The sequence below is a fragment of the Caulobacter sp. GW821-FHT12D05 genome, from assembly GCF_058807295.1.
The window spans coordinates 55084-168866 of record NZ_JBXAQO010000005.1; the positions used below are offsets into that span (position 1 = coordinate 55084).

The 113783-nt window shown below is 67.9% G+C and carries 91 protein-coding genes, 1 tRNA gene and 4 pseudogenes (2 of these 96 only partly in view); 54 read left to right on the forward strand and 42 right to left on the reverse strand.

Going from position 1 to position 113783, the window contains the following annotated elements; all coding sequences use genetic code 11:
- A protein-coding gene (locus AC1RRR_RS23620) for a TonB-dependent receptor (protein WP_492816714.1) crosses the window boundary here: on the reverse strand, positions 1-529 show its start. It extends 1616 nt beyond the left edge of the window; the window shows 529 of its 2145 coding nt (coding positions 1-529); its start codon is at positions 527-529; the stop codon falls past the left edge of the window.
- Positions 530-696: 167 nt separating this feature from the next.
- Between AC1RRR_RS23620 and AC1RRR_RS23625 the strand changes: the two genes are divergently transcribed.
- The 5 genes from AC1RRR_RS23625 to AC1RRR_RS23645 all read left to right on the forward strand — a co-directional run bounded on the left by AC1RRR_RS23625 (position 697) and on the right by AC1RRR_RS23645 (position 6681).
- Complete coding sequence (locus AC1RRR_RS23625) at positions 697-1638, forward strand: amidohydrolase family protein (RefSeq protein WP_492816716.1); 942 nt, start codon at positions 697-699, stop codon at positions 1636-1638.
- Between the two features lie 271 nt (positions 1639-1909).
- Positions 1910-3142, forward strand: coding sequence for an SGNH/GDSL hydrolase family protein (locus AC1RRR_RS23630; RefSeq protein WP_492816718.1), 1233 nt, complete (start codon positions 1910-1912; stop codon positions 3140-3142).
- A 3-nt stretch (positions 3143-3145) separates the two neighbouring features.
- The gene (locus AC1RRR_RS23635; protein ID WP_492816720.1) at positions 3146-4048 is read left to right on the forward strand and encodes a polysaccharide deacetylase family protein; all 903 of its coding nucleotides are present in this window, start codon (positions 3146-3148) and stop codon (positions 4046-4048) included.
- Between the two features lie 68 nt (positions 4049-4116).
- Positions 4117-6333: a S9 family peptidase gene (locus tag AC1RRR_RS23640; protein WP_492816722.1), complete on the forward strand. Its 2217-nt coding sequence runs from the start codon at positions 4117-4119 to the stop codon at positions 6331-6333.
- Positions 6334-6471: 138 nt separating this feature from the next.
- A complete protein-coding gene (locus AC1RRR_RS23645) occupies positions 6472-6681 on the forward strand; it encodes a hypothetical protein (RefSeq protein WP_492816724.1) in 210 nt (69 codons plus the stop codon).
- Here the strand turns inward: AC1RRR_RS23645 and AC1RRR_RS23650 are convergent.
- Positions 6662-7189, reverse strand: a complete 528-nt coding sequence (locus AC1RRR_RS23650; protein WP_492816726.1) for a GNAT family N-acetyltransferase — start codon at positions 7187-7189, stop codon at positions 6662-6664. The two genes, AC1RRR_RS23645 and AC1RRR_RS23650, sit on opposite strands and share 20 nt — an antisense overlap.
- 62 nt (positions 7190-7251) lie before the next feature.
- Between AC1RRR_RS23650 and AC1RRR_RS23655 the strand changes: the two genes are divergently transcribed.
- The 3 genes from AC1RRR_RS23655 (at position 7252) to AC1RRR_RS23665 (ending at position 11576) form a co-directional block, all read left to right on the forward strand.
- The gene (locus AC1RRR_RS23655; RefSeq protein WP_492816728.1) at positions 7252-8043 is read left to right on the forward strand and encodes a thioesterase family protein; all 792 of its coding nucleotides are present in this window, start codon (positions 7252-7254) and stop codon (positions 8041-8043) included.
- A 133-nt stretch (positions 8044-8176) separates the two neighbouring features.
- Positions 8177-9670, forward strand: coding sequence for an amidase (locus tag AC1RRR_RS23660; protein ID WP_492816730.1), 1494 nt, complete (start codon positions 8177-8179; stop codon positions 9668-9670).
- A gap of 100 nt (positions 9671-9770) precedes the next feature.
- Positions 9771-11576 carry a vWA domain-containing protein gene (locus AC1RRR_RS23665; protein ID WP_492816732.1) on the forward strand — a complete coding sequence of 602 codons (1806 nt, stop codon included), beginning with the start codon at positions 9771-9773 and terminating at the stop codon, positions 11574-11576.
- A 255-nt stretch (positions 11577-11831) separates the two neighbouring features.
- Here AC1RRR_RS23665 and AC1RRR_RS23670 read toward each other — a convergent pair whose 3' ends face one another.
- From AC1RRR_RS23670 to AC1RRR_RS23695, 6 genes and pseudogenes are all read right to left on the reverse strand, one after another.
- Positions 11832-12008 carry a hypothetical protein gene (locus AC1RRR_RS23670; RefSeq protein ID WP_492816734.1) on the reverse strand — a complete coding sequence of 59 codons (177 nt, stop codon included), beginning with the start codon at positions 12006-12008 and terminating at the stop codon, positions 11832-11834.
- The gene (locus tag AC1RRR_RS23675) at positions 12002-12505 is read right to left on the reverse strand and encodes a hypothetical protein (RefSeq protein ID WP_492816736.1); all 504 of its coding nucleotides are present in this window, start codon (positions 12503-12505) and stop codon (positions 12002-12004) included. Before AC1RRR_RS23675 ends, AC1RRR_RS23670 begins: the two co-directional genes overlap by 7 nt.
- Complete coding sequence (locus tag AC1RRR_RS23680) at positions 12502-13965, reverse strand: right-handed parallel beta-helix repeat-containing protein (protein WP_492816738.1); 1464 nt, start codon at positions 13963-13965, stop codon at positions 12502-12504. The genes AC1RRR_RS23675 and AC1RRR_RS23680 overlap by 4 nt, the downstream gene beginning before the upstream one ends.
- Positions 13904-15467, reverse strand: a pseudogene (locus tag AC1RRR_RS23685) (tetratricopeptide repeat protein); the annotation flags it as partial. The gene AC1RRR_RS23680 and the pseudogene AC1RRR_RS23685, both read right to left, overlap by 62 nt.
- Before the next feature lie 275 nt (positions 15468-15742).
- Entirely contained in the window at positions 15743-16966 is a 1224-nt protein-coding gene (locus tag AC1RRR_RS23690) for an acyl-CoA dehydrogenase family protein (RefSeq protein WP_492816740.1), read from the reverse strand.
- Positions 16967-16981: 15 nt separating this feature from the next.
- Positions 16982-18097, reverse strand: a complete 1116-nt coding sequence (locus tag AC1RRR_RS23695; protein ID WP_492816742.1) for an acyl-CoA dehydrogenase family protein — start codon at positions 18095-18097, stop codon at positions 16982-16984.
- 147 nt (positions 18098-18244) lie between these two features.
- Between AC1RRR_RS23695 and AC1RRR_RS23700 the strand changes: the two genes are divergently transcribed.
- The 3 genes and pseudogenes from AC1RRR_RS23700 to AC1RRR_RS23710 all read left to right on the forward strand — a co-directional run.
- Positions 18245-18796 (forward strand): hypothetical protein, encoded by a 552-nt coding sequence (locus AC1RRR_RS23700; protein WP_492816744.1) that lies wholly within the window; start codon positions 18245-18247, stop codon positions 18794-18796.
- 65 nt (positions 18797-18861) lie between these two features.
- Positions 18862-19275 carry a GFA family protein gene (locus AC1RRR_RS23705; RefSeq protein WP_492816746.1) on the forward strand — a complete coding sequence of 138 codons (414 nt, stop codon included), beginning with the start codon at positions 18862-18864 and terminating at the stop codon, positions 19273-19275.
- Positions 19227-19384 (forward strand): annotated as a pseudogene (locus AC1RRR_RS23710) (hypothetical protein); the annotation flags it as partial. The gene AC1RRR_RS23705 and the pseudogene AC1RRR_RS23710, both read left to right, overlap by 49 nt.
- Before the next feature lie 2 nt (positions 19385-19386).
- Here the strand turns inward: AC1RRR_RS23710 and AC1RRR_RS23715 are convergent.
- Both AC1RRR_RS23715 and AC1RRR_RS23720 read right to left on the reverse strand, forming a co-directional pair.
- The gene (locus AC1RRR_RS23715; protein WP_492816748.1) at positions 19387-20034 is read right to left on the reverse strand and encodes an OmpW/AlkL family protein; all 648 of its coding nucleotides are present in this window, start codon (positions 20032-20034) and stop codon (positions 19387-19389) included.
- A 96-nt stretch (positions 20035-20130) separates the two neighbouring features.
- Positions 20131-21024: a CPBP family intramembrane glutamic endopeptidase gene (locus AC1RRR_RS23720; RefSeq protein WP_492816750.1), complete on the reverse strand. Its 894-nt coding sequence runs from the start codon at positions 21022-21024 to the stop codon at positions 20131-20133.
- A gap of 103 nt (positions 21025-21127) precedes the next feature.
- Between AC1RRR_RS23720 and pepN the strand changes: the two genes are divergently transcribed.
- The 4 genes from pepN (at position 21128) to AC1RRR_RS23740 (ending at position 28211) form a co-directional block, all read left to right on the forward strand.
- Positions 21128-23719 (forward strand): aminopeptidase N, encoded by a 2592-nt coding sequence (gene pepN / locus AC1RRR_RS23725; protein WP_492816752.1) that lies wholly within the window; start codon positions 21128-21130, stop codon positions 23717-23719.
- 167 nt (positions 23720-23886) lie between these two features.
- Complete coding sequence (pleC, locus tag AC1RRR_RS23730; RefSeq protein ID WP_492816754.1) at positions 23887-26415, forward strand: cell cycle histidine kinase PleC; 2529 nt, start codon at positions 23887-23889, stop codon at positions 26413-26415.
- 53 nt (positions 26416-26468) lie between these two features.
- A complete protein-coding gene (locus AC1RRR_RS23735; RefSeq protein WP_492816756.1) occupies positions 26469-27683 on the forward strand; it encodes an NAD(P)/FAD-dependent oxidoreductase in 1215 nt (404 codons plus the stop codon).
- Between the two features lie 180 nt (positions 27684-27863).
- Positions 27864-28211 carry a UrcA family protein gene (locus tag AC1RRR_RS23740; RefSeq protein ID WP_492816758.1) on the forward strand — a complete coding sequence of 116 codons (348 nt, stop codon included), beginning with the start codon at positions 27864-27866 and terminating at the stop codon, positions 28209-28211.
- A gap of 1 nt (position 28212) precedes the next feature.
- On the opposite strand, the gene AC1RRR_RS23745 is transcribed toward AC1RRR_RS23740, so the two are convergent.
- From AC1RRR_RS23745 to AC1RRR_RS23755, 3 genes are read right to left on the reverse strand one after another with little or no spacing between them, the layout of a single operon-like run.
- Positions 28213-28659, reverse strand: a complete 447-nt coding sequence (locus AC1RRR_RS23745; protein WP_492816760.1) for an NUDIX domain-containing protein — start codon at positions 28657-28659, stop codon at positions 28213-28215.
- Between the two features lie 7 nt (positions 28660-28666).
- Positions 28667-29695, reverse strand: coding sequence for a phospholipase C/P1 nuclease family protein (locus tag AC1RRR_RS23750; RefSeq protein WP_492816762.1), 1029 nt, complete (start codon positions 29693-29695; stop codon positions 28667-28669).
- 18 nt (positions 29696-29713) lie between these two features.
- The gene (locus tag AC1RRR_RS23755; RefSeq protein ID WP_492816764.1) at positions 29714-30301 is read right to left on the reverse strand and encodes a glutathione S-transferase family protein; all 588 of its coding nucleotides are present in this window, start codon (positions 30299-30301) and stop codon (positions 29714-29716) included.
- Positions 30302-30500: 199 nt separating this feature from the next.
- On the opposite strand from AC1RRR_RS23755, the gene AC1RRR_RS23760 reads away from it, so the two are divergent.
- The 3 genes from AC1RRR_RS23760 (at position 30501) to AC1RRR_RS23770 (ending at position 33943) form a co-directional block, all read left to right on the forward strand.
- Positions 30501-31013 (forward strand): 3D domain-containing protein, encoded by a 513-nt coding sequence (locus AC1RRR_RS23760; protein WP_492816766.1) that lies wholly within the window; start codon positions 30501-30503, stop codon positions 31011-31013.
- A 147-nt stretch (positions 31014-31160) separates the two neighbouring features.
- Positions 31161-33305 (forward strand): acylase, encoded by a 2145-nt coding sequence (locus tag AC1RRR_RS23765; RefSeq protein ID WP_492817143.1) that lies wholly within the window; start codon positions 31161-31163, stop codon positions 33303-33305.
- 2 nt (positions 33306-33307) lie between these two features.
- Positions 33308-33943: a glutathione S-transferase family protein gene (locus AC1RRR_RS23770; protein ID WP_492816768.1), complete on the forward strand. Its 636-nt coding sequence runs from the start codon at positions 33308-33310 to the stop codon at positions 33941-33943.
- A 53-nt stretch (positions 33944-33996) separates the two neighbouring features.
- On the opposite strand, the gene AC1RRR_RS23775 is transcribed toward AC1RRR_RS23770, so the two are convergent.
- Positions 33997-34632 (reverse strand): porin family protein, encoded by a 636-nt coding sequence (locus AC1RRR_RS23775; RefSeq protein ID WP_492816770.1) that lies wholly within the window; start codon positions 34630-34632, stop codon positions 33997-33999.
- Between the two features lie 249 nt (positions 34633-34881).
- On the opposite strand from AC1RRR_RS23775, the gene AC1RRR_RS23780 reads away from it, so the two are divergent.
- Positions 34882-35577, forward strand: a complete 696-nt coding sequence (locus AC1RRR_RS23780) for a response regulator (protein ID WP_492816772.1) — start codon at positions 34882-34884, stop codon at positions 35575-35577.
- Positions 35574-36761, forward strand: coding sequence for an ATP-binding protein (locus AC1RRR_RS23785; RefSeq protein ID WP_492816774.1), 1188 nt, complete (start codon positions 35574-35576; stop codon positions 36759-36761). Before AC1RRR_RS23780 ends, AC1RRR_RS23785 begins: the two co-directional genes overlap by 4 nt.
- On the opposite strand, the gene AC1RRR_RS23790 is transcribed toward AC1RRR_RS23785, so the two are convergent.
- From AC1RRR_RS23790 to cobA, 5 genes are read right to left on the reverse strand one after another with little or no spacing between them, the layout of a single operon-like run.
- The gene (locus AC1RRR_RS23790; protein ID WP_492816776.1) at positions 36758-37492 is read right to left on the reverse strand and encodes a phosphoadenylyl-sulfate reductase; all 735 of its coding nucleotides are present in this window, start codon (positions 37490-37492) and stop codon (positions 36758-36760) included. The two genes, AC1RRR_RS23785 and AC1RRR_RS23790, sit on opposite strands and share 4 nt — an antisense overlap.
- The gene (locus AC1RRR_RS23795; protein ID WP_492816778.1) at positions 37492-37998 is read right to left on the reverse strand and encodes a DUF934 domain-containing protein; all 507 of its coding nucleotides are present in this window, start codon (positions 37996-37998) and stop codon (positions 37492-37494) included. Before AC1RRR_RS23795 ends, AC1RRR_RS23790 begins: the two co-directional genes overlap by 1 nt.
- Positions 37982-39640 carry a nitrite/sulfite reductase gene (locus AC1RRR_RS23800; RefSeq protein ID WP_492816780.1) on the reverse strand — a complete coding sequence of 553 codons (1659 nt, stop codon included), beginning with the start codon at positions 39638-39640 and terminating at the stop codon, positions 37982-37984. Before AC1RRR_RS23800 ends, AC1RRR_RS23795 begins: the two co-directional genes overlap by 17 nt.
- Before the next feature lie 4 nt (positions 39641-39644).
- Complete coding sequence (locus AC1RRR_RS23805; RefSeq protein WP_492816782.1) at positions 39645-40010, reverse strand: DUF2849 domain-containing protein; 366 nt, start codon at positions 40008-40010, stop codon at positions 39645-39647.
- Positions 40007-40849 carry a uroporphyrinogen-III C-methyltransferase gene (gene cobA, locus AC1RRR_RS23810; RefSeq protein WP_492816784.1) on the reverse strand — a complete coding sequence of 281 codons (843 nt, stop codon included), beginning with the start codon at positions 40847-40849 and terminating at the stop codon, positions 40007-40009. Before cobA ends, AC1RRR_RS23805 begins: the two co-directional genes overlap by 4 nt.
- 189 nt (positions 40850-41038) lie before the next feature.
- On the opposite strand from cobA, the gene gcvA reads away from it, so the two are divergent.
- Positions 41039-41995 carry a transcriptional regulator GcvA gene (gene gcvA / locus AC1RRR_RS23815; RefSeq protein ID WP_454714894.1) on the forward strand — a complete coding sequence of 319 codons (957 nt, stop codon included), beginning with the start codon at positions 41039-41041 and terminating at the stop codon, positions 41993-41995.
- A gap of 48 nt (positions 41996-42043) precedes the next feature.
- Positions 42044-42373 (forward strand): chorismate mutase, encoded by a 330-nt coding sequence (locus AC1RRR_RS23820; RefSeq protein WP_492816786.1) that lies wholly within the window; start codon positions 42044-42046, stop codon positions 42371-42373.
- 33 nt (positions 42374-42406) lie between these two features.
- Here AC1RRR_RS23820 and AC1RRR_RS23825 read toward each other — a convergent pair whose 3' ends face one another.
- The gene (locus AC1RRR_RS23825) at positions 42407-43234 is read right to left on the reverse strand and encodes a TIGR00266 family protein (RefSeq protein WP_492816788.1); all 828 of its coding nucleotides are present in this window, start codon (positions 43232-43234) and stop codon (positions 42407-42409) included.
- A gap of 390 nt (positions 43235-43624) precedes the next feature.
- On the opposite strand from AC1RRR_RS23825, the gene AC1RRR_RS23830 reads away from it, so the two are divergent.
- Entirely contained in the window at positions 43625-46795 is a 3171-nt protein-coding gene (locus AC1RRR_RS23830; RefSeq protein WP_492816790.1) for a TonB-dependent receptor, read from the forward strand.
- A 67-nt stretch (positions 46796-46862) separates the two neighbouring features.
- On the opposite strand, the gene AC1RRR_RS23835 is transcribed toward AC1RRR_RS23830, so the two are convergent.
- Complete coding sequence (locus AC1RRR_RS23835) at positions 46863-47201, reverse strand: Hpt domain-containing protein (RefSeq protein WP_492816792.1); 339 nt, start codon at positions 47199-47201, stop codon at positions 46863-46865.
- An 84-nt stretch (positions 47202-47285) separates the two neighbouring features.
- Here AC1RRR_RS23835 and AC1RRR_RS23840 point away from each other — a divergent pair.
- The 8 genes from AC1RRR_RS23840 to AC1RRR_RS23875 all read left to right on the forward strand — a co-directional run bounded on the left by AC1RRR_RS23840 (position 47286) and on the right by AC1RRR_RS23875 (position 59822).
- Positions 47286-47361: transfer RNA gene (locus AC1RRR_RS23840), tRNA-Lys, on the forward strand.
- Between the two features lie 274 nt (positions 47362-47635).
- Complete coding sequence (locus tag AC1RRR_RS23845; protein ID WP_492816794.1) at positions 47636-48922, forward strand: efflux RND transporter periplasmic adaptor subunit; 1287 nt, start codon at positions 47636-47638, stop codon at positions 48920-48922.
- Between the two features lie 8 nt (positions 48923-48930).
- Positions 48931-52062, forward strand: a complete 3132-nt coding sequence (locus tag AC1RRR_RS23850; RefSeq protein ID WP_492816796.1) for a multidrug efflux RND transporter permease subunit — start codon at positions 48931-48933, stop codon at positions 52060-52062.
- Positions 52059-55244 carry an efflux RND transporter permease subunit gene (locus AC1RRR_RS23855; RefSeq protein ID WP_492816798.1) on the forward strand — a complete coding sequence of 1062 codons (3186 nt, stop codon included), beginning with the start codon at positions 52059-52061 and terminating at the stop codon, positions 55242-55244. Before AC1RRR_RS23850 ends, AC1RRR_RS23855 begins: the two co-directional genes overlap by 4 nt.
- Positions 55241-56665: an efflux transporter outer membrane subunit gene (locus AC1RRR_RS23860; protein ID WP_492816800.1), complete on the forward strand. Its 1425-nt coding sequence runs from the start codon at positions 55241-55243 to the stop codon at positions 56663-56665. The genes AC1RRR_RS23855 and AC1RRR_RS23860 overlap by 4 nt, the downstream gene beginning before the upstream one ends.
- 66 nt (positions 56666-56731) lie before the next feature.
- Positions 56732-57931 (forward strand): 3-oxoadipyl-CoA thiolase, encoded by a 1200-nt coding sequence (pcaF, locus tag AC1RRR_RS23865; protein ID WP_492816802.1) that lies wholly within the window; start codon positions 56732-56734, stop codon positions 57929-57931.
- Positions 57883-59085 (forward strand): acyl-CoA dehydrogenase family protein, encoded by a 1203-nt coding sequence (locus AC1RRR_RS23870; protein ID WP_492816804.1) that lies wholly within the window; start codon positions 57883-57885, stop codon positions 59083-59085. Before pcaF ends, AC1RRR_RS23870 begins: the two co-directional genes overlap by 49 nt.
- A complete protein-coding gene (locus tag AC1RRR_RS23875) occupies positions 59085-59822 on the forward strand; it encodes an HTD2 family dehydratase (protein ID WP_492816806.1) in 738 nt (245 codons plus the stop codon). The genes AC1RRR_RS23870 and AC1RRR_RS23875 overlap by 1 nt, the downstream gene beginning before the upstream one ends.
- Before the next feature lie 6 nt (positions 59823-59828).
- On the opposite strand, the pseudogene AC1RRR_RS23880 reads toward AC1RRR_RS23875, so the two are convergent.
- From AC1RRR_RS23880 to AC1RRR_RS23900, 5 genes and pseudogenes are all read right to left on the reverse strand, one after another.
- Positions 59829-61631, reverse strand: a pseudogene (locus tag AC1RRR_RS23880) (FkbM family methyltransferase); the annotation flags it as partial.
- 47 nt (positions 61632-61678) lie between these two features.
- A complete protein-coding gene (locus AC1RRR_RS23885; protein WP_492816808.1) occupies positions 61679-63697 on the reverse strand; it encodes an O-linked N-acetylglucosamine transferase, SPINDLY family protein in 2019 nt (672 codons plus the stop codon).
- Between the two features lie 154 nt (positions 63698-63851).
- Positions 63852-71261, reverse strand: coding sequence for a beta strand repeat-containing protein (locus AC1RRR_RS23890; protein WP_492816810.1), 7410 nt, complete (start codon positions 71259-71261; stop codon positions 63852-63854).
- A gap of 389 nt (positions 71262-71650) precedes the next feature.
- Positions 71651-73948, reverse strand: a complete 2298-nt coding sequence (locus tag AC1RRR_RS23895) for a glycoside hydrolase family 3 N-terminal domain-containing protein (protein ID WP_492816812.1) — start codon at positions 73946-73948, stop codon at positions 71651-71653.
- 71 nt (positions 73949-74019) lie between these two features.
- The gene (locus tag AC1RRR_RS23900; RefSeq protein WP_492816814.1) at positions 74020-75357 is read right to left on the reverse strand and encodes a dicarboxylate/amino acid:cation symporter; all 1338 of its coding nucleotides are present in this window, start codon (positions 75355-75357) and stop codon (positions 74020-74022) included.
- 201 nt (positions 75358-75558) lie between these two features.
- On the opposite strand from AC1RRR_RS23900, the gene AC1RRR_RS23905 reads away from it, so the two are divergent.
- A complete protein-coding gene (locus tag AC1RRR_RS23905) occupies positions 75559-76686 on the forward strand; it encodes an acyltransferase family protein (RefSeq protein ID WP_492816816.1) in 1128 nt (375 codons plus the stop codon).
- Here the strand turns inward: AC1RRR_RS23905 and AC1RRR_RS23910 are convergent.
- Positions 76683-77822 (reverse strand): HlyD family secretion protein, encoded by a 1140-nt coding sequence (locus AC1RRR_RS23910; RefSeq protein WP_492816818.1) that lies wholly within the window; start codon positions 77820-77822, stop codon positions 76683-76685. The two genes, AC1RRR_RS23905 and AC1RRR_RS23910, sit on opposite strands and share 4 nt — an antisense overlap.
- The gene (locus AC1RRR_RS23915) at positions 77819-78412 is read right to left on the reverse strand and encodes a TetR/AcrR family transcriptional regulator (RefSeq protein WP_492816820.1); all 594 of its coding nucleotides are present in this window, start codon (positions 78410-78412) and stop codon (positions 77819-77821) included. The genes AC1RRR_RS23910 and AC1RRR_RS23915 overlap by 4 nt, the downstream gene beginning before the upstream one ends.
- A 63-nt stretch (positions 78413-78475) precedes the next feature.
- Between AC1RRR_RS23915 and AC1RRR_RS23920 the strand changes: the two genes are divergently transcribed.
- Positions 78476-80056 carry a DHA2 family efflux MFS transporter permease subunit gene (locus tag AC1RRR_RS23920; protein WP_492816822.1) on the forward strand — a complete coding sequence of 527 codons (1581 nt, stop codon included), beginning with the start codon at positions 78476-78478 and terminating at the stop codon, positions 80054-80056.
- Positions 80057-80127: 71 nt separating this feature from the next.
- Here the strand turns inward: AC1RRR_RS23920 and AC1RRR_RS23925 are convergent, their stop codons facing one another.
- Positions 80128-81483 (reverse strand): sugar MFS transporter, encoded by a 1356-nt coding sequence (locus AC1RRR_RS23925; protein ID WP_492816824.1) that lies wholly within the window; start codon positions 81481-81483, stop codon positions 80128-80130.
- Positions 81484-81694: 211 nt separating this feature from the next.
- Here AC1RRR_RS23925 and AC1RRR_RS23930 point away from each other — a divergent pair, with 211 nt between their 5' ends.
- Complete coding sequence (locus AC1RRR_RS23930) at positions 81695-81862, forward strand: hypothetical protein (protein ID WP_492816826.1); 168 nt, start codon at positions 81695-81697, stop codon at positions 81860-81862.
- Here the strand turns inward: AC1RRR_RS23930 and AC1RRR_RS23935 are convergent.
- The 4 genes from AC1RRR_RS23935 to AC1RRR_RS23950 form a co-directional block, all read right to left on the reverse strand.
- A complete protein-coding gene (locus AC1RRR_RS23935; protein WP_492816829.1) occupies positions 81832-83733 on the reverse strand; it encodes a hypothetical protein in 1902 nt (633 codons plus the stop codon). The two genes, AC1RRR_RS23930 and AC1RRR_RS23935, sit on opposite strands and share 31 nt — an antisense overlap.
- The gene (locus AC1RRR_RS23940) at positions 83730-84158 is read right to left on the reverse strand and encodes a GtrA family protein (protein ID WP_492816831.1); all 429 of its coding nucleotides are present in this window, start codon (positions 84156-84158) and stop codon (positions 83730-83732) included. Before AC1RRR_RS23940 ends, AC1RRR_RS23935 begins: the two co-directional genes overlap by 4 nt.
- Positions 84159-84160: 2 nt before the next feature.
- A complete protein-coding gene (locus AC1RRR_RS23945) occupies positions 84161-85663 on the reverse strand; it encodes an NAD(P)/FAD-dependent oxidoreductase (protein ID WP_492816833.1) in 1503 nt (500 codons plus the stop codon).
- 109 nt (positions 85664-85772) lie between these two features.
- Positions 85773-86516: a hypothetical protein gene (locus AC1RRR_RS23950; protein WP_492816835.1), complete on the reverse strand. Its 744-nt coding sequence runs from the start codon at positions 86514-86516 to the stop codon at positions 85773-85775.
- 149 nt (positions 86517-86665) lie between these two features.
- Between AC1RRR_RS23950 and AC1RRR_RS23955 the strand changes: the two genes are divergently transcribed.
- From AC1RRR_RS23955 to AC1RRR_RS23970, 4 genes are all read left to right on the forward strand, one after another.
- Complete coding sequence (locus AC1RRR_RS23955; protein WP_492816837.1) at positions 86666-88192, forward strand: winged helix-turn-helix domain-containing protein; 1527 nt, start codon at positions 86666-86668, stop codon at positions 88190-88192.
- Between the two features lie 72 nt (positions 88193-88264).
- Positions 88265-88756 (forward strand): hypothetical protein, encoded by a 492-nt coding sequence (locus tag AC1RRR_RS23960; RefSeq protein WP_492816839.1) that lies wholly within the window; start codon positions 88265-88267, stop codon positions 88754-88756.
- A 26-nt stretch (positions 88757-88782) separates the two neighbouring features.
- Positions 88783-89241, forward strand: a complete 459-nt coding sequence (locus AC1RRR_RS23965; protein WP_492816841.1) for a hypothetical protein — start codon at positions 88783-88785, stop codon at positions 89239-89241.
- Positions 89242-89354: 113 nt separating this feature from the next.
- Entirely contained in the window at positions 89355-89993 is a 639-nt protein-coding gene (locus AC1RRR_RS23970) for a glyoxalase superfamily protein (RefSeq protein ID WP_492816843.1), read from the forward strand.
- Between the two features lie 10 nt (positions 89994-90003).
- On the opposite strand, the gene AC1RRR_RS23975 is transcribed toward AC1RRR_RS23970, so the two are convergent.
- Entirely contained in the window at positions 90004-90630 is a 627-nt protein-coding gene (locus AC1RRR_RS23975; protein ID WP_492816845.1) for a glutathione S-transferase family protein, read from the reverse strand.
- Positions 90631-90730: 100 nt separating this feature from the next.
- Between AC1RRR_RS23975 and AC1RRR_RS23980 the strand changes: the two genes are divergently transcribed.
- From AC1RRR_RS23980 to AC1RRR_RS23995, 4 genes are all read left to right on the forward strand, one after another.
- Positions 90731-92065 (forward strand): spinster family MFS transporter, encoded by a 1335-nt coding sequence (locus AC1RRR_RS23980; protein WP_492816847.1) that lies wholly within the window; start codon positions 90731-90733, stop codon positions 92063-92065.
- Between the two features lie 108 nt (positions 92066-92173).
- On the forward strand, positions 92174-93676 hold the full coding sequence (locus AC1RRR_RS23985; RefSeq protein WP_492816849.1) for a spinster family MFS transporter: 1503 nt from the start codon (positions 92174-92176) through the stop codon (positions 93674-93676).
- A gap of 54 nt (positions 93677-93730) precedes the next feature.
- Positions 93731-95041, forward strand: a complete 1311-nt coding sequence (gene purB, locus AC1RRR_RS23990) for an adenylosuccinate lyase (protein ID WP_492816851.1) — start codon at positions 93731-93733, stop codon at positions 95039-95041.
- A 4-nt stretch (positions 95042-95045) separates the two neighbouring features.
- Positions 95046-95546 (forward strand): DNA-deoxyinosine glycosylase, encoded by a 501-nt coding sequence (locus AC1RRR_RS23995; RefSeq protein ID WP_492816853.1) that lies wholly within the window; start codon positions 95046-95048, stop codon positions 95544-95546.
- On the opposite strand, the gene AC1RRR_RS24000 is transcribed toward AC1RRR_RS23995, so the two are convergent.
- The 3 genes from AC1RRR_RS24000 to AC1RRR_RS24010 are packed head-to-tail and all read right to left on the reverse strand — an operon-like array spanning position 95524 to position 98475.
- Positions 95524-95964 (reverse strand): cupin domain-containing protein, encoded by a 441-nt coding sequence (locus tag AC1RRR_RS24000; RefSeq protein WP_492816855.1) that lies wholly within the window; start codon positions 95962-95964, stop codon positions 95524-95526. The two genes, AC1RRR_RS23995 and AC1RRR_RS24000, sit on opposite strands and share 23 nt — an antisense overlap.
- A gap of 10 nt (positions 95965-95974) precedes the next feature.
- The gene (locus AC1RRR_RS24005; protein ID WP_492816857.1) at positions 95975-97327 is read right to left on the reverse strand and encodes a Gfo/Idh/MocA family protein; all 1353 of its coding nucleotides are present in this window, start codon (positions 97325-97327) and stop codon (positions 95975-95977) included.
- Positions 97328-97338: 11 nt separating this feature from the next.
- Positions 97339-98475: a Gfo/Idh/MocA family protein gene (locus AC1RRR_RS24010; RefSeq protein WP_492816859.1), complete on the reverse strand. Its 1137-nt coding sequence runs from the start codon at positions 98473-98475 to the stop codon at positions 97339-97341.
- Positions 98476-98671: 196 nt separating this feature from the next.
- On the opposite strand from AC1RRR_RS24010, the gene AC1RRR_RS24015 reads away from it, so the two are divergent.
- Positions 98672-100666, forward strand: a complete 1995-nt coding sequence (locus AC1RRR_RS24015) for a M13 family metallopeptidase (RefSeq protein ID WP_492816861.1) — start codon at positions 98672-98674, stop codon at positions 100664-100666.
- Positions 100667-100727: 61 nt separating this feature from the next.
- Here AC1RRR_RS24015 and AC1RRR_RS24020 read toward each other — a convergent pair whose 3' ends face one another.
- On the reverse strand, positions 100728-101045 hold the full coding sequence (locus AC1RRR_RS24020; protein WP_492816863.1) for a DUF1476 domain-containing protein: 318 nt from the start codon (positions 101043-101045) through the stop codon (positions 100728-100730).
- Positions 101046-101310: 265 nt separating this feature from the next.
- On the opposite strand from AC1RRR_RS24020, the gene purC reads away from it, so the two are divergent.
- The 5 genes from purC (at position 101311) to AC1RRR_RS24045 (ending at position 105716) form a co-directional block, all read left to right on the forward strand.
- Complete coding sequence (gene purC / locus AC1RRR_RS24025; RefSeq protein WP_454714846.1) at positions 101311-102069, forward strand: phosphoribosylaminoimidazolesuccinocarboxamide synthase; 759 nt, start codon at positions 101311-101313, stop codon at positions 102067-102069.
- 55 nt (positions 102070-102124) lie between these two features.
- Entirely contained in the window at positions 102125-102364 is a 240-nt protein-coding gene (gene purS / locus AC1RRR_RS24030) for a phosphoribosylformylglycinamidine synthase subunit PurS (protein ID WP_492816865.1), read from the forward strand.
- Between the two features lie 97 nt (positions 102365-102461).
- On the forward strand, positions 102462-102947 hold the full coding sequence (locus tag AC1RRR_RS24035) for a DUF3291 domain-containing protein (protein ID WP_492816867.1): 486 nt from the start codon (positions 102462-102464) through the stop codon (positions 102945-102947).
- 55 nt (positions 102948-103002) lie between these two features.
- The gene (gene purQ / locus AC1RRR_RS24040) at positions 103003-103665 is read left to right on the forward strand and encodes a phosphoribosylformylglycinamidine synthase subunit PurQ (protein ID WP_492816869.1); all 663 of its coding nucleotides are present in this window, start codon (positions 103003-103005) and stop codon (positions 103663-103665) included.
- 107 nt (positions 103666-103772) lie between these two features.
- The gene (locus AC1RRR_RS24045; protein ID WP_492816871.1) at positions 103773-105716 is read left to right on the forward strand and encodes a CocE/NonD family hydrolase; all 1944 of its coding nucleotides are present in this window, start codon (positions 103773-103775) and stop codon (positions 105714-105716) included.
- A gap of 207 nt (positions 105717-105923) precedes the next feature.
- On the opposite strand, the gene AC1RRR_RS24050 is transcribed toward AC1RRR_RS24045, so the two are convergent.
- Together AC1RRR_RS24050 and AC1RRR_RS24055 are read right to left on the reverse strand one after the other, a co-directional pair.
- Positions 105924-106097 carry a hypothetical protein gene (locus AC1RRR_RS24050; RefSeq protein WP_492816873.1) on the reverse strand — a complete coding sequence of 58 codons (174 nt, stop codon included), beginning with the start codon at positions 106095-106097 and terminating at the stop codon, positions 105924-105926.
- An 88-nt stretch (positions 106098-106185) separates the two neighbouring features.
- Positions 106186-106785, reverse strand: coding sequence for a peptidylprolyl isomerase (locus tag AC1RRR_RS24055; RefSeq protein WP_492816875.1), 600 nt, complete (start codon positions 106783-106785; stop codon positions 106186-106188).
- A gap of 200 nt (positions 106786-106985) precedes the next feature.
- Here AC1RRR_RS24055 and AC1RRR_RS24060 point away from each other — a divergent pair.
- The 4 genes and pseudogenes from AC1RRR_RS24060 to AC1RRR_RS24075 all read left to right on the forward strand — a co-directional run.
- Positions 106986-107189: pseudogene (locus tag AC1RRR_RS24060) on the forward strand (hypothetical protein); the annotation flags it as partial.
- A 93-nt stretch (positions 107190-107282) separates the two neighbouring features.
- On the forward strand, positions 107283-109490 hold the full coding sequence (purL, locus tag AC1RRR_RS24065; protein WP_492816877.1) for a phosphoribosylformylglycinamidine synthase subunit PurL: 2208 nt from the start codon (positions 107283-107285) through the stop codon (positions 109488-109490).
- Positions 109491-109506: 16 nt separating this feature from the next.
- Positions 109507-109854 (forward strand): hypothetical protein, encoded by a 348-nt coding sequence (locus AC1RRR_RS24070; protein WP_492816879.1) that lies wholly within the window; start codon positions 109507-109509, stop codon positions 109852-109854.
- A 62-nt stretch (positions 109855-109916) separates the two neighbouring features.
- Positions 109917-110267, forward strand: a complete 351-nt coding sequence (locus tag AC1RRR_RS24075) for an ethanolamine utilization protein (protein WP_492816881.1) — start codon at positions 109917-109919, stop codon at positions 110265-110267.
- Here AC1RRR_RS24075 and AC1RRR_RS24080 read toward each other — a convergent pair.
- Positions 110264-112060, reverse strand: coding sequence for an ATP-binding protein (locus AC1RRR_RS24080; protein ID WP_492817145.1), 1797 nt, complete (start codon positions 112058-112060; stop codon positions 110264-110266). The two genes, AC1RRR_RS24075 and AC1RRR_RS24080, sit on opposite strands and share 4 nt — an antisense overlap.
- 121 nt (positions 112061-112181) lie before the next feature.
- Positions 112182-113108: a M20/M25/M40 family metallo-hydrolase gene (locus AC1RRR_RS24085; RefSeq protein ID WP_492816883.1), complete on the reverse strand. Its 927-nt coding sequence runs from the start codon at positions 113106-113108 to the stop codon at positions 112182-112184.
- A 140-nt stretch (positions 113109-113248) separates the two neighbouring features.
- Between AC1RRR_RS24085 and AC1RRR_RS24090 the strand changes: the two genes are divergently transcribed.
- Positions 113249-113485 carry a BolA/IbaG family iron-sulfur metabolism protein gene (locus AC1RRR_RS24090; RefSeq protein ID WP_291877303.1) on the forward strand — a complete coding sequence of 79 codons (237 nt, stop codon included), beginning with the start codon at positions 113249-113251 and terminating at the stop codon, positions 113483-113485.
- A gap of 9 nt (positions 113486-113494) precedes the next feature.
- A protein-coding gene (locus tag AC1RRR_RS24095; RefSeq protein WP_492816885.1) for an aldo-keto reductase family protein crosses the window boundary here: on the forward strand, positions 113495-113783 show its 5' portion. Its footprint extends 605 nt past the window's final position; 289 of the gene's 894 nt are visible here — the first part of the coding sequence; the start codon lies at positions 113495-113497; its stop codon lies off the right edge, out of view.

The following is a 113783-nucleotide window of genomic DNA, read 5'->3' on the forward strand; positions in this document are numbered from 1 at the left end:
GGGCCAGGGTGGTCTGGGCCAGGACCTTGCCCGAGACGCCGTCCCGCAGCGGCGGGCCGACCGTCACCTGGTTCACCACGCCGCCGGTGGCGCCGATGCCCTGCAGGGCGTTGGAGCCGTAGATCAGCTCGACGCGGTCGATGAAGAACGGGTCGATCGTATAGCCGTCGCGCGAGCCATCGCGGATCGGGGTCGACTGCGGAATGCCGTTGATGGCGTACAGCGGCGAGCGGCCGCGCAGGCTCTCGCCCGAGCCCGACAGCTTCTGGCGCGTGGGCGAGAACGACGGCGACAGGGTCGAGATGGCGTCGACGATCGAGCCGCCGATGGCGACCTGCTGGCCCAGGGTCTCGTTGTTGATCACGTCCACCGTCAGCGGCAGGGCGCTGGCCGGCAGGCTGGTGCGTGCGGCGGTGATCACCACCTGGTCGACGTCAGTCGTGCTCGCGCCCGACTGGGCGTGGGCGGCGGTGGCGCAGGCCAAGGCCAGCAAGGAGACGGCGGCGAGACGGGCGGCTTGAGACGACATGGGCGGATCCGGGCAACGAAGGTCCGGCGGCGGGTATAACTTTTGCGATTGATTTGCAATATCGGACGTCGAAATGGCGACGCTTCGGCGTCATGACCTCCGGGGTCATTTCGCGTTCGCGCCGCCCGCGCTACCCCAGTTCACAGATGTAACTCGGGGAGAGATCCATGACCTTCGGACGCAGAACCTTCCTGGCGGGCGCGGGCGCCCTGGCCGCCTCCACCGCCTTCGCCGCCCCGGCCAAGCCGCGCCGGATCATCGACGTGCACATGCACGCCTATCCGGCGACGACGGTCTTCGACGACCCGATCGTCAATCCGATCACCGGCAAAAAGAGCCCGATCCGCACCGGCGTCGACCACATGGAAGCCTGCATCGCCGAGATGAAGCGCCGCAACGTGGTCATGGGCGTGGTCAGCGGTGGCGACGGCGACCGGCTGAAGGCGGCGACCGACTGGCACGATCGCGACCCGGCCCGCTTCATCGCCGGCGCCGGCGTGCGCGGCTCGGACGACACCCCGCTGCCGCCGCTGGACGTGCTGCGCAAGGCCTTCGCCGACGGCAGCATCAAGGTGCTGGGCGAGGTCACCGCGCAATATGCCGGCCTACCTTTGGGCGATCCCAAGTACGAGCCCTACCTGGCCCTGGCCGAGGAGTTCGACATCCCCGTGGCCCTGCACACCGGCTCCATGCCGGGCGGCACGACCTTCGACGCCTGCTGCCGCACGGCGCGGGCCCGGCTGGGCAACCCGGAATATGTCGAGGAAGCGCTGAACCGGCATCCCAAGCTGCGCCTGAACCTGATGCACGGCGGCTGGCCCTATCTGGGCGAGACCATCGCCATCCTGATGCTGTATCCGAACGTCAATCTGGACACCGGCGCCCTGGCCTGGCTGCTGCCGCGTCCGGCCTTCCACGGCATCCTGCGCCAGCTGGTCGAGGCAGGTCACAGCAAGCGGATCATGTTCGGCTCGGACCACATGTTCTGGCCCGACGCCATCGGCCTGTCGATCGACGCGGTCGAGGCCGCGACCTTCCTCACCGAGGATCAGAAGCAGGACATCTTCTTCAACAACGCGGCCAAGTTCTACAAACTGCCGGTAACCTGATTTCACCCCGTGCCAGCGGTGACACGCAAAAGAAAAGCCCGGCCAAAACGACCGGGCTGAAAGTTTATAGGGAGGAAACGCCCAGGAAGGGCAGAGGCGCTCGGCGCCTCACGGGATGCTGATAGCGCTACCATCAGTGTAGATGCAAGCGATTCCTGACCGGCGCGGCGACCTGCCGCACTTTGATCGCTCGCGACGCTTTACGGCGCGGCCTGGAGGTCATACCAATGTTACCGCTACCGACAGCAAGTCGGGGCGGGAGAAAACGCTGATGAAGATGTTCGCGCGGCCTGCGTTGATCGCCGCTGGTCTGGCCTTTGCGCTTGCCCTGCCCGCCCATGCCGAGACCCCCAAGAGCCTTAAGTGGGTCGGCAGCTGGGCCAGCGCCCAGATGGCGCCGGACGCCAAGAACAGCCTGGCGCCTGAGGACTATCCCGACGCCACCCTGCGCCAGGTCGTGCGGCTGTCGATCGGCGGCGACAAGATCCGCGTGCGGCTGTCGAACGCCTTCGGGACCCAGCCCCTGACCATCAAGGCCGCCCGCGTGGCGGTCTCGGCGGCCCTGAACAGCGCCCGCATCGAACCGTCCACCGACCGCGCCCTGACCTTCTCGGGCCGCGCCGAGGTGACCATCCCGGCCGGCGCCGACTACTGGTCCGATCCGATGACGCTGAAGGTCACGCCGCTGACCAGCCTGGCCATCAGCCTGCACTATCCCGCCGCGCCCAGCGTCCAGACGGGCCACCCCGGCTCGCGGGCGACGTCCTACGTCCTGGCCGGCGACCACACCGCCGACGCCGATCTGCCGGGGGCCAAGACCGCCGACCGCTGGTTCCAGATCTCCAGCGTCGACGTGGTCTCGCAGAAGGCTGGCGCGATCGTGGCGTTCGGCGACAGCATCACCGACGGCTATGGTGTCCAGCCCAACACCAACCTGCGCTGGACCGACGGCCTGCTGGAGCGCCTCAAGGGCAAGAACCTGGGCATTCTCAATCTCGGCATCGGCGGCAACCGCGTGCTGCTCGATGGCCTGGGCCCCAACGCCCTGGCGCGGTTCGAGCGCGACGTCCTCAGCCAGGCCGGCGTCACCCACGTGATCCTGCTGGAGGGTGTCAACGACCTGGGCGTCCTGACCCGCGACGCGCCCGCGACGCCGGAAGCCCACAAGGCGCTCGTGGAGCAGGTCACCGGCGCCTACCGCCAGATGATCACCCGCGCCCGCGCCAGGGGGATCAAGGTCATCGGCGCGACCATCCTGCCCTATTCCGGCTCGGCCTATTACCACCCCGGCCCGGAGAGCGAGGCCGACCGCCAGGCGATCAACGCCTTCATCCGCGCGCCCGGAAACTTCGACGGCGTCATCGACTGGGACAAGGCCCTGCGCGACCCGGCCCGCCCGACCTATCTGCTGAAGACCTATGACAATGACGGCCTTCACCCCAATCTGGCCGGCTACAAGGCCATGGCGGACGCGATTCCGCTGAGCCTGTTCGAGAGCAAATAAGCCATGCGCATCGTCCTCGCCGCCGCCCTCGCCCTGGTCGCCACGACGGCTCACGCCGCTGACAAGCCCGTCATCGCCTTCACCTGGGACGACCTTCCCGCCCACGCGGCTATGCCGTCCGGCGTGACCCGCACCCAGATCGCGACCGATCTGCTGAAGGCCTCGGCCGAGGCCAAGGCGCCGGCATTCGGCTTCATCAACGGCGTCCAGACCGAGCGCGAACCCGGCTCCGACGCGGCCCTGAAGCTGTGGCGCGAAGCTGGCCAGCCGCTGGGCAACCACGGCTGGTCGCACCAGAACCTGGCCAGCCTGACGCCCGAGCAGTTCGCGGACGAGGCCGCCAAGAACGAGCCGATGTTGAAAGACCTGATGGCCGGTCAGGACTGGCGCTGGCTGCGCTTTCCGTTCCTGTCGGAAGGCGACACGCCCGAGAAGCGCCTGGCCGTCCGCGCCTGGCTGGCGGCCAACCAGTACAAGATCGCCAGCGTCACCATGAGCTTCGGCGACTGGGCCTTCAGCGATCCTTACGCCCGCTGCGTGGCCAAGAACGACCAGGCCGCCATCGCCCAGCTGGAGACGATCTATCTGGACGGCGCGGCGGCCGTCGCCGACCGCTCGCGCGCCATGGCCAAGACCCTGTACGGCAAGGACATCCCCTATGTCCTCTTGATGCACGGCGGCGCCTTCGAGGCCCGCATGGCCACGCGCCTGTTCAAGCTCTACCAGGACAAGGGCTACGGCTTCACCACGCTGGAGAAGGCCGAGGGCCACCCGTTCTACAAGACAGACGTGGACCCCAGCCTGCCGCCCGAGCCCACCACCCTGGAGGACGCCTTGAAGGCCAAAGGCCTGCCGGTCCCGGCCCAACCCATCGACTTGGCGGCGGTGCAAGGGATGTGTCGCTAAAGGCCGTTGCAGCGCTGAAACACATTCCCTGCTGACAACGGCGACGCTCGCGCATAGCGTCCCGCGCCATGATCAAGCCCTCGCTCACGGCGCTCGCGGCCGTCCTCGCCCTGTCCACGCCGGCTTTGGCGGAAAAACTCACCCCGGAACGGGTTTTCGCCGATCCCAGCCTGTCGGGTCCCACCGCCAAGGGCGTGGCCCTGTCGCCGGACGGCAAGCGGGTCACCTACCTGAAGGGCAAGCCGGAAGCGGCCAACGTCCAGGACCTGTGGGCCGCCGACGTCAAGGGCGGCGAGCCCTATCGCCTGATTGACAGCGCCGCCCTGTCCTCAGGCGCCAAGGAGCTGTCGGAAGCCGAGAAGGCCCGCCGCGAACGCGCCCGCGTCTCGGCCCGCGGCATCGTCGAGTACAGCTGGGACAAGCAGGGCCGCTTCATCCTGGTCCCGCTGGACGGCGACCTCTATCTGGACAGCGTCGCCGACGGCAAGGTCACCCGCCTGACCGAAACGCCGGGCGATGAGGTCGACGCCAAGGTCTCACCCAAGGGCGGCTTCGTCAGCTACGTCCGCGACCAGAACCTCTACATCAAGCCGCTGGCAGGCGGGGCCGAAACGGCCCTGACCACCGAGGGCAAGGACACCCTGTCGTTCGGCGTCGCAGAGTTCGTGGTGCAGGAAGAGCTGGACCGCTTCACCGGCTACTGGTGGAGCCCGGACGAGAGCCGCATCGTCTATACCCGCGTCGACGAGAGCACCGTCGACGTCGTGCCGCGCGCCGACATCGGTCCCGGCGGCGCCACTGTGGTCGAGCAGCGCTATCCGCGCGCCGGCCGCCCCAACGCCGTCGTCGAGCTGTTCGTTCGCGACCTGGCCTCGGGCCAGGTCCGCAAGCTGGATTTGGGCGCCAACAAGGACATCTACCTGGCCCGCGTCGACTGGTCGGCCGACGGCAAGACCGTCTACGCCCAGCGTCTGTCGCGCGACCAGAAAACCATCGACCTGATCGCCTTCGACGCCACCACCGGCGCGGCCAAGACGCTCGTCACCGACACCGACGCCCACTGGGTCGAGGCGCGCGACGACTTCTATCCGCTGAAGGACGGCAGCTTCCTGTGGTCGTCGGAGAAGGACGGCAACACCCACCTCTATCGCTACGCCGCAGACGGCAAGCAGATCGCCCAGATCACCAAAGGCGATTGGCCGATGGCCGGGCTGGAAGGCGTCGACGAGGACCGCAAGGTGGCGATCTTCATCGCCTCGATCGACACGCCGATCGAGCGCCGCCTGTACGAGGTGTCCTACGCCAAGCCGGGCAAGCCCAAGGCCCTGACCTCGGCCGGCGGCTGGTGGTCGGCCAAGGTCGCCGCCAGCGGCGGCGCCTTCGCCGGCACCTATGAAGACCCCAAGACCCCGCCGCAGACCGCGCTGTACGACAACACCGGCAAGCGCGTGCGCTGGATCGAGGAAAACAAGCTGGCCGAGGGTCACCCCTACTGGCCCTACGCCTCGACCCTGCCGGTTCCGGAATACGGCTCGCTGAAGGCCGCCGACGGCGAGACCCTGTACTACGAGATCCTCAAGCCGCAGAACTTCGACGCCAGCAAGAAGTACCCGGCTCTGCTGGCGGTCTATGGCGGCCCGCACGCCCAGCAGGTCAAGCGCACCTGGCAGAGCGTGTCCGAGCGCACCTATCTGGAAGCCGGCTATGTCGTCTTCCGGATCGACAACCGCGGCAGCGGCAGCCGCTCGGCCAAGTTCATGCGCGCCCTGGATCGCAACCTGGGCACGGTCGAGGTCGAGGACCAGCTGCTGGGCGCCAAGTTCCTGGCCGGCCTTCCTTACGTCGACCCCGACAAGCTGGGCGTGATGGGCTGGTCGTACGGCGGCTTCATGACCCTGATGCTGCTGACCGCCGACAACACCCCGTTCAAGGCTGGCGCGGCCGGCGCCCCGCCGACCGAGTGGGGCCTGTACGACACGGCCTATACCGAGCGCTACATGGGCAAGCCGGACGAGAACAAGGCCGGCTACGCCTATTCGGATCTCAACACCCGGATCGGCAAGCTGGCGCCCGGCAGCCTGCTGCTGCTGCACGGCATGGCCGACGACAACGTCATCTTCGAGAACAGCACCCGGCTAATGTCGGCCCTGCAGGCCAAGGCCATCCCGTTCGAGATGGCGCTCTACCCCGGCGAGCGTCACAGCGCGCCGCGCAGCAAGACGAAGGGCCTCAGTGTGCTGACGAAGCACCTGGAGTTCTTCGACCGCAAGCTCAAGGGCCAATAGGCCCTGCGCGCCGTCCGCGTCCTTTAAGGGCGCGGGCGGCCTGCGACACCCTGCCCGCCCCCATTGACCTTATGTCGCAGGGTGCTCGGGCCGGGTACAGCTTATGGTTATCGGCGCTGGTTCAGGAAAAACGCGCCAATGACCAAGACCACCGAAGCCGCCGTCGAATGGCTGATCGAGACCGTCAAGGTCGCGCTCGAGGAAGGGCGCGCCACCGAGACCGAGCTCGAAGAGTGGCTGCTGGCCGCCATCCTGCTGGAAGAAATGGCCATCGAGGAGCAGCAGGACGATCAGGAAGCCCGCACGTTCGGGGCCTGGTTCGCCCAGGCTAGCGGGACGCTGCACTAGCCTTCCACGTCTCGGCGTCCAGGCTCAGATAGACGCTGTCGCACCATTCTTCCCCGACCAGCCAGGTCTTTTCCTTCCGTCCCGTCTCGACAAACCCCAGGCGCGTCAGCAGCTTAAGGCTGGCGTCGTTGCGCGGGTCCACGTCCGCGATCGCCTGTGGTCGTGACGCGAGGCCGCGATCCAGCACCGTGCTCAGCGCCTCGCGCGCGAAGCCCCGGCCCCAGTGGTCGGGATGGAAGATAAAACCAACCTCCGGATATCGATAGAAGCCGGCCTTGCCGATCACGGCGCCGTCGTGCTCGACGACGAAGTCCTCGCCCTCGGCGGGGTCGATGGCGATCATGCCGGCCAGCCACTCCCGTGACTGCTCCAGCGTCGCATGCGGCGGCGTCGACCAGTACCGCGTGGCGCGCGGATCGCTCAGGATCGCATGGATCGCATGGATCGCCAGGAGGTCCTCCTCGCGAGCGGGGCGCAGCAACAGCCGTTCGGTGCGAAGCGTGGTCATGCGGTTCAGCTAGCACGACAGCCGCTTGACTTCCGTAGCGAAAGAAAACGAACCTTCGTTTCATGACCAACTACACCGACCTCGTCGCCGCCATCACCGCCACCGACACGGGCTTTTCCGCCCACGTCTCCGACGACTGGAAGCAGGGCCGCACCACCTATGGCGGCCTCAGCGCGGCGCTGTGCGTCGAGGCGGCCCAGCGAGCGTTCCCGGAGGCGCCGCCGCTGCGCTCGGCCCAGTTCGCCTTCGTCGGCCCGGCGGCCGGTGAGCTGTCGATGCAGGTCAGGACCTTGCGCCAAGGCAAGTCGACCCTGTTCGCCAGCGTCGACCTGGTCGGTGAGCAGGGCGTGGCCACCCACGGGACCCTGACCTTCGGCGCGGGCCGCGAGTCACACATTCCGGCCTATGCCGACGCCCCCTGCCCCGCCGTCGCACCGCCCGATCAGTGCGAGCCGTTCCACAAGGGCGACACCAGCCAGGCGCCCAGCTTCATCCGCCAGTTCGACTTCCGCGTCGCCGGCGGCGGGCGGCCGGGCACGGGCGAGCCGCCGGAATATCTGCTGTGGATCCGCCACCGCGATGCGGCCGCGACCTCGCTCTCGGCCCTGATCGCCCTAGGCGACGCCCCGCCGCCGCCGGCCATGACTCTGTTCCAGAAGTTCGGCCCGATCTCGACCATGACCTGGGCGCTGGATGTGGTCGGCCTGCCCGGTGAGGACGACGACGGCTGGCGCCTGCTGCGCAGCAAGTCCAAGACCATCGCCGAGGGTTATTCGACGCAAGAGATGCACCTGTGGGACAGCCGTGGCCGCCCGCTGATCCTGGCGCGGCAGAACGTGGCGATCTTCGTCTGAAGAGCCGCCCTCGCCCTTCGACAAGCTCAGGGTGAGGGCTACTTTTGAGGCTCTTCAGTAGAAACCTCACCCTGAGCTTGTCGAAGGGCGAGGTTTCGGGCCAGGGTCCCGATCCTAGTTCGGGGAAACGCTCATGACCAAGATCGCCTGCCTGGCTGGCGCGGCCGCTCTCGCGCTGCTCGCCGGGGCCGCTCACGCCCAGACCGCCGAAGAGGCGACCAAGAGCTATCTGGCGGTCATCAAGGACAAGAACCCCGTCCTGAATGCGGTCATCGCGGTGAACCCCAACGCCCTGACCGACGCCAAGGCCCTGGACGCCGAGCGCAAGGCCGGCAAGGTCCGCTCGCCCCTGCACGGCGTCCCGATCCTGCTGAAGGACAATGTCGAGAGCGCCGATCCCCTGGCCACCACCGCTGGCTCGCTGGCGCTGAAGGACAATGTCACCGGCCGCGACGCGCCCATCGCCAAGCGCCTGCGTGACGCGGGCCTGGTCATGCTGGGCAAGGCCAACCTGTCGGAATGGGCCAATATCCGCTCGTCCAAGTCGATCAGCGGCTGGAGCGCGGTGGGCGGCACGGTGCGCAATCCCTACGTCCTGGACCGCAGCGCCTGCGGCTCGTCCAGCGGCTCGGGTTCGGCGGTGGCGGCGGGCCTGGCGCCCCTGGCCATCGGCACCGAGACCGACGGCTCGATCACCTGCCCCGCAGCGATCAACGGCCTGGTGGGTCTGAAGCCGACCGTGGGCCTGGTCTCGCGCACCCACATCGTGCCGATCAGCCACAGCCAGGACACCGCCGGCCCGATGACCACCACGGTCGAAGACGCCGCCAAGGTGCTGACCGTCATCGCCGGCAGCGACCCCGCCGACCCGGCCACCAAGGAGGCCGACGCCCGCAAGACCGACTATGCCGCCGGCCTGTCCAAGGACGCGCTGAAGGGCGTCAAGCTGGCGGTCGCCCGGTTCTACACCGGCTACTCGCCCAAGCTGGATGTGGTGTTCGAGCAGGCCCTGAAGGAACTGCAGGCCCAGGGCGCGATCCTGGTTGACGTGAAGGAGTTCGACGAAGGCCCGATCGGCAAGGCCGAGGGGACGGTGCTCTATACCGAGCTGAAGGCCGACATGGCCGCCTACCTGGCCTCGACCGACCCGAAGAAGGTGCCCAGCCGCACGCTGGCCGACCTGATCGCCTTCAACAAGGCCACCCCCAAGGAGTTCGAATGGTTCGGCCAGGAGAGCTTCGAGCGGGCCGAAAAGACAAAGGGCCTGACCGATCCTGAGTACCTGAAGGCCCTGGCGGACTCCAAGCGCCTGGCCGGCCCGGAAGGGATCGACAAGATCCTGAAGGACACCGGCGCGGTCGCCATCATCGCCCCGACCACCGGCCCGGCCTGGACCATCGATCCGCTGAACGGCGACAACTATGGCGGCTCGTCGACCACCCTGCCCGCCGTGGCCGGCTATCCGCACCTGACCGTGCCGATGGGCGCCGTCACCGGCCTGCCGGTGGGCCTGTCGTTCATCGGCCCGGCCTGGAGCGAGAAGCTGCTGCTGAACCTGGGCTACGCCTATGAGCAGGCGACGCACCACCGCAAGCCGCCGCAGTTCTTGAAGACGATCGCGCCGTAGACCGGAGCCGACATCACCCCTAGGTTGATCTTCCTAACGCCCAGCTTTCGTCATATTACGATTGTAAATGACAAGGCATAACAGGTCAGGGAGATCGGCCATGGTTCGTCGCAGTCTTCGTTTCGCGGGCGTCAGTATCCTGTCCCTGGCCGTGGTCGGCGCGTCGCCGGCCTCGGCCCTGCCCGTCCCCGGCGACGGCGTGGTGACGCCGCAGGCCTGCGCGGCCCTGGGCTTCGCGGCGCCCTCGAGCCGTGACGATGTCGTCGTGTCGGGAGTCCGCAAGCGCGTGTCCGGCGTCACCGGCCGAGCTCCTGTCGCGGAGTATTCAGCCCGGGTCGGCGCGCCGCCGCCCCCTCCGCCACCGCCACCTCCGCCGCCGCCGTCAGCGGCGAACATGACGCCTCCGCCGCCGCTGCCGATCCCCCCAGTCCAATCGCGCTTCACCGCCCCGGCGATCATCAGCGGATCGCCGCACGTGCCCACGGCGATGGACACCGAGCGCTACCCCAACGCGGCCGCCAACCCGGTCAAGCGCGTGGCCGAGGAGCCGGTCTCGACCTTCTCGATCGACGTCGACACGGCCGCCTACGCCAACACCCGCCGCTTCCTCAACGACGGCAGCGCCCCGCCGCGCGACGCCATCCGGGTCGAGGAGCTGGTGAACTATTTCGACTATGGCTACGCCCGCCCAGCCAGCGCCGAGACGCCGTTCCGCGCCACGGTGGCGGTCGCCCCCTCGCCGTGGTCAAAGGAGCGCCAGATCCTGCATATCGGCCTGCAAGGCTATGCGACGCCGCGCACCGACGCGCCGCCGCTGAACCTCGTTTTCCTGGTCGACACCTCGGGCTCGATGATGGGGGCCGACCGCCTGCCGCTGGCCCAGAAGGCGCTGAACGTGCTGATCGACCAGCTGCGGCCGCAGGACCGGGTCTCGATGGTCGCCTATGCCGGCTCGGCCGGCGCGGTGCTGTCGCCCACCGACGGCCGTTCGAAGCTGAAGATGCGCTGCGCCCTGGGCGCGCTGCAGGCGGGCGGCTCCACGGCCGGCGGCCAGGGGCTGGAACTGGCCTACGCCCTGGCCAAACAGAACTTCACCAAGGGGTCGGTCAACCGGGTGATCCTGGTCACCGACGGCGACTTCAATGTCGGCATCTCCGACCCGACGCGGCTGAAGGACTTCGTCGCCGACCAGCGCAAGAGCGGCGTCTATCTGTCGGTCTACGGCTTCGGACGCGGCAACTACAACGACACGATGATGCAGGCCCTGGCCCAGAACGGCAACGGCGTGGCCGCCTATGTCGACACCCTGAACGAGGCCCGCAAGCTGCTGCGCGACGACTTCCAGGCCAGCCTGTTCCCGATCGCCGACGACGTGAAGATCCAGGTCGAGTTCAATCCCGCGCGGGTCGCGGAGTACCGCCTGATCGGCTACGAGACGCGCCTGCTGAACCGCGAGGACTTCAACAACGACCAGGTCGACGCCGGCGAGGTCGGCTCGGGCGCGTCGGTGACGGCGCTGTACGAGATCACCCCGGTCGGCGCGCGACCCTCGTCGGATCCGCTGCGCTATGGCGAGCAGAAGACCGCGCCCGTCGCGAGCGGCGAGCTGGCCTTCCTCAAGGTGCGCTACAAGCCGCCGGGCGGCACGACCTCGAAGCTGATCGAGCGTCCGATCGGCAAGGCGGACACCTTCGCCAGCCTGTCGGCGGCGCCGGAATCCACACGGTTCGCGGTAGCGGTCGCCGCCTACGGCCAGAAGCTGCGCGGCGATCCGTGGGTGGACGAGGGCTTCGACTGGCCGGCCGTCACGGCGCTGGCCCAAGGCGCGCGCGGCGAAGACCCCGACGGCCTGCGGGCGGAGTTCGTGCAGCTGACCAAGGCCGCGCGAGACGTGAAGGCGCGGTAGCCCCTCATCCGCTTATCCCCGCGAAAGCGGGGACCCAAGCCGAGCCAACCTATTTCGCCTTCCTAGGCCTTGTGCCTAGGACCCATGGGTCGGCTTGGTTTGGGCGTTCCGGGTGAACTCCGCCAGCGCGGGCGATCACCTGATCGGCTCATCGGCCACGGAGCGATGGGTCCTAGGCACAAGGCCTAGGAAAGCAGGATGGGGTGGACAGGCCGCTTGGGTCCCCGCTTTCGCGGGGATGCACGGTGATTGAGCCTACGGAACCTTCGGCCGGATCGTGTCGATCGGCGGCGGGGGCGGCGTCACCTTGTGCGGGTTCGGCGCCGAGGGTGGCGGCGGGCCGATCGGTCCGGGGTGATACGGCGGATAGGGCTGGACGCAGGCCGCCAGGGCGAAGGCGGCCAGGCTCAGGACCAGAAGCGGCCTCAGCATCGCGGATCGCGACCCGAAGGACCGCCCAGGCCCAGGCCCGACCGGAAGCAGCGGTTCTCGTAGCGCGGATCCCACACTTCGGTGCGGCCGTCGCTGCGGGTGAACTGCCAGCGCTCACCGCGATCGTCGCGGCCCGAGATGCTGACCTGGCCCGGACGGTCCGAAGTCACGCCATAAGACTCGCGCGTGATGCCATCCACCGCGCAGGACGAGACCAGGCCCGGATGGCTGAGATCGCCGGTCAGGCCCGCGGCCGAACCGGTCTGGGCGTTGTAGGCCGCCACGTCGGTGCCGCCGCCACGCCCGCCGCCGACGAACACCTGGGTGCCCGTGGTGCTGTCATAGGTCATGATGTCCGGCGCCTGGCCGATGATCGGCGCGCCGCAGATGTCGCGGCGCTTGGGACCGCCCTGCCCCGGCTGGGCCGAAGCCTGAGCCGCGACCAGGGTCGAGGCGAGGATGACGGCGGCGGTCAGACCGCGAACCAGCTTGCTCATTTGGGGGCTCCCCCTTGCTGAAGCGTCCGGTATGGGCGCGGGCCGCCGGCCAGGCCGGACGCAGCGGCGTCGTCAGCCAGTTCCGGCGGCGGGTTGGACGCGGCCATCGGCGGCGCGGCCCCGATCGAGTCGGCGGGCCAATAGGTGTCGTAGTCCAGGCGGGCGCGGTCGCGCTGGGTGCGATAGAGCTCCGGCGCCTCGAACCACGGACGGCAGGTCAGCTCGCCGTCGAAGAAGCCGCTGACCAGGGCCTTGCAGCCTTCCGGGCGGGCATAGATGCGGTTGTCGACGGCGCGGATCTGGCCGCCGGCGTCGGCATAGATGCCCGAGCGCATGACGCCGACGATCTTGTTGTGGCTGGCATAGGCGATGCCCGAGGCGACGTAGAGGCCGACATCGACCGCTTCCAGCTCGCCGTCGTTGAGGCGCAGATTGGCGTTCTCGACCGTCACGGCCCAGTCGCTGTCGCGGACCACGGGGCGCAGCAGGGTCGTCTCGTCGCCGCCGCCGATATAGACGCCGCGCGAGAAGCCATCGACGTACAGGCCGTCGATGGTCACCAGCTGCTGGCGGTTCATGCCGCTGATCACGAAGCCGGCCGAGTTGCGGGTGCGCGACGAGCCGGTCCAGTCGCCCAGGCGGACGATGCGGATGTCGCGCAGGCGGCTGTCGCCCGCTGTCTCGAAGGCGCCGCCGATGGCGGTGGCGGCGATCTCGACGTTCGAGGCCATGATCGTGCCGGTCGCCTTGACCACCGCCGAGCGGGTGCGGCCGATGAAGACGGCGTTGGAGAGTTCGATGCGGCTGTCGCCGATGTCGAAGGCCGAGGCGTCGCCGTCATAGCGGACGTTGACGTCCTTCAGGGCGATCTCGGTGGCGCGGCCGACGATGCACGAGGCCGAACCGCCGCGACGCGACTCGATGCCCAGGCCTTCCAGCACCACGAACTGCACGCCCGGCGCGATCTTGATGCAGGGCTGGTCGGCCGGGGCCACCAGGATCGGACGGCCCGGCCCCGGCGTGTAGTTGCGGACCACGATCGTCACCGACTGGGTGATGTTCAGCGACTCGACACAGGCCCCGCCCTCGCTGGAGGTCAGGGTGATGGTGTCGCCGTCATAGAGGCGCGCCAGGGTGTCGGACACTTGGCCCGGATAGGCGTAGTCGCAGTTGATCTCGCGCGAGACGTACCCGCCGCCGCCGGGACCATAGCCGCCGCCGTTGCTGATCGCGCACCGGCCGCTGCGCGTGCGGTAGTAGCCGCGCGGACAAGGCCTGGGCTTGGCGTAGCGAACCTTGCAGCCGTGCGAGAGGTTGGGCTGGATCAGCAGGCCGAAACACGGGCGGATCTGCTGGTCGATCTTGGCGTCGGGCGAGGCGAAGGCGACCTCGGGGGCGGCGGCCGCCACGCCCAGGATCAGGGCGGCCCAAAGCGCCATCAGGCGGCTGAGGCGCAGCATCAGTAGTCCCTTTCGCTATACGGACGACCGCGATCGGCCGCGGGCCGGGGCGGACGCGAAACCTGGGCCAGCAGCTGTTGCAGGCGGTAGGCCGACGGCTTGAAGCCCGAGAGGGCCCCGTCCAGCTGGTAGACCACCGCCTTGGCGCGGTCCTGGTCGGCCACGCCCTGCAGGCCCAGGGAGAAGAAGGTCGACATGGCGTACTTGGCCTCGGCCGAACCCTGGCGCTCGGCTTCCGAGTACCAGTGATAAGCGCGGGCGTAGTCGCGCGGCACGCCCACGCCTTCGGAGTACATCACCGCCAGCACCAGCTGGGCCTTGGACGAGCCGTTGACCGCCGCGTACTGGATGGCCCGCACCTTCTCGATCGCGGCCAGGCGCCCAGTGGCGGGACGGCCCAGCATGCTCTGCAGCGTCTGGGCGTCGTTCACGGTCAGCAGCTTCTCGTCCAGCATCGGCGCCGGGATGACCCGCAGATAGGTCAGGGCCTCGGCCACGTGGACGAAGGGCAGTTCGTTGATCCGGCTGAGCGCGGCCTCGCGGGCCTCGCCCGACAGGTCCGACTCGTCGGAATGCGGCACGCCCGAGTCGGGCGATTCCGGCGGATAGAACTCGTAGGTCGGGATCCAGCGCTTGGCCTTGGTCTCGACGAACGAGCCGTAGGACGCGCGCTGCGGCGAGGACCGCTCGAAATCCTTCAGCATCACATAGGCCGACACGTCGCCCGTCTGCACCGCCAGGTAGTTGTAGAGATAGGCGTCGACGTCGTTGCGGCGGAACAGGTCCAGGGCCGCCGGGGCGCCGGGCGTGCTGGGTTTGCCGTAGGCTTCGATGGCCTGGAGGTTGTCCGAAGGCTCGCCATACGGGCCGAAATAGCCGTCGTGGATGCGCGCCAGGGTGCGGAAGCCATCCGCGCCCTGCGCCGACAGCACGTAGATCACGCGGTTGCGGACCTTCTCGCGCTCTTCGGTCGACATGCGCGACAGCAGGCGGTCGAGGGCCCCATAGGCGCTGCGGCGCTCGAAGGCGCGGCAGTCGTCGAAGCGCGAGACGGCGCGTGATTCCTTACCGCGACGCTCATAGGCCGCGATCGGGGCATAGCCGCCCGAATTGGACAGGGCCATGGCGTACCAGACGGCCGCCTCGACCGGGTCTTCCAGGTTCTTGTCGACCGCGCGTTGGCCTTCGTACCGGCGGGCCAGCTCCAGCTGGGCGAAGAAATCGCCGCGGAAGCCGCCCTGGCGCAGGGCGCGAATTTCTTGCTGCTGCTGATTGAACTGGCCCGAAACGCCCTGCGCCGCCTGCGGGCGCGGGCAAGCGCTGGCGCGCTTGTGGAACCAGAAGCTTGGGCCTGTGTCGCAACCAACGAGGGGAATCACCACCGCCGCCACGATCGCGCCCACCGGGGCGCGACGCAGCCAGACGGAACGACCGGCGAAAGCACGCCCGGCCGCTTCGCGGAGCATCGCAAGGCGCGCAAAAGCGTCGCCGGCCTGCCGCATGAATCCCCCTTCAGCCCAGCCCGTTAACCATAAAACAACGATCTCTCATGTGCCCGGCAGCGAGCACTGTCAAGGTCAGCTCAACCCAACCGGGGATGAAGTCTTTGTCACCACAGTCGAGGTTCGCTCGTGAGGCGAATTTCCGGGATTTCCCGGCATTTCGCTGACGTCGGAACATCTGAGAGAAGCGTCGAGAAGCCGACGGCAGTCTTAAACCGCCGCCGACTCTCTCATAGCGGAGCTAGACGAAGATTCGACGAAATCAGCGACCGCCCCTAACGACCAGTGGGCATGTCCTTGAAGGCCACGTCCTTGTCGACGCGCACATCGCCGGGCAATCCGAGCACCCGTTCGGCGATGATGTTCTTGAGGATTTCGTCCGTGCCGCCGGCGATGCGCAGGCCCGGCGCCCACATCAGGCTCTGCTGGAATGCCGCCTCGGCCGGGGCCTGGTCGGGATCGGAGAGGATGCCGTACTGGTCCTCCATCTCGACGGCGGTGTTGGCCAGCTCCTGCAGCTGGTTGGCCGAGATGATCTTGCCGATCGAGCTTTCCGGCCCCGGCGTCTGGCCGCGCGACAGGGCGGTCATGGTGCGGAAGCGGGTGAACTTCAGCCCCTCGGACTGGACGTACCAGTCGGCCAGCTTCTCGCGGAACGCCTGGTCCTTCAGCGCCGGACCGGCAGCGCCCGCCAGGTCGCGCGCCAGCTTCATGATCTCGCGGTAGTTCGGGCCGGCCGAGCCGCCCACGGCCAGCCGCTCGTTCATCAGGGTGACCAGGGCCACCTTCCAGCCCTCGCCGACCTCGCCCAGGCGCTGGCTGTCCTTGACCCGCAGGTCGGTGAAATAGACCTCGTTGAACTCGCGGCCGCCCGACATCTGGTGGATCGGCCGGCACTCGACGGCGGCGTCGCGCATGTCGATCCAGAACATGGTCAGGCCCTTGTGCTTGGGCACATCGGGATCGGTCCGGGTCAGCAGAATGCCGTAGTCGCAATAGTGGGCGCCGGTGGTCCAGACCTTCTGGCCGTTGATCACCCACTCGTCGCCGTCCTTGATGGCGCGTGTCCGCAAAGCGGCCACGTCCGAGCCGCCGGCCGGTTCGGAGAACAGCTGGCACCAGATCTCCTCGCCCTTCACTGCCGGCGAGACGAAGCGTTTCTTGGTCTCGCCGTCGGCGAAGGCCATGACCGTGGGCACGCACATGCCCAGGCCGATCGTGAAGTAGCCGTAGCCCAGGCCGGCCTTGCCCTCTTCCTGGCCGAAGATCACCGACTGGATCGGCGTGCCGCCGCCCCCGCCGATGGCCGCGGGCCAGGTGATGCAGGCATAGCCGGCCCCGGCCTTGGTCGCCTGCCAGTCCTTGGCGGCGGCCATGTGCTCGGGCGTGTTGGGCTTCAGCTCGCCGAACTTGGCGCGGTGCGCGGCGGCGTTCTCGGCGAGCCAGGCGCGAGCCTTTTCGCGGTAGGCGGCTTCTTCGGGGGAGTCGTTGAAATCCATGGTCCTCGCGCTCCCTTAAGCCGCGTTCTTCTGTTCGAGCTGGCTGACCAGCCGCTCCTTCCAGACCTTGGGCGCGCCGGCGACCAGGCTGAGCTGCCGCGAACGGCGGTAGTAGAGGTGGCAGTCGACGTCCCAGGTGAAGCCCATGCCGCCGTGGACCTGGATGCTTTCCTTGCTGGCGAACCAGAAGGCTTCCGAGGCCGCGATCCGCGCCGCCGAGGCCGCGATCGGCAGCTCCGGCGCATCGTCGTTCAGGGCCCAGGCGCCGTAATAGGCGTTGGAGCGGGCGACCTCGTTCTTGACGTACATGTCGGCCAGCTTGTGCTTGATCGCCTGGTAGCCGGCGATGACGCGGCCAAAGGCGTAGCGGCCGAGCGCGTACTCCTTGGCCATCTCCAGGCAGCGGTCGGCGCCGCCCAGCTGTTCGAAGGCCAGCAGCACGGCGGCGCGGTCCAGGATCGCCTGGACGATGTCGAAGCCGGCGCCGGCCTCGCCCACCCGCTCGGCGACCGCGCCGTCGAAGGTGAGCTTGGCCACGCCGCGCGTGGGATCCAGGCTCTTGAGCGTCTCGCGCTTCACGCCGGCCTGATTCAGGTCGACCAGGAACAGGCCCGGACGGCCGCCTTCGCTGGCCAGCACCAAGGCGACATCGGCGACGTCGCCGTCGGTCACGGGGATCTTGGTCCCGGTCAGCTTGCCGCCCTCGACCCGGCTCTGCAGCGTGTTGGGGCCGACCACACCGGGACCTTCCGAGGTCGCCAGGGCGCCGATCAGCTCACCGGCGGCGATGCGCGGCAGGATGGCCGCCTTCTGGCCATCGGTCCCGAAGGCCATGATGCCCTCAGCCAGGCAATAGACGGTGGAGGCGAACGGGATCGGCGCGACGACGCGGCCCAGTTCCTCGGCGATGGCGCACAGCTCGACGCGGCCCAGGCCCAGGCCACCGTGTTCCTCGGGGATCGACGCGCCCAGCCAGCCCTGCTCGGCCACGCCCTTCCAAAGCTTCTCGTCGAACGAGCGGTCGGCGTTGTCCAAGACACCCCGCACGACGGCGACGTCGCAATGGGCGGCGAGGAACTTGCGCGCCTCGTCCTTCAGGAACTTCTGGTCGTCCGAATAATCGAAATCCACGAGCGCTTCTCCCTGGACCGGACTCTGACGGCCGATCTCGGGAACCACACTGAACGACGTTCACGCGAAGGGAAAGATTGACCCGGCGTCAAGAATTTCAGGTTCTTATGGCCGCCTTTCATATGCGTTCGGACGTTACCTCACGGCATGGCCAAGACCGTCTTCCAGAAGAACCAGAGGGTGTGGGTCGAGAGCGTCGGCTGCTGGGCGACGGTCGACAAGATCGTGCCCATCTGGGCCAAGGGCTTCGACGAGCCCGTGCGCGTCACCTACGACGTCGGCCTGAACCGCGAGTTCCTGGCCCACGAGCTGAAGGCCGAGGACAAGGTCGATCCGCAGGAAGGCGGCCTGACCTCCAACTGGCGCGTGCTGCGGGCTCGCAACAAGTGGCAGCAGGAGAACGACTGCGCCCATCACCCCTACCCCGGAACCTATCCGGTGGTGGTCACCGACGCCCAGGACTGGGGCGGCTGGCGCACGCCGGGGGCCGAGTACGACCGCGACCCGCACAAGATGGAATACCAGGCCCGCCTGATCGCCAGCGCCCCGCGCCTGCACGCCATCGCCCGCGAGCTCTTCACCCTGGTCGCCGACAACCCCGAGGACGCCCCGCCGGCCCTGGCCGAGCTGGCCCAGAAGATCGCGGCGATCGAGCGTTACCTGCAGGAAGCGCCGGCGGCGGGACCGGTCTCGGAGTAGCGCCGGATTTTCGTTACTCTGCTCGCGCCCGGCGGTCCCGCCGGACGAGCAAAGGGACGATCACGATGGTGAAAAAGCATACGGCGCGTTGCGCTTGCGACGCCGTCCAGTTCGAGTTCGACGCCGATCCCGACTTCATCGCCATGTGCCACTGCCTGGACTGCAAAAAGGCGTCCGGCGGCGAGGCGGCGGTGTTCTTCGGCATTCCCGCCGACGACTTCACCGTGACCAAAGGCGAGGTCCGGGCCTTCCACTACATCGCCGACTCCGGTGGCCACCTGGACCGCAATGTCTGCAAGGCCTGCGGCGCGCGGCTGTTCACCAGCAATCTCGACACCTTCCCCGGCGCGGTGTTCGTCCAGTTGGGCGCGCTGGACGACCCGGCGGGCTTTGGCCCCAAGCTGGAGATGTTCACCAAGCGCCGCCTGCCCTGGGTGAAGGCGCTGGACCTTCCCCAGTTCGAGGCGATGCCGGGGTAGGTCGCGGGACCGAAAACCTCGTCCTTCGACAGGTTCAGGATGAGGTTTTCTACTGAACCGCCCTAACAGTAGTCCTCATCCTGAGCTTGTCGAAGGACGAGGACGGCTCCGCTAGAACCGTCGGCCAAAGCCCACCGACGCCACCAGCGGGTCCAGCTTGACCTTGGACGTCAGCGCGCCGCCGTTGATGCTGGCGTCGGTGTCGAACCACACCTTCTTGACGTCGATGTTGAGGCTGTAGGCGGCGTTGATCGGGATGTCGGCGCCGGCTTGCAGGGCGTAGCCGAAGCCGTTGTCCAGATCGACGGTGAAGCCGTTCTGGTCCTTGCCGCTGTAGAACAGCATGTAGTTCAGCCCCGCCCCGACATAGGGACTGAAGCGCGCGCCCGGCAGCGGGTGGTATTGCAGCGAGACGACCGGCGGCAGGACCCAGGTCTTGTGGACCGCGACGTCGGTCCCCGCTCCGACCGCCTTCACGGTGTGTTGGGTCGTGCCGGCGATCACCTCGAGCGCCAGCTTGTCGGTGAGGAAGTAGCTGAGGCCGATGGTCGGCTTGATGTCGTCCTTGACGTCGGCCTTCAGGCCCGTGGCCGCGCCAGCGGCGGTGACGATCGGATCGCCGGCCTTCGGCGCGACGTCGGTGAGGCGGACGTTCAGGACGATGTCGCCCTTGGCTTTGGGCGAGATCTGTTGCGCCAGGACGGGCGTCGCGCCCAGGCCGGCCGCCACCGTCAGGGCCAGGAAAAGCTTGGTGGTCATCGGTATCCCCTTTCGACCTTTGCTGTCGAAAGGGGTTTGCGCCCGCGTTCAGGTAGGCTCGTTGACCCGCCTCAAAAGACCATAATAATTTTGCGGCTATTCCGCCGCCACGTCCGGCTTGGCCTTGAAGTTCCCCTTCTTCCAGGCCTGCCACAGCACCACCGCCGCCGTCAGGGTCCCCACTACCATGGCCGGCAGAGAGGCCTCGGGACCGAAGGCGCCGCCGCTCAGGAACTCTGGCGCGCCGGGCTTGGGCTTGCTGACCAGCCAGCTCTCGACCACCGGGATGCCCGAGACCGAAGCGCCCCAGACCCAGCCTTGGGTGAAGTTCCAGGCCGCGTGGACGCCGATCGACATCCACAGGCGTCCGGTCAGCAGATAGAAGCCGGCCAGCATCAGGCCCGCCTCGATGGCGATGGCGGCGGCGGCGACCGGGCTGGCGTTGGGATTGGCCAGGTGCAGCGCCCCGAACAGCGCCGCCTGCAGCACCAGGGCCGGCCAGATCCCGAAGGCGCGCATGAGCAGGCGCAGGACGATGGCCCGCATCATCAGCTCCTCCATGACCCCCGACTCGACGGCCATGGCGATCGTGCCCCAGGCCGAGGCCGGGCGCGGACCGCTGATCTCGTAGACGCCCAGCGCGTAGAGCCCGGCCACCGCCGCACTCAGCATGGCCGCCCCGACTGCGAGGCCGATGGCCAGCTCGGCCGGCGCCTCGCGCAGGTTCAGCTCCTGCGGCCAGCGCCCCTCGGCCAGCCAGACGATGACGCCGTAGAGACCAAGGCCCGCCACGCAGATCGCCGTGACTTCCAGCACCTCCAGCAGGTGGCCGCCGTTCGTGAACAGCGGATTGCCGACGGCTTGTGCGCCCGCATAGACGAGGCTGAAGACGATGAAGAGCAGCACCATCCAGCCGGTCGCCCGTAGCCAGCGCAGCGGTCCCGGATGCAGGAACCGCCTGCGCCCGACTTCCAGTCCGCTCTCCGCCATATCGCTGCTCCCCCCGGTCGATCCGAGCCGCAACCAGCCAATAATTCGACCTTGGCTGCAAGGTCCTCTCGCGGTGGCCCGTTCGGGGGATTAAGTAGGATGGATGCGCACAGACACGCCCCAGCCGATCCGCCTGGCCGACTATCGTCCGTTCCCGTTCGCCATCGAGACCACCCGCCTGATCTTCGACCTGCACCCGTCGCAGACGCGCGTGAAGGCCGAGCTGGCGGTGCGCCGCACTGGCGACAAGCACGAGCCCCTGGTGCTGGACGGCGAGCGGCTGAAGCTGCTGTCGATCGCCATCGACGGTCAGGCCCTGAGCGCCAACCAGTACACGATCGATCCCGAGCGCCTGACCCTGCCGGAGGTCCCCGACCAGTTCGTCCTGACCACCGAGGTCGAGATCGATCCGTCGGCCAACAAAGCCCTGATGGGCCTCTACATGTCGGGCGGCCGCTTCTGCACCCAGTGCGAGGCCGAGGGCTTCCGCACCATCACCTTCTTCCCCGACCGGCCGGACGTGCTGAGCCGCTACAGCGTGCGCATCGAGGCCGACCGCCGGTTCACGCACCTGCTGAGCAACGGCAACCTGGTCGGCAACGGCGTCGTGAGCGGCAACCGCTTCTTCGCCGAGTGGGAGGACCCCTTCCCCAAGCCCTGCTACCTGTTCGCCCTGGTGGCCGGCGACCTGGACGTGCTGCCCGACAAGTTCATCACCATGAGCGGCCGCGAAGTGTCCCTGCGGATCTTCGTCGACCCCGGCCAGGCCTCGCGCGCGGCCTACGCCCTGGACAGCCTGAAGCGGGCCATGAAGTGGGACGAGGAGGTGTTTGGCCGCGAATACGACCTCGACCTGTTCATGATCGTGGCGGTGCGCGACTTCAATTTCGGGGCCATGGAGAACAAGGGGCTGAACATCTTCAACAGCTCCCTGCTGCTGGCCGACCCGCAGACCGCCACCGACCTGGACTATGAGCGCATCGAGGCGGTCGTGGCCCACGAATACTTCCACAACTGGACCGGCAACCGCATCACCTGCCGCGACTGGTTCCAGCTGTGCCTGAAGGAAGGTTTCACGGTCTTCCGCGACCAGACCTTCAGCGCCGACATGCGCGGCGAAGCGGTCCAGCGGATCAAGGAAGTGCGGGCCCTGCGCGCGCGCCAGTTCGCTGAGGACGCCGGCCCCCTGGCCCACCCGGTGCGCCCCTCCAGCTATCTGAAGATCGACAACTTCTACACCGCGACGATCTACGAGAAGGGCTCGGAGATCATCCGCATGCTCAAGACGATCGTCGGCCCAGCAGCCTTCCGGGCCGGCAGCGATCTCTATTTCCAGCGTCACGACGGCCAGGCGACCACGGTCGAGGCCTTCATTGCCTGTTTCGCCGAAGCCTCGGGCCGCGACCTCACCAATTTCTTCGCCTGGTACGAACAGGCCGGCACCCCGTCGGTCACGGTCGACACCGTCTATGACGAGGCCGCCCGGGCCGTCACCCTGACCTTGACCCAGTCCACCGCCCCCACCCCGGGCCAGCCGACCAAGAAGGCGCTGCCGATCCCGGTCGCCATTGGCCTGCTGTCCGCCGACGGCGCGGTGCTGCGCGACACCGAGGTGGTGCTGCTGGATAAGGACACTCTGACGGTCCGCTGGGACGGCGTGGAAAGCACGCCGGTGTTGTCGGCCCTGCGCGGCTTCTCGGCCCCGGTGAAGCTGACCACCAACGCCCGCCCGTCGGATCGCTATGTGCTGTTCGGCTCGGATCCGGATCTCTTCAACCGCTGGGAAGCCGGCCAGACCCTGGCCCTGGACCTGATCCTGGCGCGCGCGGCCGGCCAGCCTGACGAGGTCGGCGAAGAGCGCTACGCCGAAGCGCTGGGCAAGGCCCTGGTCGACGACGCGGCCGAGCCGACCTTCAAGGCCTTGCTGCTGGCCCTGCCGTCGGAGCCGGGTCTGGCGCTAGCTCTGGACGCGGCCGATCCCGCCGCCATCCACGAGGCGCGCGGCCAACTGCGGGCCCGCATCGCCGTGCATCTGGGCGATCTGCTGCGGGGCCTGCATGGCCAGATGCAGAGCGCCGGGGAGTTCTCGGAAAGCGCCGAGGCCGCCGGTCGCCGCGCCTTGCGCAACGCCTGCGCCGAGATGCTGTCCGCCGACCCGCATGCCGAGAATCTCGAGCGGCTGGTGGGCCACTACATCTCGTCGGGCAACATGACCGACAACGTCGGCAGCCTGTACGCCCTGATGCTCAGCGGCGACCCGCAGCGCGACATCGCCCTGGCCAACTTCCATGGCGCGTGGCGCAAGGAGCCGCTGGTCCTGGACAAGTGGTTCTCGGTGCAGGCCTACGATCCATCCGAGGCGGCTCTGGACCGGGTGATCGCCCTGACCAAGCATCCCGATTTCGAGCCCACCAATCCCAACCGCCTGCGGGCCCTGGTCTCGACCTTCGCCAACTCCAACCCGGCGCGATTCCATGACCCCAGCGGCGCGGGTTACCGCTTCCTGGCCGACCAGATTCTGGCGGTGGACAGCTTCAACCCGATGACCGCCGCGCGGCTGATCGAGCCCCTGGGCAGCTGGCGGCGCTACCGTCCGGAGTTGGGTCAGCTGATGCGCGAGCAGCTGGAGCGCGTCGCGGCCCATCCAGACCTGTCCAAGAACGTTTTGGAGCTGGCGACCAAGGCCTTGGCCTGAAAGAGGATTTCATGAGTCGCCGCCCCTTGGGGTTGCGACCAATGGGCTCACAAGCACGGAATCCGCCTTTCCGGCGGTGACGCGGTCGCAGCGCGTACGGTAGATTCACCATCTTGGCGAAGTGACTCGCCGCGTGAATCCGGGAGCCGGGCGTTTTGGACAGGGGCATGGCGAGACACGGGGGGCCGGCGGCTGCCGGACCGGCCGCGCCCGTTGCCGTGCGCGCCAAGTCCGTCCAGGCGCCGTCCCAAGCCTTCGTTCGCATCGCGATCCTGGCGGCCCTGCTGCTGCTGGCCGTCTACACCGCCTTCGGCGTCAAGCGCCTGCAGGACGAGGCTACGGCCCAGCCAGGCGGTGCGCCACTTTCAGCCAAGGCAGGACTCATCGCCGGCCGCGTCGAGACCGGCCTGGCCGCCCAGCGCGCCGGCCTCTCGGCCGCCGCCGACCTGCTCAAGCGTGATCCCGGCGCGACCATGGACGCGGCCGAGACCGCCCTGCGCGCCGCCGGTGGCGAGGCCGCGGCCGTCGCCGTGGTGAGCCCCAGCGGCGTGGTCGCCGTCTCGGGCCGCGACGACGGCGCTGACTGGAAATCCGCCGCCCAGGCCGCCGCCGCCTCGGGTCGCACCACCTGGACCGGCTCGGTCGGCGACAGCGGTCGGCTGTACGTCGCCACCGCCGCCACCTTGGACAAGACCCGCGCCTTCGTGATCGCCAGCGGCGACGCCACACGCCTGATCGAGGATCCAGAGAAGGGCGACAGCGGCGCCCTGGCCCTGCCCGGCGGCAAGCTGATCGCCGCCCGCGGCCGTGGCGCCCAGGGCGCTACGACCCTGCGCGAGGCCTTCGCCCTGGCGGTCGAGGACCTGGGCGACGGCCCCGTCGCCGTGCGCGGCCAAGCCGTCGACGGCGCCGCCCTGGATCTGGCCGTCCGCCCCGTGGCCGAGGGCGCCCTGCTGGTCCTGGCCGCCTCGCCCACCCGCTCGGTCGCCAACCTGGACCGCCAGGTGATGGAAGGCGCCTTCACCCTGCTGGCCCCGCTGGCTGTCGGCATCGCCCTGGCGCTGCTGCTAATGGTCCAGAGCCGCAAGGCCGAGCGCGCCCACCGTGAATTCATCGACAGCGAGCAGCGCTTCCGCCTGGCCGTCGAGGCCGCCCGCTGCGGCATCTGGGAATGGGACCTGAACGCCGACCAGGTGTTCCTGTCCGACGTCACCGGCGCGATGTTCGGCTGGGGCGGCGGCGGCGTCGTCTCGGGCCAGGATCTCCTGGAACGCATCTCGATCGATCACCGCGAGCGCGTGCGCCAGGCGCTGGCCAATGCCGCCATGTACGGCGCCTTCGACGTCTCGTTCCGCGTTCCGGCCGCCGAACAGGGCGGCCGCTCGTTGTGGATCGACGCCCGTGGCCAGGGCTTCGGCAAGCCCGGCGCCGACGGCTATGTCCGCATCATCGGCGTGGCCCTGGACGTCACTGAGGAGCGCATCGCCCAGGCCCGCGCCCAGGCCGCCGAGAACCGCCTGCGTGACGCCATCGAAAGCGTGTCGGAAGCCTTCGTCCTGTGGGATCGCCAGGGCCGGCTGCTGATGTGCAACCGCAACTACCGCAGCGTCTTCTCGCTGGAGCCCAAGCTGCTCAAGCCCGGCGCCGCCCGCGCCGAGGTCAACCGCTTCGCCGCCCTGGCCATCAAGCAGGACCACCCTGCTCCCGACGGCGCCAAGGGCGTGCGCGAGGCCGAGCTGATGGACGGCCGCTGGATCCAGATCAGCGAGCGCCGCACGGCTGAAGGCGGCCTGGTCATGACCGCCGCCGACATCACGGCCATCAAGACGCAAGAAGAGGCTCGCCGCCTCAACGAGGAGCAGTTGCAGGGCGCCATCAACGGCCTGGAGCGCTCCCAGGAGCAGCTGGCCGAACTGGCCCGCAAGTACGAGACCGAGAAGGTCAAGGCCGAGAGCGCCAACAAGGCCAAGAGCGAGTTCCTGGCCAACATGTCCCACGAGCTGCGCACGCCGCTGAACGCCATCAACGGCTTCTCCGAGATCATGATGAACGAGATGTTCGGCGAGCTGGGCGACAAGCGCTACAAGGGCTACAGCCAGGACATCCACTCGTCGGGCCAGCACCTGCTGGCGCTGATCAACGACATCCTCGACATGTCGAAGATCGAAGCCGGCAAGATGAACCTCAAGTTCGAGCCGATGCACCTGGAGGACGTGGCCGAGGACGCCGTCCGCCTGATCCGCAACCGCGCCGAGGCCGCCGGCCTGAAACTCAACATCGAGTTCCCGCACCTGCCCGAGATCGAGGCCGACTACCGTGCGGTCAAGCAGGTGCTGCTGAACCTGCTGTCGAACGCCATCAAGTTCACCCCGCGCGCCGGCAGCGTCACCGTCCGCGCCGAGGTCCGCCGCGACCCGTTCGGCGACATGGTCAAGGTGTCGGTCACCGACACCGGCATCGGCATCGCCAAGGAAGACCTGGCGCGCCTGGCCAAGCCCTTCGAGCAGGTCGAGAGCCAGTTCTCCAAGACCACCCAAGGCACGGGCCTCGGCCTGGCCCTGACCAAGTCGCTGATCACCATGCACGACGGCGCGCTGGAAATGCACAGCCAGCCTGGCGAGGGCACCACGGTCAGCTTTACGCTCCCGGTGCGCCAGAGCGACCACAAGGCGACGCGGGACTTCGTGGCGGCCTAAGGGGAACTGCCAACGCCCTCAGGAGCTAAGCCTCCGCTTTGAGGGAAGTCTTGATGACCGGCGCCACGATCAAACGCGACCTGCGGACCGGTCGGTCGCTTTGGGCCGACAGCCCTGGACTGGGCGTGCCGGTGCGTGCGCTGACCAGCGCGATCAGCGTCGACGTCGCCATTGTCGGCGCGGGGATCAGCGGCGCCTTCATGGCCCATGAGCTGTCGAAGGACCACTCGGTCGCTGTGCTGGACCGTCGCGCGCCCCTGATGGGGTCGACCGTAGCGTCGACCGCCCTGCTGCAGTGGGAGATCGACCTTCCCCTCACCGCGCTCGCCAAGAAGATCGGCGCGGCCAAGGCCAGGCGAGCCTATCTCAGGTCCCGTCAGGCGGTGGACGCCCTGAAACGGATCGTGGCCGAAGAGCGCATTGTCTGCGGCCTGAAGGACAAGTCATCGCTCTACCTGGCCGGCGACGCCTACGGCCATCGCGCGCTGGAGGCCGAGGCGCTGGCCCGGGCCGAGATCGGCCTCGACAGCCAGTATCTGAGCGCCGCCACGTTGCGCGAGCGGTTCGGGGTAGAGCGAACCGGCGCCATCCTCTCAAGCGGTTCGGCCAGCGGCGACCCGGCCCGGCTGGCGGCCGCGCTGCTGAGGCGGGCCCACGCGCGTGGCGCTCGCATCTGGTCGCCCGTCGAGGTGCTGCAGGCGGTCAGCGATCCCGATGGCGTGACCCTGTTGACCGATACCGGTCACGCGGTCCGGGCGAAGTCGGTGGTGTTCTGTTGCGGATACGAGTTCCCCAAGGGTGTTCCAACGCCAGGGGCCGAGATCATCTCGACCTGGGCGATCGCCTCCAAGCCGCGTCAGCGCTGCCCCGCCTGGCTGAGGGATATGCTGGTCTGGGAGGCGTCCGATCCCTACCTCTATTTGCGCATGGGCGGCGACGGCCGGCTGATCGTCGGCGGCGAGGACGAAGCCTCGATGACGGCGCATCAGGACAAGGCCAAGCTGAAGCGCAAGGGCCAGGTCATCGCCGCCAAGCTGCAGAGGCTGTTGCCCTACGCAGCGTTCGAGCCCGACTACGGCTGGGCCGGCGCCTTTGGCGAAAGCACGACGGGCCTGCCCAGCATCGGCCCCGTGGAAAGCATGGACCACACCTGGGCCGTCATGGGCTTCGGCGGCAACGGCATCACCTATTCGGTCATCGCATCCCAGATCGTCGCGGCCGAGGTGCGGGGCGAACGCGATCTGGACGCGGATCTCTACAGGGCCTGACCTGAGCGATAACGTCGCCCCACCAATTCTAACTTTTCTGAAATATTACTTGCGTTTCATAGACTTAATTCGAAGTCATGAAGCACTCGTAACGGGTATTCGGCGCTGCCTGAGACTACACCCTCATTCAACGGATCGCCGCCGCAGGCGACCACAACAAAGACTAGAGGGACATTAGTCATGAACAAGATCGTCAGCCGCATCGCCGCCGTCGCCGCCCTGGCCCTGGCCGCCACTCCGATCATCGGCCTGACCGCCGCTCACGCCGCGGAGCCGGCCCAGCCGGTGGCCCGCATCCTGGTCGGCGACCTGACCCTGTCGAGCCCGGCCGACGCCCGCGAATTCGAGCGCCGCGCCACCCTGGCTGGGGCCCGCGTCTGCGCCGGCAAGGGCCTGCGTGGTCTGACGGCTCGGGGCTGCCGCATGGACTTCGCCATCGACGTCAAGGACGCCATGACCGAGCAGCAGATCGCCGACCTGAAGGTCGCCCAGCGCGCCGGCGCCCACACCGCCTTCGCCTTGAACTAAGCTAGCCCCGACGCATCCATGCCGCGACCGCCCAGGCATGGGCGTCGTGGCGGAGGGCCACCACCGCGTCACGCGGGTCCAGCCACACCAGCTGGTGGTCGTCCTCGATCTTCAGGCCCGGCTTCTCGCCGGTGACCTTCACGACATAGATACCGCCGAAGTTCCGGACAGGCTCACCGTCGGACTTCAGAAAGTGCTGCGACACCGTCTCGATCAGGGACCCGGCCTGGACCACCAGGCCGGTCTCCTCGCCGAACTCGCGGGCGACAGCTTCCTCTTCGGTCTCATCGCCATCCACCGCCCCGCCGGGCAGGTCGAAGTACGGCGCCTTGCCGGGCTTGGTGACCTGGGCCAGGGCGATCTTGCCCTGCCCGTTCTCGGCCACCCCGAAGGCGGCGCGGCGATCGCGATAGGTCAGCCCTTCTCCGGGCGTCCCGAAAGCCAGCATTCGCGCCTCAGTCCTTGCCGTAGAGGTCGAACCACGGATCGGCCTTGCCGGCCGCGACGTCGGCGACGCTGATCTCGGGGCGGTAGCCGATCTTGCCGTTGGCGCTTTCACGCCAGGCGTCGGTCACCAGGTCGCGCAGGGCCGTGGCGCCGGCCGCGATGCGGGTGCGGACAAAGCTCTTGGCGCGGTCGTCGGTGGCGACCATGCCGCCGGCCTTTTCCAGCTGGTACAGCGGCTCGGTCTGCTTCCAGGTGTCGGTCAGATAGCCGACGACGCGGGTCTCGATCGAGCAGTCGCAGGCCTTGTAAGCCGGCACCAGCGCCTTGACCGACGCTTCGTCGCCCACGGCCGCGGCCAGCGGGCCTTCGAACGAACCGTGCGTCTGGCGCGAGTTGGTGTAGCCGTTCGGGTTCGGATAATCGCCCCAGCCGTTGTAGTGCACCGACAGGTGCAGCGGCTGGCTGGCGTCGCCGACATAGTGGGCCCAGACGCCCAGGTCGCGCAGCAGCAGTTGCTCGCGACGCTTCAGGTCGGCCTTGTAATAGAGCAGCCGGGTCTTGTTCTTCTCGATCTTCACGGCGGCCGTCAGGATGCGCCAGTAGGTGAAGTCCTTCACCAGCTGTTGGTAGCCGTCGATGATCGAATACGGCAGGTAGCCGGCCTTCCAGCTATCCTGTCCGGCGGCGCGCAGCGCAGTCTCGTAGTCGGCGCGCGTGGGCGGCAGGGTCGCCACCGTGAACATCGGCCCCCCGTACATCCGGCCCTGATCGTCGAGGTCCAGGAAGTGGGCGCTGTCGCGGTCGGTGTCATGGATCTTGCCCGAGCCCTTCCAGCGGTCCGGCTCGCGGGCGTATTCGCCGATCGCGGCAATGCCTTCCGGCGTGCGCAGGAAGGCCGGCACGTCCGCCGGCAGGCTCTTGGCGCCGACGACGCCCACCACGCGGTGGCCCGAGGCGCCCCAGGCGAAGGCCGAAGCGGCCGGCGCCGATAGGGCGGCGGCAAGGACGAGGACTTTCAGGCTGGTCGACAGACGCAAGGGGGAGGCTCCCAGAGATCAGATAATGCCGAGCGCGGTCTCCATCCGCCCCACCCAGGCCTGCACGGCCGGATACTGCGAAAGGTCGAACCCGCCCTCGTGCGCCACGCGGGTGTAAGCCACCAGGGCGATGTCCGCCAGGGTGAGACGCTCGCCGACCAGAAAGGGCGTTTGTTTCAGCTGTGTTTCCAGGCGCGCCAGGGCCGCGTCGCCGCGCTCGATCAGCCGGGGTTCCAGGCTGTCGCGGCTCTTGCCCAGATAGGCCATCTGGAAGCGGGCCACCGCCACATAGGGCTCGTGGCTGTACTGCTCCCAGAACAGCCACTCGAACATCTTGGCGCGGTCATAGGCGTCGGCCGGGATCAGCACCGAGCCCTCGGCCAGGTGCAGCATGATGGCGTTGGACTGCGACAGCGGCCGACCGTCCTCCAGGATCACCATCGGGACCTGGCCGGCGGGGTTCAGGGCCAGGAACTCCGGCGTGCGGCTCTGGGCCTTCAGGATGTCGGTCTCGATCCAGTCGAACGGCAGATGCAGCCGCTCGGCCGTCCACTTCACCTTTAGGCAATTGCCGGAAATCGAGTCGCCGTAGATGCGCAGAGTCATGCGGGTTCCTCCAGTGAAGCTCTTCAAACCGAAAAAAGTGAGTCTTTACAGCGCAGTTTCAAGCCTCTGAATCCTTGCCGCTTTTTCGCGCACTGAGCGAGCTTGGCCGCGGGTGCGACGCCTGCCGGGGTTGTCACGCCTCCGTGATCGGGCTACCCAGACGCCGCCCGACAGACACGCCGATAAGAGGACCCCCTCGATGCGACGCAAGCTCGCCGGAATTTTGGCCACCGCGGTCATCTCCGCACTCGCCATTCCCGCTCTCGCCCATGCCGCCGATGAAGCGCCCGCCACGGCCGCGCGTCCGGACCCGCTGGGCGACCTGATCAGCACGGCCCTGGGCGGCGGCCTGCCGGGCTCGGTCGAGTTCAAGATGCGGGCGACGATGTATCACGCGGGCGCCAAGGGCATCCGCGCGCTCGACTCGCTGGGCTGCAAGGTCGCGGCCATGCGCACCGTCGCGGTCGATCCCAAGGTGATCCCGCGCCGCACCGTGATCTTCATCAAGGAAACCGTCGGCCTGCCGATGCCCGACGGCGGCACCCACGACGGCTACTGGTACGCCTCCGACATCGGCGGCGCGATCAAGGGCCTGAAGCTGGACCTCTTCAGCGGCGTCGGCGCGGCTTCGATGAAGGCGCTGGGCGGCCTGGACCTGTCCAGCCTGTCGGTCAGCACGGTCGGCCAGTTCAAGGGCTGCCCGCCGCAGTAAAAGCCCCTTATCCGCCCATCCCCGCGAAAGCGGGGACCCAAGCTGACGTTGGGCTTGTGGCGCGGACTGGAAATCCCCTTCAAACTCGGCTTGGATCCCCGCTTTCGCGGGGATGTTCGGTTTGGGGGGCGTATGCGCAAATTATCGATGGCCTTGGTGTCGGCCGCTGTCCTGGCTACCGCCGCCCCCGCCCATGCCAACGACCTCCCCCGCCTGAAGGCCCGCGCGACCGCCGTCTCGATCACCCGCGACGACTGGGGCATCGCCCACATCCACGGCAAGACCGACGCCGACGCGGTGTTCGGCATGGCCTACGCCCAGGCCGAGGACGACTTCAACCGGGTCGAGACCAACTTCATGACCTCGCTGGGCCGCACGGCCGAGGCGGAGGGCGAGAAGGCGATCTGGGCCGACCTGCGCCAGAAGCTGTTCATCGATCCGGCGGTGCTGAAGGCCGACTACGCCAAGAGCCCGGCCTGGCTGAAGGCGCTGATGAACGGCTGGGCCGACGGGCTGAACTTCTACCTGGCCACCCATCCGAACGTGAAGCCGCGCGTCATCACCCGGTTCGAGCCCTGGATGGCGCTCAGCTTCTCGGAAGGCAGCATCGGCGGCGACATCGAGCGCGTGGCCCTGACCCAGCTGGAGGCCTTCTACGGCCAGCAGAAGTTGGCCATGACCGCCGACGAGAAGGGTCTGCTGTTCAAGGAGCCCAAGGGCTCGAACGGCATGGCCATCGCGCCCAAGCTGACGCTGGAGGGCCACGCCCTGCTGCTGATCAACCCGCACACCAGCTTCTTCTTCCGGTCCGAGATGCAGGTCAGCAGCGACCAGGGCCTGAACGCTTATGGCGCCACGACCTGGGGCCAGTTCTTCATCTACCAGGGCTTCAATGCTCACGCGGGATGGATGCACACCTCCAGCGGTGTCGATGTGGTCGACGAGTTCGCCGAGACGATCGTCGAGAAGGACGGCCAGCGGTTCTACAACTACGGCAAGGAATTGCGCCCGCTGAAGAGCGAGGTCATCGCCGTCCCCTACCGCGCCGCCAACGGATCGATGGCGGAAAAGCGCTTCACCGTCTTCAAGACCCACCACGGCCCGATCGTCCGCGAAGAGGGCGGCAAGTGGATCAGCATCGCCCTGATGAACAAGCCGGTCGCGGCCCTGGAGCAGTCGTTCCTGCGCACCAAGGCCACGGATCTCGCCAGCTTCATGAAGGTGGCCGAGCTGAAGGCCAACTCCTCGAACAACACCCTGTTCGCCGACAGCAAGGGCGAGATCGCCTATCTGCACCCGCAGTTCATTCCGGTGCGCGACGACCGCTTCGACTACACCAAGCCGGTCGACGGTTCAGACCCGGCCACGGACTGGAAGGGCCTGCACGCCCTGAAGGACGCCCCGCACGTGGTGAACCCACCCAACGGCTGGACCTTCAACACCAATAACTGGCCCTATACGGCCGCCGGCCCCTACAGCCCGAAGAAGGCTGACTATCCGAAATACATGGACACCTTCGGCGAGAACCCGCGCGGCCTCCATGCCGAGCTGGTGCTGAAGGACGCCAAGAACCTCACCCTGGGCGGCCTGATCGACAAGGCCTACGACCCGTACCTGACCGCCTTCGCCCGCCTGATCCCGACGCTGGTCGCGGCCGATGACGTCGCGCCCGATCCCAAGCTGGCCGAGCAGGTCGCGGCCCTGAAGGCCTGGGATTGCAAGTGGTCGGCCCGCTCGACGCAGACCTCGCTGGCCGTGTTCTGGGGCGAAGCGATGTGGGCCAAGGCCGCGCCGGCCGCCAAGGCCCAGGGGCTCAACACGTACGACTACATGGCCGACAAGCTGACGCCGGCCGACAAGCTGGCCGCCCTGGCCGAAGCCTCGGATCGCCTGACCGCCGACTTCGGGTCGTGGAAGACGCCGTGGGGCGAGATCAACCGCTTCCAGCGTAACGATGCGGCGATCGTGCAGACGTTCGATGACAGCAAACCGAGCATCCCGGTGGCCTTTACCTCGGCCCAGTGGGGCTCACTGGCCTCGTTCGGGGCCAAGCGCTGGCCGGGGACGAAGAAGTACTACGGCACCCTGGGCAACAGCTTCGTGGCCGTCGTGCAGTTCGGCGACAAGGTCCGGGCCCGCGCCGTCTCGGCCGGCGGCGAAAGCGGCGATCCCGCCTCCCCGCACTTCAACGACCAGGCTCTGCGCTACAGCCTGGGCAATCTGCGCGACGTGTATTTCTACCCCGAGGACCTGAAGCCGCACGCCGTGAAGACGTATCGTCCCGGGCAATAGGCATGGATCTGATCAGCCTGCCCGTCTCGCCCTTCGCGGCGCGGGTCCGCATCGCGATCTATGCCAAGGGATTGCCGATCGACCTGATCCCGCCGCCTGCCAACTGGCGCGACAGTTCCCACTTTCGCGATCTGAGCCCGACCGGTCGCATCCCGGTGCTGCTGGACGAACGCGGCCCCATCTGGGAGTCCGCGGTCGTGCTGGAATATCTGGAGGAGCGGTTTCCGGACGCGCCGTCCCTGATGCCCATCGACGCCTTCGACCGGGCGATGGCCCGGCTGATCGTGCGTCACGTCGATCTGTATCTGATGCCGCCGATGGTTCTCCTGGCCCAGCCGCGCACCGACGCGGCCAGCGCCCGTCGCGCGGTCGAGGAGCTGCTCAACGGCGTCACGATGTTGGACGATCTGGTGAAGGGACCGCGATATGCCCTGGGCGACCGGCTCACGATCGCCGACTGCGCCCTGGCGCCCGCCCTCTTCGCCGCCCGCGTGACGGCCGAGCGCCTCGAGATGGACCTGATCGAGCCGGGGTCGATCGTCGACGCCTATGCCCGACTTTCACGCGAAGACCTGTCCGTGGGACGCGTGATCGACGAGATGGAGCAAGGCCTGCGCCATCTGGTTCAGGTCAGCTAGAAGAGGCGTCATCCCGCGAGGGGGCTGAAGGGCGGGATGACGCCACGCGCCCTCTAGAACCGGATCACGGCTCCGAGGCTCAGGCGCGTCTCGCTGCCGTCCAGCTTGACCTTGTCGCCGGTCGAGAAGTTGGCGGTCTTGTCGTCGTACTTCACCCGCAGCAGCTCGCCGCGCATGGCCAGGTTGGCGGTCAGCTGCTGCTCGTAGCCGATGCCGTAGACCAGGCCCTTCTCGGTGAGCTTCTTCTTGGAGCCCAGGATCGAGGCCTCGACCTTGCGGCGCTCGAGCCCGACCTTGGCGTACAGCAGGGCGTCGTCGGCCACGACGAAGCCGGCGCGTGCGGCGACGCCGTAGCGCAGACCCGGATCGATGGTGACCTTGTTACCCGCCAGGCTGCGCGAGGCCTTGCCGCCGCCCGCGCCCAGGCTGGCCTCGCCGCCCAGATACAGGCCCTCGCCGACCACCGCGCCATAGCCCAGGAAGCCGCCGTATTCGAAGCCGGTCTTGTTGGCCTTGCCCGAGGCGGGCGTCCCGGTCTTGGGCGTGAAGTCCAGCCGGGTCTTGGGCTTGCCGTAGCCGACCTCGGCGCCGCCGTAGAAGCCGGTCAGGGTGTTCACCGGTTGCTCCTGGGCCAGGGCAGGCGCGGCGACGCCCAGCAGGGCCGCGGCGATGATCGTGGTTTTCAGCATGGGAGAGACTCCACCTTCGTTAATGTCGCCGGTCGGGAGGCCGGCTTGAGGTGCAGCCTTGGTGGCGGCGGGCCATGGAGGGTCCGCGCACGAAGTGTGGAGGCCGTGTGGGCGCGACCTTAAGAGTAATTCATTTGCCAGAATGGTGGTCCGCGGGCCTTGGCTAGGCTGGCGGGATGTCCGCGAGGCCTCCACGGAACCTCGACAGTCGCGCGCCAGGATCGCCCGCTCACACCGCAGGACGGAAGAATGGAAAACGCGCTGATCTGCGTGGTCGAGGACGACCCCGACATCGCCCGCATCCTGCAGACCTATCTGGAGCGCGAACGCCTGCGGGTGATCTGCGCCGCCGACGGCGAGACCGCCCTGCAGCAGCATCGCAGCCTGAACCCCGACCTGCTGCTGCTGGACGTCAACGTGCCCAAGAAGGACGGCTACGCCGTGCTGGCCGAGGTGCGGCGGCGCGGCGATACGCCGGTGATCTTCGCCACCGCCATGGCCGAGGACATCGACCGCCTGACCGGCCTGCGGATGGGCGCCGACGACTATGTGGTCAAGCCGTTCAACCCTGCCGAGGTCGTGGCCCGCGTGAAGGCGGTGCTGCGCCGGACCAGCGGAGGCGGCCGGGCCGAGCTGCTGCGCCACGGGCCGATCGAGGCGGACCTCTCCGCGCACATCGCCCGCGTGGTCGATCCTGGCGCCGGCGCGACGGCGCTGAACCTGACGCTCAGCGAATTTCGCATCCTGGTGCAGTTCCTCAACGCCCCGATGCGCGTGCTGACCCGCAGCGAAATCCTCGACGCCTGCCTGCCCGACAGCGACGCCCTGGAGCGCACGGTCGACAGCCACGTCAGCAACCTGCGCCGCAAGCTGGAGGCGGCCGGCGCGGTCGGTTTTGTCGTCGTCGTGCGCGGTGTCGGCTATCGCCTGGCGGCCGGCGCGTGAAGGCCGCCCCCACCCTGGCCGGCCGCCTGGGCACGGCCATTGCCTGGATGCTGGCCTGCGCCGTCGTGTTCATCGCCACCGCCTCGGCCGGCCTCGACAAGTTGATCGAGCTTGAGATCAAGAGCCGCCAGACGCCGCGCCTGCTGCACGCCATCGAGGTGCTGGACAAGAACCAGGTCCCGTCGAACGCGGACATGCTGCTGCTGATCCAGACCATGGCGGTCGAGCAACCCCGCGCCATGATCCTCAGCTATGCCGGCGTCGCCCTGCTCTCGCTGGCGGTCATCGCCGTCTATGTCTGGATCGCCCGGCGCATCGCCAACCGCTTCGCCGCGCCGGTCCTGGCCGTGGCCGAGGGCGCCAAGAAGATCGGCGCCGGCGACTTCAGCCACCGCATCGCCTCGCCGCCCAAACTGACCCGCGAGCTGCAAGGCCTGGTCGACGGCTTCAACGCCCAGGCCGAGGCGCTGGAGGGCTCGGAGCGGCGCATGCGCTTTCAGACCGCCGCTGTCGCCCACGAGCTGCGCACGCCGCTGACCGTGCTGAACGGCTACATCCAGGGCGCGCTGGACGGCGTCTTCCCGCGCGATGACGCCCACATGCGGATCCTGCTGACCCAGGTCAGCGACCTCTCCCGGATCATCGACGACCTGCGCACCGTCAGCCTGGCCTCGACCGGCGCCCTGGGCCTGGAGGTCGCCGACTGCGACCTGGCCGAGGAGACGCGGTCGGTGCTGCATGCCCTGACCCCGCAGTTCGCAGCGGCGGAGATGCGGGTCGAGACGACGCTGGCGCCCGCTCTGGTCCGTGCCGATCCCGCGCGCATCCGGCAGATGCTGCGCGCCGTGCTGGAGAATGCCCGCCGCTACGCCGCCGAGGGTGGCCGCCTGACGGTCAGCACCTTCACGGAGAACGCCGAGTGCGTGCTGCGGATCGACGATCGTGGTCCCGGCTTCCCGGCGGACCATCGCGCGTTCGAGGGCTTCTGGCGCGCGGACCTGTCCCGCACGCGAGCCACCGGCGGTTCGGGCCTGGGGCTGTCGGTGGTCAAGGCCCTGGCCGACGCCCACGACGGCGAGGTGACGATCACCAATCGCCGCAACGGCGGGGCGCGGGTCGAGCTGCGGTTCCTGGCGCGCGAAGAGGCCATACGCCTCGCGCTACCGCGCCTGGTGGCGGTCTAGATGTCGCCGCCGACGTTCGAGGCCACGCCGGGGGCGCGGGCGACGTGGATGCCGCACTCGGTCTTCTCCTGGCCTTGCCAGCGGCCCGAGCGACCGTCTTCCGACGGCTTGGTGCAGGGCCAGCAGCCGATCGAGGCATAGCCCTGCTCCACCAGCGGGTGGGACGGCAGGTTGTGCTCGGCGACATAGGCATCCAGCTCGGCCTTGGACCAGTTGGCCAGCGGGTTGAACTTCAGCTTGCCCTCGGCCTCCTCAACCACGGGCAGGCTCAGGCGGTCGCCGCCGTGGAAGCGCTTGCGGCCGGTGATCCAGGCGTCGAAGCCGCCCAGCGCGCGGTCCAGCGGCAACACCTTGCGGATGTGGCAGCAGCCGTCGACGCTGGTGCGCCACAGGTCCGAATTCGGGTCCTGGGTCGCCAGGTCCGCAAAGGCCGGGCGCAGGTCGCGCACGTCAGTCAGGCCAAACCGGGCGGCCAGGTTCTTGCGGTAGTCCAGGGTCTGGCCAAACAGCATGCCGGTGTCGAGGAACAGCACCGGAATGGTCGGCGACACCTGCGAAACCAGGTGCAGCAGCACGGCTGACTCCGCCCCGAAGGACGAGACCAGGGTCAGCCGGTCGCCGAAGTGGTCATAGGCCGCCCGCAGGACGGTCAGGGGATGGGCGTCACGCAGCTCGGCGCCCAGCCGGGCCGCGAGGCCTGCCGCGGTCCCGCCGATCTGGTCGTACGCCATCAGCCTGCCCTCTCCTCGAACGCCACCTGTCGGTCATCCGCGGCGCGTTGATAGACGTGGCGGAAGCGGCTGGCCGCCTTGGTCCAGGCTTCGGGCGTCGCGCCATCGTTCGGCTCGAAGGCGTCGAAGCCGCAGCGGACCATGAAGCCGGCCTGCTCCTGCAGCACGTCGCCGACGGCGCGGATCTGGCCTTCGTACTTGAAGCGCTCGCGCAGCAGGCGGGCCGAGGTATAGGCGCGGCCGTCGCGGTATTTCGGGAAGGCCAGGGCCACCACCGCGATGCGCGGCAGGTCATAGGCCAGGACCTCGACCTCCTGGTCGGACTCGATGCGCACGCCGACGCGGCGGCTGTTCGACGCCAGCAGGGCGTCGCCCTCGGCCTCGAAGCGGGCCAGCGACAGGATCACGTCGCCGCTCTCGGGGATGGCGTCCTCGTCGGTGACGTTGACGAAGGCGTTCTCGGCCCAGCGGGCCTCGCCGTTAGCCAGCTCAATCAGCTTGGGCATAGACAGCCTCCTTGAAGGGCTCGAGGCCGACGCGGCGATAGGTGTCGAGGAAGCGCTCGCCGTCGGTGCGGACGGTGAGATAGGCGCCGACCAGCTGGTCAACGGCCGTGGCCACCTTGTCCGCCGGCAGCGCCGGGCCCAGGATCTTGCCGATCGAGGCGTCTTCCGCGCCCGAACCGCCCAGCGACAGCTGGTAGAATTCCTCGCCCTTCTTATCGACGCCCAGGACGCCGATGTGGGCCACGTGGTGGTGACCGCAGGCGTTGATGCAGCCGCTGATCTTGATCTTCAGCTCGCCGACGTTCTCGGCGCGATCGGGATCGGCGAACTGGCGGGCGATGTCCTGGGCGATCGGGATCGCGCGGGCATTGGCCAGAGCGCAGTAGTCCAGGCCCGGGCAGGCGATGATGTCGCTGATCAGGTCGATGTTCGCCGTCGCCAGCCCCTTGGCCTGCAGCGCCGCGAACACGGTCGGCAGGTCGTCCAGCTTGATGTGCGGCAGGACGAGGTTCTGGGCGTGGGTCACCCGCACGTCGTTGAAGCCATAGCGCTCGGCCAGGTCGGCGACGACGTTCAGCTGCTCGGTCGTGGCGTCGCCCGGCGTCTGCTCCTGGGCCTTCAGCGAGATCTCGACGATCGCATAGCCCGGCTGCTTGTGGGCGCGGACGTTGTTGCGGACGAAGCGAGCGAAGGCGCTGTCCTTGGCCTTGGCCAATTCGAAAGCTTCCGACGTGGCCGGCAGGGTTTCGAACGGGGTCTGGGCGAACGAGGCGCGGATGCGATCCAGCTCGGCGGCGGGCAGGTCGGCGCGGTCGGCGTCGATCTTCTCCCACTCTTCCTGGACCTGGCGGGCGAACTCCTCGGCGCCCAGGGCGGCGACCAGGATCTTGATGCGGGCCTTGTAGATATTGTCGCGACGGCCGTGGCGGTTGTAGACGCGCAGGATCGCTTCCAGGTAGCTCAGCAGCCGGTCGGTCGGCAGGAACTCCTTGATGGTCGGGCCGACATAGGGCGTGCGCCCCTGCCCGCCGCCGACGATCACCTCGAAGCCCAGCGCGCCGTCGCGGCCCTGGCGCATCAAGAGGCCGATGTCGTGCACCTTGGCCGCCGTGCGGTCCTTGGCCGAGGCCGTGATGGCGATCTTGAACTTGCGCGGCAGGAACGAGAATTCCGGGTGCAGCGTCGACCACTGGCGGATCACTTCCGACCACACGCGCGGATCGTCGACCTCTTCCGACGTCGCGCCGGCATAGGGGTCCGAGGTGGTGTTGCGGATGCAGTTGCCGCTGGTCTGGATGGCGTGCAGGTCCACCTCGGCCAGCTTGTCCAGGATGTCGGGCGCATCCTTCAGCTTGATCCAGTTGAACTGGATGTTCTGGCGCGTGGTGAAGTGGCCGTAGCCCTTGTCGTAGTCACGGGCGATCTCGGCCAGACGGCGCACCTGGGCCGGGTTCAGCGAACCGTACGGCACCGCGACCCGCAGCATGTAGGCGTGCAGCTGCAGATAAAGGCCGTTCATCAGGCGCAGCGGCTTGAACTGGTCCTCGGTCAGCTCGCCGGCCAGGCGGCGGGCGACCTGGCCGCGGAACTCGTTCGAGCGGTCCTGCAGGAACTCTTTGTCGATGATGTCGTACTGGTACATCGCTCTACTTCCTGCGGATCAGGTCGACGCGGCCGGTCGAGCGCGCCGCGCCCGAGGCGTGACGCAGGGCCTCGATGACGTCGCCGCCTTCAGCCTGCTTGCCATGCGTGAGTTCGTTGGTGGGGCCCAGCGCCCGGATGCGCTCGCGGTAGCTGACCGGCGCCCAGTGACCTTCCGAGGGGGTCAGGTCGATCGGATAGACGTCGACGACCACGGTCGGCTGGCCCTTTCCGGTGGCGACGGCGGCTTCGAGCTCGGCTTCGCCGCTCTCGTCGAACAGCTGCGCGTCCCCAAAACGCTCGACCCACTGGCCGGCCTTCCAGAACACGACGTCACCGTCGAGCAGGCGGTTGGCGGTGATAGCTTTCATGAACGCGAGCTCCGCTCGAACAGGGCGGTTTGAGAGATAGGATCGATCACCGGCACGGTGTCGGCCATGGCCATCGACTCGCCGACCATCAGCAGCGCCGGGCCCTTAACGCCCTGCGCCGCGTCGGCCAAGCCCGACAGGGTGGTGAGGATGCGGCGCTCGTCGGCGCGGCTGGCGTTTTCGACGATCAGAGCCGGGGTCGAACCCGCACGCCCAGCAGTCGTCAGACGTTCGGCGATCACAGCGGCGGTCGAGACGCCCATATAGACGACGACGGTCTGGTTCGGACGGGCCAGCGAGGCCCAGTCCAGGTCCGGCTCGCCATGCGCGGCGTGACCGGTGACGAAGGTCACAGCTTGCGCCGCGCCGCGATGGGTCAGGGGCGCGCCGGCGCCGGCGCTGGCGGCCAGGGCGGCGGTGACGCCGGGCACCACGTGGCACTCGACGCCGGCTTCGCGGCAAGCCAGCAGCTCCTCGCCGCCACGACCGAACAGGAACGGGTCGCCGCCCTTCAGGCGCACCACATTCAGGCCGTCCAGGGCCAGGGCCACGATCAGCTGGTTGATGTCGTCCTGCGGCAGGGTGTGGCGCGACTTGCGCTTGGCCACGTTGATGCGACGGGCGCGGCTGGGCGCCAGGTCCAGGATCTCGTCGGAGACCAGGCCGTCATGCACCACCACGTCGGCGGCGCGCAGGGCGTTGAAGGCGCGGAAGGTCAGGAGGTCCGGATCGCCGGGACCAGCGCCCACGAGCCACACCGCGCCGAGCGCACGATTGGCCCGCGTCCCGCCAACGACGACGAGACCGGGCTTGCTGCGACGGGCCGGCTGGCGGGCCATGGGCTTTAAGAACCTCTATCAAGGCGCTTGGAATAAAACGGTAGAACGCAACGCGGGGTCGCCCTTAACAGACGACCCCGCAAGCGCCCACTGACGAAAAGGGCCAATCCGTCAGCGAACGCTTGCAAAGTCGTCGCGAAGGGCTCAATTCGCAAACAAGGACTTCTGCCGGGGCGTTCAGTAAAACTCATGGAAAGACCCAACGAGCGCCGCCGCCTGCCGCCGCTGAACGCGCTGCGCGCCTTCGAGGCCGCCGCTCGCCATCTGAACTTCAGCCGCGCCGCCGACGAGCTGTCGGTCACGCCCGGCGCCGTCAGCCAGCAGATCCAGAATCTGGAAGACTATGTCGGCGCGGCCCTGTTCAAGCGCACGCCCAAGGGCCTGCTGCTGACCGACGCGGCCCAGACCGCCCTGCCCGCCCTGCGCGAGGCGTTCGACCGCCTGGCCGAGGCCGCCTCCCTGCTGACCGCCGCCGTCGACGGCCGCCGCCTGACCCTGACCGCCGCCCCCTCGTTCGCCGCCAAGTGGCTGGTGCCGCGCCTGGGCAAGTTCGAGCAGGCTCATCCGCAGGTCGACGTCTGGCTGTCGGCCGGCATGGAGGTCGTGGACTTCGCCACCGGCGAGGTCGACATGGCCATCCGCTACGGCTCGGGTCGTTATCCGGGCCTGGAAGTCATCCGGCTGATGCACGAAACCGTCGTGCCGGTCGCCAGCCCCGAGTTGCTGGAAGCCAACGCCCTGGAGCGCCCCGAGGACCTGGCCCACCACATCCTGCTGCATGACGGCTCGCCCGACGCCGACGACAGCTGCCCCGACTGGGCGATGTGGCTGGCGGCGCGCGGCATCAAGGGCGTCGACGGGGCGCGCGGTCCGCGCTTCAACCAGTCCAGCCTGGTCATCGAAGCCGCCGCCAACGGCCGCGGCATCGCCCTGGCCAAGCGCACCCTGGCCCAGGCCGACCTCGATTCCGGGCGCCTGGTGATCCCGTTCGAAGCCTCCACGGCGGTCGACTTCGCCTATTACGTCGTCCACCCCAAGGCCAAGGGCCGCCTGCCGCAGGTGAAGGCCTTCGTGACCTGGCTGCGCAGCGAGGCCGAGGCGCATGAGGCTGCGCTGCTGACCATGGACAATGGATCGGGGATTTAAGCCCTTACGGTACTGGTTTCCGGCGTCGGAACCGGCTTAAAGGAGCCCATGAAAATCACGACTCTCACAGTCGACGAGCACCTCGCTCCCGCCGACTGCCAGACCATGGCCGATGTGCGCCAGGGCGTGGACGCCCTGGACCGGGCCCTGGTTCAGCTCCTGACCGAGCGTCAGGGCTTCATGGACGCCGCGGCCCGCATCAAGGCCGACCGCTCCAAGGTGTTCGACCGCGCGCGGATCGAGGACGTGGTCGAGAAGGTGAAAGCCGCCGCCCGCGAGTCCGGCCTGTCGGAAGCCATCGCCGAGCCCGTCTGGCGCACGCTGATCGACCGCTGCATCGCCTACGAATACGACAGCTGGGACAAGACCAAGGGCTGAGGAAAGCGCCCCCTCGCGGGGGCGCGCCCGCTCTTAGTTCCCGTCGATCATCCGGCCCAGGCCACCCAGGATCGAGCCTTCGCCCTGGTTACCGCCCTGGCCTTGCGCGGCCTGCATCATGCGGCCGGCCAGGCGCGCGAACGGCAGCGACTGGATCCAGACCTTCCCCGGACCGCGCAGGCGGGCGAAGAACAGACCCTCGCCGCCAAACAGCACGCTCTTGACGCCGCCGGCCATGACCAGGTCGAAGTCGACGCCCGGCGTATAGGCGGCCAGGCAGCCCGTATCGACGTGCAGCTCCTCGCCCGGACCCAGTTCACGCTCGACCAGCGTGCCGCCCATCTGCACGAACACCCAGCCGTCGCCTTCCAGGCGCTGCATGATGAAGCCCTCGCCGCCGAACAGGCCGGTCATCATCCGCTTCTGGAAGTGGATGCCGATCGACACGCCGCGCGCGGCAGCCAGGAAGCTGTCCTTCTGGCAGATCAGCGTCCCGCCCAGCTGGCCCAGGTTCAGCGGCAGAATGGTGCCCGGCGTCGGCGAGGCGAAGGCCACGCGCGCCTTGCCCTGACCGGTGTGGGTGAAGACGGTGGTGAACAGGCTCTCGCCGGTCACCAGGCGCTTGCCCGCGCCCAAGAGCTTGCCCATGAAGCCGCCGCCCTGATCGGCCGAGCCGTCGCCAAAGACGGTGGTCATCTGGACGCTGGCGTCCTTCCACACGAACGCGCCGGCCTCGGCCACGGCGCTCTCGCCGGGATCCAGCTCGATCTCGACGAACTGCAGGTCCTCGCCCTTGATCTCGAAGTCGATATCGTCGGCGACGCTGGCGCTGCGGGTGTGGCTCCAGGGACTGGTCGGCATGGGGGAGAGCTCCTCGTGTCTAGAACACCGTTCTTAGCGATCCCGCGCCCGCGCCGCCAATTACGCTTCCTTTAAATGCGCTTCCCTTAGGGCGGTCATGCCAGCGGACCAATCTGGTCATACCATTGGTCCGACAAATGGCGCCGCTCCGTCCTGCACCCGAAATGCGTACGGACGACCAAACTTTCCCTCGAAATTAGGCGCATCAACTCACTTGACCACTGGGCGCGCTTCCAATGCGCGCGCGGCCTATCCGCACCCTTGGGTTTGGCCTGACCAAGTGGTCGCCCCATTCTCGCAAGTGGCATTACCAATTCTTGACAACGTCACGAACTGGTCGGATAAGTCCTCTCAAGGGCGCCATCTCAGTGCGCCGGGGGAGGCACTCTCATGATCCATGCACGCAATTCTTTTGCTCTTCGCGCGGCCCTGCTGGCCTCGTGCGCGGCCCTGGCCGTCGGCTCGGCCGCCCAGGCGCGCCAAGCCGCGCCGGCTTCGAATGCGCAACAGCCGGAAACGGAAACCGTCGACGCTGTTGTGGTAACCGGTTTCCGCCAGGCCTACGCCAACGCCATCGCGACCAAGCGCGAGACCCTGGAAATCTCGGACGGCATCTCGTCGGACGGCCTGGGCCGCTTCCCTGACCTGAACGTCGGTGAAGCCATCCAGCGCATCCCGGGCGTCCAGATCAACCGCGAAGCCGGCAGCCGTAACGCCACGATCAGCCTGCGCGGCCTGCCGGGCAGCTTTGCCCGCACCACGCTGAACGGCGGCGCGTTCGCCGACCCGATCCTGAACGGCTCGACCCCGCTGGGCGCCTTCAACTCCGACATTTTCACGGCGATCAACGTCATCAAGTCGCCGTCCGCCTCGAACCTGGCCGGCGGCCTGTCGGGCAATGTCGACCTGCGCATCAACCCGGCCCTGGCCCGCAAGGACGGCGGCTTCGCCAAGCTGTCCTACGAGTACAATGACCTGGGCAACCTGGGCAGCCCGCTGGCCTCGCTGGGCTACAACAAGCACCTGACCGACGACTTCGCCGTGTTCGGCGTCGTGGCCTGGAAGGACGAGAAGTTCCGCCGCGACTCGATCACCGTGAACTCGTGGGGCAACCGCATCGGCGGCATCCAGCTGGGCAACCAGGCGGCCGTCGTGAACGCCCAGGGCGCTTACGTCCCGGGCGCCAACCCGGCCTATGACGCCATGCAGGCCGCCCTGCCCGACAGCTACAAGGCGCAGTTCGCGCCCGGCCTGGCCCCGGTCTACTATCCCAGCCAGACCCGCCAGCTGGTGAAGTTCAACCGCGGTTCGACCCTCTCGGCCGCGACCGGCTTCGAATGGCGCATCAACGAAGAGTGGAAGTTCGGCGCCAACGGCTTCATCACCAAGCGCAAGCTGGATGAGGCCACCAACAACCTGCTCTATATCGACGCGGGTCCGGGCAACAACACCTTCACCGGCCTGACCGCCACCTCGGCCGTCGCCAAGATCAGCAACCTGGGCGCGCCCTACATCGTCCAGACGCCGAACGGTCCGCGCGCCTACATCAACAGCTTCAAGGCCGAGAACATCAACACGTTCGACTCGGTCCGCTCCGAGCCGGCCGAGAACCAGACCTGGGCCATCAACCCCACCGTCGAGTTCAAGAACGACGAGTGGAAGGCCAACGCCAACCTGACCGTCTCGCGCGCCAAGGCCTACGCCAACCAGATCGAGTTCGACGTCGTCCAGAACCCCTATCGCAACCTGGGCACGGCCGGCCTGAACGGCATCGTGGCCACGGTGTTCACGGGCGGCGCCAACCTCGGCGACTACACGGCGACCCTGATCACGCCGCACGCCACCCACCTGCCGACCGGCGGCTTCCTGATCCCGGCGACCAACACCGCCCCGACCCAGGCCGGCGCCCAGATGCCGGGCCAGAGCGCCACGACGGCCGCCGACCGCTTCGGCGTCACCGGCACCAACGGCCAGGCCGACAACGTGCTGGACTCGTTCCAGGTCGACTTCGAGCGCTCGCTGGACGGCTTTGTGAACGCGTTCCAGTTCGGCGGTCGCGCCGAGCACAACAAGTTCACCTCGATCGGCTCGCGCAACACCGCCCTGGGCGCCCAGACCCAGAACATCACGCCGGACATGGCCTACCAGCTGTCGTACGCCAACGACTTCTTCGGCGGTAAGGCCGGCGGCGCCACGTCCAACTGGATGAACGTCGACGTCAACCGGATCCTGAAGGCGATCACGCCGGTCAACACCAACCTGCGCACGACGCTGAACCCGAACGGACTGCCCGACCAGTTCCTGCTGGGCTCGCCCGGCGTGTTCCTGACCCCGTACGGCGTGGTGAACAACTACACGGACGGCAACTACTGGAACAACAACTTCAGCAACCAGAACGACGTCTTCTCGGCCTATGTCGCCGCCAAGTTCAAGGGCGACCTGTTCAACATCCCGGTCCGCGGCACGGTCGGCACGCGCTATGAAAAGACCGAGCAGAAGATCGTCGCGCTGAACTGTAAGAACTGCACCACGGCGCTGTCGAACCAGACCGGCGCGATCAACCACTCGCTGTCGACCACCACCACCAAGAACACCTTCGACTACTGGCTGCCGTCGGCGATCATCATGGCCGACCTGCGCGACGATCTGGTGTTCCGCGCCGCCGCCTACCGCACCTATGTGCGTCCGCAACCGCGCGACAACGTGCCCACCACCTTCGTGCAGGTGCCGGTCGACGTGAACCCGCCGGTCGACCCGGTCTACACCGTCACCCTGGGCGCCACGGACATCAAGCCGTACACCTCGGACTCCTACGACATGTCGCTGGAGTGGTATAACCGTCCGGGCGGCCTGATCTCGCTGGCGGCCTACCGCAAGGAAGTGAAGGGCTATATCGGCCCGATCACCGACCAGTCGATCCTGTGCCCGGCCAACGGCAAGATCCCCGGCATCGACGTCGACCTGGGCACCCTGCGCATCGACAACTCGGCCGGCACCCCGCGCTGCGTCAGCTCGAACAAGTTCGTCGGCGCGGCCGGCGCGACGGCTCCGCTGGTCGAGGCCCGCGTCAATGTCACCGGCAAGACCAACCAGTCGCCGATGACCGTCACCGGCCTCGAGTTCAACATCCAACAGAACCTGGATTTCCTGCCGGGCTTCTGGAAGAACTTCGGCGGCGCGTTCAACTACTCGTATACGAAGATCGACGGCAAGGACACGGCGGGCAACAAGATCACCCTGCCCAGCGTCTCCAAGAACAACATCAACGTCATCGGTTACTACGAAGCCAAGTGGGGCGGCCTGCGCCTGGTCTACAACTGGCGTGACAAGTACGACCTGGCCGCCGGCAACTCGTTCGTCGGCGACGCTCGCACCGTCAAGGCCCGCAGCCAGCTGGACGCCTCGGCCTCGTTCAACGTCACCGAAGACCTGACGGTCTCGGTCGACGCGTTCAACCTGACCGACGCCCAGCGCGCCGAGTACGAGAACGACCCGAACCTGCCGCGCTTCATCGACTACGACGGCCGCACCTACCAGGTGACCATCCGCGCGAAGTTCTAGGACCCGCGCACTACAATCTCACTCCTCCTGCGGGGGCCGAAGTTCGCTTCGGCCCCTTTCTTTATGCTCAGCCCTTCAGGGAGCGCAGCGCCTGCTCGTGGACGTAGGCGGCGATATCGAGCAGCGCGACGTCCAGGGCCGTCTTGACCGCGTCCAGGCTCTCCTCGCCCGCCTCGCAGCGTTCGCAGACCTCGCCCAGCTGGACAGCCCCGACGCCGCGCGCCGCGCCCTTCACCGTGTGGACCGCGTCCCTCCAGCCGGGATGGGTGGAATCCAGCATCGGGGTCCACAGCGCGGCCTGTTCGCGAAACAGCGCCAGCACCTCTTCGACCACCCCGGAATCCCCCGCCGCGAACCCTTCCAGGTAAGCGAAATCCACAGCTCCGCTAATATCTCGTCTGGCCATGAAAAAAGCGCTTGCGCTCCCAAAATCATTGCGTATGTTCCGCGCCTCGCCGCCGGGGCTCGCAAGTGCTTCGGACCGTCGAATGGGTGTATAGCTCAGTTGGTAGAGCAGCTGACTCTTAATCAGCGGGTCGTAGGTTCGAATCCTACTACACCCACCATTCTCTCGAAAATTCAGTAGTTTACCGGGGGCCGCGCAAGCGGCCGAGAGCCCCGGCGCATCCGCGCGAACGCTCCGTATTCCGCGAGAAAAGACGGCTTTCCGACATCCAAGCGGAGCCATATCGCGGCGAGATCATTTCAGCTCTGAAAACCGGCGCACACGTTAGGCCTCTAGGGATTCTAGACCGTCAGCTTTCTTGACGGTCTCCCCGAGGCGGCCCGTTGCGCCGCCTGCTCATGCCGCGCTGGTCGCGGCCGGCTCGAAGGCTGACGATGACTGACCTCCACGCCCCGCGTACGCCTCCGCGCCGTCGGACGCTGATCCTCGGCGGGCTGATCGCCATTCTCGCCCTGGTCGGCGTCGTCTGGCTGGCCTGGACCCTGCTGCACAGCGACAAGGGCGAAGGCGGCGGCCAAGGGGGTGGCGGCTTTGGTAGTGGCGGCGGTCGGCGTGGTCCGGCCAGCACCGTGGCGGTGGCCACGGCCAGCGCCACCGACCTGCCGATCATCATCGAGGCCCTGGGCACGGTGAAGCCGGCCGCGACCGTGACCGTGCGTCCGCAGGTGGGCGGCACGATCACCCAGGTGATGTTCCGCGAAGGCCAGACGGTCTCGCGCGGCCAGGCCCTGGTTCAGATCGATCCCCGCCCCTACCAGATGTCGCTGCTGCAGGCGCAGGGCAACCAGACCCGCGACGAGGCCCAGCTGGCCGCCGCGCGCCTGACCCTGACCCGCTACCAGACCTTGCTGGCCCAGGACTCGATCGCCCGCCAGGAGGTCGACAACCAGGCCGCCACGGTCAAGCAGCTAGAAGGCACCGTGATGGCCGACCGCGCCGCCGTCGGCACCGCGCGCCTGAACCTGGGCTTTGCCCGCATCGTCGCCCCCGTCAGCGGCCGCGTGGGCCTGCGCGTCGTGGACGTCGGCAACTATATCGGCGCGGGCGACGCGACCGGCGTGGCCGTGATCACCACCGTCTCGCCGATCGATGTCGAGTTCACCGTCCCGCAGGACGACGTGCCGCGCATCGCCGCCCGCCAGGGCCGCGCCAATGTGCCGGTCACCGCCCTGGACCGCACCCGCACCCAGACCCTGGACCGTGGGACCTTCTCCACGCTCGACAACCTGGTCGACACCGGCACCGGCACCGTGAAGGCCAAGGCCCGCTTCGCCAACAGCGGCGGGACGCTGTTCCCCAGCCAGTTCGTCAATGTCCGCATGGAGCTGGACACCATCCGCGGCGCGATCGTCGTACCGGCCACGGCCGTGCGCCAGAGCAGCGACGGCTCATTCGTGTGGCTGCTGAACGCCGACCGCACCGTCAAGAAGACCCCGGTGAAGACCGGCCAGGCCACCGGCGTCCAGGTGCAGATCACCGAAGGCCTCAAGGCCGGCGACAAGGTCATCACCGAAGGCGGCGACCGCCTGCGCGACGGCGGCAAGGTCCAGCTGCCGGGCGCCCGTCCGCAAGGCCAGGGTAAGGGTGAAGGCCAGCGTGGCGAGCGCCGCAAGCGTGAAGGCGGCCAAGGCGGCGAAGGTCGTCGTCAGCGTCCGGAATAGTCCCGACGATGAACCCCTCGCGTCCCTTCATCCAGCGGCCGGTCGCCACGGCCCTGTTCATGGCGGCCATCGTCCTGGCGGGCCTGGTCGGCTTCCGGCTGCTGCCGCTGTCGGCCCTGCCCCAGGTCGACTATCCCACCATCCAGGTCCAGACCCTCTATCCCGGGGCCAGCCCCGAGGTGATGAGCCAGACCGTCACCGCCCCGCTGGAACGCCAGCTGGGCGAGATGTCGGGCCTGGCCCGGATGAGCTCGGTCAGCACGGCCGGCGCCTCGATCGTCACCCTGCAGTTCAATCTGGGTGAGACCCTCGACGTCGCCGAGCAGGAGGTGCAGGCGGCCATCAACGCCAGCGGCTCGCTGCTTCCCGCCGACCTGCCCGCGCCGCCGGTCTACGCCAAGGTCAATCCGGCTGACGCGCCGGTGCTGACCCTGGCCATCACCTCCGACACCCTGCCGCTGACCGAGGTGCAGAACCTGGTCAACACCCGCCTGGCCCAGAAAATCAGCCAGGTCTCGGGCGTCGGTCTCGTGAGCCTCTCCGGCGGCCAGCGTCCCGCCATGCGCATCCAGGCCGATACGCAAGCCATGGCCAGCTACGGCCTAACCCTGTCGGACGTGCAGACCGCGATCAGCGCCAGCAACGCCAACAGCGCCAAGGGCAGCTTCGACGGCCCCACCCGCAGCTACACGATCAACGCCAACGACCAGCTGCTGTCCGTCGAAGACTACAAGAACCTGATCGTCAGCTATAAGGACGGCGCGCCGATCCGCCTGTCGGACATCGCCCAGGTCGTCGAGAGCGCCGAGAACACCCGCCTGGGCGCCTGGGCCGACAAGACCCCCGCCATCATCGTCAACGTCCAGCGCCAGCCCGGCGCCAACGTCATCAAGACCGTCGACGCCATCAAGGCCAAGCTGCCAGAGCTGCAAGCCGGCCTGCCCGCCACCCTGGACGTCCGTGTCCTGGCCGACCGCACCACCGGCATCCGCGCCTCGGTGCACCATGTCGAGATGGAGCTGCTGCTGGCCGTGGCGCTGGTGGTGCTGGTGATCTTCTTCTTCCTGCACAGCCTGCGCGCGACGGTGATCGCCAGCCTGGCCGTGCCGATCTCGCTGATCGGCTCGTGCGGGGTGATGTACCTGATGGGCTTCTCGCTGAACAATCTCAGCCTGATGGCCCTGACCATCGCTACCGGCTTCGTCGTCGACGACGCCATCGTGATGATCGAGAACATCACCCGCCACCTCGAGAAGGGCGAGAAGCCCATGGCGGCGGCGTTGAAGGGCGCGCGCGAGATCGGCTTCACGATCATCTCGCTGACCATCTCGCTGATCGCCGTGCTGATCCCGCTCCTCTTCATGGGCGACGTCGTGGGCCGCCTGTTCCGCGAGTTCGCCATCAGCCTGGCCATCACCATCCTGATCTCGGCCGTGGTCTCCCTGACCCTCACCCCGATGCTGTCGGCCCGCTGGCTCAAGCCCCACGAAGGCGAGAACGCTAAGGGCCTTAGCAAGAAGGCCCAGGATCTCTTCGAGCGTGTCGAGGCCCGCTACGAGAAGGCCCTGGCCTGGGTGCTGCTGCGCCAGAAAGCCACCCTGGTCGTCGCCGTCCTGACCCTGGTGCTGACCGGCCTGCTCTACATGGTCATCCCCAAGGGCCTGTTCCCCACCCAGGACACCGGGCAACTGCAAGCCCGCACCGAGATGTCCCAGTCGGTCAGCTACGACCGCATGGCGGCCCTGCAGCAGCAGGCGGCCGAGGCGATCATGGACGACCCGGCCGTCGAGAACGTCGCCTCGTTCATCGGGGTCGACGGCGCGAACAACGCCATGCTTCACACCGGCCAGATGCAGATCAACCTGAAACCCGACCGCTCGGGCTCGCAGGAGAAGATCATGCAGCGGCTGCGCCAGCGCGTGGCCGAGGTGCCGGGTGTGACGCTGTACCTGCAGCCCACCCAGGACCTGACCATCGACGCCGAGACGGGTCCCACCCAGTTCCGCCTGTCGCTGGAAGGCGCCGACACCGCCACCATCAAGGAGTGGGCCGGCAAGCTGACCGCCGAGCTGGCGCACGTGAAGGCCGTCCGCAACGTCTACAGCGACGCCTCGGCGACCGGCCAGGCGGCCTATGTCGACATCGATCGCGACACCGCCGCGCGCCTGTCGATCACCGCCTCGGACGTCGACGACGCCCTCTACAGCGCCTTCGGCCAACGGATCGTCTCGACCATCTTCACCGAGACCAACCAGTATCGGGTGATCCTGGAGGCCAAGCCCGGCGTCCTGACCGACCCGACCACCCTGGGCAATCTGAACCTCAAGACCGGTGGCGGCGCCCCTGCCCCGCTGTCGGCGTTCTCGACGATCAAGACGCAAGCCTCGCCGCTGCAGGTGACCCACGTCGCCCAGTTCCCGGCCACCACGATCGGCTTCGACACCGCGCCGGGCGTCTCGCTGGGCCACGCGGTCGACGAGATCCGCAAGGCCATGACCCGGATCGAGATGCCGACCGCCGTCACCCACACCTTCCTGGGCGCGGCCGGGGCCTATCAGAACTCGCTGTCCAACCAGCTGTGGCTGATCCTGGCGGCCGTGGTCTGCGTCTACATCGTGCTGGGCGTGCTCTATGAGAGCTACATCCACCCGCTGACCATCCTGTCGACCCTGCCCTCGGCCGGCGTCGGCGCGCTGCTGGCCCTGTGGATCACCGGCAACGACCTGGGCGTCATCGGGATCATCGGCATCATCCTGCTGATCGGCATCGTCAAGAAGAACGCGATCATGATGATCGACTTCGCCATCGACGCCGAACGCACCGAGGGCAAGAGCCCGCACGACGCCATCTTCCAGGCCGCCGTGCTGCGCTTCCGCCCAATCCTGATGACCACCCTGGCGGCCCTGTTCGCGGCCGTGCCGCTGATGCTGGGCTTTGGCGAAGGCGCCGAGCTGCGCCGGCCGCTGGGCATCGCCATCTTCGGCGGCCTGCTGCTGAGCCAGCTGCTGACCATCTTCACGACCCCGGTCGTTTATCTGGCCTTCGACCGCCTGGCCCCGGCGGCCAAGCACAAGGCGCATGACGACGAACCGCATCCGGACCGCATCGATCCGGACCCGATCCCGGGGGCGCCGTCGTGAACCTGTCCGGGCCCTTCATCCGGCGGCCGGTCGCCACCATCCTGCTGACCATCGGCGTGGCGCTGGCGGGGATCTTCGCCTTCTTCGTGCTGCCGGTCTCGCCCCTGCCGCAGGTGGACTTCCCGACCATCTCGGTGTCGGCCAACCTGTCGGGGGCCAGTCCCGAGACCATGGCCTCCAGCGTCGCCACGCCGCTGGAACGCCGGCTGGGCACGATCTCGGGCGTCAACGAAATGACGTCGCAGAGCTCGACCGGCTCTTCCCGGGTCACTCTGCAGTTCGACCTGAACCGCAAGATCGACGGCGCCGCGCGCGAGGTGCAGGCCGCGATCAACGCCGCCCGCGCCGACCTGCCGGCCACGCTGCGCAGCAACCCGACCTATCGCAAGATGAACCCGTCGGACGCGCCGGTGATCATCCTGGCCCTGACCTCCAACACCAAGACGCCGGGCCAGATCTACGACGCGGTGTCCAACATCGTCGCCCAGCGCATCGCTCAGGTGACCGGCGTCGGCGACGTCGAGATCGGCGGCGGCTCGCTGCCGGCCGTGCGGATCTCGGCCAATCCGTTCCTGCTGAACCAGTACGGCGTGGCCATGGAGGACGTCCGCGCGGCGATCCAGTCGGCCAACGCCAACCGCCCCAAGGGCGCGCTGGAGGGCAACGGCCAGCGCTACCAGATCTACACCACCGGCGCGGGCCGCAAGGCCGCCGACTATGCCGGCCTGGTCGTCGCCTGGCGCGGCGGCGCAGCCATCCGCCTGTCGGACGTGGCCGAGGTCACCGACAGCGTCGCCGACACCCGCACCCTGGGCCTGTTCAACGGCAAGCCGGCCATCATCGTCCTGATCACCGCCCAGCCCGGCGCCAACATCATCCAGACGGTCGACAGCGTCCGCGCGGCCCTGCCCGAGCTGCGCGCCCAGCTGCCCAGCGACATCACCGTCGACGTGGCCAGCGACCGCACCAACTCGATCCGCGCCTCTCTGCACGAGATCGAGGTCACCCTGCTGATCTCGATCGTCCTGGTCATCGTGGTGGTCAGCGTCTTCCTGCGCAGCGCCCGCGCGACCTTCATCCCAGCGGCGGCGACCATCGTCTCGCTGCTAGGGACGTTCGGGGTGATGTATCTGCTGGGCTTTTCCCTCAACAACCTCAGCCTGATGGCCATCACGGTGGCGACCGGCTTCGTGGTCGATGACGCCATCGTCGTGCTGGAGAACACCGCCCGTCACATCGAGAAGGGCATGGACCGCTTCGCCGCCGCCCTGCTGGGCGCGCGCGAGGTGGGCTTCACAGTGCTGTCGATCAGCATCTCGCTGGTCGCGGTGTTCATCCCCCTGCTGTTCATGGGCGGTCAGGTCGGGCGGCTGTTCCGCGAGTTCGCCGTCACCCTGTCGGCGGCGGTGCTGATCTCGCTGGTCATCAGCCTGACCACCACACCGATGATGTGCGCCTACCTGCTGCGTCCCGAAAAGAAGGAGAAGGAAGGCCGCCTGGCCCGCTTCTTCGAGGCCGCCTTCAACCGCGTGCACAAGATGTACGAGCACAGCCTCGATTGGGCCCTGGCCGCCAAGCCGCTGGTGATCCTGATCCTGGTCGCGGTCATCGCCATGACCGCCTGGCTCTATATCGCCGTGCCCAAGGGCTTCTTCCCGCAGCAGGACAGCGGCCAGCTGAACGCCGGCATCCGCGCCGACCAATCGGTCTCGTCCCAGGCCATGCAGAAGAAGCTGCGCCAGGTGGTGAACATCATCCACAAGGACCCCGCCGTCGACACCGTGGTCGGCTTCACCGGCGGCGGCCGGGCCGGCGGCGGCTTCCTGTTCGTGAACCTGAAACCGATCGGCGAGCGCAAGGAAAAGGGCTCCGAGGTCATCGCCCGCCTGCGGCCGCAGCTGCAGAAGGTCACCGGCCTCAACGTCTTCCTGAACCCGGTGCAGGACCTGCGCATGGGCGGCCGGCAGAGCAACTCGACCTACCAGTACACCCTGACCAGCGACTCCAGCGCCGCCCTCAAGGAATGGGCCGGCAAGCTGGCCGAGGCGATGAAGAGCCACGACGACGTGCTGACCGACGTCGATTCCGACCAGCAGGAGAACGGCGTCGAGACCCTGGTGACCATCGACCGCGACAGCGCCTCGCGCCTGGGGATCACGCCGCGCGCGGTCGACAACGCGCTGTACAACGCCTTCGGCCAGCGCCAGGTCGCGACCATCTACGAGGACGTCAACCAGTACGCCGTGATCCTGGAGTGGCAGCAGAAGTTCGCCCAGGGTCCCGAGGCGCTGAACGACGTCCACGTGCCGACCCGCCCCTCGGGGACGGCGACGGCGACCGGCCCCAGCGTCAATCCGGCCCTGCGCGACCAGTCGACCGGCTCGGCCCTGAACACTGCCGCCACGGCCATGACGCCGCTGCCGGCCATCGCCAGCGTCTCGCAAAACGCCACCCCGACCTCGGTCAATCACCAGAATGGCGAGCTGGCCACGACGGTCTCGTTCAACCTGGCCGAGGGCAAGTCGCTGAGCGACGCCCAGGCCGCCGTCGCGGCAGCTGAGGCCGAGATCGGCATGCCGACCAGCGTGCGCGGCAGCTTCCAGGGCCAGGCCCGCCAGGCCAACGACCAGATGAAGCAGCAGCCGCTGCTGATCCTGGCCGCGATCGTGGCGATCTACATCGTGCTGGGCATTCTCTACGAGAGCTACGTCCACCCGATCACGGTGCTCAGCACCCTGCCCGCCGCCGGCGTCGGGGCGGTCATCGCCCTGCTGATCTTCAAGATGGAGTTCTCGATCATCGCTCTGATCGGGGTCTTCCTGCTGCTGGGGATCGTCAAAAAGAACGCCATCCTGATCATCGACTTCGCGCTGGACGCCCAGCGCAGCCGAGGGCTCACGGCTCAAGAGGCCGCCCGCGAGGCCAGCCTGCTGCGCTTCCGCCCGATCCTGATGACCACCCTGGCCGCGGCCCTGGGCGCCCTGCCCCTGGCCATCGGCTTTGGCGAAGGCGCCGAGCTGCGTCGCCCGCTGGGCGTGGCCATCATCGGCGGCCTGATCGCCAGCCAGCTCCTGACCCTGATCACCACCCCCGTGGTCTATGTCTATCTCGACCGTCTGCGCGGCAAGGCGCGCGACAAGGACGAGCGGCATCTGACCCACCACGCGCCGGAACCCGCATGACGCATCGTCTTTCACACCTCATCGGCGCCGTCTCGCTGCTCGCCCTGGGCGCCTGCTCGCTGACGCCGGCCTACGAGACCCCCGCTCTGAAGTCGGCCCCGCCGGCCCAGTTCAAAGCCATGGAGGGCTGGAAGACCGCCACGCCGGCCGACCACCTGGATCGTGGCGACTGGTGGACGCTGTTGGGCGATCCGCAGCTCAATGCGCTGGCCGAGCGGGTGAAGGTGGACAACCAGACCATCGCCGCCGCCGAGGCCGCTTATCGCCAGGCCCGCGCGCTTGTTCGCGAGCAGCGCGCCGGCCTGTTCCCCAGCATCGACCTGTCGGGCTCGGCCACCAAGTCGGGCGGCGGCGGCACCAAGACCACGACGTCGGCCGGCGGCGCCACCAGCGCCGGCGACACCCAGCGTTATCAGGTCGGCATCGGCGCCAGCTGGGAGCCCGACGTCTGGGGCCGCATTCGCGCCGGCATCAGCGGCGCCAAGGCCTCGGCGGAAGCCAGCGAGGCCGACCTCGCCGCCGCCCGCCTTTCGGCGCAGGGCGAGCTGGCCACCAGCTATCTGGGCCTGCGCCGCGCCGACGCCGAGATCGCCATGGTCCAGGCCACGGTCGAGGGCTACCAGCGCGCGCTCCAGATCACCACCAACCGCTACAACGCCGCCATCGCGCCCAAGTCCGACGTGCTGCAAGCCCAGGCCCAGCTGGCCAACGCCCAGTCGACCTTGGAGGGCCTGGTCCAGGACCGCACGGCCTTCGAGAACGCCATCGCCGTGCTGGTGGGTGAGCCGGCCAGCAACTTCCGCCTGGCGGCCGACGCCAGCTGGAAGCCGGTCGTGCCGGAAATCCCGGTCGGCGTGCCCTCGGCCCTGCTGGAGCGCCGTCCCGACGTCGCGGCCGCCGAGCGCCGTGTCGCCGCCGCCAACAGCGACATCGGCGTGGCTCGCGCCGCCTTCTTCCCGACCTTCAACCTCAGCGCCGACGGTCGCTCGACCGCCAGCAAGCTGGGCGACCTGTTCGCGACCTCGGCCAATACCTGGTCGCTGGGCCTGACGGCGGCCCAGACCCTGTTCGACGCCGGCGCCCGCCGCGCGCAGGTGGCCCAGAGCCGCGCCGCCTATGACCAGACCGCCGCCAACTATCGTCAGACGGCGCTGCAGGCCTTCGAGGACGTCGAGAACCAGCTGACCGCCGCCCGCACCCTGGAGCGGCAGTACGCCCTGCAACTAACCGCCTCCCAAGCCGCCGACCAGACCGAGCAGATGCTGCTGAACCAGTACAAGGCCGGCCAGGTCGCCTACACCGACGTGGTCGCGGCCCAGGCCTCGGCCCTGTCGGCGCGGCGGACGCTGGTGACCACGGCGGTGTCGCGCCAGACAACGGCGGTGGCGCTGGTCCAAGCCCTGGGCGGCGGCTGGCGCTGAAAACTTGTTGAGGCTCCCGCCGCGCGACTCTAACACTTGTTTGAGCGCACGATCGGGAGCCTGAGCATGACGACCGCCTATCTCTGTGACGGGATCCGCACCCCGATCGGTCGTTATGGCGGCGCACTGTCCAAGGTGCGGGCCGATGACCTGGCCGCGATCCCGCTGAAGGCCCTGGCGGCGCGCAATACCGGCCTCGATCTGGAAGCCATCGACGAGGTGGTGCTGGGCTGCGCCAACCAGGCCGGCGAGGACAACCGCAACGTCGCCCGGATGGGGCTGCTGCTGGCGGGCTATCCGGTCTCCGTGGCGGGGGTGACCGTCAACCGCCTCTGCGCCTCGGGCCTGGAAGCCATCGGCTACGCCGCCCGCGCCATCCTGTCGGGCCACAACGACCTCGTCATCGCCGGCGGCGTCGAGAGCATGAGCCGCGCCCCGTTCGTGATGGGCAAGGCCGACAGCGCCTTCGCCCGCAACGCCGAGATCTTCGACACCACCATCGGCTGGCGGTTCATCAACCCCGCCATGCGCAAGGCCTACGGCGTCGACTCCATGCCAGAGACCGCCGAGAACGTGGCCGCCGACTACGGCGTCAGCCGCGCGGACCAGGACGCCTTCGCCCTGCGCAGCCAGCAGCGGGCGGCGGCCGCTCAAGCGAGCGGCTTCCTGGCCGGCGAGATCACGCCCGTCGAGATCGCCGGCAAGACCGGCCCGACCATCGTCGATGGCGACGAGCACCCGCGCGAGACCACCATCGAGGCCCTGACCAAGCTAAAGCCCGTCGTCCGCGAGGGCGGCACGATTACTGCTGGCAACGCCTCGGGCGTCAACGACGGCGCGGTGGCTCTGATCGTCGCCTCCGAGGAGGCGGTGAAGCGCCACGGCCTAACGCCGCGCGCGCGGATCACCGGCTACGCCACGGCGGGTGTGCCGCCACGCGTGATGGGCATCGGCCCCGTGCCAGCGGTTCAGAAGCTGCTGGCCAAGACCGGCCTCTCGATTGGTGACTTCGACACCGTCGAGCTGAACGAGGCCTTCGCCGCCCAGGGTCTGGCCGTCCTGCGCCAGCTGGGCCTGCCCGACGACGGCGCCCACGTGAACCCGAACGGCGGCGCCATCGCCCTGGGCCACCCGCTGGGCGCGTCCGGCGCACGTCTAGTGCTGACCGCCCTGCGGCAGCTGGAAGCCACCGGCGGCAAGCGCGGTCTCGCCACCCTGTGCATCGGCGTCGGCCAGGGCGCGGCGCTGTCGTTCGAGCGCGTCTAGTGGACGCCGAGCTGATCGAGGCCCTGCGCCAGACAGTCCGCGCCCTATGCCGCGACTTCCCACCGCCCTACTGGCGCGCCTTGGATCGCGAGAAGGCCTATCCGACCGACTTCGTGGCCGCCATGACCAAGGCCGGCCTGCTGGGCGTGCTGATCCCCGAGGAATATGGCGGCGGCGGTCTGGGCCTGACGGCCGCGGCGGCGATCCTGGAGGAGGTCCACGCCAGCGGCGGCAACGCGGCTGCCCTGCACGCCCAGATGTACACCATGGGCACGGTCCTGCGGCATGGCTCAACGGCGCAGAAGGAAACCTGGCTGCCGAGGATCGCCGACGGCTCGATCCGCCTGCAGGCCTTCGGGGTCACCGAGCCCACGGCAGGCACCGACACCACCTCGATCTCGACCTTCGCCCGGCGCGAGGGGGATGCCTATGTCATCAACGGCCAGAAGGTCTGGACCAGCCGCGCCGAGCACTCCGACCTGATGGTCCTCTTGGCCCGCACCACGCCCAAGGACCAGGTGACCCGCAAGAGCGAGGGCCTGTCCGTCTTCCTGGTCGACATGCGCGAGGCCAAAGGCCGTGGACTGACGATCAAGCCGATCGCCACCATGCTGAACCACGCCACCACCGAGGTCTTCTTCGACAACCTGGTGATCCCCTCGGGCAGCCTGATCGGCGAGGAAGGCAAGGGCTTCCGCTACATCCTGGACGGCATGAACGCCGAACGGATCCTGATCGGGGCCGAGTGCCTGGGCGACGCCGCCTGGCTGATCGGCAAGGCGCGGGACTACGCCAACAGCCGCGTCGTGTTCGGCCGGCCGATCGGCCAGAACCAGGGCGTGCAGTTCCCGATCGCCCGCGCCTACGCCCAGGCCCACGCCGCGCGGCTCACCATCTACGACGCGGCCGCCCGCTATGACGCTGGCCAGCCGTGCGGCGAGCAGGCCAATATCGGCAAGATGCTGGCCTCCGAGGCCTCGTGGGTCGCCGCCGATATGTGCCTGCAGACCCATGGCGGCTTCGGCTTCGCCGAGGAATACGACATCGAGCGCAAGTTCCGCGAGACGCGCCTCTATCAGGTGGCCCCGATCTCGACGAACCTGATCCTGGCCTACGTCGCCGAGCACGTGCTCGGCCTGCCCCGATCGTACTGATGATCCTGGCGGCTTCGGATCTGGCGCGGCTGGCGGCGTTGCTCGACCGTCCCAAAGCGCCGGCGGAGGTCCCACCGGCCTGGCACTGGGCGTGCTTGGCCAAGCCGGTCCGGCGCTCCGACCTTGGCCCGGACGGTCATCCCCGGCGTGATCCGTCGCTGCCGCCTCGGCGGATGTTCGCGGCGGCGGACATGACCTTCGCCGGCCCACTGCTGCCGGGCGTGGAAACCGAACTCGTCGAGACGATAGCCGCCGTCGAGGAGAAGGCCGGCGCCAGCGGCCCGCTGACCTTCGTCACCGTCGATCGCGCATTCAGCCAGGCCGGCGCGGTTCGCGTCACCGAGCGCCAGACCATCGTCTACACCGCCGCCCCGCCCGCGCCCCGGACGCCCGACACAGAGCTCCCGCCCGCCGAGTGGAGCCGCGAGACGCCGACCGATCCGGTATTGCTGTTTGCCTTCTCGGCGGCGACCTCGAACAGCCACCGCATCCACTATGACCAGGCCTACACGCACGAGGAGGGCTACCCGGACCTCGTCGTCCACGGCCCGCTGATCGCCCTGCTGCTGCTGGAGGCCATGCCGGCGCGGCCAATCTCGCGCTTCGCGTTCCGAGCCCTGAAGCCCGCCTTCGTCGGCGAGACGATCACCGCCCACGGGCGCCTGGTCGATGACGGCGCGGAGCTGTGGGCGACCACCAACGGCGCGGTGCTGATGAAGGCCAAGGCGACCTTCTAGGCCGCCCTACTCCTCCAGCGTCGACGTATCGAAGCCGTGATACAGCGACAGGAAGCGGAACGGGTGGCCCGCCACATATTCCTTGAACATCACGTTGTTGATGTCGCTGTTGGTGTCGAAGGCGCCGACCTTGGCGCCCGGGACTTGCACCGCCAGGTGGGCGCGGGCCAGGTTCAGGGCGACCTGGTCGATCCAGCGGGTGACGACCCCGCGCGACAGCCGGTCGTCCAGATAGGCCCGCAGCCAGCGCAGCAGCACCGACGTCGCCTCGGTCGGGCGCGCCAACACCAGGTTAGCGGTGATGCGCGAGCCGGCCTGCATGTTGCGCTCGTTCTCGTTGATCACGAGGTCGGCGTCCGCCCACTGTTCCAAGAGGTCGGCCACGCCCCGTTGCAGCAGCAGGTCGATATCGGACACGAACACCGGCCGCTGCAGCAGGTCCAGCAGCGCGCCCAGGCGCTGGAACCGCACCGACTGATAATGCGCGACCGGGATCTCGATCAGGCCCTTGGGCGGCGCCTCGTAGCACTTGATCGTCACGCTCGAGGCGTCGAAGTCGTCGCCCGTGAAGACGATGCGCGGGTCGTCGATGCGCACCGTCGCGGCGGCCTGCGCCAGGCGCTCGGCGCCGCCGATCACGTGGATCACCACCAGGAACGGCACGTCGCCGTGCTTGATCACCGACAGGGCCAGCCAGCGGGCATAGAGCTCGACATACCGCTCGTCGGCGGCGGCGAAGAACACCACCTGGGCGCCCAGGGCGTCGGCGTGGGCCTTGAGCCCTTCGCCGTCCAGCGTCTTGCCGTCGCCGGTCAGGAAGGTCTGTGGCGCATCCTGCGGCGCGGGCGGCGTCGGGCCATCCAGGTTCGCGCCGGTCAGGGCGTCGATCACGGCGCTGTAGTGGTGGATCCAGTCGACCCACTCCTCGCCGGGCGAGTCGACGTCCATGGCCCCCGCCTCGGCCAGGATCAGCTCGAACAGCTCCAGCCGCTCGCGGGTCGGGTGCTCGCACAGGATCAGGCTGGCGGCGTCGTGATAGTATTTCATCCGGCCCAGCGGATGCAGCTTGGTGTGTTCGCGGGCCTGGGCCAGGGCCTGGACCAGCTGGCCTTCGATATCGACCTTGGACGAGGCCGGCGCTAGCTGAGGCGCGGCGCTGGCCTCGACGCCCTCGAAGAAGCGGCCCAGCAGGGTCTGCATCGGGACGCGCGGCAGCAGGGCCTCCTCCCCGCCCAGGATTTCGAAGCGCAGGCCTCCGCGCCAGCCGACCTGCAGCTCGAACCGATCCGTGGCCTGCTCCCAGACGGCCTCGCCCGGGAACACCAGGTGCTCGATCTGCGAGGTCTTGGGAGCCAGGGCCAGGATGCCGTCGATATGGTCGACGCCCCAGCGGTGATGGGCGAAGCCGCGGTGCGGCCCCTCGACCTTCAACACCTCCAGATAGCGCGACGGCATGGTGATCCAGCCCGCCTCGGCCAGCAGCGGCAGGCGCTCCAGCAGGACCGAGGGCCGCGCCATCATCTGCACCACGTGCAGGGCGACGACATAGTCAAAGCGGCCCTCGCGCGCCACGCGCGCCAGGATGGCGCGATAGGTCTCCGGGTCGGACAGGTCGCCGGCGAACTCGGCGCCGGTCCCGCCCAAGACGGCGTCGCACAGCTCGGCCGGCCAGCCGGGCGGGCCGCCGCCGATCAGCAGGATCCGAAAGCCCGGATCCTGAGCCTTGCGACGCCGCAGATAGTCCATCAGACCATTCAGGGCGTTCAGGACCGTCAGGCGGCCGAACTGCGCGGGACGGGCCGAAGTCGGAGCGAACAGCGCCCCCATCTCCGGCGCGACGTCGACCGGAACCTGCGTCACGCCGCGCCGCCGTCCCAGAGGCGGCCGTCGGCGGGAATGGCCTTGACGCTGTGCCGGCGGGCCAGCTCGGCGCGGTATAGCGCGTGCAGGTCAGCCTCGGACTGCATCTCGCGCTCATCGCGGTCCAGCGCCAGGCCGATCTCGAGATAGGTCTTGAGATTGGCGAGGTTCGGCTGCGGCCGCTGGCCGGCCTGGTACTCGGCGATCATCTCGCCGTAGAGCTCCTCCAGTTTGCCTGCCAGCAGGTTCATGTCGAACAGCACGCAGGTGTCGCGATTGGCGTCCAACTGGGCGCGCAGGGCGCGGGCCTTGTCGGGATTGGCGCCCAGCTCGACGGCCTTCTCGACATAGGCCTGGGAACTGTCGACGACCAACTCGGGCAGGCCGGCGCTGCGCACCAGGCTGCCGCAGACGCGCGAGGCGAAGCTCTTGCCCGACCAGGTCAGGACCGGCACGGCCATCCACAGCGCGTCCGAAGCCGTGGTGTGGGCGCCATAAGGGGTGGTGTCCAGGAACAGGTCCGCCAGGCGGTAGCGCGCCAGGTGGAAGGCGTTCTGGAGCTTCTGCGCGAAGACCAGGCGGGTGCGGTCCACGCCTCGCGCCTGGGCCGCGTCGCGCAGCCGGCCGTTGGTCTCGGGATTGTTGTCCAGCAGCCAGAGCACGCTGCCGGGCGTGCGCTTGAGGATCTCCATCCAGCGGTCGAAGACGAAGGGCGTGATCTTCTGCGTGCCGTTGAAGCAGCAGAAGACGAAGGCGTCCTCGGGCAGGCCGACCTCGGTCCGCGTCGGCGTGGCGTCGTTGACCTTCCGGCGGCGGTCGTTGGGCTGGTAGCAGGGGATCCGGCGCACGGCCTCGGAGTAATAGAGCTCCATCTCCGGCGGGATGATCCACGGGTCGGCGACGATGTAGTGGTGGTAGTCGCTGCCCATCGTGCCCGGATAGCCCAGCCAGTTGACCAGGATCGGGGCCGGACGGCGGGCGAAGACGGCCGTGCGGGCGTCGCGGGTGTGGCCGTTGACGTCGACCAGGATGTCGATGCCGTCGTCGGCGATCCGCTGGGCGGCCTCTTCGTCCGACATCGGACGGATGTCGGTGAAGTGCTCGACCGAGGCGCGGATGCGGGTGTTCAGGCCGTCGCTGGACTCGGGGCCGCAGTAGTAGGCGAAGACCTCGACCTTGGCCTTGTCGTGCATCTCAAACAGTTCGGCCATCAGATAGCCGACGGCGTGGTCGCGCAGGTCCGACGAGATGTAGCCGATGCGCGGACGGCGGCCCTGGATGTCGATGGGCGCGTCGCGGCGGTCGCTGCGGATCTGCTCGGGCGTGACTTTCACTTCACGCTCGATGAAGTGGTTGCCGGCGCTGAGCAGCAGCAGCGGGTCGTCGGTATAGGCCGAGGTCGACAGCGGATTGACACCGCGCAGCAGGGTCTCGCGGCTCAAGCGCTCGGTCGGCTGCAGGGCCGGCCACTTGCACTGGGCCAGGCGAGTGGCGACCAGCTGGCCGATCACCTCCTCGGCGGTGGGATCCAGGTCGGCGGCGCGCATCAGCGCCAGCTCGGCGCGGGCGGGCTGCGAGATCTCGCCCAGCAGGCGGGCAATCTGCTTCAGGCAGGTGAAGGCGTAGCTGACGCCCATGCCGCTGGGCACGACACTGCGGTTGGCGCCGGTCTCCCAGGTGGCGATGGCCATTTCGTGCAGGCCGGCCCGCTCCTGCAGGCCACCCAGATTGACATAGGCCGGCATGAAGTCGGCGTTCAGGGCGATCGCCTGCTCCAGCGAGCCCGCCGCGCCTGAATTGTCGCCCAGGGCCGATTGCAGGATCGCCCGGTTGAACAGCGCCACGCACAGCTGCGGGTGTTCGGCGTTGAACTTGATCCAGACCTTGTAAGCCTGGTCGGCGAGGGCCGGCTGCCCCCCCGCCCCCAGCTGCGCGGCTACGGTGATCACCTCGCCGAGCGGGCAACCCTCTGCGGTAAGCTTGCTGAGCAGATCCAGCGTATCGACGTCGGCCATTGTCTTCCTGGTACCGATAAGCGGCGTGGGACAGGCGCGCGCAAAGGCGACGCGCGAGTCGGCGCAACGCGATCATGGCATGGGGCTGGGGGCTCGACCAATGGCCGAGAGACGATCCGCCGCCCGCGCCCAAGGGCGCAGGCGGCGGCCGTTATCAGGTCGCGTTCAGGTACGAGACGATCTGGGCGTCGCTCAGGCTCTGCACCTGGCTTTGCGTCAGAGAGTTCGCCTGGGTCGGCGTCATCGCTTCGATGTTCGTCGTCGACAGGAAGTCCAGCTGGGTCGAGGTCAGACCCGGTATTTGGCTCGTTTCCAGCTGGCCGATCTGGGTGGTGCTCAGCGACGCGATCACGTCGGTCGACAGCTGGGCCAGTTGGGTGGTGGCCAGCGAGGCCAGCTGCGTGCCGGCCAGGTCGGCCACGTCCGTCGCCGTCAGGCCCTTCAGCTGCGAGGCCGTCAGAGCCTTGACCTGGGACGTGGTCAGCGACGCGCTCTGGGTGGCGTCGAGAGCCGAGAGGTTGGCCGACGAGATCGACTGCAGCTGCTGGGTGGTCAGCGCGCCGATCTGGGTGCCGACGAACTGGCCCACGTCGGTGGTGTTCATCGCACTGAGCTGGGTCGTGGTGATGGCCTTGACCTGCGTCTCGTTCAGAGCGGCCACCTGGGTGTCGCTCAGGCTCGAGAACGTTGTCGCGGTCATCGCCGCGACCTGGGTCGTGGCCAGGGCGCCGATCTGGGTCACCGACAGCTCGCCCGCCTGGGTCGCGTTGAGCAGAACCACCTGAGCGGTGTTCAGCGCGCCGATCTGGGCCGTGGTCAGTTCGCCGATATCGGTCGCCGACAGACCCTTCACCTGGTCGCCCGTGAGCGCCTTGATGTGGGTGGTGGCCAGCGAGCCCATCTGGGTCGCGTCCATCGCCGACAGGTTGGTCACGGACAGGGCGACCAGCTGGCTGGTGGCCAGGGACTGGATCATCCCGGTCGTCAGCTCGCTGATGTCGGTCGTCGTCAGGTTCTTCATCTGATCGACGGTGATGCCCTTGATCTGCGTGGCGTTCAGCCCCGCCATCTGGGTGGCGTCCATGGCCGAGAAGGCCGAGGTCGTCAGCGCGCCGATCTGAGCCGCCGACAGCGCCTGGATCTGGGTGTCCGCCAGCTCGCCGATGTCGGTGGTCGTCAGGCCCTTCATGTGGGCGGTCGTCAGGCCCTTCAGCTGCGTCGCGGTCAAGACCGCCACTTGCGTGCTGTTCAGGCTCGAGAAGCCGCCCGAGGTCATGCCGGCCAGCTGGGTCGAGGTCAGCGCCTGGACCTGGGTGTCGGCCATGGCCCCGATGCTGGTAGCATTCAGACCGGCCATCTGGCTGGTCGTCAGGCCCTTGACCTGATCGGTGCTCAGGGCGCCGATCTGGGTGTCGCTCAGCAGGTTGATGTTCGTCGACGAGATCGCCGAGATCTGGCTGGAGGTCAGACCGCTGATCTGGGTCGTCGACAGCTCTTGCAGCTGGGTCGAGGCCAGGGCCCCGACCTGCAGGTTCGAGAGCGCGCCGATCTGGGTCGACGACAGCTCATCGATGTCGGTGACCGACAGACCCTTCAGCTGCGAGGCCGAGAGCGCCTGGATCTGGGTATTGGCCAGGACCGCGACCTGGGTGTCGGCCAGGGCCGAGACGCTGGCCGCCGACAGGTTCTTGATCTGGTCGACGGTCAGGGCCGCGATCTGGGTCGTCGTGAACTCGCCCACATCCGTCGCGTTCAGGGCCGCGATCTGGCTGGTGGCGATGCTCTTGATCTGAGTGACCGTGAGCGCCGCGACCTGCGTGGCGTCCAGCGCCGAGAAGCTGCCCGTGGTCATGGCCGACAGCTGCGTGCCGGTCAGCGCCTTGACCTGGGTGTCGGCCAGCTCGGCGATGTCGGTCGTCGTCAGGTTCTTAACCTGCAGGGTGGTGAGACCCTTGATCTGCGACTCGTTGAGCGCCGCCATCTGCGTGCCGTCCAGGGCCGAGAAGGCCGTGGTCGTCAGCGCCGACAGTTGGGTGGCGCTCAGCGCGGCGATCTGGGTGTTGGCCAGTTCGGCGACATCCGCGGCGCGCAGCGCGCCGGCCTGCTGGGTCGTCAGACCCTTCAGCTGGTTGGCGGTCAGCGACCCCATCTGGGTGGCGTCCAGAGCCTGGAGGGCCGAGGTCGTCAGACCCGCGATCTGGGTCGAGCCCAGGGAGCCGATCTGGGTCGTCGACAGCTGCGCGGCCTGGGTCGTGGCCAGGGCGGTAACCTGAGCCGTGCTCAGGGCCGCGATCTGGGTGTCGACCAGCTCGCCGATGTCGGTGGTGTTCAGACCTTGGATCTGCGCGTTCGACAGACCCTTGATCTGGGTGACCGTCAGCGAAGCCATCTGGGTCGCATCGAGCGCCGACAGGTTGCTGGTCGTCAGCGCGGCCAGCTGGCTGGAGCTCAGGGCCTGGATCTGCGTGGTCGCCAGCTCACCGATGTCGGTGGTGGTCATGTTCTTCAGCTGGTCGACCGTGATGCCCTTGACCTGGGTGGCGGTCAGCGAGCCGAACTGGGTGGCGTCCAGGGCCTGGAAGGCCGTGGTCGTCAGGGCGGCGATCTGAGAGGTCGACAGCGCCTGGAGCTGAGTGGTCGCCAGATCGCCGACGTCCGTCGTCGTCATGTTCTTCAGCTGGGTCGCCGTGATGCCCTTGACCTGGTCGGCCGAGAGCGCGGCGACCTGGGTCCCGTTCAGGGCCGAGAAGCTGGTCGTCGTCAGGGCGCCAATCTGCGCGGTCGACAGCGCCTGCACCTGGGTGTCCGCCAGGGCGGCGACGTTGGTGCTGGTCAGAGCGGCCGCCTGCTGGGCGGTCAGGCCCTTGAGCTGAGCCGTCGTCAGCGCGCCGATCTGGGTGTCGTTCAGCAGCTGGACGTTGGTGGTCGAAATCGCACCCAGCTGGGTGGACGTCAGGCCGCCGATCTGGGTCGTCGACAGTTCCTGCACCTGGGTACCGGCCAGCGAACCGATCTGCAGGGCCGACAGCGCGCCGACTTGAGCCGAGCTCAGTTCGTCGATGTCGGTGACCGACAGACCCTTCAGCTGGGTCGCCGAGAGCGCCTGGATCTGGGTGTTGGCCAGGGCCGCGACCTGGGTGTCGGCCAGGGCCGAGACGCTGGCCGCCGACAGGCTCTTGATCTGGTCGGCGCTCAGGGCGGCGACCTGGGTCGTCGCCAGCTCACCGATGTCGGTGGCCGACAGGTTCTTGAGCTGCGTGGCCGTGACCGCCTTCATCTGGGTCACGCTCAGCGACGCGACCTGGGTGGCGTCCAGGGCCGAGAAGGCCGTGTCGGTCAGGGCCGCGATCTGCGAGGTGGTCAGCTGCGAGACCTGGGTCGTCGTCAGCTCGCCGATGTCGGTCGTGGTCAGCGCCTTGAGCTGGCTGGCCGTGATCCCCTTGATCTGGGTCTCGTTCAGCGTCGCCATCTGGGTGGCGCTCAGCGCCGAGAAGCTGCCGGTCGACAGGGCGGCCAGCTGCGTCGCCGCCAGGGCGGCCACCTGGGTGTCGGCCAGTTCGCCGACGTCCGTCGCGCTCAGCGCGGCCAGCTGGCTGGTCGTCAGACCCTTCATCTGGGTCGTCGCCAGCGCGCCCACCTGGGTGGCGTCCCAGGCCGCGAACTTGGTCGCGCCCAGTGCGCCGATCAGCGTGGTGCTGAGGCCCTGGATCTGGGTCGTGGTCAGGTCATTGACGTTCAGCGCGGCGATCTGGACGGCCGACAGCGCGCCGACCTGGGTATCGGCCAGTTCGCTGATGTCGGTGGTCGACAGGCCGCTCAGCTGGCTGGTCGTCAGGCCCTTCATCTGGGTGACCGTCAGGGCCGCGGACTGGGTCGCGTCCAGCGCCGACAGGTTCGTGGGGGTCAGGCTCTTGACCTGGTCGACGCTCAGGGCGCCGATCTGGGTCGTGGTCAGTTCGGCGACGTCGGTCGTGCTCAGGTTCTTTACCTGATCCAGCGTCACGCCCTTCAACTGGGCGGTCGTCAGCGCGCTGAACTGGGTGGCGTCCAGAGCCGAGAAGCTGGTCGTCGTCAGCGCGGCGATCTGCGAGGTGGTCAGCTGGCCGACCTGCGTCGTCGTCAGCTCACCCATGTCGGTGGCGTTCAGCGCCTTGATCTGGCTGGCCGTGATCGCCTTGACCTGGGTCTCGTTCAGGGCCGCCACCTGGGTGGCGTTCAGGGACGAGAAGGCGCCGGTCGACAGAGCGGCCAGCTGCGTCGCCGCCAGGGCGCCGACCTGGGTGTCGGCCAGAGCGCTGACATTGGTGGTCGTCAGGGCGGCCGCCTGCTGCGCGGTCAGGCCCTTGAGCTGCCCCGCCGTCAGCGCGCCCAGCTGGGTCGAGTCCATCAGCGTCAGGTTGGTCGAGGTGATCGCGCCAAGCTGCGTCGAGGTCAGGCCGCCGATCTGGGTGGTCGACAGTTCCTGCACCTGGGTCGAGGCCAGGCCGGTGATCTGGGCGGCCGTCAGCGCGCCGATCTGGGCCGACGACAGCTCGTCGATATCGGTGGTCGTCAGGCTCTTCAGCTGGGTGGCGTTCAGCGCCTGCAGCTGGGTGTTGACCAGCGCCGACACCTGGGTGGAGTCCATCGCCGAGATGTTGGCGGCCGACAGGCTCTTGATCTGGTCGACGGTCAGCGAACCGATCTGGGTCGAGGTGAACTCGCCGATGTCGGTGGTCGACAGGTTCTTCAGCTGGGTGGCCGTCAAGGCCTTGATCTGCGTCGTTTCCAGCGCCGCGACCTGCGTCGCGTTCAGCGCCGAGAAGCCGGTGTCGGTCAGTTGCGACACCTGACCGGTCGTCAGCGCCTTCACCTGCGTATCGGCGAGCTCGCCGATGTCCGTCGCCGACATGGCGCGCAGCTGGCTGGTCGTGAGACTCTTCATTTGAGTCTCGCTCAGCGCCGCCACCTGGGTGCCGTCCAGGGCCGTGAAGGCCGTGGTGGTCAGCGCCGCCAGTTGGGTCGTGACCAGGGCCGCGACCTGGGTCGTGGCCAGTTCGGCGACGTCGGCCGCGTTCAGACCCTTAACCTGGTCGACGGTCAGGCCCTTGATCTGAGCCGCGGTCAGGGCGCCGACCTGGGTGGCGTCCATCGCGGAGAAGTTGCTGGCCGAGAACGCGCCCACCTGGCTCGCGCTCAGCGCGCCGATCTGGGTGACCGACAGGCTCTTCACCGCGGTCTGATTCAGCGCCGCCAGCTGGGCGTTCGACATCGCCTGGACTTGGGTGTCGGCCAGTTCGCCGATATCCGTCCCGCTCAGCGCACCGAGCTGGGCAGTCGTCAGACCCTTGATCTGGGTGCTCGTCAGGACCGCGACCTGGGTGTCGGCCAGGGCCGAGATGTTGCTCGTGGAGAGCGTCTTGATCTGGTCGGCGGTCAGGGCGCCGATCTGGGTCGTCGTCAGCTCACCGATGTCGGTGGTCGACAGGCCCTGCAGCTGGCTGGTCGTCAGACCCTTGATCTGAGACGTCGTCAGGGCCGCCATCTGGGTGGCGTCCATCGCCGACAGGCTGCCGGTCGTCATCGCGCTGAGCTGCGCCGTCGACAGCGACGAGATCTGGGTCGTCGACAGCTCACCGACGTCGGTGGCGTTCAGGCCCTTGATCTGGCTGGCGGTCAGGCCCTTCAGCTGGTCGGTCGTGATGGCCGCCATCTGGGTGCCGTTCAGCGCCGAGAAGCTGGTCGAGGTGATCGCGCCCAGCTGGGCGGCGGACAGCGCGCCGACCTGGGTGTCGGCCAGATTGCCGACATTGGTGGTCGTCAGGGCGCCCAGCTGCTGGGTCGTCATGCCCTTCAGCTGCAGCGCGCTCAGCGAACCCATCTGGGTGGAGTCCATCACGACGAGGTTGCTCGTCGTGATCGCGCCCACCTGGGCCGAGGTCAGGCCGCCGATCTGGGTCGCCGACAGCGCATTGACCTGCGTCGAGGCCAGGACCGCGATCTGCGAGGTCGTCATGGCGCCCACCTGGGCCGCCGACAGCTCGCCGATATCCGTGGCGTTCAGCGCCTTGACCTGATTGACCGTCAGGGCCGCCATCTGGGTGGTGGCCAGCTGGGCGACCTGAGTGGAGCTCAGGGCCGAGACGTTGCCGGTCGTCAGGTTCTTGATCTGGTCGACGGTCAGGGCGGCGACCTGGGTGTCGGCCAGCTCGCCGATGTCGGTCGCGCTCAGCGCCGCCACCTGCTGGGTGGTCAGGCCCTTGATCTGGGTCGTGGCCAGCGCGGCGACCTGCGTCTCGTTCAGCGCCGAGATATTACCGGTCGTGATGCTGGTCAGCTGGGTGGTGTTCAGCGCGGCGACCTGGGTGGCCGTCAGCTCACCGATGTCGGTGGTCGTCAGCGCCTTCAGCTGGCTGACGGTGATGCCCTTGACCTGGTCGGTCGACAGGGCGGCCACCTGGGTGAGGTCCAGGCCCGAGAAGGCGCTGGTGGTGAGCGCGCCCAGTTGGGCGGCGCTCAGCGCGCCCACCTGGGTGTTGGCCAGCTCGCTGACATTGGTCGCGTCGAGCGCGGCGAGCTGTTGGGTGGTCACCGCCTTGATCTGGGTCTCGGTCAGCGAACCGACCTGGGTGACGTCCAGCGCCTTGAAGGCCGAGGTCGACAGGGCCGCGACCTGGGTCGTGGCCAGGGCCGCGACCTGGGTCGTCGCCAGGGCGGAGGCCTGGGTCGTCGCCAGCAGCGCGACCTGCGCGGTGGTCAGCGAGCCGATCTGGCCCGTGGTGAACTCACCGATGTCGGTGGCGTTCAGCGCCTTGACCTGGTCGGCGGTGACGGCCTTGATCTGGTTGGCCGACAGGCCAGCCACCTGGGTGGCGTCCAGGGCCGAGAAGCTGGCGGGCTTCAGCGAGGCGATCTGCTGGGTCGTCAGGGCGCCGACCTGGGCGGCCGAGAGCTCGCCGACGTCGGTGGCGTTCAGCCCGTTGATCTGGCTGGTCGTCAGCGATGCGATCTGGTTGGTGCTGAGGACCGAGATCTGGGTCCCGTCCATCGCCGAGATGTTGGTGGCCGTCAGCGCGGTCAGGCGGTCGGTCGACAGATAGCTGATCTGGGTGCCCGACATCTCGCCGATGTCGGTGGTCGAGAGCGCCTTCACCTGCGCGACGGTCAGGCCCTTGACCTGGCTCTCATTGAGCTGGCCGACCTGGGTGCCGTCCAGCCCCGAGAAGTTGGTGGTCGACAAAGCGCCGATCTGGGTCGAGCTGAGGACCGCGATGTGCGAGGTGTCCAGCGCCGCCAGCTGGGTCGAGGTGAGCGCGGAAACCTGGTTGGTCGAAAGCTGGGTGAGCTGGGTGACGTCGAAGGTCACCGAAGTGGCGAACTTCGGGATCTGCGTCGTGGTGAGCGCCTTGACCTGGGTCGCGCTGAGCGCGGCGACCTGGGTGTCGGCGAGCGCGCCGATGCCCGTCGCGCTGATCGCGGCGATCTGGGATCCGTTGAGGGACTGAATGTCCGTGGTCGACAGACCTTGGATGGCCGTGACCGACAGAGCGGTAATCTGCCCAACCGAGAGACTCGAGATCGCCATACATTCATCCTTGCTGATGAACGCGCCCCAGCGCGCGCTCGAAGCAATTTGAAGACGCCCCCCACAACGCAAGCGCCTCAATCAAGCCACACTACGGCCCGACGGGCGTAACCTTATTTCCTTTCCAAGTCCTTTCAACGAGACATGCGGCCGCAGACGACGTTTGTGCGTTCGCACACCTCTAGACGCGGAAACTTCGGACGCATGAAGTCCGAAAAATCCTTACAAGACAAGGGCGATCAGCAAAGCTCGCGAAAACCACGCCTATGCCTGCCCCCACAAGATTCTCCTAACGGGCGACTAATGCAGTGGGGTTTTGGAGGCTTTTTGAGCCCGAAACGGCTCCTCGCGGCCGTTTACGGTTGAGCACGCGATTCGCGAGACACCCTCTACCCAACCGGGAGAAGCTCGAAACTGGCGACCAATCCGTCGACCGAGGAGCTGGAAATCCAGACGTCGAATACTCCGGGTTCGGCGATCCAGTACTCGTTGTCGCCGACGAACATCAGGTGCTGTCGCTTCAGCTCGAACCGCACCTCCCGCTCAGCGCCCGGCGCCAGGGAGACCCGCTGGAAGCCCTTCAGCTCGCGCACCGGCCGGGTGCGGCTGGCGACACGGTCCCGGATGTACAGCTGGACGACGTGGTCGCCGTGCAGGTTGCCGCTGTTCTTGACCTTGGCGGTCACGTGCAGCGTGTCGTTCCAGGCCAGGCGCGGCGTCGACAACTTCATGTCGGTGACGTCGAAGCGCGTGTAGCTGAGGCCAAAGCCGAACGGATACAGCGCGTCGTTGCGGATCGAGCGCCAGCGCGCCTTGTATTCCTGGCCGTTCGGGTCGGAAGGCGCCGGGCGGCCGGTGGTGCGGCCGTTGTAGAAGAACGGCTCCTGGCCGCTGTCGATCGGGAAGCTGACCGGCAGCTTGCCCGAGGGGTTCACGGCGCCGAACACCACGTCGGCGACGGCGTTGCCCATCTCGCTGCCCAGGAACCAGGTGGCCAGGATCGCCGGCGCGTCGCGGACCACGCCCTCCAGCTGGATGGCGCGGCCATGGCGCAGCAGAACGATCACCGGCTTGCCCGTGGCGGCGATGGCTTCCGCCAGGCGCATCTGGACGGGCGGGATGCGGATGTCGGTGCGCGACTTGGCCTCGCCCGTCATGTCCTGGCTCTCGCCGATCGCCAGCAGCACGATGTCGGCGGCCTGGGCGGCGGCCACGGCGCGCTCGAAGCCGCCGGCGATGGTCGTCTCGACCTCGCAGCCGCGCTCGACGATCAGGCTGTTCGGGTCGGCCAGCTGGGCGCGCAGGCCGGTGGCCAGGTCGACGTTCAGGCGGCGATCGGCGAAGAAGCCGCCCCAGGCGCCCAGCACGTTGTCGCGGTCGTCCGCGAACGGACCGATCAGCGCCAGGCGCTTGCCGGCCTTAGGCAGCGGCAGCAGCGCCCGGTCGTTCTTCAGGAGCACGATCGACCGCGCGCCGGACTCCCGGCTCAGCGCGCGCATGGCCGGCGTGGCGGTGTGCTGGGCTTCCGCCTGCGGATCCAGCGAGCGATAGGGATTGTCGAAGAGGCCGATCGCCTCCTTCAGGGCCAGCACCCGGCGCACCGAGGCGTCGACCACCGCCATCGGCACCGCGCCCGAGGCGACCAGCTCCGGCAGGTAGCGCATGTAGAGGCCGCTCTGCATGCTCATGTCGACCCCGGCCAGGATGGCCAGACGGGCGGCGTCGCGGTCGTCGGCGGCGAAGCCGTGGGCCACCAGCTCCTGGTCGGCCGTGTAGTCCGAGATCACGACACCCTTGAAGCCCCACTCCCCGCGCAGGATGTCGGTCAGCAGCATCTTGTTGGCCGTCGCCGGGATGCCGTTGACGTCGTTGAAGGCCGACATGGTCGTCAGGGCGCCGGCCGCGAAGGCGGCCTGGAACGGCGGCAGGTGCACCTCGCGCAGGGTGGCGTCCGACAGCTCGACCGAGTTGTACTCCAGGCCCGCCGTCACCGCGCCATAGGCGGCGAAGTGCTTGGGCGTAGCCAGCATGCTGTCGTCGGCCTTCAGGTCCTTGCCCTGGAAGCCGCGCACCCGGGCGGCGGCCAGCACCTCGCCCAGGAACACGTCCTCGCCCGAGCCCTCGGCCACCCGGCCCCAGCGCTGGTCGCGGGCCACGTCGACCATCGGCGCGAAGGTCCAGTGCAGGCCGGCGGCCGTGGCCTCCAGCGCCGTGGCGCGGGCCGTGCGCTCGGCCAGGTGCGGGTCGAAGCTGGCGGCCTCGGCCAGCGGGATCGGGAACACGGTGCGGAAACCGTGGATCACGTCGGCGGCAAACAGCAGCGGGATCTTCAGGCGCGAGCCCTCGATCGCGGCCTTCTGGGTGTCGCGGGCCGCCTGGGCGCCGACGCCGTTGAACAGCGCGCCGATCCGGCCCGCCTTGACCTCGGCGGTCAGGGTCTGGGCGTTGCGGATATTGACCAACGGGTTCATGTCGCCGATCGGCGGGCGGATCATGTCGGCGAAGACCGACAGCTGGCCGGCCTTCTCCTCGATCGTCATCTGGGCCAGCAGACGCTCGACGCGGTCAGAGGCGCGGGCGAAGGCCTTGGGGGCGGTGACGGCCAGGCCCGCCAGGGCGGCCGCGCCGGACAGGAAGGCGCGTCGGTTCGGCCCGGCAGGGCCGCCGTTCGTCGTCTTCAAGATCATGGAATCCCCCGGGGACGCTTCAACAGGCCGGCAAAATTGCCGCTAACGTCGCCCGGCGCAACCGCGCTCGCCTATTCGGCGGGGTGCAATTCAGCTTCGGCCGGGACGCGAGCGGCGTTGTAGGTTTCCAGGTCCAGGATCCCTTCCCGCTTGGCCACGATGGTCGGGACCAGGGCCTGGCCGGCGACGTTCACGGCGGTGCGGCCCATGTCCAGGATCGGGTCGATGGCCAAGAGCAGGCCGACGCCTTCCAGCGGCAGGCCCAGGGTCGACAGGGTCAGGGTCAGCATCACCGTCGCGCCGGTCAGGCCCGCCGTGGCGGCCGAGCCGATCACCGAGACGAAGACGATCAGGAAGTAGTCCGACCAGGCCAGGTGCACGCCGAAGAACTGGGCCACGAAGATAGCCGAGATCGCCGGATAAATGGCCGCGCAGCCATCCATCTTGGTGGTCGCGCCGAACGGCACGGCGAAGGCGGCATAGGCGCGCGGCACGCCCAGGCTGGTCTCGGTCACGGCCTCGGTCACCGGCAGGGTGCCGACCGACGAACGCGAGACGAAGCCCAGCTGGATCGCCGGCCAGGCGCCCTGGAAGAACTTCACGGGGTTCAGGCCATTCAGCGCCAGGATGGTCGGGTAGACGACCAGCAGCACCAAGGCCAGGCCGATATAGATCGCGCCGGTGAAGGCCCCCAGTTGGCCCAGCGTGGTCCAGCCGTATTGCGCGACGGCGTTGCCGAACAGGCCGATGGTGCCGATCGGCGTCAGGCGGATCACCCACCACAGCACCTTGCGCACGATCGCGAGCGCAGAGGCGTTGAACTTCAGGAAGGCCTCGCCCGCCTCGCCGACCTTCAGGGCCGCGACGCCGGTGACCAGCGAGATGACCACGATCTGCAGGACGTTGAACGACAGGCCCGTCGTCGCCGCGCCGTCGGTGATCTTGGTCGAGGCGGCCAGACCCAGGATGTTGCCGGGGACCAGGCCGGTCAGGAAGTCCAGCCACGAGCCGTGGGTCTTGGGCGCCTTGGCGGCGGCGGCCTCGACCGTGGTGTGCAAGCCGGGCTGCAGGATCAGGCCCAGGGCGATGCCGATCAGCACCGCGATCAGGGCGGTGACGGCGAACCAGAACAGGGTGCGCCACACCAGGCGGGCGGCGTTCTGCAGCTGGGCGATGTTGGCGATCGAGGCGACGATAGCCGTGAACACCAGCGGCGGCACCAGCACACGCAGCAGCTGGACGAAGATCGCGCCGACCTGATGCAGCGTCTCGGCCAGGGCGTAGCCCGCCTGCCCTTCCGCCGGTCCCAGGTTGCGCGCCAGCAGGCCCAGCCCCAGGCCGATGGCCATGGCGGCCAGAACCTGGAACCCGAACCCGCTGATGAAGCGGCTGCTCTTGGCTGCGGCCATGGTCGATCCTCGACGAAACTAACTCGGCCATAAATGTCGTGCGCCACGGTGGGAATTACGAGCGCGGTTTTTCGGAAGGCCCTGAGAGGAAAACTGATCTGCCTAAAGACGCGGCAGCAACTTCTCGTGATGCTCGTCCCGCCCCCTCGACAGGACTCAGCCGGAGATCGCAACTGCGGGCGCGACAGACGGGGGCGAAACATGCGGGTGGCGGACTATGCGAGCGCGGCGACGGTCGAGGCGCCCGCGATCAAGTCCACACGCGCCGTCGGGCCGGACCTGCTGCGCGCTCTCGCCGTCCTCATGGTCATGCTGTGGCACCTGCCCCGCCCCGCGCGCGTCGGCGTGCTGCCGGATGTGTGGCCCTGGGGTTGGCTGGGCGTCGACGTGTTCTTCGTACTGTCGGGCTACCTGATTGGCGGCCAGCTGATGGCGCGGATCGCCAAGGGCCAGGGCGTCGATTTCGCCGACTTCTACCTGCGTCGCGCCTTCCGGATCCTGCCGGCGTTCCTCGTGATCCTGGCGCTGTACCTGCTGGTCCCGACCATGCGTGAGGGCAAGGACATGCTGCCCGCCTGGCGGTTCCTGACCTTCAGCATGAACTGGAACCTCGACGGCAAGGCGACCGGCACCTTCAGCTCAGCGTGGTCGCTGTGCGTGGAGGAGTACTTCTACCTGTTGGCGCCGCTGGTGCTGCTGGCGCTACGCGGCCGGGCCCGGTGGATCGCCCTGGCCGTGGCCGGCGTGATCCTGGTCGGCGGCATGGCGCTGCGGGCCGGGCTGTACCCGTCCGTGGCCGGCGCGCCATGGAACGTCTCCATGGCCAAGCTCTACTATCCGACCTGGGTGCGGCTGGACGGGCTGCTGCTGGGTGTGCTGTTGGCGGCAGGGCGCGCCTTCCGTCCTCAGGCCATGGCCCGCTGGCTGCCGGCCTGGGCGGCGCTGCTCGGAGGCCTTGCGGTCCTGACCGGCGCGCTGCTCGTCATCAAGGATCAAGGCCCCGCGTTGGACTTCGTGGGCTCGACTTTCGGCTATCCGCTGTTCTCGCTGGCCTGCGCCCTGCTGCTGTCGGCCTCGCTGGACGCCGAGCCGTGGCTAGCGAAGATCCCCCTGCCCGGCGTCGCGGGCTTGGCGACGCTGTCCTACAGCCTCTACCTCGTTCACAAGCCGGTCTACACTCTAGACAAGGCCTGGCTAGGTTCTGAGGCGCTGGCAGGCTGGCCAGCCTTCGCGCTCTACGCCTGCACGGCGCTGACGGCCGCCCTGGCCCTGCACTACGCGATCGAGCGACCGTTCCTGAAGCTGCGGGACCGCGTCCTGCGGCGCTAGCCCTTCAGCCGCACCTTCACCGTCGTCGACAGGCCCGGCCGTAGGCGCGCCACCTCGGCCTGGCCCGGATCGATGCGGATGCGCACCGGCACGCGCTGGACGATCTTGGTGAAGTTGCCCGTGCCTGGCTCGAACGGCAGCAGCGAGAATTGCGAGCCCGAGCCCGGCGCGAAGCTGTCGACATGGCCCTTCAGCGTCTTGCCGCCCAAGGCGTCGACCTTGATCGTCGCTTCCTGGCCCGGCAGCATGCGGTCGACCTGGGTCTCCTTGAAGTTGGCGACGACGTACAGCGCCCGCGTCGGCACGATGGTCATCAGCCGGGTGCCGGGCTGGACGTAGTCGCCGGGCTCGGCCTGACGGTCGCCGACCACGCCGTCGATCGGCGAGACGATCACCGTATGGGTCTGGTCCTGACGCGCCAGGATCAGGGCGGCCTGGGCGCGGGCCACGGCGGCCTCGGCCTGGGCCAGGTTGGCCGACAGGGTGGCGCGCTTGGCGGCCGTGACGGCGGCCTGGTCCTGGCTGACCGAGAGCTGGGCGCGGCTACGATCGGCGACCGACTGGGCCCCGACGGCGGCGGCGCGGAAGCGCTCGACGTCGCGCCGGGCCACCGCGCCGCTGTCGGCGAGGTCCTCGTAGCGCTTGCGGTCGGCCTGGGCGCGGACGTTCTCGGCGTCGGCGGCGGCGATCGCGGTCTGGGCGGCGCGGATGTTGGAGCCGGCCAGGCGCTGCTCGGCGTCCAGGGAGATCAAGGCGGCGCGGGCGCTGGCGGCGACGGCTTCGGCATTGGCGATGTCGGCCTGGGCCGAGACCACGCGGGCGTCGAACTCCTCGGGATCGATGCGGACCAAGGGCTCGCCGCGCTTGACCGTCTGGTTGTGGGCGACCAGTACCTGAGACACCAGCCCCCGCACCCGCGGCGCGACGCTGGAGCTGTCGGCCTGCAGATAGGCCGCGTCGGTCGAGACCGAGCCCTTGGGCATGGCGATCAGCGCCGCGCCGCCGGCGGCCACGACGATCGCGCCGCCCACGGCCAGCACGGTCTTGCGCGAGAATGGCGCCTTCTTGGCCTTGGCGGCGGGAGTCTCGACGAGACCTTCCTTGCCAAACCCTTCCTTGAATGTGGCGTCGGTCATTGGGCGGCCTCCAGGCCGAGGCGGCGCTTCAGGTGCGTCCGCGAGCGTTCGAGAATGGCGTCGGAGTGATCGGCGTCGGGCTCGGCGCGCGCCAGGGTCAGCGCGCCGACAAGCTCGGCCAGGGTCGAGCTGGCCTCGTCCTCGGCATGGTCGCGGCCCAGGGCGGCCAGGTGCGTGGCGATGATCCCGGTCAGATGCGCCACGCCCTTGGCGTAGCGTTCACGGGAAGCTTCCGACAGGCGCGGCGCGTCCACTGCGAGATACGGCAGCGGACAGCCGCCGGACCGCGAATCCCGGTGACGAGCCGACAGGTAGAAGTCGATATAGCCGGTCAGGGCCTCGCGCGGGGGCGCGCCCTTGACCTTCTCCAGCATCACCGTTGGCCCGCCCTCGAACATGTGGGCGATGGCGTCGGCGACGAAGGCCTCCTTGGACGGAAAGTGGGCGTAGAAGCCGCCGTGCGTCAGGCCCGCGCGGGCCATGACCCCGGCCACGCCCAGGCGGTGCGGCCCCTCTTCGCGGATGGCCTTGGCGGCCTCGTCCAGCACCTTCTGGCGGGTGCGCGCCTTGTGTTCGGTGTCGTAGCGCATCTTGCGGCCTCGGTTACATGACGCATATAATATTATGACCATCATATTTTCAAGGGGTGCCCCATGGCGAGCCGACCACCGATCGACCCAGGCGCCCTGCCCGACCGGACCAAGTTCCTGATCTTCGGCGTGATGGCGTTCGGCCAGTTCATGGCGCTGATCGACATCCAGATCGTCGCCGCCTCGCTGAACGACGTGCAGGCGGGGCTATCGGCTGGCCCCGACGAGATCAGCTGGGTGCAGACCGGCTACCTGATGGCCGAGCTGGTGATGATCCCGTTCGCGGCGTTCCTGGCCCAGGCGCTGTCCACGCGCTGGCTGTTTGCTTTGTCGGCCGGCCTGTTCACGATCTCATCGGCCCTGTGCGGCATGGCCTGGGACATCGACTCGATGATCCTGTTCCGCATCCTGCAGGGCTTCACCGGCGGGGCGATGGTGCCGACGGTCTTCGCCACCGGTTTCGCGATGTTCTCCGGACCGCAGCGGGCGATGATCCCGGCGATCCTGGGCATGGTCTCGGTGCTGGCCCCGACGCTGGGCCCGACGGTCGGCGGCTGGCTCACCGACGCCATCGGCTGGCGCTCGATCTTCTACATCAACATCGTGCCGGGCGCGCTCGTCACCCTGCTGGCGATCAACGTTATCAAGGTCGACCGCCCGAACCTCTCGATGCTCAAGAAGATCGACTATTCGCACCTGGCGGCGATGGCGATCTTCCTGGGCGGGCTGGAGTATGTGCTGGAAGAAGGCCCCCGAAAGCAGTGGTTCGAAGACACCGGCATCGCCATCGCCGCTTGGGTGACGGTCGTGGCCTTCGCCCTGTTCATCGAGCGTTCGTTCCGGTCCGGCGGCCCCGTCGTGAAGCTGTCGCCGTTCCGCAAGCCGACCTTCGCCTTCGCCTGCCTGTTCAACCTGGTGATCGGCTTCGGTCTGTATTCGTCGACCTATCTGATCCCCGTCTTCCTGGGCCGGGTGCGCGGCTATGACAGCCTGGAGATCGGCACGACCGTCTTCGTCACCGGCATCGCCCAGATCCTGTCGACCGTGATCGCCGCGCGGCTGTCGACCAAGGTCGATCCACGCATCACCGTCAGCATCGGCCTGACCCTGTTCGCCGCCGCCCTGTGGCTGACCTCGCACATGACGTCGGAGTGGGGCTTCATGGCCTTGCTGGCCCCGCAGGCCCTGCGCGGCTTCGCGATCATGCTGTGCATCGTGCCCAGCGTGACCCTGGCCCTGGGCGGGTTCGAGATGGCCGAGCTGCGCTACGCCTCGGGCCTGTTCAACCTGATGCGCAATCTGGGCGGCGCGATCGGCATCGCCGTCGTCAACACCTGGTTGGGCGACAATGCCCGCATCCATGTGGCCCGCTTCGGCGAGGCCCTGGGCCAGGCCGGCCGCTCGGGGACCGACGCCCTGTCGACCCTGGCCGCCCGCATCGCCGAACGCACGCCCGACGCCGCCCAGGCCGCGCTGATCCTGCAAGGCGAGTTGGCCAAGGTGGTCGGCCGCGAGGCCCTGACCCTGGCCTTCAACGACGTCTTCCGGGTGATGGCGGTGCTGTTCCTCGCGGCGCTGGTCATGGCCCCGTTCTGCAAGCCCCCGCCCCTGGCCGGCGCCAAGCCGCCGCCGGATGCGCACTGACAAAAAATCCCCCGGGAAGACGTGCTTCCCGGGGGTGCTTGCAGGTAGTTCTTTGAAGTCCTTCGAGAGGCTTAGTGGCCGCCGGCCACGCCTTCCTCGATCTCGTGGGTCGGGGCCTTCTTGGCCACGATCGCGAACCACAGGACGTAGAGGTAACAAACCAGCGGGGCGATGAAGCCCATCGAGATCGAGCCGGTCAGCTCCTCGATCTTGGCGAAGGCCAGCGGCAGGAAGGCGCCGCCGACGATGGCCATGCACAGCAGGCCCGAGGTCGCCGAGGTCGGCGCCGACGAGCGTTGCAGGGTCAGGGTGAAGATGGTCGGGAACATGATCGAGTTGAACAGGCCGATCAGCAGCGCCGCGAAGGCCGGGATCAGGCCGCTGGTCAGCGGGGCCGAAGCCAGCAGCAGGTTCACCGTGCCGGCATGGGCGGTCGGGGTCATGTCCTTGGTCACGATGACGACCAGGCACAGGGCGATGGCGCCCACGGCCACGGCGGTCAGCAGGGCGTAGTCCTTGATCTTCCGCAGCAGGGCCGAACCGGCGAAGCGGCCGATCATGGCGAAGACCATGTAGAAGGTGGTCAGCTTGCCGGCCTGCTCGGACGGAATGTCCAGGATGCGCGACTGCTCCAGGAACAGCAGCAGGTGCAGCGAGATCGCGACCTCAGCGCCGACGTACAGGAAGATGCCGATCGCGCCCAGGTTCGCCCACTTCGAGGTCAGGGCCGTGAACGGATTGACCAGGTGGCCGGTCTTGGGCGCGGCGTCGGTGATCTTCTGGCGGACCAGGAAGATCAGCAGGATGAACAGCGCCAGGCCCACGCCGATGGCGAGGTAGACGTTCGAGACGAAGCCCAGGGCCTGCTCGCGCATGGCCTGGGTGATCACCACGTCCTTGGTGAAGATCTCGCCCTTCAGCAGGAAGTTGGCGCCGAACCACAGGCCGCAGGCCGCGCCCAGCGAGTTGAACGCTTGCGACAGGTTCAGGCGGAACGACGACTCTTCAGGCTTGCCCATCGAGGCGATCAGCGGGTTGGCGGCCACCTGCAGCAGGGTCACGCCCGAGGCCATGACGAACAGGCCGACCAGGAAGACGCCGAAGGTGTGCAGCTTGGCCGCGGCGATGGCGATGAAGCAGCCGGCGACGATGCCGCCCAGGCCGACCATCACCGAGCGGGCGTAGCCCAGCTTGGACAGGAACGCCGCCGACGGCAGCGACATGATCCCGTAAGCGATGAAGAAGGCAAAGCCCGTCAGGCTGGCTTCGACGGGGCTCAGGGTGAAGACGGTCTTGAAGGTCTTCAGCAGCGGGTCGAGCAGGTTGGTGACCAGCGCCCAGATGAAGAACAGGCAGGTCACATAGACGACGGCCAGCTTGACGCCGTTGCCCTTGGTCGTGGATTTCGCGATCGCGGCGTCGGTCATCGGACGGCGCCCTCGAGGCTGTATTTTACCGCAATCACTCCACCACTCCCTAAGCGACGATGTTGTTGAGTCCGTCTTTTCGCGGACGCGCCATTCACCGGAAGCGTGACAACGTTGTCAACCATACTCGTGGTTTTTCCACGATTGTTAGCGGTACCATTGGAACCTGTTTGCCTCGTCCTCGCTGTTCTCAGCGGGATAGGAGCAAAACATGTCCGTCGTGGTGATCCTGTTTATGACCAGCCTGTTCGTGCTGGCGGCCATGGTCGGCCTGGCCGACGCGCTGGTGCACTTCGTGTGCTGGAGCTTCAGCCGCCTGACCGAGCCGAAGGACCACGCCGAGACGGCTCAGCCGCCCGCGCAGGGAATCACGGCGTAGCGGTCAGCGGTCCGCCAGGCGCTGCCCGAGGCGTCGGTAAGCTCCAGGACGTAGGGCGCTTTCGGCGCCCAGTCGCGCGCCTTCAGGGTCGGGTCCAGCTGCCCTTCATCGTTCCAAAGCGGACGGACGATCCAGGCCGGTGCGTCCGAGACCGCGCAAAAGGCGCGGACGTTTTCCGGCTTCGGCTGCGGCATCCGTTGCGCCGCGACGGTCTGGGTGCGCATCCAGTCGTGACCGACCAGACCCTCCGCCTGCAACCGCTTCGCGCGCGCCGCCAGCTCCATCGCCAGCGGGCGGGAGAACACCACGCCGGCGCTCTGCTCCTTGCTGGACCAGGTCGGTCGGCCCATCAGCTGCCACGGCTCGACATCGCCCGACACCCAGAGCACCGCGCCGGGCCTTGAAGCGGTCAGGGCGACCAGGGCGGCATCCCTGTCCTCATCGCGATGCCGGACATTGGCCGAGCGATCGTCCCACAGCGCCACGGCCAGCAGGCTGAGCGTGGCGACGGCCGCGATACGAACGGGGACCGCCGGCGCCGCCCAGTCCCGCGCCAACCACACGCCGACGACCAGGACAATGGCCAGACCCGGCAGATCGCTGCTCCAGACGTATCCCTGGCTGAACGGCCAGGCGACCGGCAGGCGCTCCAGGGCGTTGACCAGGGCTACGCTGCGCAGACCGCCATAAAACAGCGCCGACACGGCCAGCAGGCCGACGGCCGCCGCCGCGTACAGGCTGGGTCGGCTGTAGCGCATCTTGTCGCCGACCAGCACGAACAACAGGCCGACCAGCGCCAGGCTCGTCCCCAGGCCTCCGACCTCGCGGAACATCCAGGCCGAGCCCAGGAAGGCCAGGCCCAGCAGACCCGACGGCCCGCGCCGGGGCAGCTGCGCGCACAGCAGGGCCAGCGACACGGCCGCCAGCACCGCCATCGGCTCCAGCATCCGCCAGGCCTGGACCTGCAGGAACAGCAGCAGCGACAGGCGATCGCCCAGCAGCGCGGTGACGGCGACGCCGACCAGGCCGGCGATCAGAGCACCCAGCGCCAGGCGACGCGGCGCGCCGCTCAGCAGGAAAGCGCCGGCCGCCAGGGTGCAGGCCTGAACCGCCATGCGGCTCCAGGTCTCGATCGGCCATAGCGAGGGAAACAGGATCGGACTGCGCGCCGCGACCACCGCCCGCCAGTCGGGATCCATGACGGTGACGATACGCTCGGCGACGGGCAGGTGCAGCAGGCCCGCGACCGTGACGGCGGCGATGCCCGCCAGCCCCGCCCACAGCCAGCGGCGATCCTCGAAACACAGCGCCAGGCCGATGGCCGCCGCCGCGCACAGGCCCATGATCGGATGGAACAGCATGCCCAGCACGCAGAGGCCCAAGCCCATGAACCGACGGCCGGACAGATAGCTCGCCATGCCCAGAAAGCCCGCCGCCTCGGCCAGGGCGCGCGGCGTGGCGTAGGGTTCGCCGAAACCGATGACGTCCAGCGGGCCATACAGCGCCGGCAAGGCGACGGCGAACAGCAAGGCGGCCCAGCGCAGGCCCGGCGAACGGTCCGCCAGCAGCTTTCCAACCAGCAAGGCCAGAGCCGCGAACCACGCCGCCAGGGTGACGATGACAATGGCCATCGCCCCGCCCGACAGGCCCAGCGCCGCGACCAGCTTGGCCAGCAGCGGCGTGTACAGGCTGAACCCGAACTGCCCATCGTGGACGAACATCAGGTCCTTGCCGACCCCGGCGGGATCCAGCTTGGCCAGGGCGTCGGCGACATACAGGCGACCGTCATGGCGCACGCCCTGGTACGGGCGGCTTAGCAGGAAGACGCCGAACGCGGCCAGCAGGCTTAAGGCTTTGTCGCGCCGGCTCACGGCTGGACGGGGTCGACGCGCGGGGCCTTGAACAGCAGCGCCCGGCGGACGGTGAAGTTGAAGAGGAAGACGATCCCCGCGGTCGGGATCTTGGCCAGGCCCGGGGTCATGCGCAGCACCTCGACCCACAGCGCCATCAGGCCCTGGGTCAGGATCAGGCCGGCCAGGCCCACGCCGATGAAGCCGACGAACTCGCGGCGCCGATCGGCGACCGGACGGTGGCGGAACACCACCGAGATCGACAGCAGATAGGTGACGGCGATGCCGCTGGTGAAGCCCGTCCCCGAGGCGACCAGATAGTTCACGCCTAGCGCCGTCAGTCCGAGCAGCACGCCATAGTCCAGGCCCAGCGCCAGGGCGCTGGCCAGGCCGTACAGCGCCAGCTCACGCAGCCCCTCGGGCACGAGCCTCCAGAGCCGCGTCATGATCAGGCGGCGACCTTCTTCGGGACCATCCGTTCGCTGCGCAGCGCCTCGCGAGCGCCGGAGACGCCGGCCTCGCTATATTCGGCGTCCTCGTTGACCTCCCACACGTCGTGCAGGGTCTCGCCGGCGATGATGTTCTCGGCGGTCAGGACGCCGGTCATCATGGCGTGGTCCTGGTTGTTGTACTTGTGCATGCCGTTGCGGCCGACCAGGTGCAGGCCCGGGAAGTGCATCTTCAGGTCCAGGCGGATCATCTTGATGTGCTCGGCATAGGCGTCGTCATAGACCGGATAGGCCTTGTGCTGGCGCACCACGCAGGCGTCGTAGACGTCGGCCGGATCCATCAGGCCGATCTTGGCGATCTCGCGCTTGGCCTGGGCGACCAGGTCCTCGTCCGAGGTGGTCCAGAGGCCGTCGCCCTCGAAGCAGAAATATTCCAGGCCCAGGCACGTCGAGACGCCGTCCGGGATCATCTCCGGCGACCACGAGCGGAAGTTCTGCACGCGGCCGACCTTCACCGACGGGTCGTGGATATAGATCCAGTTGTCGGGCAGCTCCTTCTGCGGCTTGCCGATCAGCACCACGGTCAGGAAGTCGCGGTACATCAGCTCGCCGGCGTGGAAGACGCTGATCGGGGTGGGCGAAACCGCCTGCATCAGCTCGCGGATCGGAGCCGAGGAGACGACCTCGTTCGCCGTGTAGATCTCTTTCTTGCCGTCCGCGCTGGTCACCGAGACGGTCCAGATCTTGGCCAGCTTGTCGTAGTGCAGGCCATCGACCTTGCGGCCCATGCGGACCACGCCGCCCAGGGCGGTGATCTTTTCGGCGCAGGCTTCCCACATCATGCCGGGGCCCTTGCGCGGGTAGCGGAAGCTCTCGATCAGGGTCTTGGGCGAACCCTCGACGCCTGCCTTGGCCTTAACGCCCAGCGAGCGCTTGACGCCGTCGATGATGGCGGCGGCCAGATCCAGGCCCTTGATGCGCTGGCTGGCCCAGTCGGCCGAGATCTCGTCGCAGCTCATGCCCCACACCTTCTCGGTGTAGGTCTTAAAGAAGATCGAGAACAGCTTCTCGCCGAACTGGTTGCGGACCCATTCGTGGAAGGTGGTCGGCTTGGCGATCGGGTTCAGCTTGGCCCAGCCGAACGAGGCCATGCACTTGGTCGCCGTCCAGACGCCCAGATTGGCCAGGGCCTCGAAGGCCTTCAGCGGATAGGCGTAGAACTTCTCGCGGTAATAGATGCGCGACAGGCGCGGGCGGTCGATGAAGTCGTCGGGCAGGATCTCGTTCCACAGGTCGACGATCTCCTTGCTCTTCGAGAAGAAGCGGTGACCGCCGATGTCGAACTTGAAGCCCTTGTAGTCGACCGTGCGGCTGATGCCGCCGACATAGGTCGGATCCATCTCCAGCACGGTCACGCCGCGGCCGGCCTTGGCCAGGGTGTAGGCGGTCGTCAGGCCGGCCGGTCCGGCGCCGATCACCAAGGTTTCCACGTGCTGGGCCATCCGCCCCTCCGATCCCATTTCAGTACAGAATGGGGCGGGATGGTTAAGGCCAGGTCCTCACGCGTGGTGAATCCAGGTTAATCGTGAATCCGAGACGATCGGTCGCGGCTCAGGTTGCAAGCGCCGCCGCCCACTTGGCGAAGGCCAACCACAGCGGGTTTTGCCAGACGAACAGGATGCCCACCGTCGCCCCCAGAACGACCACCCCGCCCGCCAACGTCGAGCGATGCACTCGGCGGTCGGTAACCACGTCCCAGACCACAAGCGCGACCGTGTAGATGTTCGGCAGAAAGAACGCCCCGATCAGGAACGGGATGAACGGCATCCGGGCGAAGGCGGCGCCGATCATGGCGGCCATGCCCAGGATCATCAGCCGCTTGTGCGCCGCCGGACTGCGGCGCAGGGCCAGGGCCGTCAGGAACAGGCCCGAGCAGCCGACCATGGAGAGCAGCGGCAGCGCCATCATCATGAACGGATCGAACGGCATCCCCGCCAGGCGCTTGGAGAGGTTCAGCCCGGTCAGCGTTCCGACCACGATCATGGCCAGCACGGTAGGCAGGCCGACCAGGCCCAGCTTCATGTGCAGGTCCCTTCGCCCCGCCGCCACGAAGCCGACCTGGACCATGAAGAGGACGATCCAGGCGCTGAACAGCATGGCGTGGACATGCACCAGGGCGGACGGCGGCAAGACCATCGGCTGCGGCGGCAACAGGGCGCGGAAGTAGTAGGTGCGGCCAAAGCCGATCAGCACGGCCAGCAGCATGCTGGCGGCCAGAGCGGCGAAGAAGACCCGCTCGCCGGAAAGCTTCCGGGCGGAAGCCCTGCCCGAGGAAATGGGGATGTCGATAGGCATGTCGGCTGGTCTCCTGGCCGCTTGGCGTCAGCGGCCGGGATCGCAGCGAGGTCGCCTGATGGACAGGACGGCGAACCGATGATTGCCTGATGAAACGCCGACCAAGACGCGGTAAGGCGAAGCTCGACGATGTGCTCGGGGAACGCGCGTTGGGAGACGACCAAAAACCGATCGATCTGGCGCGCGCGGCCGACTTCGCGATCGGCGGCGTTTCGGTGCGCCCGTCTCTGCGCCAGGTCATCGAGGCCGATGGCCGCGAGACGGTGCTGGAGCCGCGCGTCATGCAGGTGCTGGTCGCCCTGGCCGACGCGAACGGCGCCATCGTCAGCCGCGACGACCTCACCCTCCGCTGCTGGTCGGGCCGTATCGTCGGCGAAGACGCCATCAACCGGGTGATCTCGCGCCTGCGCCGCCTGGCCGACGAGACCGGCGCCTTCCGCATCGAGACCATCACCAAAGTCGGCTACCGGCTGCTGGTCGAGGGCCAGGCTGAAACCGCGGCGCAGGCCCCTGCCCGCCTCGACCGTCGCCTGCTGATCGCCAGCGGCGCGGCGGGCGTCGTCGCGATCGGCGCGGGCGCGCTGCTGGGCCGCCGCTGGCTCAAGCCCGCCAAGCCCGACGTCATGCCGCTGATCGTCCAGGCCACCACCGCCCTGGAGCAGGGCACGGCCGAGAGCAACGACCAGGCGATCGGCCTGCTCAAGCGCGCTGTCGAGCTCAGCCCCAACGACGAGATCGCCTGGGGCGTTCTGGCCTTCTGCTACGCCGCCGCCGTCCAGCGCCGCTCACCCCAGATGCAGGCCGACCTGATCGCCAGGGCCCGCGAGGCGGCGCGCCGCGCCGACGCGCTCCATCCCGGCGATCCGAACGCGCGGGCGGCGATCATCCTGCTGGAGCCGGGCCTGCGCCACTGGGCCGTGTCCGAGCGCGCCCTGCGCGACCTGATCAAGGACCACCCCGAGAACCTGCCCGCCCGCATGATGCTGGCCGAGGTGCTGGGATCGGTCGGTCGCTGGCGCGAATGCGCGGCCCTGTACGACACGGTCGACACCGCCAACAACCCGACGCCCGGCCGCGTGCAGCGCCAGGTCCAGGCCCTGTGGTCGGCGGGACGGCTGCAGGAGGCCGACCGGGCGATCGCGCGCGCCGTGTCGATGTACCCCACCCACTTCGCGGTGTGGTTCACCCACTTCCACCTGCTGCTCTACACAGGCCGCGCCAGAGAAGCCCTGGCCAAGGTCGATAACCTGGAAGGCCGCCCCGAGACCGTCGAAGAGAGCAACTTCCAGCTCATCCGTCAGGTCGCCAAGGGCATGGTCACCCGCGTCCCGGCCGACATCGACGCCGCCGTCGAGCGCATCCAGGCCTCGGCCCGCGAAGGCGCCGGCCATGCCGAGAATGCGATTCAGTTCGCCTCCGCCTTAGGACGAACCGACGTGGCCTTCGAGATCAGCCAGGCCTACTTCTTCGGGCGTGGCTTCGTGGTGCCGGATATCCGGTTCGAGATGCGCCAGAAGGCCTTCACGCCGCTGGCCGACCGCCGGACCAACTTCCTGTTCTTCCCGTCCGCGGCGGGGATGCGCGGCGATCCGCGCTTTGCCCAGCTAACTGAGGCCCTGGGCCTGGCCGCCTATTGGCGCGAGATGAAGACCCGGCCCGACTACCAAGTCGTCTAGTCGACAAGTCTGCATCCTTCCGGCGGTGAGCCGCGTTGTGAAGCCCGAGGGACCTTCACTGGCGAGGATCACATGCCACGTCTTATCGTTATCGGCCTGGCCGTCGGCGCCATGGCTCTTCCCGCCATGATGGCGCCGACCGACGCGAACGCCGCGTCGTGCCGCAGCCGCAAGGCCACCGGCACCGTGATCGGCGGCCTGGGCGGCGCCCTGGTCGGCAACGCCATCTCCAAGGGCGGCGCCGGTCTGCTGATCGGCGGCGTCGGCGGCGCCCTGGTCGGCCGCGAGATCGGCAAGAGCGGCTGCCATCGCACCCGCACGGCCTACTACAACTCCGGCTCCAGTTCGCGCGGCTATGCGCCGTCGCCCCAGGCCCAACCCGTCCGTCAGGTCTATTACGACCACATGGGCAATCCGGTCGCCAGCGGCACGGTCCAGAACGGGACCTTCCAGCAGGTGTCCAGCACCGCGCCCTCCGGCGGCTCGTGCCGCGACGCGACGATCTCCTACTACGACGACCGCGGCCGTCTCAGCTCGCGCGCCGTCCAGATCTGCCCCCGCTGACGCTCACACGCACGGAAGACCACAAGATGATCCGCAAACCCGTGATGGCCGTTCTGGCCCTCGCTACCCTCGGCCTCGCCGCGTGCGAGAATGGCCATGACAGTATGGCCAATCCGAAGATCTGCGCCGACTTCAAGACCGCGCCCGGCGCCACCGCCGCGGCCGATCCGTCGATGCCGGTCGAGGAATGCACGCGCCGCTGGGCCTACAGCCTGGCCGGTTCGAAGGACAGCGCCGAGGTCGTGGCCGACGCCGTGGTCGCCGCCTGCGCCGCCCAGCTCAGCAAGTGGAACCAGGCCTCGCTGGGCCAGTCCGCGGCCGGCAGCGGCGAGCAGGCGCTGAGCCTGACCACTGGCCAGCCGACCAACCCGCTGGCCGAACACAGCGCCTTCGCCCAGGGCCGCGCCCTGCTCTATGTGGTCCAGGCCCGCGCCGGCCGCTGCAAGGCCCCGCCGATCGAGAACGGCGCCCCGACGGGGCTCTAAGGCGGGTCTCTAGTCCTCAAGGTCTCCCTGTGGCAGATGTGGCGGCGGACACCGCTCCACATCGGGCACGCGCACCGCCGCCCCTGCCCCTTCCCTCAGGGAGACCGCGAGCGATGACCTCATCGACCTCGAACATCACGTTCGGCCGCCTGGCCGCGTCCGCCTTCACGCGCGACATCCAAGCTGCCTACGCCTTCTATCGCGACGTCCTGGGCTTCTCGAAGGCCTTCGAGAACGGCCAGCCGGTCGGCTTCATGATCCTGGAAAAGGACAGCGCCGAGCTGCATCTGAGCCAGGTCAAGGACCACAAGCCCTCGACCACCAACATCGCCCACCTGATCGTCGACGATGTCGACGCGCTGCACGATCACCTGGTCGCGGCCGGCGTTCGGATCATCAAGTCATTGGCCGACAAGGACTACGGCCTGAGGGCCTTCGTCTTCGCCGATCCGGACGGCAACCGCATCGATGTCGGCCAGCCGATCGGCGGCGAGAAACCGCCCGAGGCGCGCTGCTTCGAGCACAAGAACCTGGCAGGCATCAGCTTCGTCGATTGCCGCTTAGCCGGCGCACGGTTCGACAACGTCAACCTGGCGGACGCGACCTTCACCGACATCAATCTCAGCGGCGCGCGCTTGACCAACGTCAATCTCAAGGGCGTCGCCATCGACGACGCCAATATCGAGGGGCTGACGATCTACGGCATCGACATCCACGCCCTGGTGCAGGGCGAGCTGGCGAAGCGGCGCTAGGCCTTCCCAACTAGGCTTGGGCGGCGCGCTCCCACTCGAGGAACTCAGGCGTCTGCAGCAGGCGGTCAGCATAGGCCTGGGCCGCGCCGGCGTCGCCGTAGTCCGCCAGCTTGATCTCATAGGTGCGGAAGCGCGTCGCCACCGGCGTCCAGAAGGCGTCGGCGATCGACCATTCGCCGAGCAGGAACGGCCCGCCCGAGCGCGCCAGCAGCTGGTTCCAGCGCTCGACGATCTTGCGTACGTCCTTCTGGGTGGCTTCCGAGATGTCCAGCTTGTGCGGCGCGACGTCCAGCGCCATCGCGCACTCGCCGCGCAGCGCCTGGAAGCCCGAGTGCATCTCGGACGCCGTCGAACGGGCCAGGGCGCGCAGGACCGGATCGGCCGGCCACAGCTTGGCGTCCGGGAACTTCTCGGCCAGGTACTCGCAGATCGCCAGCGAGTCCCAGACCACCAGGTCGCCGTCCTTCAGGGCCGGGGCCAGCTTGCTGGGCGAGATCTTGCCGATCTCGGCGGTCGTCACCTCGCCCTGGCGCAGCGTGACTTCGATTTCCTGGAACGCCGCGCCGGTGCGCTTGAGCGCCAGCCACGGGCGCAGAGACCAGCTGGACCAGGCCTTGGTGCCGATGACGAGTTCCATGGCGCGCGCTCCCTCGATGCAAATGCCGGATGGCGCTTGGCCTTACCTTGCGTCTAAGGTCGCCTCAACGATTAGAACAAATGTTTGAGGGAGAGAGTCCATGGCGGAACCCGCCACGCCGTCGCCCGTGATCGCGCCCGTATCCTCGGGCTATCGACGATACGCCCTCTGGGTGCTGCTGATCATCTACACCCTGAACTTCCTGGACCGGCAGGTGGTCAACATCCTGGCCGAGCCGATCAAGCGCGACCTGGGCCTCGCCGACTGGCAGCTGGGCATGATGACCGGCCTGGCCTTCGCCATCTTCTACACCGTGCTGGGCATCCCGATCGCCCGCATCGCCGAGACCAAGAACCGGCCCTACATCATCGGCGCCTCGGTCGCCGCCTGGAGCGCCTTCACGGTGCTGTGCGGCTTCACCCAGAACTTCTGGCAACTGATCCTGGCCCGCATCGGCGTGGGCGTCGGCGAGGCCGGCTGCACGCCGCCAGCCCACTCGCTGATCACCGACTACGTGCCCAAGGAAAAGCGGGCCAGCGCCATCGCCTTCTATTCGATCGGCACGCCGCTGGGCACGCTGGCGGGCATGGCCATGGGTGGGCTAGTCGCCGACGCCTATGGCTGGCGCGTGGCCTTCATGGTCGCTGGCGCGCCCGGCGTCCTGTTCGCCCTGGTCGCGGCCTTCACCCTGATCGAGCCGCGCAAGCAACTGGCCGCCGAGATGGCCGCCCGCGCCAGCTCGCAGATCAGCTTCGCCGCCGCCCTGGCGGTGCTGGCCACCAAGAAGACCTTCTGGCTGGTGGCCCTGGCCGCCTCGATCAAGGCCTTCATCGGCTATGGCCACGCGCCGTTCACCGCCTCGTTCTTCTTCCGCAACCACGGACCGGAACTGACCCAGCTGGCTGCGAACGTCGGCCTGAAGCCGGCGGGGTTCTTAGGCCTGGCTCTGGGCCTGATCGGCGGCACGGCCGGGGTCATCGGCGCCTGGCTGGGCGGGGTCTTCGCCGACCGTCTGGGGGCCAAGGACCTGCGGGCCTATGTGACCGTGCCGGCGATCGCCTCACTGATCACCATCCCGATCTACATTGTCGCCGTCAGCCTGGACGCGCCGATGACCGCCATCGGCCTCCTGGCCATCAACGCCCTGCTCGGGACGCTGTGGTACGGCCCGGTCTACGCCACGGCCCAGAGCATCGTCGATCCGGCCCTGCGCGCCACGGCCTCGGCCGTGCTGTTGCTGATCATCAACCTGATCGGCCTGGGTCTGGGCCCCGTAGCCGTCGGCCTGCTCAGCGACGTGCTGGCCGGCCACATGGGCCTGGGCGAAGCCCAAGGCGTGCGCTGGGCGCTGATCGTTTCGGCCACCCTGGGCCTGGCCGCTTTTGGCCTGTTCTGGGCCGCGCGGAACAGCATCCGGGAAGAGATGGTCGCCTAGGAATCCAGAGCGCCGGAGGCTTGCGAAATAGCCTCTGGCGCTTTGCCTTCCGCTCCGTCACAGTCCCCTCAAGCAATTAGAACAAATGTTTGAAGGGAGAGAGTCAGTATGGCCGACGCGCGTGCGTCCGGCGGCGATCGGCCGCTTTATTCCAATAGCTACAAGGCCGCGGTGCTGGGCCTTTTACTCGCCACCTACACCTTCAACTTCATCGATCGGACGATCATCGCCACCATCGGTCAGGCCATCAAGGTCGACCTGAAGCTGACCGACACCCAGCTGGGCCTGCTGGGCGGCCTCTACTTCGCCCTGCTCTATACGATCCTGGGCATCCCGATCGCCCGCCTGGCCGAGCGCTGGAACCGGGTGACGATCATCTCGGTGTCGCTGGTCGTCTGGTCGGGCTTCACCGCCCTGTGCGGCGCGGCCACCAGCTTCGCCCAGCTGGCCCTCTTCCGCTTCGGCGTCGGCGTCGGCGAGGCCGGCTGCTCGCCGCCCAGCCACTCGCTGATCAGCGACTACTACGAGCCCAAGAAGCGCGCCTCGGCCCTGTCGATCTATTCGTTCGGCATCCCGCTGGGCACCATGTTCGGCGCGGTGGCCGGCGGCTGGCTGGCCCAGGAGTTCAGCTGGCGCGTGGCCTTCGTCATCGTCGGCCTGCCCGGCATCATCCTGGCCCTGATCGTCAAGCTGGTGGTCAAGGAACCGCCGCGCGGTCACTCCGAAATCGTCGAGCGCCCGCTCGAGGCCGAGAACGTCGTCGTCGAGCCCGCGCCCAAGCCGGCCTTCTCGCTGGCCACCGAGTTCGCCGAGCTGTGGGCGGTCTTCAAGATCCTGTTCTTCAAGTGGCCCGTGCTGAACATGGTGCTGGGCGTGACCATCGCCTCGTTCGGCTCGTACGGCTCGGGCGCCTTCGTGCCGTCCTATTTCGTGCGCGCTTTCGGCCTAGGGCTGGCTCAAGTGGGCCTGATCACCGGCCTGATCGGTGGCTTCTCCGCCGGCGTCGGCACCCTGGTCGGCGGTTTCCTCAGCGACTGGGCCGGCAAGCGCAGCGTCAAATGGTACGCCTGGGTCCCCGCCATCGGCCTGATCATCTGCACGCCGATCTATATCCTCGCCTACCTCCAGACCGACTGGAAGGCGACGGCGATGATCCTGCTGGTCCCCGGCATCTTCCACTACGTCTACCTGGCCCCGACCTTTGCCGTGGTCCAAAACTCGGTGGAGCCGCGCCGGCGGGCCACCGCCACGGCCCTGCTGTTCTTCTTCCTCAATCTGATCGCCCTGGGCGGCGGGCCGGTCTTCACCGGCTGGCTGATCGACCATCTGGCGCAGTACCACTTCAACACCCCCGACGCGGCCGGCGTGGTCCACAGCGTGCTGGCCTCATTCGGCGTCGAAGGCGGCCAGAACTTCGCGGCGACCTGCCCCGGCGGCATCGCTCCCAAGGGTTCGGCGCCCGAGCTGGCAGCCCAGTGCCGCACGACCCTGGCTCTGTCCAGCCAGCAGGGCATCATCGTCTCGCTGTGCTTCTACGCCTGGGCCGGCGTCCACTACGCCCTGGCCGCGATCGGCATGGTCAAGCACATGAAGGAACGCGAAGCGGCGTAAGTAATAAGCCTCTTCCCTTGACTCCGGGGGCGGTCGGGCCGAAACGGCCGCCCCATGATCAGCCGCTACGCCCGCCCCGAAGCCGCCGCCATTTGGTCCAGCCAGACCAAGTACAAAATCTGGTTCGAGATCGAGGCCCACGCCGCCGACGCCATGGCCGAGATCGGGACCATCCCGAAGCTCGCCGCCGAGACGATCTGGGAAAAGGGCCGCGACGCGGTCTGGGACAGCGACCGCATCGACGAGATCGAGCGCGTCACCAAGCATGACGTCATCGCCTTCCTGACCCACGTGTCGGAAATCGTCGGTCCGGAAGCCCGCTTCCTGCACCAGGGCATGACCAGCAGCGACGTGCTGGACACCTGTTTCGCCGTGCAGCTCAGCAAGGCCACCGACCTGCTGCTGGAAGACGTCGACCTGGTCCTGGCCGCCCTGAAGCGCCGCGCGCTCGAGCACAAGATGACCGTCTGCGTCGGTCGCAGCCACGGCATCCACGCCGAACCCCTGACCTTCGGCCTGAAGCTGGCCGGCTACTACGCCGAGTTCCAGCGCGCCAAGGAGCGCCTGGCGATGGCCAAGTTCGAGATCGCCACCTGCGCGATCTCGGGCGCCGTCGGCACCTTCGCCAATGTCGACCCGCGCGTCGAACAGCACGTGGCCGACAAGATGGGCTTGGCCGTCGAGCCGGTCTCGACCCAGGTGATCCCGCGTGACCGCCATGCCGCCTATTTCGCGGCCCTGGGCGTCGTCGCCTCGTCGGTCGAGCGCCTGGCCACCGAGATCCGCCACCTGCAGCGCACCGAGGTGCTGGAAGCCGAAGAGCCGTTCGATCCGGGCCAGAAGGGCTCGTCGGCCATGCCGCACAAGCGCAACCCGATCCTGACCGAGAACCTGACCGGCCTGGCCCGTCTGGTCCGCTCGGCCGTGATCCCGGCGATGGAAAACGTCGCCCTCTGGCACGAGCGCGACATCAGCCACTCGTCGGTCGAGCGCGGCATCGGCCCCGACGCCACCATCCACCTCGACTTCGCCCTGCGCCGCCTGGCCGGGGTCATCGAGCGCTTCAACATCTATCCCGACAACATGGCCAAGAACCTGGACAAGCTGGGCGGCCTGGTCTTCTCGCAACGGGTCATGCTGGCCCTGACGCAGGAAGGCGTGTCGCGCGAGGACGCCTATGCCGCCGTGCAGGGCAACTCGATGAAGGTGTGGCGCGGCGAGGGTCGGTTCATCGACTTCCTCAAGGCCGACCCGGTGGTCTCCAAGGCCCTGTCGGACGAGGTGCTCGAGGAGCTGTTCGACTTCGGCTACCACACCAAGAACGTCGACGTGATCTTCAAGCGCGTCTTCGGCGAGCAAGCCTGACGCCTTGCGCAAGGCAGGCTTTCCAGCGGTCGTCGACGCCGATACGCGCGTCCTGATCCTGGGCAGCCTGCCGGGCGAGGCCTCGCTGGCCGTCCAGCAGTACTACGGCAATCCCAGGAACGCCTTCTGGCGGTTGATGGAGGGCGTGCTTGGTGCGCCCCTCGTCCCGCTGGCCTATGAGGATCGCCTGGCCGCGTTGCTGGCCGACGGCGTCGGCCTATGGGACGTGATCGCCGAAGCCGAGCGGCCGGGCAGCTTGGATGCGGCGATCCGCGATCCGGCGGCGAATGATCTTCTCCAGCTCATCGAGACGCTACCCGCGCTACAGGCCGTCGCCTTCAACGGCGGCACGGCCGCCAAACTGGGCGGCCGGCTGATCGGCGAGCGCATCCCGACGATCGCCCTGCCCTCCTCGTCACCGGCGCATGCGGCGATGACGTTCGAGCGGAAGACGCAGGCGTGGGCTGCGCTTCGCTCCTTCCTCAGTGCGTCTTGTCCGTCTTGAAGTTGATCACGTGATAGACCGCATCCGTGGTCCCCACGTTCTTCAGCGCATGCGGGCTGTTGCTGGCGTTGAACACCACCCCGCCCGGGCCGACCTTCTTCCAGACCCCGCCGGACAGCACCTCGACCTCACCCTCGCGGATGATCACCAGTTCCTCGTTCGGATGGGTGTGGGGCGCGTGTGAGCTGAGGCCCGGCTTCAGGGTCGTGACGTGCATCTCCAACTCGTCCAGCGTCGCGGTCGGGCCGCGCGTGATCTGGGCGTAGGCGCCGACGTCGGTGGGGTGGGACTTGATCTCGTCCCAGCGCCAGACGGAAGGGCCCAGCAGCGCCGGCTTGGGGGCCTGGGCGACGGCGACGCCGGCCAGGGTCAGGGCCACGGCGCCAACGGCGATGGCCAGGTCTCGTTTGGTGATCATAAGCGTCGTCCTAGAACGTGTACGGCTTGCGCTGCGGGCGGCTGAGCATGGCGTTGGCGGCGTCGTCGCCAATGAAGCGCTCGGCCTTGGGATCCCACTTCAAGCGACGGCCGGTCTTCATGGCCGTGTGGTGCAGCAGGCAGGTGGTGCAGGCGCGGTGACCGACCTCGGCCGGGGCCGACGGAGGCTTCCGGCTCTTGATCGAGTCCAGCCAGTCGCCGTGCTGCTCCTCGGACTTGCGCAGGTGGATTTCGTTCGGACCGATCACGCTGTCCAGGATCTTGGGATTGCTCGCGGCCAGGGCCGGCATCGGCTTCTGGCCGAAGCTGGGATCGCTGGACGTCACGGCCGCGTCACGGGCGACGAAGATCCAGCCCTCGGTGCCGATGAACTTCACCCCGTTCGGGAAGTCGCCCGAGATGTCCATGGTCACGCCGTTGGCGTAGCGGGCGTGGGTCAGGAACTTGCCGTGGACGTTCCACAGGCCGCTGGTCGGGAACTCGGCCGAGCCCCAGATCTCGACGGGACCGGAGTGCTCCATGTCCATGCCCCAGTGGGCGGTGTCGACGTGGTGGGCGCCCCAGCCGGTGATCATGCCGGCCCCGAACTGCTCGCAGCGCAGCCAGCCCGGTCGGCTGAAGTCAGCCTGCGGATGGACCCGCATCTCGGTGTAGTAGGCCTCCGGCGTGGACCCCAGCCAGGCGTCGTAGTTCAGATTGGCCGGGATCGGCTGTTGCGGGGCCTCGGGGCCGGACGGGTCGCCCGGCAGGCCGACTTCGACATGCTTCAGCTGGCCGATGCGGCCGTTGCGGACCAGCTCGCAGGCGCGGCGGAACTGCGGCCACGGCTTGTCCGAGCGCTGCTGCGAGCCGATCTGCAGGATGCGGCCGGTGGCGGCCACGGCGTCGGCCATGGTCCGCCCCTCGGCGATGGTCAGCGAGGCCGGCTTCTGCAGATAGACGTCCTTGCCGGCCTTGACCGCGTGGACGGCCAGGATGGCGTGCTGGTGGTCGGGCGTGGCGATGATGACGGCGTCGATGTCCTTGGCGGCCAGCACCTCGTGATGGTCGGCATAGGTCCGGGCGCTGTCCCAGGGGCGGCCGAACTTCTTGCTGTAGGTCTCGTCGACCAGCTGCTTGCCCAGGGCCAGGCGCTTGGAGTCGAGGTCGCAGACCGCCAGGATCTGGGCGTGGTCGTATTTGAAGGTCTCGGCCATGTCGTGGCCGCGAGCGATGCGGCCGACGCCGATGACGCCGATGTTGATGCGGTTGGACGGCGCGTTCTGGCCGAAGACCGTGGCCGGCACGATGGTTGGGAAGGCGATGCCGGCGGCGAGGACGCCACGACGGGTGAGGCTGCTCATCGTCATCTCCCTTAGGCCAGCACAGGCTTGGTGGCGTTCTTCTGGGCGGTCAGCACCAGTTCGGCGGCCAGCAGGGCCTGCTCCTGGTCCTGGGCGACCGAGGTGCGCTCGACGATGTCGGTGACGAACTGAGGGCCGAACGGCAGCTGGACCTGGCTGCAGTCGATGTAGCGGGCCTGCTTCTTGTCGACGATAAGCAGGTGGTTGGCGCCCGGCCGGCCCGTCGGATCGATATATTTGCGCAGCTCGATATAGCCCTCGGTGCCGAGGATGAAGAGCCGCCCGTCACCCCAGACGCCCAGGCCGTCGGGCGTGTACCAGTCGACCCGTACATAGCCCGTGCCGCCGTCGCCGACGGCGGTCAGGTCGCCGAAGTCCTCGAACTTGGGATGGTCGGTATTGGCGATGTTGCCGGTCTGGCTGGCGACGATCTTGGCGGTCTTGCTGCCGGTGTAGAACAGGAACTGGTCGGCCTGGTGCGAGCCGATATCGGTGAGGATGCCGCCGTAGCGGGCCTTGTCCCAGAACCAGTCCGGTCGGCCCTGGCCGATACGGTGCGGGGCCAGGTTCACCGTCTGCACGACCTTACCAATCGCGCCGGCGTGAACCAACTCACCGGCCTTGATCGCCGAGGGCACTTCCAGCCGTTCGGAGTACATGATCGCGTACTTGCGGCCGGTCTTCTTCACCGCCGCGCGCACCTGGGCCAGTTGCTCCAGGGTGATGATGCCGGGCTTGTCGGCCAGGTAGTCCTTGCCGGCGGCCATCACCTTCAGGCCCAGCGGCGTGCGCTGGTCGGGGATCGGCGCGGCGGCGACCAGCTGGACCGACTTGTCGTTGAGGATCTGGTCGATGCTGGCGGCCACGGGGACATCGCCGTGCTGCTTCTTGAAGTCGGCCAGCTGCTTGGCGTCGTTGTTGTAGGCGTAGACCCACACGCACTCGCCGCCGCCCCGCTTCACGGCGGCGGTCATGCTCATGATGTGGTAGTGGTCGAGGCCGATCACCGCGAACTTGATCTTGTGCTTGGCGGTCAGGGCCGGACCAGGCGCGGCGACCTCCTGAGCGATGGCGGCTCCGCTGGCCAAAGCCGCGCCGCCCAGTCCCGCCGCCATCAACACGGCTCGGCGACTTGCGAGATCGTTCATCGGTTTCCTCCACGCGTCAGCTTGCCTGACCACTCATTGACAGTGATCAGACCACTAAAACGTCAGGTCGAAAATCCCCTTTTAGGTCGTAGCCGCTCAACCACTGGCTTCGTCTCACATTACGGGAAATTCATCTGCGCCCGGCCCGCGGTTGGGGCAGCATCCCTGCACTTTGAGGGGCATTGGGATCCAACACATGCGCATCTTCCTGCTGGCCGCCGTTTCGGCGGTGGCGATCTCCAGCTCGGCCTTCGCCGCCGAAAAGCCGATGTACGGCGCCTGGGGCGTCGACCTGACGGCCCGCGACACCGCCGTGAAGCCCGGCGACGACTTCAACAAGTACGCCAATGGCGGCTGGGAGAAGAAGACCACCATCCCGGCCGACCAGCCCTCGGCGGGCGTCGGCTATGACGTCTTCAACCGCTCGCAGGACCAGTTGCGCACCCTGATCGAGACGGCCGACGCCTCGACCCAGATCGGCGGGCTGTACAAGAGCTTCTTCGACGAAGCCAAGGTCGAGCAGGTCGACGACGCGGCGTTGAAGGTCGACCTGGCCGCCGTCGCCGCCGTCTCGTCCAAGGCCGATATGGCCAAGGCGATGGGCCAGGCCCACGGCGGTTTCGGCCCGGACCTGTTCTCGCTGGACATCTATCCGGACGCCAAGAACCCCGAGCTCAACACCCTGTATATCGGCCAATCGGGACTGGGCCTGCCCGACCGCGACTACTATCTGACCGACGGCTTCAAGCCGCAGCTGGCGGCCTACACCGCCTTCGCCGAGCGGGCGCTGAAGATGGCCGGCTATGCCGACCCGGCCAAGTCGGCCGCCGACGTCGTGGCCTTCGAGACCGCCATCGCCAAGGTCAGCTGGCCGGTCGCCGAGCGCCGCGACATCGACAAGGTCTACAACCCCGTCAGCCTGGACGAGCTGAAGGCCTATGCCCCAGAGGTTCCGTGGACGGATTACCTGGCCGCCGCCGGGATCACCGGGCGAAACCAGCTGGTGCTGGGCGAGAAGACCGCCGTCCGCGACATCGCCAAGCTGTTCGCCGCCACGCCGTTGGACACCCTGAAGGCCTGGCGCGCGGTGCAGGGCGTGCAGGAAATGTCGCCGTACCTGTCCAAGCGCTTCGTCGACAGCCGCTTCGAATATATCAAGGTGCTGAGCGGCCAGTCCCAGATCCGTCCCCGCTGGCGGCGCGGCGTCACCCTGGTGGACGGCAGCCTGGGCGAGCTGGTCGGCCAGGCCTATGTCGCCAAGTATTTCCCGCCCTCGTCCAAGGCCCAGATGCAGGAGCTGATCGCCAATCTGAAGGTGGCGATGGCAGAGCGCATCCAGAAGGCCCCGTGGATGGCCCCGGCCACCAAGCAGGCTGCCCTGACCAAGCTCTCGAAAATGTCGGTGATGGTCGGTTATCCCGATAAGTGGCGCGACTATTCGGGCCTGAAGATCGACGCGGGCGACCTGTACGGCAACGTCCGCCGCAGCGGCCAGTTCGAGTGGGCCTACACCCTCAAGGACCTGGGCCAGCCGGTCGATCACGGCAAGTGGGCCATGAACCCGCAGACCGTGAACGCCTATAACGGCGGGCTGGAGAACAAGATCGTGTTCCCGGCCGGCATCCTGCAGGCCCCCTATTTCGACCCGGCGGCGGATGCGGCGGTGAACTATGGCGCGATCGGCGCGGTGATCGGTCACGAGATCAGCCACGGCTTCGATGATCAGGGTCGCAAGATCGACGACACCGGCAAGCTGCGCGACTGGTGGACCGCCGAGGACGCCAAGCGCTTCGAGGAACAGGCCGCGGTGCTGGGCGGCCAATACGGGACCTACGAGCCGGTGCCGGGCATGAAGATCAACCCGGCCCTGACCATGGGCGAGAACATCGCCGACCTGGCCGGCCTGCAGGTGGCCTATGACGCCTATCACGCCGCGCTGAAGGGCAAGCCCGCCGCGACCATCGACGGCATGACCGGCGACCAGCGCTTCTTCCTGGCCTTCGCCCAGGCCTGGCAGGACAAGTCGCGCGACGATTCTCTGAAGCAGCAGATGGCGTCCGATCCGCATTCGCCGTCGAACTTCCGGGTCATTGGCCCGACGCGCAATGTCGACGCCTGGTACTCGGCCTTCGGCGTCAAGCCGGGCGACAAGTTCTACCTGCCGCCGGAAAAGCGCTCGCGCATCTGGTAGGGACCAAAGAAAAGGGCCGCTCTTTCGAGCGGCCCTTGTTCGTTCGGCTTAGGACGAGACCTTACTCGCCGGCCTTGAGCTGCTCGCGGGCGACGGCCAGCAGTTCCTGCATCTTCATGCGGACTTCGCCTTCCGACGCGGCGACGCCCGAGCCCGACAGGTCTTGGAAGACCTTGCGCAGCACGTCCTCGTCGCCCGGCTGTTCGAAGTCGGACTTGACCACGGCGCGCGCATATTCATCGACCGTCGCCAGGCCCATCAGGCCGGCCGCCCATTCGCCCAGCAGGCGGTTGCGACGGGCGGTCGCCTTGAATTCCAGTTCCTGGTCGTGCGCGAACTTGCGTTCGAAACCCTGTTCGCGTTCGTCGAAGGTGGTCATGAAGGCCCCAAAGTCGTCTAAGCGGGCTGCATATCCTTTGCCGCTCTCCGCCGCAATCGGCGGATAAGCCGCAGGCGACGTTTCCGGCTCTAGCATAGACCAAAACCACCCAGGTTTGTTTGCGCGGCCGCGCTCATTCGGGTAGGTTCCATAAGATATTTAGTGAGCGGCCTTGAGTCGAATGCCGTGCGCAGCTATCCGCCGCGCGCGCTTTTCGTTTTCTTCGGTGGGGCGCACGCTTTCCAGAAGGGCCTCGACGAGAGCCATGACGACCCGTCGCAAGAAGATCTACGAAGGCAAGGCCAAGATCTTGTACGAGGGGCCCGAGCCCGGCACCCTGATCCAGTACTTCAAGGACGACGCCACGGCCTTCAACGCCCAGAAGAAGGCGATCCTGGAAGGCAAGGGCGTCATCAACAACCGGATCAGCGAGTACATCATGACTCGCCTGAACGGGATCGGCGTCCAGAACCACTTCATTCGGCGCCTGAACCTGCGCGAACAGCTGATCAAGGAAGTCGAGATCGTCCCGCTCGAGGTCGTGGTGCGCAACATCGCCGCCGGCTCGATCGCCACGCGCCTGGGCCTGACCGAGGGTCAGCCCCTGCCCCGCTCGATCATCGAATTCTACTACAAGGATGACAAGCTGGGCGACCCGATGGTCTCCGAGGAGCACATCACGGCGTTCAACTGGGCCGCGACCCAGGAGATCGATGACATGATGGCCATGGCCCTGCGGGTGAACGACTATCTGTCGGGCCTGTTCAGCGCCGTCGGCATCACCCTGGTGGACTTCAAGGTCGAGTTCGGCCGCATCTACGAAGGCGACTTCTCGCGGATCATCCTGGCCGACGAGATCAGCCCCGACAGCTGCCGCCTGTGGGACTCGACGACCAACGAGAAGCTGGACAAGGACCGCTTCCGTCGCGACCTGGGCAATGTCATCGAAAGCTATACCGAGGTGGCCCGCCGCCTGGGGATCATGAAGGAAATGCCGACCGTCATCCAAGGCGGCGTGCACTAAAGCCTTCGATCAAAGTGAGCGCGAAGCCTAGAGGCCGCGCGGGGAGAACCTGTCAGTGAAAGCCACCGTCCACGTGTTCCTGAAGCCCGGCGTGCTCGACGTCCAGGGCAAGGCTGTCGAGAACGCCCTGCACGGCCTGGGCTGGCCGTCGGTCAAGGAGGCCCGCGTGGGCCGCGTGATCGAGTTCGATCTGGACGCCACGGACGCCAAGGCCGCCGAGGCCGAGGTCAAGACCATGTGCGAGAAGCTGCTGGCCAACACGGTCATCGAAAGCTACCGCATCGACATCGCCTAAACGGCCAAACATGGGGCGGATTTAATCCGCCCCGCCCCTTTCGATCGCAGCTTCGCCACACAATGTTCGGCGAGCACTGACGAAAGGGAGAGCGTCGATGAGCGCGAAGTTTCACCTGGCCGAGGTCAATGTCGGACGCCTGCGGGCGCCCATCGACCATCCGATGATCAAGGACTTCGCCGACAATCTCGACCGCATCAATGCTCTCGCCGAATCCTCGCCTGGCTTCGTCTGGCGACTGAAGGGCGACGGCAACAACGCCACCGATCTCGCGATCAACGGCGACCCCCTGTTCATTCCGAACCTGTCGGTCTGGGAGGACATCCCCTCTCTGGGCGCCTACGTCTATCGCAGCGGCCACGTCGAGATCATGCGCCGCCGCAAGGAATTCTTCGAACCCATGGACCACGCCATGGCGCTTTGGTGGGTCCCTGTGGGTCACGTGCCGACGGTCGAGGAAGCCTTGGAAAAGCTGGCGTTGCTCAAGGCTCACGGCCCGACTCCGGCGGCCTTCACCTTCAAGAGCCCCTTCCCGGCTCCGACCGGCGAGCCGGTCGAGCCCGAACTGGACGAAAGCGCGTAGTTTCCGTCCGCGCCGGGACTGACATCCCGTTCGAACGGTGCTACAGGCCCGCGCCATGAAAGCCGCCGTCGTCGTATTCCCCGGTTCGAACTGCGATCGTGACTGCAAGGTCGCCATCGAGCGCTCCGCTGGAGCCCGTGTCGAAATGGTCTGGCACCAGGAGACGGCGCTGCCGGACGACCTGGACCTGATCGTCCTGCCCGGCGGCTTCTCGTACGGCGACTACCTGCGCTGCGGCGCCATGGCGGCCCAGAGCCCGGTCATGAAGGAAGTCGTCTCGGCCGCCGAAAAGGGCGTCGCCGTCGTTGGCATCTGCAACGGCTTCCAGGTCCTGACCGAAGTCGGCCTGCTGCCCGGCGCCCTGCTGCGCAACGCCGGCCTCAAGTACGTCTGCAAGCCCGTCGGCCTGGACATCGTCAACGGCCAGACCCGCTTCACCGCTGGTTACGGCGAGCAGCGCCAGGCGGTCATGACCGTCGGCAACGGCGAGGGCAACTACTTCGCCGACGAGGAAACCCTCGACCGGATCGAAGGCGAAGGCCAGGTGGTGTTCCGCTATCAGGAAAACCCCAACGGCTCGGCTCGCGCCATCGCCGGCATCGTCAACAAGGGCGGCAACGTCCTGGGCCTGATGCCCCACCCCGACCGCGCCTTCGACGCCGATCTCGGCTCGGAAGACGGCGCGGTGCTGTTCCGCAGCATCTTCCAGAGCGCCTGAGCAGCATCTCCGCCCGCGGATCAAAAAGTGGGCTGACGACTGCTGTTATAGTGTAGCAGCTCGAAAAGCTCGGGCCTAAGGTGCCTCCACTTCAGGAGGGCCAATCCATGAATCTCGCTTCTACCCTGCGCGCTGGCCTGTTGGCCGCCGCAGCCCTGTCCGTCGTTTCGACCGCCGCCCACGCGCAGGTCACGTCGATGACGCCGGACATCGACGGCAAGTACGTCCAGACCAAGATCAATTACGACTACGAAAAGCGCGTCGTGATGATCCCGATGCGCGACGGGACCAAGCTGTACACCGTCATCGTGGTCCCCAAGGGCGGCAAGAACCTGCCCATCATGCTGACCCGCACGCCCTACAACGCCGCCAAGCGCGCCGCCCGCGCCGACAGCCCGCGCATGGTCTCGGCCATGCCGCAGGGCGATGAGCCGTTCGTGGCCGACGGCGGCTACATCCGCGTCTTCCAGGACATCCGCGGCAAGTACGGCTCGGAGGGCGAGTACGTGATGACGCGGCCGCTGAAGGGGCCGCTGAACAGCTCGGAAGTCGACCATTCCACCGACGCCTACGACACCATCGACTGGCTGGTGAAGAACGTGCCCGAGACCAACGGCAAGGTCGGCATGCTGGGCAGCTCTTACGAGGGCTTCACGGTCGTGATGGCGCTGGTCAATCCGCACCCGGCCCTGAAGGTCGCCGCGCCGATGAGCCCGATGGTCGACGGCTGGATGGGCGACGACTGGTTCCAGCACGGGGCCTTCCGCCAGAACAACTTCGACTACTTCGCCGGCCAGACCAGCGTGCGCGGCGCAGGCGATAGCGTCCAGCGCCAGGGCTATGACGACTACGCCAACTTCCTGCGCGAGGGTTCGGCCGGCGACTACGCCAAGAACCACGGCCTGGACAAGCTGCCCTGGGCCCAGAAGCTGTTCGCCCATACGGCCTATGACAGCTTCTGGAGCGAGCAGGCCCTCGACAAGACCATGGAGAAGACGCCGCTCAAGGTGCCGACCATGTGGATCCAGGGCCTGTGGGACCAGGAAGACATCTGGGGCGCGGTGCATTCGTATCCGGCGCTGGAGTCCAAGGACACGAACAACGACAAGAACTACCTGGTGCTGGGTCCCTGGCGGCACAGCCAGGTCAATTACGACGGCTACAACCTGGGTCCGTTCAAGTGGGACGGCGACACCGCCCTGCAGTTCCGTCGCGACGTGATGAAGCCGTTCTTCGACCAGTACCTGAAGGACGGCCCCAAGGCCGACACCCCGCCGGTGCTGATCTATGACCCCGGCCAGAACAAGTGGAACCGCTATGCCAGCTGGCCGCAGGGCGGCGCTCAAGGCGCCGGCGCGGGCAAGGCGACCAAGAACCTGTATCTGAGCGCCAATGGCGGCCTGGGCTTCCAGGCCCCGGCGGCGGCCAAGGGTGTGGCGGCCTATGACGAGTACGTCTCCGACCCGGCCAAGCCCGTCCCCTACATCCCGCGCCCGATGCAGTTCGCCGACCGCAGCCGCTGGACGCCGTGGCTGGTCACCGACCAGCGCAGCGTCGATGGCCGCCCGGATGTCCTGACCTATGTCAGCGAGCCGCTGACCGAGCCGATGAAGGTCGCCGGCGTGCCCAAGGTGAACCTGACGGCCTCAACCAGCGGCAGCGACAGCGACTGGGTCGTCAAGCTGATCGACGTCTATCCCGACGAGGTCCCCAGCCAACCCGAGTTGGGCGGCTACGAGCTGCCGGTGGGCATGACCATCTTCCGCGGCCGTTATCGCGAGAGCTTCAGCGAGCCCAAGGCCCTGACGCCCAACAAGCCGCTGAAATACCAGTTCATTCTGCCGACCGCGAACTACACCTTCCAGCCGGGCCACCGGGTCATGGTGCAGGTCCAGTCCAGCTGGTTCCCGCTGTATGACCGCAACCCGCAGACCTTCGTGCCGAACATCTTCTTCGCCAAGCCGGCCGACTATGTGAAAGCGACGCAGCGGGTGTTCCATGCGGGCGCCGAGGCCAGCTTCATCGAGCTGCCGGTGGTCGACGCCAAGTAGGCGGGAGCCAGCCAGATCCTCCCCCCAGCGGGGGACGTGTCGGCGCGCAGCGACGACGGAGGGGGAAGAGGCCGGCTCGGCAAGCACTTCCCCCTCCGGCCTTCGGCCGCCTCCCCCGCTGGGGGAGGGTCTCCATACACATACGAAAAGGGCCGGCGGTGACCATCCGCCGGCCCTTCCCATCTACGGAGAGGTGTTCAAGTCAGGTCAGCGGTCGCCGCGCCTGACGTTCTCGTCCTGAGGGTTGGCCTGGCCGCCAGGATTGCGGCCCGGCTCGTTCGGGTTCTGCCTGGGCTGGCCCTGCTGCTGCTGCTGCTGGTCGGGCGCTCGACGCTGCTGGTCGTTTTGCTGCTGCTGCGGGTTGCGATTGTTGTCAGCCATCGGGCTTACTCCTGTTTCACTCCGCACGCTCTCGGCGCACGAGGACAGAACGGGTCCCGACTCGCGATGTTCCTACGGCGGAGTCGCCTTAATTCCGGCTAAGCTCAAGAATCTTCACGGGTTTCCCGATCATCTGACCCTTCATGTAGGGGTCGTCGGCCCGCGTTTCCGTCGCCGCCGCGTGGATAGCGCGGACCACGTCCATGCCCTCGACCACCTTGCCGAAGGCGGCGAAGCCCTGGCCGTCCTTGTTGCGCGCGCCGCCATAGTCCAGCGACGGGTTGTCGCCCAGGCAGATGAAGAACTCCGAGGTTGCCGAGCCTGGCGTGTCACGGGCCATCGAGATCACGCCGTCGGTGTGGTGGATGCCGGTGCGTTTGGTCGACTCCAGCGGGATCGGCGGCAAGCGCTCGCCGGCGTCACCCAGTCCACCCTGGATCACGCTGATGGTGGCGGGGTTGTTGTCGTTCTTGGGCGAGACGGTCCGATAGAAGCTCCCGCCCCTCATCAGCCCCTTGTCCGCATAGGCCAGGAAGTTGGCCACCGTGATCGGCGCGCGGTCAGGAAAGAGGGCCAGGACGATCGTCCCCTGCTCGTTGACCATGCGCACCCGCACCTCGCGATCGCGGCCAGCGCCAATCAGCGGAACGGCGACCAGAGCGAGCAAGGCGCGACGATCGAGGGTCATGCAGGATCTCCGGCAACGATATCCCCACCATGGCGCCGTTCGCGGGAGAAAGCTTCGCCTTAGGCAAGAGAATTAAGGTTAAGCCGCACCGTCTGGGCGAGATCGGTGGAATCCTCGTTTCGGGTCGAGCAACGTTACTTTCAAGGGAAAACACGAAGGCATCGGCGGAGCCTTCGCAGACGCGAAGAGTTAACACCACCATGGCCGACCCCGAAGTTCGGTTCCCCGAGACCTATGTGAGCGGTGTCCCCGTGTGGGCCAAGCGCCGCAAGCGCTCGAGTATCAATCCGCTGCTCAACACCATCATTGTCGTGCTGGCCCTGTTCGGCGCCATCGTGATCGGCGTTTCGCTGCGCATGGGCTCCATCGAGAAGGGCGGCGCGGTCATCGACCAGTGGATCGCGCTGGGGATCAAGCACCTGGAGACCGCCATCAAGGCGATGTAGCGCCTACGCGGCTGTAGCGGAATCTGAGCGACCGGGTTAGAAGGCGCGCCCATGAGCACGCCCCAAAAGCCCATGGCCGAATTGGCCGCCGAGTTCGGCCTGAAACCCGCCGAATATGACGTTGTCCTGGCCCGATTGGGCCGAGAGCCCAACCTGGTTGAGCTAGGCGTCTTCTCGGTGATGTGGTCCGAGCACTGCTCGTACAAGTCCTCGAAGAACCAGCTGAAGAAGTTCCCGATCGACGGGCCGCGCGTGATCTGCGGTCCGGGCGAGAACGCCGGCGTCATCGACATTGGCGACGGCGACGCGATCATCTTCAAGATGGAAAGCCACAACCACCCCTCTTACATCGAGCCCTACCAGGGCGCGGCGACGGGCGTGGGCGGCATCATGCGCGACGTCTTCACGATGGGCGCGCGGCCGATCGCCCTGCTGAACGCCCTGCGCTTCGGCGATCCGGAGCACCCCAAGACCAAGCGCCTGGTGGACGGCGTGGTCGCCGGCATCGCCGGCTACGGCAACTGCGTGGGCGTGCCCACGGTCGCTGGCGAGACCAACTTCCACAAGGGCTACAACGGCAACATCCTGGTCAACGCCATGTGCGTAGGCCTGGCCAAGGCCGACAGCATCTTCTACTCGGCCGCCCCGGGCCCGGGCCTGGCGGTCGTCTATTTCGGCTCCAAAACCGGCCGCGACGGCATCCACGGCGCGACCATGTCCTCGACCGAGTTCACCGCGGACTCCGAAGAGAAGCGCCCCACCGTCCAGGTCGGCGACCCCTTCGCCGAGAAGCTGCTGATCGAAGCCACGCTTGAGCTGATGGCCACCGGCGCGGTCGCCGCCATCCAGGACATGGGCGCGGCCGGTCTCACGTCGTCTTCGGTCGAGATGGCCGGCAAGGGCGGCGTCGGCATCGAGCTGAACATGGACATGGTCCCGCAGCGCGAGACCGGCATGTCGGCCTACGAGATGATGCTGTCGGAAAGCCAGGAGCGCATGCTGGCGGTGCTGAAGCCCGGCCGCGAGCAGGACGGGCACGCCATCTTCGAGAAGTGGGGCCTGGACGCCGCCGTCATCGGCTACACCACCGACACCGGCCGTCTGGTGCTGAAGCATCACGGCGAGACGGTCTGCGACGTGCCGCTGGCCCCGCTGTTCGACGATGCGCCGCTGTATGACCGTCCGTGGGTGCAGCCCAAGCTGGACGCCCGCCTCGACCCGGCCAAGATCCCGGCTCCGATCGACTGGAATGAAGCGGTCCTGAAGATCGTCGGCTGCCCCGACATGGCCTCCAAGCGCTGGCTGTGGGAGCAATACGACCGCCACGTCATGGCTGACACCCTGGAAGACAGCGCCACCGGCTGCGACGCCGGCATCGTGCGCATCCACGGCTCGGGCAAGGCCATCGCCGTGACCAGCGACTGCACCCCGCGCTACGTCCAGGCCGACCCGTACGAGGGTGGGAAGCAGGCCGTGGCGGAAGCCTGGCGCAACCTGACGGCCGCCGGCGCCCTGCCGATCGCCATCACCGACAACCTGAACTTCGGCAGCCCCGAAAAGCCCGAGACCATGGGCCAGATCGTCCGCGCCACCGACGGCATGGCCGAGGCCTGCCGTGCGCTGGACTTCCCGGTCGTGAGCGGCAACGTCAGCCTCTACAACGAGACCAACGGCGTCGCCATTCCGCCGACCCCGACCGTCGGCGCCGTGGGCCTGCTGGAAGACTACGACCTGCGCACCGGCTTCGGCGCGGTGACCGAGGGTGACACGCTGGTGCTGATCGGCGAGACCCACGGCGAACTGGGCGCCTCGATCTATCTGCGCGAGATTCTGGGCCGCGAAGACGGCGCCCCGCCGCCGGTCGACCTGGCCGTCGAGCGCAAGAACGGCGACTTCGTCCGTGGCCTGATCTCGTCGGGCCTGCTGGCCGGCGTCCACGACCTGTCGGACGGCGGCCTGCTGATCGCCGCGGCCGACATCGCCCTGGCCAGCAAGGTCGGCGTCACCCTGAACGCCACCAGCGCCGCCCATGCTCACCCCTATCTGCTGGGCGAGGACCAAGCCCGCTACCTGATCGCCACCCCGGATCCGGAAGCGGTGCTGGAAGCGGCCAAGGAAGCCGGCGTCCACGCCAATGTGGCCGGCGTCGCGGGCGGTGACACGTTCGCGTCAAAGGACCTGTTTAGCGTCTCGCTGGACGCCCTGCGCTCGGCCCACGAAGCCTGGCTGCCGGGCTACATGAACGCCCCCAAGGCGTAAGAGAAAGCACGAGTACATGCGTATCCTCGCCTTGACCGCCGTCGCAGCTCTCCTGCTGAGCGCCTGCGCGCCCACCGCCCAGCCCGCCGCCCCGTCGGCGGACAACCTGGTTGCCCAGTGCTCGGCCAAGGGCGGCAGCGTCCAGCCCGTCGGCAAGGCCCAGATCCCGACCTGCGTCATCCCCTATGCCGACGCCGGCAAGGTCTGCACCGACAAGGCTCAGTGCGAGGGCGCCTGCATCCTCGAAGGCAACATCGAGACCACGGGCGCCGTCGCCGGAACCTGCCAGAAGACCAACCGCCAGTTCGGCTGCTACGCCAAGGTCGTCAACGGCAAGTCCACCGGCGCGATCTGCGTGGACTAAACGCAAGCGCGGAACCTTCCGGCCTCCGCGTCTCTATCCCAACGCAAGGGATGGAGACGATGATGAAGGTTCGCGGATTCACGATCGCCGACGCGCCGATGGAGCGCTCGCCCGGCCAGGACGCCGACGTGTTCGCCGGCAATCTGGTCGACGAGCGCGATGGCGGGGCGATCACTGTTGGCTACGGACGCTACGGGCCCCACCAAAGCCTCAGCGAGACGCTGGCCGTCGACGACGTGATGATCGTCCTGGAAGGCCGCATCTCGGTCTCGACCGAGTCAGGCGTCGTCACCGCCGGTCCCGGCGAAATCATCTACATGCCCAAGGGCGAGGCGGTGATCATCCGCTCGCATGAAGACGGCGCGGTGACCGCCTATGTCACCTATCCGCATTGGCGAGCGGCGCGCGCCTAGGCCGCGTGCACCCTTCCCGACCACCGCGCCACCGTCTCCAGCAGCTTGGTCGGGTTGATCGGTTTGCCCAGGTGGTCGTCCATGCCGGCCGCCAGGCAGGTGGCGATCTGTTCGGGCAGGACGTTGGCGGTCATGGCCACGATCGGGGTGGCCGCGCCGCGGGCGCCTTCCATGGCGCGAATCTCACGGGTGGCGGTCAGGCCGTCCATCACCGGCATCTGCACGTCCATCAGGACGAGGTCGTAGTGGCCCTGGCGCATGGCCTCGATGCCGGCGACGCCGTCATTGGCCGTCTCCACGCCGATGCCGAACGGCTCCAGCATGGTGCGGATCAGCTCGCGGTTCACCGCATTGTCCTCGACCAGCAGCAGGCGCACGCCGGCTTCGGGGTCCAGCGGCGAGACCTCTTCAGCCTCCGGCGTGGGCAACTCGGCCAGGGGGCCGCGCACCTCGAACCAGAAGGTCGAGCCCTGCCCTTCGACGCTGTCGACGCCGATCTGGCCGTCCATGCGCTCGATGATCCGGCGCGAGATGGCCAGGCCCAGGCCCGTGCCGCCAAACCGACGCGAGACGGCCGCGTCGGCCTGCGAGAAACGGTCGAAGATCGCCTCGCGGTTCTCGGGCGCGATGCCGATGCCGGTGTCGATCACCTCGCCGCGCAGCACGGCCTGATCGCCGTCGATTGTCTGGGTCAGCGCGACCGTGATCGAGCCATGCGCCGTGAACTTCACGGCGTTGGACAGGAAGTTCAGCAGCACCTGCGACAGGCGCGGCCCGTCCAGGTTCATCGGCGCGACATTGCTGGCCGCCCGGACTTGAACCTTCAGCCCCTTGGCGACGGCGCGCTCCTCGACCAGGGCGGCGCAGGACGAGGCCATGGCCGCCGGATCGAACGGCCCCGGATCCAGCTCCAGCCCGCCGGCCTCCAGCCGCGAGAAGTCCAGCACGTCGTTGACGACGCTGAGCAGGGTGTTGCTGGCGTCCAGGATGTGGCCGACCTGGCGGGCGGCGGTCTTGTTCAGGTTGCGCGAGCGGCGCAGCACCTCGGCGAAGCCGATGATGGCCGTCAGCGGCGTGCGCAGCTCGTGAGTCATGTTGGCCAGGAAGTCGGACTTGGCCGCCGAGGCCGCCTCGGCCAGCTCCAGCGCCTTGGCGATGTCGATCTCCAGGCGCTTGCGCTCGGTGATGTCGCGCGAGGTGACCAGCAGGATGTCCGAACCGTCGCCCAGGCGGGAATAGGCGCTTTCAAGCCAGATCTCGGTCCCGTCCTTGCGGGCGGACTGATAGTCGGCGTGGAGCGGCGCGCCGCCGGGGATCAGGCCGCGGATCAGGCCCTGCACGCGCTTGAAGTCGGCGTCGCTGACCATGGCCTGCGGCGGCAGAGCCATGAACTCCTCGTGCGTATAGCCGGTGATGCGTTCGATGCTGGGCGAGCTGTAGATCCGCTCCCCCTTCGGCGACCACAGGGCTACGTGGTCGGTCAGGTTGTCGCCCAGCAGGCGGTAGAGGCGATCGGCTTCCTGGTACTGCTCGATGGCGCGCCGCTGGGCCTCGACGCTGGCCGACAGGTCGTCACGCAGCTGCTCCAGCTTCATCCGCTGGCTGGTCAGCCAATAGGCCAGGGGCGTGGCGACGACGGTGGCGATGATCAGGGTCGTGAAGGGCGTGAAGGCCTGCGGATTGTCCATGACCAGCACGTTGATCAGATAGTCGGCGATCAGCGCGGCGGCCACGATGAGGCCCACCGTCGGCGCGGTTTTGAAGATCCGGTCTTTCACGGCGGCCGGCTTGATCGCGGCGCTCCTTCAGCTTGACTGAATCAGGTTTGACCCCGCCACATTAAGGAGAGATGAGGCTGCTGCGCCAGCCGCGGTGACAATTCGCCGCGCCGTGAAATCCAATGAAACTAGGGGTTTAGCGGCCTGACGCCTTGGCCACGTCGTCCAGGTCGCGCTCCAGCGCCTGGCTGGCCTGGACCACGGTGGCCACCGAGCGCTTGAAGAAGTCCTGCGGCACGGTCGCGAAGTCGTCCGTAGGCTTATGATATTCGGGATGGTCCTCGACCCCGAAATAGACCCACGGCACGCCCTTCTCGCCGAAGGCGTAGTGGTCGGACTGGTTGGTCCAGTTGTTCTCCTTGCCTGCCTCGTCGGTGTCGTGGCCCAGCTTCAGGGTCACCGGGGCGGTCGTGGCCAGCTTGACCAGGATCGGCTTCAGGTACGGGAACGGCGCGGTCCCGGCCGCGTAGAGCTCGTTCTTCGGGTTCTTGGCCAGCATGTCGAAATTGATGTTCAGGGCGATCGTCGACAGCGGGACCGGCGGATTGGCCGCGAAGGCCTTGGCGCCGCGCAGGCCGCCCTCCTCGGCGTCGACCACCGCCAGGATCACGTCGTGCTTGGGCGGCTTGGCCTTGAACGCCTCGGCCACGGCCAGCAGGCCCGCCACGCCCGAGGCGTTGTCGTCGGCGCCGTTGTAGATCTGGCCGTCGCGAACGCCCAGGTGGTCGTAGTGGGCCGAGACGACCAGGGCCTTGCCGCCGGTCTCCGTCCCCTTGATGCGGGCCACCAGGTTGGTGCCCGTGACCTTGGTCCCGTCGCGCTTGGCGAACTCGAAGGTCTGCTCGAACTTGTCACCCAGCGGCGAGAGGCCGATCTGCGCGAACCGCGACAGGATGTAAGCCCGCGCCTTCTCAGAGCCGGGCGTGCCGACCAGGCGGCCCTGCATGTCGTCGGCCGACAGGATGCGGACATCGTCCAGCGCCTTGTCGCCCGGATCGGCGAAGGCCGGAGCAGCGGCGAAAACAGCAACGGTCAGCGCGATAGCGCGGGAAAGACGGATCATTCCGCCTACATGCCGTGCGCGGCGCGACGAATTCAATTAAATCTCCGACAGATCGCCGTGGTCCCGAATGACAAACGCTGTCAGCGTGCGTCCATCCTTAGGGAATCGCGGCCAGATAGACGTTCCAGGAGTCCTTCCCCGTGCCCATGTCCCATGCCGAACTCGAGGCCCGCCTCACGCAGGCCTTCCCCGATTCCGAGATCGTGCTGACCGACCTGGCCGGCGACAACGACCACTGGAAGGCCCGCATCGTTTCGCCCGCCTTCAAGGGTCTGCCGCGCGTGCGCCAGCATCAGCTGGTCAACAAGGCGCTGGCGGACGTCCTGGGCGGGACGCTGCACGCTCTGGCCCTCGAAACCGCCGCCCCGGCCGAATAGGAGCAGCCCTTGCGCTACCGCCCGTTCGGCGCGTCTGGCATGGCGATCTCGGCGCTGACCCTGCGCTTGGCCGACAGCGCGCGCCTGCGGGCCAATGACTGGCGGGCCCTGGTCTTCACGGCGCTGGAGAACGGCATCAACAGCTTTCAGGTCGAGGGCGACAGCCCCGAGCTGGCGAAGGGCGCGGGCGAGGCCTTCGCATCCGTCGAGCGCCACCTGCTGTTCCTGACCTGGCGGGTGCGCGGCGACGCCGCCATGCTGGGTCAACAGGCCGTCGACAGCCTGCTGGGCTCGGCCT

Excerpts from the sequence above, each read along its gene's own strand:
- AC1RRR_RS23970 (WP_492816843.1), top strand. The coding sequence starts at position 89,355 with ATGACCTCATCGACCTCGAACATCACGTTCGGCCGCCTGGCCGCGTCC.
- AC1RRR_RS23800 (WP_492816780.1), bottom strand. The coding sequence starts at position 39,640 with ATGTACCAGTACGACATCATCGACAAAGAGTTCCTGCAGGACCGCTCG.
- AC1RRR_RS23825 (WP_492816788.1), bottom strand. The coding sequence starts at position 43,234 with ATGCCGACCAGTCCCTGGAGCCACACCCGCAGCGCCAGCGTCGCCGAC.
- AC1RRR_RS23940 (WP_492816831.1), bottom strand. The coding sequence starts at position 84,158 with ATGACGCGGCTCTGGAGGCTCGTGCCCGAGGGGCTGCGTGAGCTGGCG.
- AC1RRR_RS23900 (WP_492816814.1), bottom strand. The coding sequence starts at position 75,357 with ATGGCCGCAGCCAAGAGCAGCCGCTTCATCAGCGGGTTCGGGTTCCAG.
- AC1RRR_RS23975 (WP_492816845.1), bottom strand. The coding sequence starts at position 90,630 with ATGGAACTCGTCATCGGCACCAAGGCCTGGTCCAGCTGGTCTCTGCGC.
- AC1RRR_RS23660 (WP_492816730.1), top strand. The coding sequence starts at position 8,177 with ATGACCAAGATCGCCTGCCTGGCTGGCGCGGCCGCTCTCGCGCTGCTC.
- AC1RRR_RS23735 (WP_492816756.1), top strand. The coding sequence starts at position 26,469 with ATGACCGGCGCCACGATCAAACGCGACCTGCGGACCGGTCGGTCGCTT.
- AC1RRR_RS23790 (WP_492816776.1), bottom strand. The coding sequence starts at position 37,492 with ATGGCGTACGACCAGATCGGCGGGACCGCGGCAGGCCTCGCGGCCCGG.
- AC1RRR_RS23715 (WP_492816748.1), bottom strand. The coding sequence starts at position 20,034 with ATGACCACCAAGCTTTTCCTGGCCCTGACGGTGGCGGCCGGCCTGGGC.
- AC1RRR_RS23805 (WP_492816782.1), bottom strand. The coding sequence starts at position 40,010 with ATGAAAGCTATCACCGCCAACCGCCTGCTCGACGGTGACGTCGTGTTC.
- AC1RRR_RS24085 (WP_492816883.1), bottom strand. The coding sequence starts at position 113,108 with ATGATCCGTCTTTCCCGCGCTATCGCGCTGACCGTTGCTGTTTTCGCC.
- AC1RRR_RS24010 (WP_492816859.1), bottom strand. The coding sequence starts at position 98,475 with ATGAACGATCTCGCAAGTCGCCGAGCCGTGTTGATGGCGGCGGGACTG.
- purB (WP_492816851.1), top strand. The coding sequence starts at position 93,731 with ATGATCAGCCGCTACGCCCGCCCCGAAGCCGCCGCCATTTGGTCCAGC.
- AC1RRR_RS23630 (WP_492816718.1), top strand. The coding sequence starts at position 1,910 with ATGAAGATGTTCGCGCGGCCTGCGTTGATCGCCGCTGGTCTGGCCTTT.
- AC1RRR_RS24055 (WP_492816875.1), bottom strand. The coding sequence starts at position 106,785 with ATGACCCTCGATCGTCGCGCCTTGCTCGCTCTGGTCGCCGTTCCGCTG.
- AC1RRR_RS23850 (WP_492816796.1), top strand. The coding sequence starts at position 48,931 with ATGAACCCCTCGCGTCCCTTCATCCAGCGGCCGGTCGCCACGGCCCTG.
- AC1RRR_RS24075 (WP_492816881.1), top strand. The coding sequence starts at position 109,917 with ATGAAGGTTCGCGGATTCACGATCGCCGACGCGCCGATGGAGCGCTCG.
- AC1RRR_RS23745 (WP_492816760.1), bottom strand. The coding sequence starts at position 28,659 with ATGCTGGCTTTCGGGACGCCCGGAGAAGGGCTGACCTATCGCGATCGC.
- AC1RRR_RS23930 (WP_492816826.1), top strand. The coding sequence starts at position 81,695 with ATGTCCGTCGTGGTGATCCTGTTTATGACCAGCCTGTTCGTGCTGGCG.
- AC1RRR_RS23755 (WP_492816764.1), bottom strand. The coding sequence starts at position 30,301 with ATGACTCTGCGCATCTACGGCGACTCGATTTCCGGCAATTGCCTAAAG.
- AC1RRR_RS23845 (WP_492816794.1), top strand. The coding sequence starts at position 47,636 with ATGACTGACCTCCACGCCCCGCGTACGCCTCCGCGCCGTCGGACGCTG.
- AC1RRR_RS23780 (WP_492816772.1), top strand. The coding sequence starts at position 34,882 with ATGGAAAACGCGCTGATCTGCGTGGTCGAGGACGACCCCGACATCGCC.
- AC1RRR_RS24070 (WP_492816879.1), top strand. The coding sequence starts at position 109,507 with ATGCGTATCCTCGCCTTGACCGCCGTCGCAGCTCTCCTGCTGAGCGCC.
- pleC (WP_492816754.1), top strand. The coding sequence starts at position 23,887 with ATGGCGAGACACGGGGGGCCGGCGGCTGCCGGACCGGCCGCGCCCGTT.
- AC1RRR_RS23950 (WP_492816835.1), bottom strand. The coding sequence starts at position 86,516 with ATGCCTATCGACATCCCCATTTCCTCGGGCAGGGCTTCCGCCCGGAAG.
- AC1RRR_RS23665 (WP_492816732.1), top strand. The coding sequence starts at position 9,771 with ATGGTTCGTCGCAGTCTTCGTTTCGCGGGCGTCAGTATCCTGTCCCTG.
- AC1RRR_RS23980 (WP_492816847.1), top strand. The coding sequence starts at position 90,731 with ATGGCGGAACCCGCCACGCCGTCGCCCGTGATCGCGCCCGTATCCTCG.
- AC1RRR_RS23760 (WP_492816766.1), top strand. The coding sequence starts at position 30,501 with ATGCGACGCAAGCTCGCCGGAATTTTGGCCACCGCGGTCATCTCCGCA.
- AC1RRR_RS23690 (WP_492816740.1), bottom strand. The coding sequence starts at position 16,966 with ATGGATTTCAACGACTCCCCCGAAGAAGCCGCCTACCGCGAAAAGGCT.
- AC1RRR_RS23920 (WP_492816822.1), top strand. The coding sequence starts at position 78,476 with ATGGCGAGCCGACCACCGATCGACCCAGGCGCCCTGCCCGACCGGACC.
- AC1RRR_RS23680 (WP_492816738.1), bottom strand. The coding sequence starts at position 13,965 with ATGCTGCGCCTCAGCCGCCTGATGGCGCTTTGGGCCGCCCTGATCCTG.
- AC1RRR_RS23705 (WP_492816746.1), top strand. The coding sequence starts at position 18,862 with ATGGTGAAAAAGCATACGGCGCGTTGCGCTTGCGACGCCGTCCAGTTC.
- AC1RRR_RS23765 (WP_492817143.1), top strand. The coding sequence starts at position 31,161 with ATGGCCTTGGTGTCGGCCGCTGTCCTGGCTACCGCCGCCCCCGCCCAT.
- purC (WP_454714846.1), top strand. The coding sequence starts at position 101,311 with ATGACGACCCGTCGCAAGAAGATCTACGAAGGCAAGGCCAAGATCTTG.
- AC1RRR_RS23860 (WP_492816800.1), top strand. The coding sequence starts at position 55,241 with ATGACGCATCGTCTTTCACACCTCATCGGCGCCGTCTCGCTGCTCGCC.
- AC1RRR_RS23640 (WP_492816722.1), top strand. The coding sequence starts at position 4,117 with ATGATCAAGCCCTCGCTCACGGCGCTCGCGGCCGTCCTCGCCCTGTCC.
- AC1RRR_RS23890 (WP_492816810.1), bottom strand. The coding sequence starts at position 71,261 with ATGGCGATCTCGAGTCTCTCGGTTGGGCAGATTACCGCTCTGTCGGTC.
- AC1RRR_RS23795 (WP_492816778.1), bottom strand. The coding sequence starts at position 37,998 with ATGCCCAAGCTGATTGAGCTGGCTAACGGCGAGGCCCGCTGGGCCGAG.
- AC1RRR_RS23960 (WP_492816839.1), top strand. The coding sequence starts at position 88,265 with ATGCCACGTCTTATCGTTATCGGCCTGGCCGTCGGCGCCATGGCTCTT.
- AC1RRR_RS23875 (WP_492816806.1), top strand. The coding sequence starts at position 59,085 with ATGATCCTGGCGGCTTCGGATCTGGCGCGGCTGGCGGCGTTGCTCGAC.
- AC1RRR_RS23670 (WP_492816734.1), bottom strand. The coding sequence starts at position 12,008 with ATGCTGAGGCCGCTTCTGGTCCTGAGCCTGGCCGCCTTCGCCCTGGCG.
- AC1RRR_RS24020 (WP_492816863.1), bottom strand. The coding sequence starts at position 101,045 with ATGACCACCTTCGACGAACGCGAACAGGGTTTCGAACGCAAGTTCGCG.
- AC1RRR_RS23835 (WP_492816792.1), bottom strand. The coding sequence starts at position 47,201 with ATGGCCAGACGAGATATTAGCGGAGCTGTGGATTTCGCTTACCTGGAA.
- AC1RRR_RS23910 (WP_492816818.1), bottom strand. The coding sequence starts at position 77,822 with ATGACCGACGCCACATTCAAGGAAGGGTTTGGCAAGGAAGGTCTCGTC.
- pcaF (WP_492816802.1), top strand. The coding sequence starts at position 56,732 with ATGACGACCGCCTATCTCTGTGACGGGATCCGCACCCCGATCGGTCGT.
- AC1RRR_RS23965 (WP_492816841.1), top strand. The coding sequence starts at position 88,783 with ATGATCCGCAAACCCGTGATGGCCGTTCTGGCCCTCGCTACCCTCGGC.
- AC1RRR_RS23885 (WP_492816808.1), bottom strand. The coding sequence starts at position 63,697 with ATGGCCGACGTCGATACGCTGGATCTGCTCAGCAAGCTTACCGCAGAG.
- AC1RRR_RS23775 (WP_492816770.1), bottom strand. The coding sequence starts at position 34,632 with ATGCTGAAAACCACGATCATCGCCGCGGCCCTGCTGGGCGTCGCCGCG.
- AC1RRR_RS23655 (WP_492816728.1), top strand. The coding sequence starts at position 7,252 with ATGACCAACTACACCGACCTCGTCGCCGCCATCACCGCCACCGACACG.
- pepN (WP_492816752.1), top strand. The coding sequence starts at position 21,128 with ATGCGCACAGACACGCCCCAGCCGATCCGCCTGGCCGACTATCGTCCG.
- AC1RRR_RS23650 (WP_492816726.1), bottom strand. The coding sequence starts at position 7,189 with ATGACCACGCTTCGCACCGAACGGCTGTTGCTGCGCCCCGCTCGCGAG.
- AC1RRR_RS24035 (WP_492816867.1), top strand. The coding sequence starts at position 102,462 with ATGAGCGCGAAGTTTCACCTGGCCGAGGTCAATGTCGGACGCCTGCGG.
- AC1RRR_RS23895 (WP_492816812.1), bottom strand. The coding sequence starts at position 73,948 with ATGATCTTGAAGACGACGAACGGCGGCCCTGCCGGGCCGAACCGACGC.
- AC1RRR_RS23700 (WP_492816744.1), top strand. The coding sequence starts at position 18,245 with ATGGCCAAGACCGTCTTCCAGAAGAACCAGAGGGTGTGGGTCGAGAGC.
- AC1RRR_RS23645 (WP_492816724.1), top strand. The coding sequence starts at position 6,472 with ATGACCAAGACCACCGAAGCCGCCGTCGAATGGCTGATCGAGACCGTC.
- AC1RRR_RS24005 (WP_492816857.1), bottom strand. The coding sequence starts at position 97,327 with ATGAGCAGCCTCACCCGTCGTGGCGTCCTCGCCGCCGGCATCGCCTTC.
- AC1RRR_RS23820 (WP_492816786.1), top strand. The coding sequence starts at position 42,044 with ATGAAAATCACGACTCTCACAGTCGACGAGCACCTCGCTCCCGCCGAC.
- AC1RRR_RS24015 (WP_492816861.1), top strand. The coding sequence starts at position 98,672 with ATGCGCATCTTCCTGCTGGCCGCCGTTTCGGCGGTGGCGATCTCCAGC.
- AC1RRR_RS24045 (WP_492816871.1), top strand. The coding sequence starts at position 103,773 with ATGAATCTCGCTTCTACCCTGCGCGCTGGCCTGTTGGCCGCCGCAGCC.
- AC1RRR_RS23925 (WP_492816824.1), bottom strand. The coding sequence starts at position 81,483 with ATGACCGACGCCGCGATCGCGAAATCCACGACCAAGGGCAACGGCGTC.
- AC1RRR_RS23625 (WP_492816716.1), top strand. The coding sequence starts at position 697 with ATGACCTTCGGACGCAGAACCTTCCTGGCGGGCGCGGGCGCCCTGGCC.
- AC1RRR_RS23905 (WP_492816816.1), top strand. The coding sequence starts at position 75,559 with ATGCGGGTGGCGGACTATGCGAGCGCGGCGACGGTCGAGGCGCCCGCG.
- gcvA (WP_454714894.1), top strand. The coding sequence starts at position 41,039 with ATGGAAAGACCCAACGAGCGCCGCCGCCTGCCGCCGCTGAACGCGCTG.
- AC1RRR_RS23635 (WP_492816720.1), top strand. The coding sequence starts at position 3,146 with ATGCGCATCGTCCTCGCCGCCGCCCTCGCCCTGGTCGCCACGACGGCT.
- purL (WP_492816877.1), top strand. The coding sequence starts at position 107,283 with ATGAGCACGCCCCAAAAGCCCATGGCCGAATTGGCCGCCGAGTTCGGC.
- AC1RRR_RS23830 (WP_492816790.1), top strand. The coding sequence starts at position 43,625 with ATGATCCATGCACGCAATTCTTTTGCTCTTCGCGCGGCCCTGCTGGCC.
- purQ (WP_492816869.1), top strand. The coding sequence starts at position 103,003 with ATGAAAGCCGCCGTCGTCGTATTCCCCGGTTCGAACTGCGATCGTGAC.
- AC1RRR_RS23720 (WP_492816750.1), bottom strand. The coding sequence starts at position 21,024 with ATGGCGGAGAGCGGACTGGAAGTCGGGCGCAGGCGGTTCCTGCATCCG.
- AC1RRR_RS23945 (WP_492816833.1), bottom strand. The coding sequence starts at position 85,663 with ATGGCCCAGCACGTGGAAACCTTGGTGATCGGCGCCGGACCGGCCGGC.
- AC1RRR_RS23675 (WP_492816736.1), bottom strand. The coding sequence starts at position 12,505 with ATGAGCAAGCTGGTTCGCGGTCTGACCGCCGCCGTCATCCTCGCCTCG.
- AC1RRR_RS23985 (WP_492816849.1), top strand. The coding sequence starts at position 92,174 with ATGGCCGACGCGCGTGCGTCCGGCGGCGATCGGCCGCTTTATTCCAAT.
- AC1RRR_RS24050 (WP_492816873.1), bottom strand. The coding sequence starts at position 106,097 with ATGGCTGACAACAATCGCAACCCGCAGCAGCAGCAAAACGACCAGCAG.
- cobA (WP_492816784.1), bottom strand. The coding sequence starts at position 40,849 with ATGGCCCGCCAGCCGGCCCGTCGCAGCAAGCCCGGTCTCGTCGTCGTT.
- AC1RRR_RS24000 (WP_492816855.1), bottom strand. The coding sequence starts at position 95,964 with ATGATCACCAAACGAGACCTGGCCATCGCCGTTGGCGCCGTGGCCCTG.
- AC1RRR_RS23915 (WP_492816820.1), bottom strand. The coding sequence starts at position 78,412 with ATGCGCTACGACACCGAACACAAGGCGCGCACCCGCCAGAAGGTGCTG.
- AC1RRR_RS23740 (WP_492816758.1), top strand. The coding sequence starts at position 27,864 with ATGAACAAGATCGTCAGCCGCATCGCCGCCGTCGCCGCCCTGGCCCTG.
- AC1RRR_RS23770 (WP_492816768.1), top strand. The coding sequence starts at position 33,308 with ATGGATCTGATCAGCCTGCCCGTCTCGCCCTTCGCGGCGCGGGTCCGC.